Origin of the sequence: Salegentibacter sp. Hel_I_6 (genome assembly GCF_000745315.1) — a bacterium.
Classification (GTDB): domain Bacteria; phylum Bacteroidota; class Bacteroidia; order Flavobacteriales; family Flavobacteriaceae; genus Salegentibacter.
Window position 1 is genome coordinate 3,863,440 of the sequence record NZ_JQNQ01000001.1, and the last position, 115,343, is coordinate 3,978,782.

Consider the following 115,343-nt stretch of genomic DNA (forward strand, 5'->3'; position numbering starts at 1 on the left):
ACTCAGACGCAATCAATTCGCAAGTGGCGCTTTTTTTATTTTTTTTGGAAGTTTTAGCTTGTGAATATTAAAATATTTAGCCGATTCTGATCAGCCAAATTGGTAATTTTAAAAGGTAAAATTTAGGAATTTTTGCATTGTGAGAGATAAAATAAACGCAGCACAATCGAGTGGATGGCTCCGTCATCAAATGACGGAGTGCACCCCTCACACCACCGTACGTGCGGGTCTCGCATACGGCGGTTCAACAATGAAACTCATCTATTGTAGTATTCGATTAGACTAACATAACCTTTCATTTTTAAGCGTTTTACGGTGATGGTGGTACGCAGAATGGGACTTTGAGCCACTGCCCAGCCGCCCATTCGGGTACGACTCCAGGCATAAGCCTGGTCTGGATTAATTCCCAACCGAATAAGGTTTTTCCGTTTTCGTTCGGGCTTTTTCCAGTGATGCCAAATGCAATATCGTAAACGATTCCTTAACCATTCTTCCAGCTTTTTAAGCTTTCCTAGAATGGATGCCGGTTTGAAGTAGTTTATCCAGCCCCTTAGCAATAAATTGATTCTGTGGATACGTTCTTCAAAGCTTGCAGGAGTGGTCTTTTTGGTAATATATTTAAGTTTAGCCTTAAATGTATCCCATTTTGACGCTTCTGCCACAAGTTGATACTTTGCCTTTTCTCCTTTCTTGTAGGTTGGCACAAAACCAAATCCCAGTACCTGAAAGGTTAAAGGCTTACGTATTCCGCTTTTCTTCCTATTGATTGGAAGCTGGAGTTTATCCCGCAGAAATTTGTAGATACTATTACCTACGCGTTTCGCAGCGGGTTTACTTCGAACGTAAATACTAAAATCATCGGCATATCTCACGTAGCGATGTCCACGCCTTTCCAGTTCTTTATCCAGCTCATTGAGCAGAATATTGGAGAGCAAAGGACTTAAGGGAGAACCTTGTGGGACTCCTTTCCTGCGTTTATGCAACTTGCCGTTAATTTGTATCGGAGCTCTCAAAAATGACCGCAATAACTTTAAAGTAGCCCGGCATTTTACCTTTTTGAATATCAAGTCTAACAGGACATCGTGGGCCACTTCATCAAAGAAGCTCTTTAAATCAATATCGACGATGTTTTGGTAGCCAGAATTGATATTTTCAAGGCTCTGTGCAACGGCCTGATGGGCATTGCGGTTTGGTCTGAACCCATAACTGTACTTTTGGAAGTCTGGCTCAAATACTGGTTGCAAAACCTGATGTAATGCTTGCTGAAATACCCTGTCGACAACCGTGGGAATACCGAGTAAACGTTTCTTCCCGTTGCTTTTTGGTATTTCAACCCCCAGTATTGAAGACACCTGATATTCCCCTCGTTCTATCTGCCGGGCGTATTGTTTACCGTGAGCTTTTAGAATAGATTGGAGTCCTGTTATTTGAACGTTATCTATACCTGCTGCCCCTTTGTTTCGGTACACCTGACGGAAGGCTTGGTTTAGGTTCTTTTTACTTGTTAATTCTTTAATCATTAATACTAAAACAAATTTGTTGTCTCGCTTGATCGAAGGCTATTATTTTACCGGAAGGCTATCCCGTAACATAAAATAACTCCAAGGTTCATTAAAGACCATTATCGTTCAGTCCTTCACCGGCTTATCAGGTGGCCGGCTACTATGACTTCGGCTGACTTCTCCATCAAGCCATTCCGTGGCTATGGAGATCTCCCCAGGTAAGAACATCTTCTTTCCCCTGATTCCTGCCGGATCTACTATTTCGGTATTCATTTCGAAAGAAATGTTTAGGACATCACAATGATGTGCTTGCTCATCCAACCTTGTAGCCTCATATCCGGTTCCTGTTCGTCAGTACCAGGGTTTGTAGTCCCGCTTCCTTCAGTCCCAACTTCGCAGTTGGCAACCTTGCGGCTTACTAATGGTTCAAGGCGTCACCCCCGCCCATAAGGGACTTGCACCCTTTAGATTAATCTTTTACCTTTCGGTGAAAGAAAAGATGCCCATGCTGGGCACACACAACATCTAACTGCAATAGCCGCAAAAATGCGACTACGGCAGTTAGATCAACGTTGCCCACAAGCTAAGAAAAATGAAGAATTGGTTTAAAAAGAACATTTTCTTGATAATTTCCTCCATAGTGTTTTTTGGATTGGCTTATTGGGTAAACTATTATGAAGAAGATTATGAAGTTCCTTATTCATACGTGCTTTATTATATGGCGATATCATCAACTTCCAGTTTACTTCCTGACTGGATTATTTTAAAACAAATAAAGAATATTATTGGTTTGCCAGCTGCTCTCTTAATGCTGAGTGCACCCCTTTTTGAGGTGTTATTTTTTTTAATGTATGCCTTTGTTTTCCCCTTTTTTGGAATATATAAGCTCATAATTTTAATTTCAGACTTCTTTGATATTGTTTTGAACGCAGCAACAATCCTGTATTTAGTTTTAGTTATAGGAACAATTTTCACAACCCTTTTCTGTGAAAAAGTCATAAGACTAATTAACTACGTAATGAATTATGATAAGTCAAGTAAAAGAATAAAATCAAATTTGGATTTGGCGTTATCACTTGCAAATAAAAACAGAATTAGATTTGTTATCTACCTCTCCTTTTTTCTTTATTTATTAATATTTTCAATAGAAAGGTTAAATAACATTCAGGTATTCGATACGGAGCAAATAAACTTTGCAGTGTTTTATTCATTTGCCACCTACATTGCGTTTGAGCGAATAATGCATAATCTAAATCTGATGAAAATACAGCCCAAAGTATTTTATTCCAAATTATATAAAGCTTGGGATAGTCACGGTTTTTTTGATAAATTTAAATAAAAGCCAGTGGGCAACAATATATCCTATGAAAAGCAATAAGTCCTTCTCTCAAATTTAATATTTTATTTTCTATTTTATTTCATTCTGATGATGTTTTTGGAGTGTTGAAATGTTGGCAAGTCTTTTCAGCACCTGCTTACTTGTCAATATTTCAATACTTATAACCTGCTCAGCATCCTATATGTGGTCCTCGCCTGGGCGATGCCACCAGCATCATTATGATTTTGATTATAAAAGCCTGTCCACTAGCTAAAAAATGTGATCCTAAATTGGCCACGTACATTGTTTTGTGATCCAGGCTGAAATTGGTTTTGAGCTGGTTAGTATTATTTTTTTTATGCAACCACACCTATTTGATAGGGAGTTTCTGTTTTTATAACTGCCAGAGTTCTACTGAGGAGTTTGTGAGCTATTTTAATAATAATCTTTTTGTCCTCTTTTCCTAAATGTGTACGATAGTAAGCTTGCATTACCGGATCTGTGCGAATGGCCTGCCAGGAAGCTTCGACAAAATAGGATCGGATCAGGCGGTTTGACCTGGGATTCATTCCCATAGCTTTATTTGAAGCACCACTTTGATGTATTCCCGGGGCAATACCAACATAACCTGCCAGGTGTTTTAAGGAATTGAACCGGCGCAGGTCTCCCAGTTCTGAGAGAATGCCCACGGCAACAATTCCACCAATACCTGGAATACTTTTTAAGAGATAATAATCTTTTTTATAATGTTTACGACAATACGCGCGGAGTTGATTGGTAACCTGTCGCAACTCCTGATCTGTGAACCTGAAACTGCGCGGCTGTTTAAGGTTTCACGGGCAGTATCAAATTCAAAAGACAGGTTGTCCAGCCAGTTTCGGTATTTGTGGCTCCAGTGGTCATTATCAAATTCCTCGGGTTCTTTGATTCCGAAGTAAAGTAGCTGCATTTTGATCATTGATTTAATGCGGCGCATCTCTTTAACGAGATCATTTCGACGACGGAATAGACTGCGGAGTTCCTCTCGTTTTTTATCGGGAACTACAATGGTTTCCAGGCGGTCATCCTTGAGTTCCCTGCTGATAAGCTGGGCATCGATTTTATCTGTTTTGGTATGTCGTTCTTTTCCTTTACGGTGAATATCTGCAGGATTGACAACTAAGGATTTCCAGCCGTAGCTTTCAAAAGAACGATGGGCATAGTAGCCACAACAGCCAGCTTCATAGGCAGTGGAAACTTCATACCCGTGAAAATGTTTATTCACGTATTGAAATAACTGTTCAGGAACAGGTGGCATGGAAAAGGATTTACCTGCAAAAAGATCGGTGCTGCAATGTATTTTCCAGCTTCTCTTGTGAATATCAATACCAACGTATAACTTTGGAATTGAAGCAGTAGATTGAGTGTCCATATCTTATCGTTTTTTTTATTTAAGATACTTGATTTACTGCTTTTTCATCGATGCTAAAAACAATGCTTAATTCAGTCTCAATCGAAACTCCGGGCTCGCTTGCAACGCCTGATTGTCCTGCGGACAATCACGCACGCCAGCTCGCACAGTTTTTATACGGGACGTTGGCTACAATTAAAAAATACAGTACCAATGAAATTTCAACTACTGATTTTAATTCTAATGTTTTCTAATACAAATTACGCCCAATCAAATCTAAAGGACATCTGTGGGGGATTTCAAGACGATGAATATTTTCCTCTAGATATTCAAAAAAAGAAAATAGTTTGGAAAGAAACCTTCTATCAAGAGATCTTAACCGACACTGTTACCATTGAAAATAAGAATTATGTAAAATTTATTCAAAATTGGGAAGACGGATCATCCAACGAGATCTATTTAAGAAAAGAAGATGGAATGATTAGACAATTTGAAGAATGTTGTGAATATGACACCACTAAATTACCAGATAAAATTTTTGAAGGGGCAGAATGGTTAAGTGCTGATTTTAAAAAAAAGCACGTGGTTTTAAGTTTGTCCGGTAAATTGAGCACCCCTTTTTGTAATTATGAAAATCTATTAGTGGTTGAAGTTTTAACTCGTGACTTCAAGGGGTATAACTATTTTTATAAAAAAGGGTTCGGATATGTTGGGGCAACTGAGAATGGAAAACTTTTCTCATACGTAAGTCCTGACTGAATAACTACCCACAACACTATATGAAAACAATGCTTGAATCAGTCTTGAATCGAAACTCCGTGCTCGCTTGCTGCGCTGATTGTTCTGCGGACAATCACACCCCCCGTTCGAACAGAAATGAAAACTAAAACCTCTATAAAGCATTGTGAATTTATTTTTCGCACTAATATTGATTTCTGCCGGTCTGTTTTTCGGAATCAGGACCTTAAAAGATTTCATCAAAAGAGAAAAAACAGATTTTGTTCAGGCAAACAATATAAAAATACTACTTGGAGAACTGACTCTCATCATACTCGGATTAATTTTGTTATTCCAGTATTATTTTGACCAAACCTGATTAATCAAAAGAACTGCTAACTCCGCGGCCAAGGAAATATGGCCATTTTTAATCGCGCATGTCGCAACGCTAGGCGAGAATATATAAAAACAAAACTTAAATTGATCTCAAATCGAAAGTCCATGCTCGATTGCAATGCTGATTGTCCTTCGGGAAATCACGCTCACAAGCTTTTTAATGACGAAAATTAAGATTACCGGGGGGTTAGGTAATCTTAGGCTAATGCCAAAAGTTATTTAGCTGTTCAATTTTTTTCTCAAATTATCAATATCGCTAAATATTTTAGAGTCAATTACCCGAGCATAGATTTGTGTAGTTGATATTTTAGAATGCCCTAAAAGCTTTGACACCGTTTCTATTGGAACTCCATTTGCCAAGGTAACGGTAGTAGCGAAAGTATGCCGGGCGGTATGAAAACTCAATTTCTTTTTAATTTTTAGTTTATCAGTAACTTCTCTTAAATATTCATTAGTTTTCTGATTGGAATAAACCGGTAATAATTTTTCTTTCCCATCAATTTTTGGATGCCCTTTATATCGGTCTAGAATTTCCTGAGCTTCTTTCAATATCGGTATACGAACGGCCGTATTAGTTTTACTTCTTCTGGTATAAATCCAATTTTTACCATCAATCCCAATTTGCAAATGATAATTTTTTAATGCCTTGACATCTGCATATGCCAGGCCAGTATAGCAAGAAAAAATAAAAATATCTCTGTTAATAGATAATACGGGTTTTTCTAATATTTCATTTTTAATCTTTTCAAGCTCTGTTTTGTTTAGGCATACCATATCTACTTGTTCAAAACGTAACTTGAATTTTTTAGTAGGATTTTTTTCAATCCAATCCAAATCTCCGGCTAGGCCCATTAACTTTTTGAAACGCTCCATATGCTTCATTACTCCATTATTATGAAGACCTGGCAAGGCTCGTAAAAAACTTTCAAATCCAAGAGTAAATTGATAATCAATCTGCTTTAAATAGATATCAGAAATATTTAAGTGTGTTTTTAGATATTTTTCAAGTAAGATTCTGTAGTGTAGTAGTTTTTCATTGTTCCATACTTCAGAATTTTATCCATTTTTTCTTTATGATAATTAATTAAATAGGTTAGTGTAAAATGTTGTTGATCACTTTTTAGGTATCGTGACTTGATTTTCTGTGCATTTATAATCTGGTCTTCTTTCACGAGAGTATCATATGCATCATATAATAATGCTTTGGTTTCATCAATCTTTTTATTGATCTGCTGACTTTCCATACTATTCCCTTTTATTCTATTTGCAGCCTGATTCCACTTATCAATTGGAATAGTACGTTTTAAACTAATTTCGAGGAATTTACCGTTAACGGTAATACGGGCATAAAGAAGGGCTAGATCTGATTTGTTTTTCTTTTTTCGGACAATAAAAGAAATAGAAAAGGTTTGACTGGTACGCATAGCTTTACAATTTAAATTAAACAATCATTAAGAATACGAAGTCAAACTGCACATGTAATTATAGAACATGAGACGTATAAAAATACAATAAAAAAGCTCACGATTAACTCACAGTTATAGCCATGAACTCACGATTAGGGATCATTCTCAAAAGTTGTGTGTGAATTGAAATAATAGTTTGATTTTTGTTTTCTAAACAGGAAGCATTGGATCCATATATAGACCTATTCAAGATATTATTGCCAGAATTATTAATCACCCATTTTGATCTTACCGGTCATCAAACAGAAGGAGATATATTACACCTACATTTTGAAGAGAAGCCGGAGATTCCTAAAGAGTTCTCCTCCCAGCTGGTCATAGCACACGGGTTCCATAAGGAAATAACAATCCAGGATTTTCCTGTACGTGGTAAAAAGGTATTCCTGCATATAAAACGCCGTCGGTGGCTCAATAAACAAAGCAAACAGGTTATTCAGCGTGACTGGAACTTAGTAGCACAGGGAACCCGTATGACCGTCGAGTTCGCTGCTTTTTTAAAAGTACTTGGTCAGTATTAAAGCCTCCGACTGTCATACCATCGGTGGATTTTACGGGGTCAATGGAAAGAAGCTCCAACGCCAGTACAAAAATTATTTAAGTGATTTTAAAGATTGGGATCAAAAATCCCATTCAAAGAAATGGCTCATCTTCCCCGAGAATATCAGCTCCAAGCTCTCTATAGATGAAACCGCACTCTCCAAAGGGGAGCTGTATACCATTATTGCCAATAAAAAAGCTAAGGGAAAAAAGGGCAGTATCGTAGCTATTTTCTCGGGAACCAAGGTAGAACCCATTATAGAACAGCTTCTTAAAATACCAACTTCAAAACGAGCCCGAGTCAAGGAGATCACCCTAGATATGGCCAATTCCATGAAAACCATTGCCAGGAAATGCTTCCCTAAGGCCATACAGGTCACCGACCGATTCCATGTGCAGAAACTCACCTTTGAAGCCCTGCAGGATATTAGGATCAAGCACCGATGGGAGGCTATAGATCTGGAGAACGAACAACTCAAACAAGCCAGGTTAAAACAGAAAAGTTTTAGTCCAGAAACCTTTGCTAATGGGGATACCAGAAAACAATTATTAGCCCGCAGCCGGTACCTGCTCTATAAAGCACCTTCAAATTGGACAGAGAACCAGCACGAGCGTAGCAAAATACTCTTCGAGCAATACCCCGATATAAAGTTGGCCTTTAAGCTTACACAAAGACTTAGAAATATATTTAACAATGCTAAGTCAAAAGAAGGGGCCTATACAAAACTAGCCCACTGGTACAAGGATGTAGAGGATACGGGGTTTAAGGCTTTTAATACCATAGCCAACACCATAACACTGAACTACAGATCCATTCTCAATTACTTTATCAACAGAAGTACGAATGCTTCAGCAGAATCCTTTAATGCAAAAATAAAAGCGTTTAGGGCTCAGTTTAGAGGAGTGAAAAATGTTGAATTCTTCTTATATAGATTAACTACAATTTTTGCTTAAACACAACAATATTAGGCTTGATCCACGATTAGCTCACATTAAATTTAAAATGTTTTGTTAAATATTGAGAAACAAAAAAGGGTAACTATATGAAAAACATACAATTACCCTTTATTTGTGATATTTTGATATCTTAAAAAGTCGGGATGACAGGAGTTTTAAAAGACCTTATTTGTCCTTTGAAACCGCGACTTTGTATTCTAAATTCTGGATATATTCACCGAATCATTCACTAAACTAGAAAGAACTATAAGATTAATTTTATTTGATCGTCTTTGGTGTTATAAAGATAGAAAAAATATTAATTTTAGTTTTATCCCAATATTTTTGGATATATAAATGGAATATAAGAATATCACCAATTATCCTCTTGTTCACTCTTCCTGATATATATTCAAATAGAGATTTATTAATAGAATTAATATGAACAATTGAATTTCTGGAATATTCTGTCATTGCACTTTTCATTTTTTTTCCTTTTGCAAATAGCTTGTCCAAACCCACCATATACTTGTATTATACCTTATGGCAGTGGTATTCGGCGCTAATCTGGGTTTACTGGGAATGGAAACCACACTACTTTGAACTCGACCTTCTTTTAAACCTCTGTAAAAATTTTAGTAAAAGCCCCCAGATAGTTTTTACCAAAAAAATCGTTCACTTCAAAAAAGGTGTATAACCAGCTTTGCCATGCACAGTATAATAGCAACTTTAAAACAATAGATGACTTAAGCATGGAAGACAGTGATTATGCCAGAAATTTGGCGGAACGTTTTTTAAGAAGCGTTCGTAAAGAAGGCGGTAAAAAACTTAAGGAGCTTGAGCTTCTGCATAATTCAAACACCTAAAAAAATTTACAGCACTCCAGTATCACTTGATAGCCCTATTCGTTATAAGGTGTTTTTCTCCAAAATTACTTTAATGTTTGGGTTAATTGCTGAAAAAGTGCAACAATAATACAAAACATTTCAAGGTAAATAAACGACGATTCAATACTATTCTATTGTAGTATTGTTTGATTGTCAAGACTTTTGAGTCATTAATCCTTTACATAACACTAATGACTCCAATAGAAGTTTTTTCCATGGCAAATGCAATAGTCCTACCCATGTGGTTCTTAATGATTTTTTTACCACAATGGAAAATCACAAGATTTCTAATAGCTCATAGGGTAATTCCAATAATACTAGCGGTCCTTTACACTGTTTATATCCTTCTGTATACAATGGACTATGGAATTATGGATTTTTCCAGTTTATCTTCCGTAATGACCATATTTACCCAGGAAAATGCAGTACTCGCTGGATGGCTTCATTATTTGGCCTTTGATCTTCTTGTAGGTATATGGATATTAAATCAAAACAAATTTCTGGGTTTGAATCAACTACTAATTGCCCCATGTCTTTTCTTAACATTCATGTTTGGCCCGTTAGGTTTCTTAATATTCATAGTCATAAAAGCAACTAAAAATAACAAACGATGAAGAACGAAACCGTAACCAAAGGAAGATTCATTCTCTCTTTTCACCAGGGAACTATTAAGAAAAATATGATTACCGATACTATTATTAGGCTATGGATAGATGCTCAAGGAAAAATTAATAACCTTCTTAAGCAAGTAAAATATGGAAGTTCAATGATTTACTGGACTGCGATAGTCATAATATTAATAGGCATTGGGTGTCTGGTAGGCCTCATCATCGATGACAGAACTCTTATGGGCGTTAATGTGTGGTTAAAACCTTTGAAGTTTTCAATTTCAATAGCGGTTTATCTTATTACCGTAGGCTATTTGATAACAAAGTATCCCTATTCAGAAAGAAAGAAACATTTAATAAATAATGCTACAGCCTGGTCATTGTTATTGGAATTTATAATCATTGTATTTCAGGCCTCAAGAGGTATTCACTCACATTATAACACCACCACCTCATTCGATGGAATTCTATTTTTGTCAATGGGTTTCTTGGTCGGCATAAATGTTTTATTAATGGTTCTGTTTATAGTTGATACAATACGTTTGAAACTGAACACCACCAAAGTTTTACAATGGGCAATATTGTTGGGTTGGCTTACAGTCTTTTTCGGTAGCTGGGTAGGTGGTCAAATGACCAGTCAATTGGCTCACAACATTGGGGTAGCTGATGGAGGAGCAGGATTACCTTTGGTCAATTGGAGCACTAAAGGAGGTGATTTAAGAATTGCCCACTTTTTTGCATTGCACGGCTTACAGATAATTCCGTTATTCGCTTTATGGGTTTCCAAAAAGTGGAGTTTATCCAGTAGAAATAATATTATTGTAGTAAGTATTTTTGGATTGTTATTCGCTTCTTGGATAGGCTTTATTTTTTATCAGGCGAAGCAGGGTATTCCTTTGCTCGCACAATAACTAATTTAATGTTTTACAATAAAGAAGAGCGTTTACTTTATTTAGGGTTTGATGATTTCTGGTTTAAAACTTTGGGCATTCTTACCTTAAGTTTTACCACGTATTTTCTATTTACCAATCCTTTCCAGGAACACCCAGTTAGCGAGATTATCATTAATTGGGGAATTTCGTTTTTGTTTTCCACCTTTGATTGGTTTATTATCAGGGCAATAATGATTCAGCTTCGAAACAAATTTCCTGACCTTAAGGATAGTGTACGGCGTATCGTTCTGTTTATTATTGCCATCATCATTACCGTAATTTTTGTAGATTATATTGGCCTTACGATGCTCTCATTTCTAACAAACGAAAATTATAATTTTGTTGGCCGATCCAAAGCATTACTTTCCATTATCCTTATCAGTATCATGACCATGGCAATTTATGAAGCTATTTATTTCTATGTGCGGCTTAAAAAATCTATTCGGGAAGAGGAACAATCAAAACAAGCCATTGTACAGGCACAACTGGACGTACTACGAAATCAGGCGCAACCTCACTTTTTCTTTAACACGCTAAATACGCTTCGTGATATCATCGATCAAAACTCCAAGCAGCAGGCCATGGTTTTCGTGGATAAGCTGTCCGATATTTATCGGTTTTTGTTGGAATCAGAAAATGCCAATTTAATTACCCTTAGAGATGAACTTAAATTTGCTAAAGCGTACACCCACATTCAAGCTGAACGTTTTGGGGACAATTTAAAAGTAATTTGGGATATTCCAGAAGTTTCCATGAAGGATATGATTGTACCAATGAGTATTCAACTATTGTTGGAAAATGCGATTAAACACAATGTTATTTCCAATGCTAAACCTTTAGTGATTAATGTCCTTGTCAAGGATGGTAAATTGGTAATCAACAATAGAATACAACCTAAATCATCGCAACTACCCTCTACTAAGATTGGCTTAAAAAATATAGAGCGGAGATACGCTTTGATTTCTAAGAATTCTATTGAAATTGAAAATGGTAAAGGGGAATTTACTGTTTCACTACCTTTATTAAGTACTTCTGAAGAAAAGAATAGTCATGAAGATATTGATCATTGAAGACGAAGCGCGAGCAGCAAGTCAGTTGAAGCGTATGATAAGCGCGTCCGGTTTTTATTATGAACTATTAGGCATAATTGATACAGTAGAAGATGCCATATTATGGTTTAAAAAAAACGAAGCTCCCGAACTGGTATTTATGGATATACAATTGGCCGATGGATTAAGCTTTGAAATTTTTCAGAAAATTGATTTGGAAGCTCCAATAATATTTACAACCGCATTTGACCAATACGCTATCCAGGCATTTAAAGTGAACAGTGTAGACTATTTGCTTAAACCCATTCAGCAGGAAAATTTAAATAATGCGCTTAGTAAATTCAACAAAAGCATTAAAAATGTACCGATAGAACCATACATTCTGAAACAACTTCTTGGCAGTATCCAGAGTAAGAATATACGTGAGGGGATATTGGTTAAGGAGGGAAATGGATTTCTACAGATCAAGACTTCGGAGCTATCTTATTGCTATTCAGAAAACAGCATCACTTTCGGTGTGGCTTCTGGAAAACGTTATATTATAAATGAAAATATTGATGAGTTATTTGATTCGCTTGATCAAAATAAATTCTTTCGAATCAACCGGGGACAAATTGTTTCTAAAACTTCTATTTCAAAAATAGAGTCATATTTTAATCATCGGGTCAAACTAGCTATAATAAATCCACGGGACCAGGAATTTATAGTCAGCAGATCCAAAACCAATGATTTCAAGGATTGGATGAATAGCTAAATTCTACTTCTAAATTAAATTGGAAAGCTGATCGCATGGGAAGAAATATCCTGCAAAACTTTAAAACGTTCAACTTCGGGTTTTAGTCCGCAAGATGTGTGCCTGTGGGCACAATCTTGATTGCTCCCGGTGGTCGCAATGAAAAAAAGAGATGTTTAAGGGTTATTATTATCATAAACAGAATAACCGATATAACTACTTGAAACTGGATCCTTATAAAAAGAATTACGCTTTTGCAACACAGTTGATAATTGTATAACCAGCATTTAAAAACTACATTTGGTTACTCAAAAGCTTAAACTTAATGAGAGAGGTTGATTTAGTAACAATTGCAGGGATAATTTCCACCTTCATAGCATTACTTTTGGCTATTTTTATTTTTTCGGTAGAATCAAAAAATAAAATCAGCAATAAGCTTTTCGCCTCTTTTTTGGTTTTAAATGCTTTGGAATTCTCCAGTTGGTTTTTGCGTCTATTTCTCGAAGAGCCTACTAATTTTGTAAATAACCTGCTTATAGCAAAGGATTTACTGGCTTATTTGCCAATGCCCATATTTTATTTGTACATATTATCTGTCTGTTATTCAGATTTTCAATTAAAACGGAAGCATTTATGGCATGCCTTGCCTTATTTAATCGCAAATTTAGTGATGCTCCCGAGGTTTTATCTGACCAATACCGCTCAAAAATTAGAACTATTCGGGGAGTATAATCATCTCTACGAAATTATCTTTTTACATATTTCGCTCCACCTGCAAGCTATTATATATTTAACCGCCGGATTTATAGTTTTAAACAAAGCCAGGAAAATTTTCCTGGAAAATTACTCCAGCAGTACCATAGCAACCTATAAATGGTTGTTTCAGCTATTGCTTTTTACATCACTGCTATATGCTGTCGCATTAATAAAGAATATTTTAAAGTATTACGGTGAAGTAGATGTATTTAATAATGCTCAAACTGTAGTAGTCTTGTTTGTTTTAGGTATTGTTTGCTGGTATGTGTTAAAAGCCCTTCGCTATCCCAATCTTTTTAGCGGGGTAGATTCCAAAATAGCTTTGACCCAAAATTTAGCTGATGAAAATGATAACGGGCAGGATCCAAATTACACCAACCAAATTGAGAACTTGACTTCTTATATGGAAACTGAAAAACCATATTTAAACCCTTCTTTATCTCTTAGGAATTTGGCTGACCAGATGGGAATGAATTCCAGGGAGCTTTCCATCATAATAAACCAGAAGTTGAATCAGCACTTTTTTGATTTTATAAATGGATATCGCATTAAAGAAGCCATGGATATTTTAACCGATCCGGCTAAAAAGGATGAAACTGTATTGGAGATTTTATATGAAGTAGGCTTTAATTCTAAATCTTCCTTTAATACGGCATTCAAAAAACATACAAGAAAGACGCCAACCGAATACAGGAAATCATCTTAAAATCTACTATTAAATAATACGTATAATTAACAATAATGAATCAGGTAAACTCATTAACAGTTATAGCAATCCTCTCGTGTTTTATCAGCCTGTTACTTGCTTCTTTTTTACTATCTGTAAAATCTAAAAATAAAATAAGCAATAAACTTTTTGCTACTTTTTTAATTTTAAGTGCCATAGATTTAAGCGGTTGGTTTCAATATTTATATCTCCCTGGTTTATCCAATTTTGGAATGGCGAAAAGTTTGCTTTCTTTTTTGCAAATGCCTGTTTTGTATTTTTATGTACTCTCTGTTTGTTATTCAGATTTTAAATTAAAACCAAAACATGCATGGCACATAATTCCTTTTGTGATTGCCAATTTAGTGATGATTCCGAGATTTTATAGTGTAAACACAATAAGTAAATATTCACTTTGGGAGGATTATAATAGAATTTATGAAGTTATTTATATTCATGTCTCTATAGAGCTACAGTTTATTATTTATATCATATTCATTTTTGTTATTTTAAATCGATATAAAAGAATATATCAACAAAATTTTTCTGATACTGGATCAAAAGTATTTCAATGGTTATTTCAATTCACATTCGTTTCGGCAGTTATTCATAGCGTTGTTATTCTAAAAAATATCTTAAAATTTGTGGATTTTAGGGAAAATACATTCGAATCAGTTCAATTAGTGTTAAGTATCTTAGGTCTAATCGTTATTTGCTGGTACGTTTTAAAAGCCTTGAGATATCCTGAATTGTTTAACGGAGTTAACTCAAATACTGTTTTAGTTGAAGATTTAAATCCAAGAGAATTCCATACAAATTCTAAGCAGATTAATCAATTAACTTCTTATATGGAGAAGGAAAAACCATATTTAAACGCGTCTTTAACAATCAGAAATCTAGCTGATCAGATGGGGATGAATTCCAGGGAGCTTTCCATCACAATAAACCAGAAGTTGAATCAGCACTTTTTTGATTTTGTAAACGGATATCGCATTCAAGAAGCGATGGATATTCTAGTCGATCCGGCTAAAAAAGACGAAACTGTATTGGAGATTTTATATGAAGTAGGATTTAATTCTAAATCTTCTTTTAATACTGCATTCAAAAAACATACAGGAAAGACACCTACCGAATTTAGAAAAATAGGCTTGAAATCAATCACTTAACTTAAAGTCGAACGTTTGCAAAACAAAGTCGAACTCATTTACAGCTAATAAATGAGTTCGACTTTAGGTTTTCGGTCGCCCTATACACACTGGTATCTCATTTTTGTTCCATCAAAAATATAATACAAGATGAAAACACAAATGAGAACATTAGCGTTCCTAATGCTAGTATTAATTCCAGGCATTTTTTATGCGCAAACGATCAAAGGTAAAGTCGTGGATGGAACTGGGGTAATCCCTTTTGTTAACGTAACTATTATTAAGGATAATGACCAAATTATAACCGGGACTACCACGGATGAAAATGGCTTATTTTTAATAAAAGTGGAGCCGGGAACATACGATGTTGAAGTAAGCTTTGTAGGATATGCTACAATTGTAAAAAATGTATCTGTAGAGGATGATATTAATTTAGGGACAATTAATATGAAGGCAGATGCACAATCCTTAAATGAAATTGTGCTTGTATCTGAACGAAGGATTATAGAACAGGAAATTGATCGGCTAGTTTTTAATGTTGAAAAAAGTATAGCCTCTACTGGAAGTAACGGAATGGATGTTTTAAAAATAACTCCGGGTGTCCAAGTTCAAAATAACACGCTAGAGATTTTAGGAAAAGGGGCTACTCAGGTAATGATTAATGGCAGAATTTCTCCTTTACAGGGTGATGAATTAATGAGCCTATTAAATGGAATCTCAGCGAGTGATATTAAAAAAATAGAGGTTATTACTAATCCCCCAGCAAAATATGAGGCATCTGGTAATGGAGGCCTAATCAACATAGTATTAAAAAAAGGTGTTCAAAATTCTTGGAGAAACTCAACCACGCTTTCTTATCATCAAAACAGGTTTAACTATGGTGCACTCAGTAATAATTTCTTTTTTAATAAAGATAGAATTTCTATTTCTGCAAGCATAAACGCTACCAAGGGAAATGTTGAAAATTTAGAAGGGCTTTTAATAGATTACCCATCCAATTTCTGGGATATTGACGTGGATTCAAAATTAGGTAAAGACCAGTTTTCGGGCCGGTTTTTAGTTGATTATAACCTTTCTGAGAAAACGACGGTTGGCATACAATATTTAGGAAACAATACAGCGCCTGATATAATGGCTACAACTACTTCTTCTATATTTGATAATGACGACAACTTAGAGCGAACCTTGGTCAATAAGGGTGATAATATGGTAGATAATCAAAACCATAGCTTAAATTTTCACGCGATAACTCAGTTAGATTCTTTGGGCAAATCCATTTCTTTCGATGCGGATTATTTTACATTCGATTCGGAAAACAGCCGTGATTTTTTTAATGAAGAATTCAATACAGCTGGAGTTTCACAAGGTATCAATTCCGCTGCCCTGAATATCTCCAACCAGGAGATAGAAAATTTTAGTTCAAAAATAGATGTAGAGTTTCCACTAAATAAGATAAACCTTTCTTATGGGGTTAAGGCAAGTTTTACGAATACTAACAGCGATGTTTTATATTATGATAAAACTTCTGGCTCTGAGGTTGTAGACCCAAATAGGTCTAATGAATTTCAATACAAGGAAGATGTATTGGCTGGTTATATTTCTGGAAATACCAAGTTGAGTGAAAAAATACAGATGCAATTTGGTTTACGCTTAGAAGACACGAAAACCAAAGGTGTTAATGAAGAGCTGGATCAAGAGGTATCTAATAAATATACAAAGCTGTTTCCGACATTTTATCTTTCATATGCCAAGGATGATAACAATAATTTTGCTTTGACTTATGGAAGAAGAATTGACAGGCCAAATTTCAGAAATTTGAATCCTTTTCGTTTCTATATAAATGCAAATAGTTATAGTGTAGGTAACCCTTTCTTACAACCTTCATTCTCCCATAATATTGAACTATCGCACATATATAAAAGAAAAGTGAATTCAAGTGTTTTCTTAAGTATAACTTCAGATGGTTCAGGAACAGTCTTTACCACGGATGCAAATGACCAAACGCAAATTATAACCAGGCAAAACTATTACAAGCAATTTAATTACGGATTGAAAGAAAATTTTTCTTTTACAAAACTTAGGTGGCTGAAAAGTCAAAATAGTATTAACGTGTTGGGCTACCACACTGAATTTATCAAAGATTTTGGCACTACACCTAAAAACGGGGTTCAGATTTATTTAACTACGAACAACACTATTCCCTTAAGCGATAAAACGAGTCTTCAAGTAAACTCATATTATAGTTCACAGCATGACAGAGGCTTATTTAGTGTCGGGGAAATGTTCGATTTGTCCTTAGGCTTACAGCATAATTTTACTGATAGCCTTACAATGTCCTTATTATTTAGTGATGTTTTTAATACAGCCAGTCTTAATAATTATGTTTCTTCTGTAAATGGAATAGAGCAAATTTACAGGCAAAATGAGAGTTCCAGAAATGCTAGAATTTCACTTTCCTATGAATTTGGAAATAAAAAAGTAAATGTTAAAAATAGAAATTTCGGTAATAGTGATGAACAAAAAAGGAGTAATTAAAAATTGCTTTTAAAAACTATAACCATAAGTTTCAACAAGGTTTAAATTAATAAATGGCTTACTGTATTGTGGCAGGTTACCTTCTAGGTTTTACTTTGTAAAACAGAAGGTTTCTGCCTATCAGCTTTTGAACAATCTCACTTAAGCCTATCCAATTCTTCATCTACTTTCTTCTGTAGAGGTGCGTCTTTTATATTTTTTCCGAAGGAATATTTTAAACCTATGGCTATTTCCTGTCCGTCTGCAAAAAACAGGCTGTTTGTATAAATATTATTGATTTGATAGGTTTCCCCATAATTCATTTGCTGAAAAATGTCATTGAAGTTTAAACTCACTTGCAATTTTTCAAAAAAAGTTCTTGAAAAGGATGCTCCTAGAACAAACATGGAGTTTCTTTTATAAATTCCTTCATATCTGGTAGTCTGTCCCCAAAAGTTAATAGCGAATTGAGTTTTAGGGATTATATCGAACTCATTATGGGAATAATAATAAAGAAAAGGTTTGGCTTCGAATGCCTGAATTCCGGCTGCATCCATTGTTTCAGAATATGCAAATAAAAGGGAATTGGTAGAAGTCAGGAATTTATAGGTTGCGGGTGCAGCAAGTTCCAGGTACATTCCATTTTCTCTTTCCAAATTATTGGGAGACATAATTAAGCGCTCCATCTCTTCATTAAAATCAACGCTATAATACACAGGATCTTTCTCGGTATAATAACCCACCTCAAATGATAATTTTTTCCATTGATAATTCAGGGAAACTTCATCAGTATACGTTGGTTTTAAATTTATGTTTCCGGAGAATTCAAGGAATGGATTAAGATAGGCTCTAATTGAACTGGCATTGGAATAATTGGGTCTTTGAAGGCTTCTTTTGTAATTTATAGACAGCGTATTTTCATTTTCCAGAGTATAATTAAGTTGTATTGATGGTAACCAATTGAGGTTATTCCGATCTATAACTAAATTTTGTTCTTGGTCATAATTTCCCTTCACTTGGCTTTTCTCTATTCTTAATCCCATTCGATAGTCCCAATTTTTAAAGTTTCCGGAAAGATCGGCATAAGAGGCATAAATGGATTCTTCATAACCATAGTTTTGTGCTTCTGAATTAATATATGTATATGCATTTGCCTTGGCCAATGCCAGGTTGGCCCCTAATGCAATATTAAATATCGAACTAATTTTATTTTCATAATCAACCCGCATACTGCCCCGTTTGATACTAAAATCCTGATCTCTTAAATCTATAAATTCATAATCCTGCTGGTTGGTACTATTGTATATTTCCGTTTGCAAATCCTGGCCAAATCTTGAATATTGGCCACCCAGAAACAAAGTTTGCTCCTTGGAAAAGGATTTATTAAAGTTTATTTGGGAAGTAAGGTAGTTTTTCTGGGCTTTATTCTGGGTGAGTGTTAATATATCGGTTCTTTGAAAACCGTCATTCAAAAAAGTTTCTGTTTCTATGGGAAAGTCCTCACTATCGGTTCTGAAATTGATGCTTGTTGACAGTTTGGTGTCTTCATCGAGATCATAGGATAAGTTAAGTCCGGAAACGATTTGCGGTCTTGGTGCAGATGTAACCACATTATAGCTGGAATAAATATCCTCATCCAAAAGCGTAAATTCTGATTGATTACTTTCCCAATGATGTAACTGGTTATATTCAAAATTAGCAGTAAGGGCAAAATTATCTTTTCTATAATTTAGTGCGGTTGAAGCATAATTATTAAATCTTCTTTTAAAAGATGCTGTTTCAGCTAAACTCACATTAAATCCGTTTCCGCGCTGATCTTTCAGGTGAACTATGATCACACTTCTTCCGTCGGCTTCATATCGCGCACCGGGATTATTTATAATTTCGATATTCTTAATATTGGTCACTGGAATAGAATTCAATTCCTGAAATTGAATTTGTTGGTTTTCGAGATAAATTAACGGAATTCCCTGCCCTAATATGCTCAAATTTTCGCCATCTGGGCTGATCTGAACTTTAGGAAGTTTCGCGAGCACGTCTTTTGCTTGTGGAAGGGTTTCAAAAACAGAATTTTCAACATTTATACTGATATTGCCGTTTTTATAAACTAGTGTTTTTCGCTTAGCAGTTATTTGTACTTCATCCAGATGATCAGGAAGACTTTCCAATATAATGTCAAACCGTTGATCTTCATCCAAATCAATGATTTTTTCAAAAATTTCATAATTAAGTACTTCAACTTTTAACCGATATCTACCACTTTCAGCATCCAAAGAAAAATCCCCATTCTTGACTATACTGAAATCGATAAGCTTTTCTTGCTCGTTTAATAAATAGACCTGTCCCAGGGAAATTTTTTTATCCTGTTCATTTTCTACATTTCCCGATAATGTAAATATGTTTTGGCTAAAGCCAGAGAAAGTGCTGATCAAACAAATAATAATAGCTAATTTTTTCATTTAAAAATTTTGAAACGAAGTAACTATTTGAGGGTGTAAATAAATTGAATTTTAAGTCTGAAAAAAGGACTAGTACCGGTAGGAGATTAAGAATTGGCCTGTAGTTCCTTTCGATTTTTAACCCCTAATTTACTATAGATATTGGAAGTATGCGTTTTTACGGTACTTAGACTTATAAAAAGTGCTTCGGCAATTTCTTTATTTGTTTTCCCTTCCTCAATAAGGTTTTTCACCTTTTTTTCTTGGTTACTCAAAGATGGGTAAGAAGGTTTTTCCTTTTTATTTTTGAAATAACCAAAGGTCAATCCACCTATGGCTATTAAACCAACAAAATTTAGAACAAGGCTTGTTTGATATTTGTTATTTGCTTGTTCAAGACTTACTTTCCGGATTTTATTTTCAAAATATAAATAGGTCCGGGGAGGTAGTTCGCTTTGTTCAAACTCATCGAGTAAGGCTAAATAATACTTTTTATTTTGAATAATATCTTTTACCAGAAGCCCTTTCTTATCTAAGGTTTCAAGACCTTTAAGTTTAACGATTAAAATTTGGGTGGAATCTTTTAGATAGGCTTTAGTTTCGGCCAAATAGTTTTCCGCATCGTAATCTGCCCTTAAATCACTCTCAAAAAGGCGGTAATCTAGCCAGGCTTTTTCTGCATTGGTACCCCAAACTCTGTATTCAACTTTTGTCTTGCCTTTAAGTAAAGATTCTTCAAAATGGCGAAGGGTATCTTCTAGGGCTTGTTTATTTTCTAAAGCTATCGATTTTCCTTTCTTTTCAAGAAATTGGTGAGTAGTATCTAGAACCTTACTATATCCTTTTATACTTAAAAGTATGGTGAATAGAATAATAAATGGTGAAATCTTGAAAATCTTCATAGAAAAAAATATAGGATAAAGTTAATACTGTTTTTTTGATATATTAAAAATGACCAGGTATTTACTTTTTTCATCTTAAGCATTTTCCTTTTGCGGGTTAAAAGAAAATAATATGTAGCTCAGGATGAATATGAAGTTATGTCATTTTCATTTAATTCTTCCAGCGCCATCACATTACCTTTTGATGCCGTTCATCTTCAAGCTTTAAAATTATTGAGGAGCTATAAATAGCAAAGCGGTTTATGTGCTCCGGTTAATTTTAAAGCTTGTTTTCTTTAGCATCGAAAGGTAGGGTGATGTAGGAAGGCTTTTAATTGAATATCAGAAATCCTGATCGGTGAATTTTAGTTACCGTCCAGCGTACTTGAGTCAAAAGCTTTCAGAATCATCTTATTTACCAATTCAACTTCAAAGCTTTTTGGCTCGTGTCCAAGACAATTGTAATGAAGCTCTTTTGCTGAAATAAAGCGTTTGCGAAATGGAAGTAAAAGTGGTGAGTGACATTTGAAGTAATTAGTTTGATGAAATATTAAACCGTTTTAAAAATATAATTTTCACACTGTTATTTTTGAAATTGTCGCAAAAAACCACCTATTTATAGGGCGCGCGAGAGCGTTTGTCGCAAATGTAGTGAAAAATAACAGCCTAAAAATAATTAATTCGCTGAAATACAATATTTTATGATTCCGTAACACTGCGTAGCGTGTTATCCTCTTGCTGTGTGTCCTGAGTTATCACGGGAGTATAATAGAACCTAAAAGTTCATTGAAATGATAACATAACTTTGATAATGATGATAGAATTTTATGAAGAAACAGAAACGAGCTAACCCCATTTTCAGATGGTAAGTTAGAAGTCTCACGGTACCGTTTCGTAAAATGTTGGCCTATCGAACAAGATGTTCAGGCGTATTGTTCAAACCGCCTTGTGGTGCTTGTTTTAAGAGAACAGGTACTGAGCGACAAGATCTGGTGAGAGTATGGGAGTTGAACGTAAGTGAACCTCTATGGACGTGTCGAAAGTGACCTTTACGGTGTCAAAATCGAGGAGAGAGCAGCTCCGAGAGATTAAGTATGGTGGATACCTGATTACTGACCATACGACACCCGGCATATAGGAGGCAAGAATCATACTCAGGCATTATCAAGGAACAGGAGAACCAATATCTAAATGAGAAGCAAAAATGGTAAAAATCCCGAAGCGGAAGAACCAGAAAGTAGCGACGTTAGGTATTGGGACGGATGAAGTCGTAGTAGCGAAAATACTCTAGAGAACAAGATTAATCATCTTGTGAGCAAAGGACTTCACTCAAGCATGTTCATTTATTGTATTACAACTTAAAGAAATTTAAGGATGATTTTTAATGAAGAACACAAGACGCAACCTATTAGCAGGTTGCAGGTAAATGAAGCTTTTAAGAGAATAAAAGCCAACAAAGGGAGTGCTGGAGTAGATGGATTATCCATTGAAACAGTAAGTAGTCAACCACGGAAATATCTGTACCCATTATGGAACAGGATGGCCAGTGGGAGTTACTTCCCTAAACCTGTTCGACAGGTACTAATCCCAAAAGGGAAAGGTAAAATGAGACCCTTGGGTATTCCCACTGTAGTTGATCGGGTTGCCCAACAAGTAATTGCATCGCAGTTAAACACAATAGTTGATCACACCTTTAGTCCAAGCAGTTTTGGGTATCGTCCCAGGAAATCTGCACATGATGCCTTGAGCCAATGTCGTATAAATTGTTTACGATATAGCTGGGCCATTGATTTGGACATAAAAGGATTTTATGACAATATTGATCATGAACTGCTACTGAAAGCTGTTCAGCACCATACACAGGAGAAGCATATTTTGCTTTACGTGAAAAGGTGGCTGGAGGCACCAGTGCAATTATCGGATGGAACGCTGCATAATCCAAATGGTAAAGGCACACCACAGGGCGGAGTAATCAGTCCTGTATTAGCTAATATCTTTATGGATATTGTATTCGACAAGTGGATCCAAAAGCGTTATCCTGATATCCAGTTTGAACGTTACGCTGATGACATTGTGGTTCATTGTTACCACTTGCCTCAAGCTAATCGACTTCTTGAAGAAATCGAAAGACGATTCAAAGAGTGTAAACTGGAAGTGAATCAGGAGAAGACAAGAATAGTTTACTGTCGCAGAAATCAGAAGAAAAGACCAAGGTTTAAAGTCAAGTTCCAGAAGTTCGATTTTCTGGGCCACACCTTTAAACCCAGAGTAGTCAAAATAAGGGGCATAATGAAACTAGGTTTCACCCCTGCCATCAGTCAGAAAAGCATCAACAGGATAAATGAAGAGCTCTTCAGGATGAACATTCATAAAATGGTACAGTTCACGTTGAACAAAATTGCATCTCTGTTGAGGCCTAAAATCAGAGGATGGATAAACTACTACGGTAAATTTCGACTGGGAGGCCTTAAGAAGCTATTTAGAACATTGCACATTCGCTTGACAAAATGGATACGTAATAAGTACCGTAGGTTTAAGCGAAAGCAGTGGGTCCTTGCGCTACGACATCTACAGAAAATATGCAGGCTCGAACCTTACCTGTTTGAACATTGGCAATATTCAGGGCTTAAACCTTAAAGTCTTGGCTGAGAGGAGCCGTATGAATTGAGAGATTCACGTACGGTTCTGTGAGAGGTTTAGGGGTGAAATTCCCCTTTACCTACTCGACATACAAATTTTTCAAATTTGCGACCTGATTCTAAGCTAAATTTTGATCTTAATCTCACCAAAACTTATATTAATTAGTTGGTCCTCCTTTTTGTATTTTGCTCAAATAATTGATCTAATTTTCCCATATCTGAACTCAACTTATTCTCTAAAACCCTGGCATAAATCTGTGTAGTAGAAAGTTTCGAATGACCTAAAATCTTCGAAACCGTTTCAATAGGTACACCGTTTGATAATGTTACAGTAGTGGCAAAAGTATGCCTGGCAGAATGGAAAGTTATTTTTTTCCTAATTCCTATGGATTGCATAATTTCTTTCAGGTATTTATTCATTTTTTGATTTGAAATTACCGGAAAAATAGTATTGGAATCAATAGGGAAATTTTGATTCTCATATTTTTTTATAATTGCATTTGCAGCCCGTAGTAAAGGAATTTTAACTGATTGCTGAGTCTTCTCTCGTTTGGTATAAATCCAGTCTTTGCCATCCATACCTTTTACAAGCTGATCGGTAGTGAGTTCTCTTAAATCTATATAAGATAAACCGGAATAACAGGCGAATAAAAACATATCCTTGACCCGTTCTAGAGATTCGCTTTTAAATTTAGTTGATACTAATATTTCTAATTCTCTTGAGGTCAAAAATTGCCGGTCACTTTTCTCAAATTTCAAGCTATAATTCCTGAATGGGTTCTTTTCAAGCCACTCCAATTTTACAGCCAGATTAAGTAGTTTCTGTAAACGTTCCAAATGTTTCATCGCCCCATTATTGCCACAAGTTTTTTGCCCTTTCTTGGGTTTATAACTTCTAAGGTACATTTCAAATTCTGTAATGAACTGGTAATTGATGTGCTTGAGGAATATATTATCTGTTTTTTTCTCCTTCCGTAAGAATTTTTCCAAATATTTAGCGGTAGTGTAATAGTTTTTGAGCGTACCCCATTTAAGAACATTCTTCATTTTTTTATTATGGTAATGAATAATGTCCCTTAATGTCCTATGATCTTCATCTAAGCCTAAATAAGAAGCTTTAACTTTTTCTGCAGTGATAAGTGAATCTTTATCCAAAAGCTTTTTCTGGGTATCAAGTAATTTGGAATAAACCTGGTCAAGATAACTATTCAGTTCTCTAACTTTAGGAGTATTTCCTTTGAGTCTTCCTTTGGAATTGTCCCAATCATTCACTAAAGTTTTTCTTTTCAAGCTCATTTCAGAGCATTTTCCATTTACCGTAATACGGGCGTAAATAGATAATTCTTCTTTGTTCCGATTGAGTTTCCTGGTAAAGAAAAGTACGGAGAATGTAGTAAAATCAGGCATTTCGAGCGTCTTTTAGTTAAACATTTTTGATACCAAGACGAAAGTAAAATCAATAGTAATGTCCTTCTAAGATAGTGAATTGTTGGAAAGAAAGTATTCACCGAATCATTCACTGAACAGGGTGAAATCAAACAATATCAAATGATATCAAAAAACAAAAAAACACTGAAAACCAATAGATTAACAGTGTTTTTATATCCGTTTAAATACGGTTCGTCGGGATGACAGGACGCTTTTAAAACGCTCAAAACCCCAGTATTTATATGGTTTCACGCAGTTCCAATTTTTTGAACTCACGATTAACTCACAATTTAAATAGAACGTATTGGTGCAGTTTGATATTCTATCACATCTGAAATTTATAAAATTTAAAATTAATTTCTATATAGGATAAAAGTTATTTTTTCCTTTTTATAATTTTTTAAAGCTCTTGGAACTATTTCAAATATCAATCAATACTTTGAATCATAATACAAACAATCCAGATTTCTATACTTGATTAGATATTGTCATCTCATTAAATAGGAACCTATCTGATAAGGAAAGTTTAAGTGGTTGAGTTTTAAAAGTTACCAACTATCCTCTTTTTCCGTCTTCCCTGAAATATAGTCATAGAGGGACTTGTTTATAGAATTAATATAAACAATCGAATTATCGGAATATTCTGTCATTGCACTTTTCATTTTTTTTCCTTTTGCAAAATCCATAATTTTTTTATTGTTCAAAACATAATTTTCATCGTTTAAATATGCATTCTCAATTGTTAAACGATATTTTTCATCTTTAAAATCAATTCTTATAGTGTAATGTAAATCATAGTTCATCGTAACTCCCATTGATTTATAAGTACTAAGATTTTTTTTAATTCCTGAAAATCTTAAAAAGTTATCTTCAGATTTCCCCTTCATAACAAAATCAGGATTTTTATAATTAAGGTTGATCCAATCAACTGCTTTTTCATAAATATCTTCGCTTGACTTATCAATTTCAATAACATTAGGGTTTGGAGTTATATCTCCTTTATTATTGAATTCAAATAGTGTCTGAGAATTTAATTCAGTTCCCATTAAAATTACTGTGGTTATAAAAAAAAATTTTTTCATTATTATTTTAAGTTGATTACAGATATATTTATAATAGTGTGACTTGGGATTTAAGATACTCTTTCATAGAATCTTTGTCTACCATAAATTGCAAATCGTTTAGGGAAGGAGCCTTTTTTCCAATCCACTAAATTATTCATTATAGTATTTATTTTTCTTGATGTAAGCCTATTTAATTCTTGCCTTTCTTTTCCAAACGCTTCGCACCAAATTTCAGCGGTGCACACAATTTCTCGCTGATGAAGATTTTTAAAGTTATACTCATTTAATTCCTCTCCTTTTAAAAATTTTCTGCGTTCCAGCAAATTGAGGTTATGCCAATTTTCAGGAATATTTTTCTCAAGAAATTCTGCTATAATGGAAGCATTTTCATCACTTTCATTATAGCCCATTTTTGTGGCATAAATAATTTCCTCTTTAATAATATGATGTTCTTCAGCTATATATAATAAACTTGTTATAAAATCAGAATGAATATTTCTTTTAATAAACTGATTTTCGTTTTTAAGTAATTCGCTCAATTTTTCTTTAAAAGTATAAGAATCAATTGCTTCATTCTTGAATTTTTCATGTACACCTCTTAAGTACTCACTAACCTTCCTAAAAGAATCAATATTTAAGAAAACATGAGGGGGAGAATCCTTCTTTTTGCGGTTGCAGCTCTGACACACAGGAAGAAGATTCCAGGGTACATCCTGCCCCCCTTTAACAACAGGATAAAAATGATCAATTTCAAATTGCTTGCGGCTTGTGGTTACAAATAAATCTTCATTACAATAAGGGCATTTTTTATCAAAATAACTTAATGCATCATAAATAGCCTCGCTTTTACGTACAGCTAGGTTATTTATGCCCAAACTAATATTACCACTACTTTCACCGTCAAAGGTATTTTGTTCGGAGAATTGGTTCTTTAAAGCAAAAATCTCCTCTTCTTTTTTGTTGAGTTTATTACTCAGTTTGCTTTTTGTAGTAAGTAGCTCTTCATTTTTCTGGTTTAGCTCTTTAACTTGTTCTTCAAGATCATTTTTAATTTTTGAAAGTTGTTGATTTTGCGTGAGTGTACTTCGGACTTCATCTTCTACAGAAGAAATAGTTTTATTTAACTCTTTTAGATGGTTTAGTCTATCTTCTAAAGAATTCATTTTTTTATAAAAAAATTATCAATTTTCATTAGTAAAAGCATAACAGTCAGCTTTCCAAAAGGGATAATATATTTTGTATTTTCTCAGGTGTTTAACTATAGCATTTAAAACAATCCCTGCAATTATTCTTTGTTAAACTGTTTTAATGTATTTTCCAAATAAGCCACCTTATCCTTTTCAGCCTGAACCAGGCGCTCGTAAAGCTTTTTATTCTCCTCGTAAGCTTCTACTAGTTTATCTAAAGGATTGAAAGTACAGTGGAAATTATTTAAAGGACCATTATTAACACTATTATCATTAAAATTATTAATGTTATGAAAGATAGATTCTTCTGAGAAATTTTCGATCCCTTCTTTAGTCACTCCTAAAATCTTAGCCACACTTTCCAGTTTTTCATCTTCTAGGGTTTCACTTTTTTCCAAAGTAGAAACACTTTGTTGGCTTATGCCTAATTCTTCGGCAAGAGTTTCCTGTTTCATTCCGCGTAATTCACGAATGCGGGCAATCTTACGGCCTATATGGTTGGGTTTAGTTGTTGTCATAATTTCAAAGATAAGGAATCATTTTAAAGTTTTAAGACTTTTCACAAGCGGTAATTTACAGGCTACCAGTGGTATTTTACAAGTGGGCCTGGTTCGGTACGGCGAGTAATTTTCAGAATTTGAAGCCAGAATCAATAAAATTACTGGCTTAGTAATTAAAATTTCTGCCCATAACTCCAAATATATAGAAAATGCATTAAAACGAAATATGGGAATCCGTAATAACATCAACTGAATTCTTTAAAATCACAATGATCATGAAAATTAAAAACATACCGCAGCACGTATTGGATCGACTAGTAAAGGTAATCAGGTCTTTAATTCATGTCCATTCCATTTACTGGATTGCAGCCACCAAGAAAAACAGTTCATCAAGCTATAAGTTTAATTCTAAGGCTTATCAACATCTTGAAGAGCAATATGAATTCACACTGCTTATAATTAGCTACGAAGATATTAACAATCCCAAACCTTTTATGAGCCAGGTGTTTAATAAAATGAATGAACATGTGAAATTGTATAGTATTCATTATTCATATAGTGATATCATAAGACGCTTAGAAGAAGGAGATAATTTTTTAAGTCGGATTCTCTTACCCGAAAATTGTATTTTTCAGGAAAGGGCTTTATTCCTTACAGGTTATTGTTCTCACCCCAGGGAATTTCAGGAAATAAAAAAAGTTTGGGAGTTTAGAATAAACCGTGCGTTTTATTTTATGGATAAAATCAATATCGGTGATACAGTATATGACGAAAGTGCTAGAATGGTTTTAGTTAGTCAAACCATAATGCAAACCTGTGCAGCGCTTATTTGGATCTACTGGGAGTGGAAACCCCACTATTTTGACCTTGACCTTCTTTTAAACCTCTCTAAGAGTTTCAGTAGAAGTCCACGGATAGTTCTACCCAAAAAATCTTTTACCTCAAAAAGAGTTTATTCTCATCTGTGCCATTCTCAGTTTAATTTAAATTTTAAAACGGTAGATGACGTTACCTTAAAAGATAGTGACTATGCAACTGAATTAGCCGGCCGTTTCTTAAGAATCGTGCGTAATGAAGGAAAGAAAAGACTAAAGGAACTTGAATTTCTTCACTATCGAAATACGCGAAAAGAAATTTTTGTAAAATAAAAATAAAATTCTAATAGCAGAGGCAATGAAAACAAAGAAAGAGAAAGTGAAAATTTTAAAGGAGATTCATCAATTATATCAAAACCTAGACGGACTGCCGAAACCGAATTCGAAAGGAAATTATTCCGTTTCTTATGATGTCAATAATAACTACCAATTATTAAATGATATCATTAGCCTGTTGGAAGTCTGTGCATTTGCCCTCGATGGAAATGGGATGTTATTGGCTCCAATTAACCAGAAAGCCACCAAAGAAGAAAGTGTTTGCCGGGTTTTAGAATTGATTATTGGATTAATGCCCGATTACCAGATGCATTTTATGGATAGAATTAGCGAAAAATTATCTGAATTAGATGTTAAGGAAAAAGAAAAAGTACCAAGCCAATGATTTAAATTTTGGTTATGAGTATTGGAGATAAAAGTTGCGATTATGAAGGAATTTATTTTTTCCACCCTGAGGGAAAAAATCAAAACAGGGAAACAAAGAACAACAATTTACTTTACAAACTTTAGAAGGAAGTGCAAGATGTGTGCCTGTGGGCACAATCTTGATTGCTCCCGATGGTCGCAATAAAAAAGAGATATTTAAGGGGAAAAACAGAATAGATTAAATTTGTATATATTTTGACGCAACCTCTTGATTGAAAGTGCATCTATTAATTAAATATATTAATAGAATTTGTCAAAAAAATTATAAAATGAAAAAGGTTCTTCACCCTGTAATCCTGATTATAGTCAACATAATTGTATTTAGTTGCGCTAGTGATGAGAGTGAAACGGAAGGTACACTTACTAATATTGAAGGCACGGTGCAGGGGTCTACTTCTTGTAATACCGAGAAAGAAGAACTTGCCTATGAAATAGTTCCTAGTAATATTGAACTTTCTGTAAGCTCTATAATAACTGCGACTTTACCTGAAGAACTTAAAGAAGAAGGGCTAAGAATAAAATTCGACATGAAACCTTCAGGTAAATATATTACCTCCTGTACAGCCAATTTCTTGCCTGATCAATTCTATGAGGTTTTTAATGCAAAAATCTTAAATGATTAGTATAGGTTTTGGTGCGTCTGGATGAATAGCACTTTCATTTTTTTAAACCTTTGCAACCATCGGGCGCAAAGCAAGATTGTCATTACAATGACACATCTTGCTTCCCTTCTCATTTATGCATTTTGAGAACGAACTACTGATTCATTTAATTCAAGGGTTTGCTGTAAAAATATTAACCGTCCCAGATCTCAATCACTGAAATAATAAAATTTACTTTTTTCATCTTCAGCATTTTCCTTTTGCCAGGGCAAAGAAAAAAATATGTAGATCAGGATGAAATGGTTTATTCTCAATTTTTATTTACTTCTTCCAGCGCCATCGCATTACCTTTTGATACTTCTTCATCTTCAAGTTTTAAAATTATAGAGGAGCTATAAATAGCAAAGCGGTTTATGCGCTCCGGTTAATTTCAAAACTTGTCTTTTTAGCAGCAAAAGGTAAGGGTGATATAAGAAGTCTTTTAAAAGAAATTCTGAAATCCTGATCGGTGAATTTTAGTTACTGCTAAGGCGGACTTGAGTTAAAAAGCTTATTCGATATTATTTTTTCAGTATTTATTATGCTAAGCTTTTTGGCTCGTGTCCAAGACAATTAGTAATGAACCTCTTTTGCTGAAATGGAGCTTTTGCGGATTGGAAGTAAAAGTGGTGAGTGGCATTGGAACTAATTAGTTTGCTTTTGAAGTATAAACTCCTACCGAATTCTTGCGAAGAGATGGGCGTATGCATTTAGACCTTATGTTATTATGGTTAGCTGTGTTTAAAGTTTCGGACTGGTTGCTATTGTTTTATAGAAAACTTCCGGAACATCTCTGCTGCTCTTGATTTTATTTGAAGTCTTGACTTTGCCTTAATGGATACTATTTTAATACATACTGGCTACATCACTCTAGGTTTTATAGACCTTTCCAGCGGGGTATATCCACAGGGGTGGATATATTTCGAATTCACATAATTTATAAAATACTTAAAAACAACAGTTTACATATTCAAGAAATCGAATGACATCGCTCTGCGTGTCACCCTCTTGCTATTCGATTTCGTCCCGTGGAGGGACAAAATTTTCATACAAATTGGTTTGCACCAATTACATATCATTAAGAGAATAGAAAAATCATTTATATATTTTAAACGGGTATAAACATTTTGCTAAAGCCTAACTGCAAAGATTATTTTATTACCCCTCTACACTAGTTTTTCACTCAGGAACTCGGGTAGGACCACCTATAGGAGGTGGTCCAGCAGTTAAAGAGTTGTCAGCCACCTCCTGCTTTTCTTTACTCAAATGCCAATAAAAAAACTGCTGGATATTTTCCATGGCTGAATTACCATTATTCTCCTCCCAGGTAACATTTATATCCTCAATTTTAGAAATATTTCTTATTTCGGGTACAACTTCTTTTATTTTATCAAAGATCAATTTACTGTCTAAATTTAGAACCTCGGTCAGGTAAATGAAATCTTCTTGCTTGAAAACACCTTGAATGTCCCTATTCCACAAATGAGGAAAAACCCTAATAAAAGCAAAACTGTTTTCCTTAGAGTCAATGTATTTTAAAATATAATTCCCAAATTCATTGAAATCTCGTTTAGCCCATACTTGCATGATCATCTTTGCAACATCTCTCTTTTCAAAAAAGGGGTGGCTATGAGAATCTTTAACTTTTGCTACTAGTTTTTCTTCAATTTTATCTAAAAATTCAAATTTTTCACCTCTCTTAGAGAATATACCTAAGTACCAACTTAATTGAAAATAATCTAATGATTCTGTAATGGAAAGAATCAAATCTTTATTATCTTTTGGTTCTAGAACTAATTTCTTGGCGATTACTTGGATTATTTCTATTGAATGTGGATGTAAATCGGACACCTCTGAAAATCTATCAATATTTTGTATTAGAAAAAGAATAAACCTATTTTGAAGTTTCCCTTTTATCACTTCAATTTCAGTTGCGATGCGATACACAATTTTTCTTTCACCAGAAGCCTCAATCATTTCATTTAGATCTTCCAAAGCCTTATCATATTTTCCCGGACTTATGTTTGCCAGAAAATTGGAAAAAGAAAATTCTGAAATTTTTCCTTGTGTATGGAAAGAAAAATACTTTTCAAAATGATTTGAATGATTAATCCTCAATTCTGCATCTAATGTTCTATTAGGTTTAAGTATAGAACTTTGATATGCTGATACCGTTCCAGTTCTGACCATTGGAAACAAAAAATCTATGATTTTATACGCTTCTGAATGGCTTTCTAACAGTTCTTTTCTTAATCCTGTTTCAACATTGTTCTGAGAATAAACATCATTGAAATTAATGTTTTCAATAAATAGATTACTAGATTTAAAGTCGCTTGCGTAGCGCTTTATTGCTTCATAAGTTTTAAAATATTTTATTTTAATATATTCGATCCAGAATAAATCATGAATGTTAACTTCGTTGCCAATAGCATATACGGAAATGGCAAAAGAGTTTATTATTCTTATGATCTCACGTGGTGAGCTGAAGTAACTGCCTCTCAAGCTCTCCAACAGTTCCTTTAAATCCGTCGTCTTTACGTTTGGAGAGGTTGATAGTACTCCTTTTATTTTTTCTTTTACAAAAAAATCCAAGTCTGCTTCTTCTATTAGCGGTAGTTCTAAAGGTATATTGATTATTTTTTCAAGAAATTCTTGTCCTGAATGCACATCATTTCCATATCTGTTATGGATTGCTTTAGCAACATAGTCAGGATCTAAACAAATTAAAAACACTAAGTTTTTAAAATCTGCATTAATTTTGATTAATTTAAATAATGTAAATATTTCATCTTTATCGAGCCGATCTACATCATCAATGAATACGATAATTTTTTTATCGGAGCTACTTAATGTTTGGTCAATTTCTTCTTTAAGCTCATTCAAACTCTTTTCTTCTCCTTCTAAATCCTCACCTAATTTCTTTAGTATTTCATATGGCTCTATAGTAACGCCAGCATTAAATAGTTTTGGAATACCTACTGAAGCAGATAATTTTACCGCCTTCAAATATCTACTATATTTTTTAATGAGCTTTCCTGCTTTTATTAGATTTTCGTTATCGCTGTAATTAAGTTTTCTGCTTAAGGTATCAAAGAAATCAAAAAGCATTTCTTCCTTTGTCTGATATAACCAAGGATTATAATGAAATTTAATATAAGGTTTGTCTTCCTCTTCCTTATGAAAAATTTCGATGTTGTTTTCAATGAGATTTAATAGAGAGCTTTTCCCAGTACCCCATTTTCCGTAAATCCCAATCGTAAGAGGTTCAGGATTATTAGAATATCCTCTTATTATGTTCTGAATTTTTTCGGCAAATGGGAGAAAATTTAATGAATCATCTTCTATGTATTTTATTGCTGTTTCGTTAGTTATTAAATTCTTGTTTTCCATTATCCACTTGTTGAGTATTTCAGAAATAGTTCTATAAAAATATCATTACTTTCTAAATGTAAGTATTTCTATAAATAAGGATTTTGAATGGATGGTCAAAATTTTTAAAAAAATCTTTTTTACTCGTTTAATATACTTACAAAGTCTAAGCAGCGGAAGTTCTGCAAGATCATTACTTAAATATTTAACTTAATTCTCAATTTATCCATATCACTCGAAATCTTAGAATCAATCACCCTAGCATAAATCTGAGTGGTCGATAATTTGGTATGTCCCAAAAGTTTAGATACGGTTTCTATGGGAACGTCATTGGCTAAAGTTATCGTGGTTGCAAAAGTATGACGTGCCGCGTGAAAACTTAATTCCTTATCGATTTTTACCGCTTTGGTAATTTCCCGTAAATATTGATTGGTTTTCTGGTTAGAATAAACCGGAAGTAAAATATCACTAGAACATACCTTTGGATGATCCTGATATTTTTCCAGAATTCTTTCGGCTTCCTCCAATAATGGAATTCTAAGCATCGTATTGGTTTTGATCCTTCGGGTGTAGATCCACTTATTCCCATCCACACCAATTTGAATATGTTTTTTCTTTAGCTCCTTCACATCCCCATAGGGCAACCCCGTATAACAACAGAATACAAAAATATCTCGGTTGATATTGTGAGTAGACCTTCTGAATTTTTTGTCTTTTATTTTTTGTAATTCTGCTTTAGACAAGTAGACCATATCCACCTGGTCAAAACGGAGTTTAAACTTTTTGGTAGGGTTCTTTTCAATCCAATCTAAATCTTCGGCCAGGCGCATCAATTTTTTAAAGCGTTCCATATGTTTCATGACTCCGTTATTTTGAAGGCTTGGCAAGCCCCTTAAAAAACTTTCAAATCCCAGTGTAAATTGGTAATCAACCTGTTTTAAATAAATATCCGAAGTATGGTACTGGGTTTTTAAAAAGCCTTTGAGATAGTTTTCCGTAGTTGTATAGTTTTTCATAGTCCCATACTTTAAAACCTTACCCATTTTATCCTTGTGATAATTGATCAAATAGATAAGCGTATAATGCTGCTGATCACTCCCCAAAAATCTAGCTTTGACGGTCTGCGTGGTTACCAGCAGGCCTTCTTTTAAAAGACCGTCATGGATTTTATAGAGCTGCGCCTTTGTTTCATCAATTTTTTTATTGATTAGCCGGCTTTCAGAACTGTTGCCAGTAAGTTTACTGGCTGCTTGATTCCACTTGTCAATCGGAATAGTACGTTTTAAACTGATTTCAAGGGATTTGCCGTTTACGGTAATTCGGGCATAGAGGATAGCTGATTCAGGTTGTTTTTTCTTTTTTCGAATAATAAAAGAAATGGAAAAGGTTTGACTAGTACGCATAGCTTTGTCATTTAAATGAAACAATTAATTAAGGCGAAAGTCAAACTACCAATACATAATTATGGAGTACCGGTAAGCTAAAAATACAAAAAAATAACTCACGATTAACTCACAAATTTAACGTGAACTCACGATTAACTCACTTAAAATTTAACACTATTTGTTAAATTTTAAGCACAAAAAGAAAGGGTAACTATATGAAAACCATATAATTACCCTTTAATTGTGTTAAAATATAACTAGTTAAAGTCGGGATGACAGGATTTGAACCTGCGACCCCACGCCCCCCAGGCTCAAATTTTACTTTTCATTTAGTAGTATTAGCTTTCCTTTGTATTGATTATCAATACTTTATGATTTTAATAAGTGTATCTAAATTCTTTTGTTTTACCTTTATATGGTAATTTGTTGTACGTATGTTGTACGTATGTTGTACGGATTTTAAAACGTTAATGGTAGGGCTTTACTGCAATAATATTATAAATGTAAGCATTTGTTGTACGGATTTAGAACATTAAAAATTCAAAAATGGCGGTTGTAAAAATAGTATTGCATAAAGTTAAACGTGCTGATGGTACTTTTCCTGTCAGCTTAAGAGTAACTAAAAACAGGAAAACAAAATATTTCAAAACTATATTTAATGTATTTCCTGAAGAATGGGATGCCAGTGCGGAATTATTCAACAAAAGACATAAAAACTATCTTCAGGACAATAGGCTACTTTTAAAATTTAAAGAACGTGCGTTTAGGATTTATTCCGAACTACAGCTTAAAAATGAAAGTTTTCGACTTTCTGAATTTGAAAATGCTTTTCGAGTAACCTCCAATCCTGAATCAAAGAAATTTTTTTATTTCTGGAATGATTTAATTCAAGAATTTAACTCAGCCGGCAGAACTGGCAATGCAAGAATTCATAATGAAGCTTTTCTAGCCCTTAAAAAATTCAATTTATCAACTCGACTGGAGTTCGAAGACATTACGGTTACCTACTTGTCAAAATTTGAAACGCATTTGCGTTCACTGGGTGGAAATGATGGTGGTATCAGTTTGCGAATGCGAACAATTAGGGCTGTTTTTAATAAAGCCATTGCACGAGATATAATTTCAGCGGACATTTATCCTTTTAAGAATTATAAAATTTCTAAGCTTAAAAGCAAGCCTGCGAAAAGAGCTCTTGACTTTACCGAGATAATGAGAATAGTAAAGATGGATATATCAAAATATCCTCATCTTTTACATAGTCATAAATATTTTGTTTTCAGCTTTTATACCCGGGGAATGAATTTCGCTGATCAAATTAATTTAAAATGGTCTCAAATTAATGGTGACAAAATATTTTACACCCGGTCCAAATCAAAAGGAAATTTTAATATTACTATTCTGCCACCTGTTAGGGATATTTTGAATTATTTTAAGGCAAGATCTATTGGCACAAAATATGTTTTTCCTTTACTCTTGCAAGATAACTTGACCCCGCTTCAAATTGAAAACCGTAAACATAAAACGCTAAGTAAATATAATAAAGATTTAAAAGAGATCGCTACTATCTGTAATATTGATAAAACTTTAACCAGCTATGTAGCCCGACATAGTTTTGCGAATAGCTTAAAGCAAATGGGCGTTGCCACAGATGTTATAAGCGAGTCACTGGGACATCAAAACCTAACAATTACCCAGGCTTACTTGAAAGAATTGGATAGCTCAGTATTGGATGCAGCAAGTGAATTGCTACTTTGAATCTCAAGGTAGACTATAGTTTTTCACAAAGTAGTCGATATATTCGGGCAGTTGAGTCCAAGGTTTTATGCTCTTTAGTTAAAAGCTACCCCCGTCTTATCTTATTTAAAAACAGTTAATTTTTTATTTGCTGTTCTTTTTGAAATACGTGTAGAGTTTCCTTAAGCTCGTAGAAAAGAAAGTTATCATGTGAATCTTTGTTGCAAATTGATTGCTCTGGATAAATTTTAGGTCAAAATTAAAACAATATTTTCTGGATAGAATTTTTTGCACACCCTGTGCATAGCTATTTTGTTATCTTTACATTGTGAAAATAATTGCATTCATACTATCTATATATGTATTTGGGCTAAATTTTTTAGCCTGTAATGACAGTGATTCGTCGCAATTAATATATGATTCAGAAATAACCATAGTATCCGGCCAGAATCTGGACCTCGATCACACCCATAATCAGGAAGCGGATTTATGTCCTCCATTTTGTAGCTGTCATTGCTGCCATGTACATACAATAGATTTTGGTTCTTCTAATTTCAAACCTTTAATCACGGAAATTCCTTCCAAAACTTTCGCTCATTTTGACAGCTCGGTGGAAGAACCTATCCTTTCTTTTTTAGATCCCCCAAAAGTATAATTCAGTTTTTATAGGATAACTATATCCTTTCTCGTCCTGGAGTTCTACAAATTCTCCAGACCAGTATTATCGATTTTTTCAACTCATAGAAAATATCGAAATGTTTAACTGAATTAATTTTTTATATGATCAATAGAATCATTTCATTTTCCATTAATAATAAATTTATTATTGGGCTACTTACCTTAGCACTTATAGGAACAGGTATTTGGTCCATGATGACCGTTAACCTGGGATCGGTGCCAGATATTACTAATAATCAGGTTCAGGTGATTACCCAGTCACCTAATCTTGCCACAGAAGATATTGAACAATTTGTAACCTATCCTGTAGAACTTTCGATGGGTAATTTACCTGGGGTTACAGAGATTCGCTCTATTTCACGTTTTGGACTTTCGGTAGTTACTATTGTTTTCAAAGATGATATGGGAACCTATCTTCCTCGTCAACTTGTACAGGAGAAACTTAATGAATTAGGGGAGACCATACCCGATAAATTTGGAAGTCCTTCAATGGGGCCTATTTCAACCGGATTAGGTCAAATCTATGAGTATACCATACAACCAGAAAAGGGTTATAAAACTGAATATTCTCCTATGGAACTTAGAACTATTCAGGACTGGATAGTTAAAAGGCAACTTACCTTACTGGATGGGGTGGTGGAAGTAAATTCTTTTGGAGGCTCCATAAAACAATATGAGGTAGCAATAAACCCGGAAAAATTAAACAGTATGGGTATAAGTATTTCTGAGGTTTATGAGGCTTTGTCTCGAAATAATGTAAATACAGGGGGAGCTTATATTGAGAAAAATAAAATGTCAAATTTTATTAGAGGTGAAGGTTTAATCCGTTCACTGGAAGATATAAGGAAAATTGCTATTACTACCGAAAATGCTGTTCCGATAACTATTGGAGATGTTGCGGAAGATGTTCAGTTTGGAAATCAGGTACGCTATGGGGCTTTCACCCAGGATGGAGAAGAAGCCGTAGGTGGGATAATTATGATGCTAAAAGGTGCCAATCCCAATGCTGTAATTCAGGATGTTAAAGATAGGATGGCAGAAGTTGAAAAGTCACTTCCTGAAGGTTTAACCATAGAACCAATTATTGATCGGAGTGAATTGATAGCCAGAACGACTGATACAGTCAAAACTAATTTACTGGAAGGTGCATTAATAGTAATTTTTGCCCTGGTATTATTATTAGGTAGTCTAAGAGGTGGTCTTATTACCGCAACCACGATTCCACTATCACTGCTTTTTGCTTTTATTTTAATGAAACAATTCAATGTCTGGGCTAATCTAATGAGTTTGGGCGCTATTGACTTTGGAATCATTATAGACGGTGCAGTGATTATCATCGAAGGAACCGTGTATGAAATACAAAAACGGATTAGATCAGGCAAACTGAAATTTACTCAGGCTAAAATGGATGAAGTAGCCTATGATGCGGGAAGTACGATGATGAGTTCCGCGTTTTTTGGACAGATTATAATTCTTATTGTATTCACTCCTATACTTTTTCTTACGGGGGTAGAAGGAAAGATGTTTAAGCCTATGGCTTATACCTTCGGTTTTGCGATGATTGGAGCTATTTTCTTATGTCTTACCTATGTCCCTATGATGTCTGCCCTATTTATGAAACCCATTCAGAATAAAAAGAACTGGTTTGGAAAATTTGAACGCTGGTTGGAAAGGTTAAGTGATAAGATAATTGGTGGAATCCAAAAAGTGTATATGCCTTTACTGAAAGGGGCATTAAAACTGAAGCTCATTGTTGTTGGGGCCGCCGCCATTCTACTTGTGATAGCCGGTTTTATCTTTTCCAGAATGGGAGGAGAATTTGTGCCTCAACTTGATGAAGGAGATATTGCCATGCAGGCTTTGATCAGACCAGGGAGTTCATTAACAGAATCTATTGAAGTTTCCAAAAAAATAGAAAACATACTCCTAGAAAATTTCCCTGAAATTAAAACGGTAACCGCAAGGATTGGAGTAGCCGACATTCCTACAGATCCAATGCCAATGGATATCGCAGATATGTATCTGATCCTTGAAAAGGATAAGGATAAATGGACAAGCGCTGAAACTAAAGAAGAACTTATAGCACAGATCAAGGAAAAACTGAATAAAGAACTTACAGGAGTAAATCTGGTGTTTACTCAACCTGTAGAATTAAGGTTCAACGAATTATTAGAAGGAGTAAGAGAAGATATTGCGGTTAAACTATATGGGGAGGACCTGGATGTGTTGTCGGAAAAGGTACAGGAAATGGCTAATATTATCCAGACCGTACCTGGAGCAGGAGATGTTAATCCTGAACGAACATCTGGGCTGCCACAAATGACCGTGAAATTTAACCGTGATAAAATTGCTCAATATGGCCTGGATATCCAAAAAGCAAATGATTATATAAGTACTGCTTTTGCGGGAGGAACCGCAGGAGTCATTTTTGAAGGAGAAAAGCGATTCGATTTAGTAGTAAGATTTGATGAAGAACATAGAAAGAATATTGATGACTTGCGTGGAATGTATATCGATCTTCCCGACGGAACTCAGGTACCGATAAAAGAAATAGCAGATATCGAATATGTTCCGGGCCCTATGCAAATTTCGAGAGATAATACCTACAGAAGAACCTATGTGGGTGTAAATGCCCGGGGAAGGGATGTAGAGTCAGTCGTTAATGATATTCAGCAAAGATTAGATGAAGAATTAGAATTACCTCCCGGGTATTATATAACTTATGGGGGGGAATTCGAAAATCTTCAGAGTGCTAAGGACCGCTTGATAATTGTTGTACCCATTGCCCTTTTCTTGATATTTGTTCTTCTATATTTTGCCCTAAAATCGTTTTCCCAATCTGTCATGATCTATATAGCCATACCCCTCGCTGCCATTGGAGGTGTTTTTGCCCTTTGGTTGCGGGGAATGCCATTCAGTATTTCTGCTGGGGTAGGTTTTATTGTATTATTCGGGGTTGCAGTTTTAAACGGGCTGGTACTAATAAATAGATTCAATTCTTTAAAAGAAGAAGGAGTAACCAGTATAAGAGATAGAATTTTTACAGGAACCAAAGAACGAATACGACCTATTATGTTAACAGCAACAACAGATATTTTCGGTTTTTTACCAATGGCATTTTCCACATCAGCCGGTGCAGAAGTTCAACAACCACTTGCTACGGTGGTTATAGGTGGGATGCTTACAGCTACACTGCTTACGCTGGTTGTATTACCAGTACTATATACCCTTGTAGAAAGAAAACGAGAGAAAAAAGAACAGAATAAACTAGGTTCTTCCAATTCGCGATCTTTAGCTACGATTTTGATAATTGGCTTAGTTTTAGGCGGAACCTTTTCTGTAAATGCACAATCTGATGCAATGTCATCTGAATATTCACAACAGGATTCTTTACAAACAATTAGCTTGGAAGAGGCTAGAGAAATCGCAATTAAAAATTTTCCCCAGCTAAAAGCTGCCCAACTTGAAATTGAAAGTGAAGAAGTACTGCGTAAAACCGCTTATGATTTTGGAAATACCCAAATCTTTACAGGAAAGGAAGAAGTAGGAAATGGTTCTGATGGAATTTATACCCAGATTGGCGTCCAACAACAAGGCATTGATATTTTCGGAATTGCCCCGCGTTTAAAATTGCAGAAAGAAAGGGTCGCATTGGCCGAAAATGCTTTAGAATTAAATACTTTAGAAGTTGAACGTGAAGTAAGTAGAGCCTGGGCGTCAGTTTATACCCGGAAAAAAATGTATCAGGTTTACCGGAAGATGGACTCAATTTTTGAAGACATTGAAAGGGCCGCAAGGATTCGATATGAGACAGAAGCTACCTCTAAACTCGAATATCTTGCCACTTCTAATCAGGGGAGTGAGGTAAAAATACAATTAGAACAGTCCTATCGAAATTACCTGAAATCATTGCAGCGCCTAAACCTCTGGTTTGCCAGTGATACGATCTATGATGTACCAGATTTGCCCGTTGAAACCTTAGACGAACCTTTGAACTTTCTGGTAGAGTCCCTTGAAAATCATCCATCGCTTCAGGTTTCTGAACAAAGGGTGGATATTGCAAAAGCAATTACCAGAGAACGAAAATCAGAATTTCTGCCCAAATTTCAGGGCCAGTATGCCAGGCAGGAAATAAATGGACAGTCGGGATTCTATCAATATCAATTGGGAATTCAAATCCCGCTATTTTTTGGACCGGAATTAGGACGTACACAAGAAGCTAAAGTCCATCGAAAGATTGCCGAGCAAAATTTTTACCAGGATAAACTCGAACTGGAAACCGCCTATAAAAATATGCGGGAAGAATTCATCAAATGGAGAAACTCCTGGAATTATTATAAAAATGAAGCGCTTCCATTGGCTAAGGAGCAACAGGATGGAGCTGTATTAGCTTTTAAGGAAGGAGCTATAGATTATGTAACCTTCCTTCAGAATATAAGAGATGCCATTAGAATTGAGGTAAATGCCTGGGGTGCTTTCGATGATTATCTCGATAGCCGGTACCAACTTGAATATTACCTTGAAAATTCAAATTAAAAACTAAGAAAGAAAACGATATGAACATAAGATCAATAAATATTTTAATGCTTGCCTTATCACTTACATTGTTTTTTGGGTGTGAAGAAAATTCTAATTCGGAAAAAGATACTCAGGAGTCTAAAGCATCGGATTCTAAAGAAACAGAAGGTCACAATGAAGAAGAAGGCGGGATGCGCTCGGTAAATCTTTCAGAGATGAAATTTAATAGTTTGGGAATCAAAGTAGATACCTTACCTAAGAAAGCATTATCAGGAATAGTGGAAGCCAATGGACAACTAGAAGTGCCGCCTCAATACGAGGCTACCGTGACTGCCACCTTAGGTGGGAATATTAATTCAATAAAAGTTATTGAAGGTGATAAGGTAAATAAAGGCCAGGTATTGGCATATCTATCCCATCCCAATTTGACGAAAATACAAACTGACTATATCAATGCCTTTAACCGGATGCAGTTTTTAGAAAAGGAATTTGCAAGACAGAAGCGATTATACGAGGCTGAAGTTGGTTCAGGAAAGTCATTTCAACAAACCCAGGCAGATTTTCAGTCCGTAAAGGGAGAGGTAAGTGGTTACGAATCCCAATTAAGACAGTTAAACTTGGGTGCCTCTCAAGTCAGAAATGGCAACCTGTATGAATATATCCCGGTAGTAAGCCCCATTGAAGGTTATATAGAAAAAGTAAAGGTGCAAATTGGCCAATACGTAGAACCGCAAACCAGTATGTTTATGGTAGTTGATAATGAACATGTTCATGCCGATCTAATGGTTTTTGAGAAAGATATTTATAAGGTCAAGGAAGGCCAAAAAATATCTTTTACGCTGGAATCGGTTCCCGGTAGTAACCTGACCGGAGAAATATATTCTGTAGGGAAGCAATTTGAACAAAATCCAAAAGCTGTACATGTGCATGCAGAAATCAAAAATAAAGAAGATTATCTTATTCCGGGGATGTATATTAAAGGAAAAATTCGGACAGGAGAAGAAGCAGTGCCTGCTCTACCTGAAGAGGCAGTGATTGAAGAAGATGGAAATCCTTACATCTTTACGGCTCAAAAACATCAGGAAGAAGGTAAAACAGAATGGGAATTAAAACCGATACAGGTAAGGACAGGGATAAATGAAGATGGATGGGTTGAAATTAAACTCCTGGAGCCACTTCCAGAAGGTACTTTAGTTGCTTATAATAATGCCTATTACCTGGTATCTGAAATGCAGAAAAGCCAAAATTCCCATGGTCATTAAATAGAATTTTAAAAATTTAGATGGATGGGCTCTCTGTAAAATGTTTGTTTTAATTAAAGTTTCAGAGGGTTCATCCTTAATAAAGAATTAATAAAACAACGATGAAAGAAATAAAAGCATTTATAAAGCCAAAACGGGTTCAAATAGTGATAGAATCCCTTAGCGAAAGCGGATTCAAAAGTATGACGCTGTCTCAGGGGGAAGGTACCGGAGCATTTAAAGCAAAAGGCGCATCGCCTTCTTTGGATTTCCGTGTAACCGACAGCCCGGTGGTAAAGTTAGAACTGGTATGTCAAAATGAAGAAGCACAATCAGCAATCGATATTATACTTGAGAATTCAAAAACAACTGAACCCGGTGATGGAATTATTTATCTTTCAGATATTGAAGATGCCTTCCGAATAAAAACCGGAGAATCTTTGAATCGATCTGGATTAAATAATGATGGAAATGAGTGATATCGAAAAAAATTTAGAGGCACACGAAGTTCGGCCAACAGCCATGCGTATCCTGATCTATAAATTTATGGCCAAAAAAGACAGGGCTGTAACCCTTACCGAAATTGAGAATGCTTTTGGAAAAGCAGACCGGGCTACATTATCTCGAACAATACGCACATTTGAAGCAAATGACATTGTGCATCAAATAGATGATGGCACAGGCATACCAAAATATGCGCTCTGTGAAAGTGATTGTAATTGCGAAGTAGAACAGGACTTACACATCCACTTTCATTGCAATAATTGTGATGAAACTGTTTGTTTGACCGATCATAAGATTCCACATATTAACCTGCCAGAGGGATATATGGCAGAAAATGTAAACCTGGTAGTAAAGGGAATATGTGAGAAATGTAGTGGTGTTTAATTTTTGAAGAGCAAGGAAGCATATAAAAAAGAGGTGAAAATGGAACTATATAGTATGGAGATTACCAAAATCAGTTTATGGAAACGGAAAGAAAAAACGATTTAAAAAAGGCAAGAACGCTTCAAATATGGAATGTCATTTATGATACCATTGAAGTAATAGTATCTCTAATTGCAGGAATAACTGCCAATAGTTCTGCTCTTATAGGATGGGCACTGGACAGTACAATAGAAGTGATAAGTGCGGCCACTTTAGGCTGGCGGCTGCATGGCGAGCTCAAGGGCATTGACGAAGAAAAAGTCAAAAAACGCAAGAAGATCACCCTTTATGTAATTGCAGTATCATTTACGTTGGTCTGCATATTCATCTCGTATGATTCAATCACAAAACTCCTTAGTCAGGAAACTGCAAGTTGGAGTACTATGGGATTAATCATTTTAATTATTTCTCTAATTATCAATCCCATTCTTATCTATTTCAAAAGAAAATATGGACATAAGCTGGACAGCCCAGCTTTACTTGCCGATGCCAAGGATACCTTTATCTGCCTATACCAAACCGTAGTTGTTCTTGCCGGTTTACTATTGGTAAACTGGCTGGGCTGGTGGTGGGCAGATCCTGTCGCGGCACTGCTCATTGTACCTTATGCAGCAAAGGAAGGTTGGGAAGCCTATACTAAAGGAAGAGAAATCAAGTATAACATCACTTAAAAGACAGACATAACTATGATCCATATAACCAAAACAGAAAAAAGCAATTTGATACCCGCTACTATCTATGGTAAGATCACTAAGGAGGATGCAGAAAAAATTAATCCCTTGATACATAATATTGTTAAAAATGGGGATAATGTGGATTTCTTTTTTGAGCTGGTTAATTTTAAGGGTTATAATCTCAAAGGCTTGTGGGAAGATTTAAAGGTTGATGCAGCTCATATTTCCAATTATGGAAAAATGGCATTTGTGGGTGCGAAAGAATGGCAGCAATGGGCTGTTGGAGCTACTAACTTTTTTACTGCTCGGAAGTTAAATATTTCGACCTTACCGAAAAGGAAGAGGCTAACAGATGGATTTTAAACCAATAGGGATATGAAAAAATTACAACTGAAAATTCCGGTATTGCTACCTCAGGTGCCGAATGAAAAAGATACCTGTGTACAAAGACTTATTAATGATCTAGAAGCCGAAGAAGGACTTGAGAGGGTTCATATAGCAGATGAAAAGGAAGATTCGGTTCCACTTCTTTGTTTTCATTATGATCCTGACGTTATCTCTATTGATCGCATTCAATCTTTGGCAGAAAGGACAGGAGCAAAAATTACAGAGAAATATGGACATCTTCTTATAGAAGTCGATGGAATTAGACATACGCGACATGCCAGGACTATAGAAAAGAGCCTACTTAATATCGAAGGTGTATTAGAAGCTTCTGCCAATGCTGGAGGAATAATTCGTTTAGAATATGATAAACGCAAGACAAATATTGAAACTATAAATGTAAGGCTTGAAAAAGAAAATGTACAAGTTAAGAAAAGCTCTTCTGGCCATGAAAACGGCTTTAAATGTTCAGATAAAACTTCTGATGTATTAAATAAAGAAGAACAAAGTAGCCAACACCCCCACCATAAAGATAAGGACGGCCAGTATCTTAACGAAGTTGATAGCCACGGTGCCGGCGAAGAACATTCTCACTCCCATGGAGGTGTTTTTGGGAAAAATATAGAACTTATGTTTGCTATTATTTGTGGTGTTTTGCTGGGGATAGGGTTTGGGTTATCCTTTGTAGCAGTTCCGCAATGGATTAGTCTGGCTTGTTATATTGGAGCCTATTTCTTTGGAGGATTTTATACGGCCAAAGAAGCGGTGGAAACCGTAGCGAAAGGAGGTTTTGAAATTGATTTTCTTATGCTGGTCGCAGCTATTGGAGCAGCTATTCTAGGGGAGTGGGCAGAAGGGGCTTTATTATTATTTCTCTTTAGTCTGGGGCACGCCCTGGAGCATTATGCAATGAACAAAGCTCGAAAATCTATCGCCGCATTGGCAGAACTGGCGCCAAAAACAGCCTTGCTCAAAAAAAATGGTAAAACGGAAGAAGTTGGTATCGAAAAACTAAATATAGGCGATATTATTGTCGTAAAACCAAATACTAAAATATCCGCAGATGGCGTAGTGGTAGATGGGCAGAGTAGTGTAAACCAGGCTTCAATAACCGGGGAGAGTGTACCGGTAGATAAAGTTCCCGTAGAAGATATTGAGAAGGAGTACTCAGAGGTTGATGATATCAAGGATGAAAACCGGGTTTTTGCAGGTACAATTAACGGTAACAACACCCTTGAAATAAAGGTAATCAAAGCAGCCAAAGATTCAACGCTTTCCCGATTGGTGCAACTAGTCAACGAAGCGCAGACCCAAAAATCACCAACCCAGTTGCTTACCGATAGGTTCGAAAAATATTTTGTGCCCTCAGTCCTTATTTTGGTCGGGATTCTTTTGTTCGCTTTTTTAGTTATTGACGAACCTTTTAGCGCCAGCTTTTACAGGGCCATGGCGGTACTGGTAGCTGCAAGTCCCTGTGCATTGGCAATCTCGACCCCCAGTGCTGTATTGAGTGGTGTGGCCAGGGCCGCCCGCGGTGGGGTATTAATCAAAGGAGGCCGCCCACTGGAAGATCTTGGAGAATTGACCGCCCTCGCCTTCGATAAAACTGGGACTCTAACGGAAGGAAAGCCAAAACTTACTCAAGTAGTAGCCCTTGGGGATATTTCAGACAATGAACTTCTCAAGATAGCAGTAGCCGTGGAAAGTTTAAGTGATCATCCCCTGGCAAAAGCTGTAGTTCGTGATGGAAAGGAGCGTCTGGAAGGTGAGGAAATCCCGGATGCTTCCAATCTGGAAGCCGTGTTAGGGAAAGGTATTAAAGCAACATTAGGAAATGATAAGATCTATGTTGGGAACCTCGATCTGTACGAAGGGCTTGATAAGAGTACACCTTCCGACAAAATAGCTACGAAAGTGCGTGGTCTTGAAGGTGGTGGAAATACAACGATGCTTATTCGGAAAAATAAAGAATATATAGGCATCATCGCCTTAATGGATACCCCCCGGGAGGCAGCAAAAAAGACCCTTTCTGAATTAAAGGAAATAGGTATTAAACGAATGATCATGCTTACTGGTGATAACCAGAAGGTAGCAGACGCAGTAGCAGAAGAAATAGGATTGACTGATGCCTGGGGTAGTTTATTGCCAGAAGAAAAGGTAGAAGTAATTAAAAAACTGAAAGAGAAAGAATCTAAAGTAGCAATGGTAGGCGATGGTGTTAATGATGCGCCTGCCATGGCAAATAGCACCGTAGGAATCGCTATGGGCGCTGCGGGAAGTGATGTCGCCTTAGAAACCGCTGATATTGCTCTTATGGCCGATAAATTGGAAACCCTTCCCTTTGCAATAGGATTGAGTAGACAATCTAAATCTATTATCAAGCAGAACCTTTGGGTAAGTTTGGGAATTGTGGCTTTGCTTATCCCAGCAACAATTTTTGGTTTTGCAAATATTGGAGTAGCGGTAGTTATACACGAAGGTTCCACACTCCTTGTAGTATTTAATGCATTAAGACTTTTAGCTTATAAAAAATGAAAAAAAGCACCTTTATAGTCAGTCAAATGGACTGCCCTTCCGAGGAGCAGATGATCAGGATGAAATTGGAAACTTTTGAACAGATAAAATATCTGGACTTTGATATTCCCAATAGGAAGCTGGAAGTATATCACCATGGAGCGGTTGATGTAATTAATTCCTCGATTTCAGAATTAAAATTAGGCGATAAATTTAAAGGGTCAGAAGAGGCTGAAGTTCCAATTGGAGACGATGAAACCAAGCAAAAAAATATCCTTTGGTGGGTGTTGGGTATTAATTTTGGTTTTTTCCTTATTGAAATAACCACCGGTTGGATATCTTCTTCTATGGGCCTTATTGCGGATTCACTGGATATGCTGGCAGATTCGATAGTATATGCGCTAAGTTTATTTGCAGTGGGAGGTGCTGTTTCTAGAAAAAAGAAAGTCGCAAAGTTCAGTGGATATCTTCAGATTTTTTTAGCGACTCTGGGATTCGTAGAAGTCTTGCGCAGGTTTTTTATGAGCAGTGAAACTCCGTTGTTTGAATGGATGATTATTATTTCTTTTCTGGCACTTGGAGGAAACTTGATTTCATTATGGCTGATTAATAAAGCTAAGAGTAAAGAGGTTCATATGCAGGCCAGTGCGATTTTTACTTCAAATGATATTATCGTAAATGGTGGGGTAATATTGGCTGGTATCCTTGTTTATTTTCTAGAGAGCAAATGGCCTGATTTGATCATAGGAGGAATAGTTTTCACATTTGTAATGCGTGGTGCAATTAAAATTTTAAAACTTGCGAAATAAAAACCTTTTTGAATAAATTAAACAAATATCACACATTAATAATTGCGGTAGCAGTTGGTGTGGGTTTACTTCTTGGGCAAATTTCAGTTATCAAAAGTTTTTCGGAATATCTTATCGTCCCATTCCTAATGGTGATGCTTTTTGGTTTGTTTTTGAATATTCCCTTTACAAACCTACTTTCCAGTTTTTCCAATCTTAAATTCATCTCGGCAAATCTGATAATCAATTTCCTCTGGACGCCAATCTGTGCCTATCTTTTGGGATTACTCCTTTTACAAGAACATTTGAGTTTATGGATAGGTTTTGTAATGTTAATGGTAACACCCTGCACGGACTGGTACCTGATCTTTACCGGAATAGCCAAAGGAAATACTTCCTTGTCAACAGCTGTATTGCCGGTAAATCTAATTTTACAATTAATTCTTCTTCCGGTTTATCTGTTCCTGTTTTTCGGGAAATCCGGCTCCGTTGATACAGCAATTTTATGGGAAAGTATTCTCTTGGTGCTTTTAGCTCCATTTCTAATTGCGCAGCTTATAAAATATTGGAGTGCCAAACTTAGAAAAACAGAATTGATGCGCAAGAAAGTTCTTCCTTTTTTCGAAACTGCACAAATCATTTTCTTGGCTTTGGCCATTGTTGCTATGTTTGCATCGCAGGGAGAATATTTAACAAAAGATCTTAGCGTATTTTACATTCTTCTGATTCCAATGCTTCTGTTCTTTTTGATTAATTTTCTGGTAGGATGTTTTGCGAGCTTACTATTAAAATTTAATTATAAGGATTCTGCAAGCCTGAGCTTAACCACTCTTGCAAGAAACTCACCTATTGCTCTGGCCGTTTCTCTTACCGCTTTTCCAAATGATCCATTAATTTGCCTTGTATTGGTGATAGGGCCTTTGTTGGAGTTACCCATATTGACCTTAATTTCTCAAATTTTATTAAAGATTAGAAAAGCTTATAAGTAGTTTTAGATTACGGTTGAAATGGTGTTTAAGACCCCAATATCTACCATAACTTGCGCCGGATCCTATGCTGTTTTTATAGTGTACGGGAAGTTAAGCGTCAAGTAAAAACAGCATAGGGCGCTGCCTACTCTTTTGTTCAAAACCAGTAAATTTCAACCTGTTATCAGGGCCTTTGAGCCCATTTCCTGGAATATCCACTCACTATCCACTGATTTAAAAAGCATGTTTTAATTATTTACTAAAATTTTGCCGCAGTTTTCAACGGGTTTACTGGGGGTTTCAGGGCATTTGACGCAAATTTACTAATTTTTTCAAAGGAGCATTTGTCATTACAAACCCTGGTATCCACCCTGTATCCACTCGCAGTATGCCTCCTGGATTTCTGGATATGCTGCAAAATAATCTTCATAATGCTTATTCTGTGATTCCATAATCGTTCTGTAAACTTCAAAGTTTTCTTCTACTTTTTCTTGGGAGGTATACCCAAAATAACCCACTGAACCCAGAGCAATGATTCCTGAGATTCCTAAAAGAATCAGCAGGTAATTGGGTATGATCCTGGCGCGCTTTAATTTCCGATCTATCTCCTTTAGTATTTCATCTGTTTTTTCCTTTTCCAATTCCTGTTTTTGCAGGAATGTGTTCAGGTTCTTTTCCAATGCTTCCGTGCTGATGGGGATGCTCATCTTGACCAGTTGTCCTGAAAGCTTTTGAAGCTCCAGCACTGCCGTTTTGAAATCATCCATCTCATCGGCCATCAGTTCCATAATTTCATCTAGTTTTTTCATCACTTAAAGTTTTAATATCCCATACCTATTCCGGTATCTCTTACTGTTTTTACTATTCCTTTTATCAGCTCTTTAGCTATTTTGGTTGACAAATTGCTGCTTAGCTGTACTGTCTTATCCATTACCTGAAAGGTTTTAGGTACTTCTTTTAGCCTTGTATAATTCCTGTTTTGGGAGATCTGGGGAATTAACCTGTTCCCGCTCATTGACCGGTCCACTTCACTTGCTTTAAGATTCACCCCTTTGTATTCAACCCGGAAACCCTGAAGCTGGTTCGCTTTATTGATCGTTGGGATTACATCTACTTTTTGCGCTTTCATTTTACTGATATATTCATCCAGCGATTTTGGTCTGGTTTGAAGCACCCGATCATGTATATTTTTAATTTGTTGTCTCAGATGTTTCAATTCGTGTAATTTTTCATTCTGTACTTCCCGAACCCTGGTCAGCCCTAATTCTTTGGCAACATTATCGGCAGCTATCTGACTTCTTTTTCCAATATAGCTGTCGTTATAGGCTTTACCATCAAAGCCAATCCTATTGGTATAGATATGAACGTGGGTATGTGCTTTATCCCGATGCACAAATCCAATAGATTGATTGTTTTGCAGGTTCATTTCCTTTAAAAATTTTTTAGCAAGAGCTTCCAGGTCTTTTTTGCTTAAATCCTTGCCGTCCTCAATTGTTGGGCTTACGATAAAACTTAGGGTATTATTAATACAGCGTTCATTTTGCGATTGAATAATCCTAAACTCTTCGGCTATCTCAGCGGGAGTATCCCCGGCTACGTGTTCTCTTAAGACGACTTCAGCTTCTTTTTCCTGGTTCCAGCCATAGGATATGGAAACCCTGGTGCCTGAAACGCTATGTCCTTTACCAATCATTTTTTAAAGTTTTTTAAGTGCGTTCTGATTTCTTTAGCCAGGTCTTCCACCTCCCTGGCCAGCTTTGGATCCCGTTTTTTAAACATATTCCCAATGCGGGTAAAATTGTTCTTGTACTGTACCAGCATCTTGTAAGTTTCTAATTGTTCCGGAGTAATCCGTTCTACGATATCTTTATCAAAGGCCGTGGCTCTTATATATTCTGAAAGGGAAATTCCTGCCCTGGCCGCTCTTCTTTGAAGCAGCTTCTTCTCGTAGATCGAGCAGCGAACCTGGATGTATTCCCTTTTCATTTTTTCGTTTTAAAATCTTTGCAACCATCGGGCGCAAAGCAAGATTGTCATTACAATGACACATCTTGCTTTTCCCTTTCAACTGAAATTCTCCGATAGGGGTTCCCTATTTACCAAAGCCTCATTATTTTAAAGTCAAGGATTTTTTACAGCTTCCTTCTTTTATCAATTTTTCATTCAGATCTACATAGCCAGAGTAGGAATTACTACAATCGGTCACATTATCAAACTGGTTTAAAAGTGAACCAGCGGCTTTTTCACCAGCCGGATCATTATCCAGATAAATCAGAACCCTATCATATTTCAGGATGAGCATTTTTATCCTTTCCAAAAAAGCCAGGGAGTTTAAAATGATGCAATCTGAATTTTGTACTAAGTCTTCATCAATAGTAGCAAGGGAAAGAAAATCAAACATCCCTTCGGTGATGATTAACTGGTTAGAATCTCTTTCAAAAAAGGAAAAGGTTTTTGGGCTACTGGAAGTTTTAAAATATTTGTTTCTAAGCTCCCAGCCTTTTTTATAATTTTCAAGGCCAAGTGCAAAAAAGCGTTTTCCTTTACAGCGATACCAAACTTGTCTGCAGTATTTTCTACCAATCTCATACGATATATTCCGTGAGTGCAGATAATCAATTAATGCTTTCAGGTGAATAATTTGAACGTCCAGGATACTAATTTCTGGTTCCTTAGTAAGATGTTCGATATTCGGCGGGCTAAAAGAAAGAGAGCCCATATCGTTCTTTAAAAATTCCAGGGTTTCTCTTACAGACCAGGATTTAATAAGCATAATTAGATCAATAGTATTCCCTCCTGTTCCTAACCCGAAGTCAAACCATAAGTTTTTAATTAAAGAGACGCTAAAAGAGGCTTGCGTTTCTGACCGCAGGGGACTCAGAAACCAAGCTTCTTTTTCCGATTTTCTGGTGGGAAAGTGCCCTAATTTTGCAAGCGTTTTTACGATGCAAATATTACGGGCACTTTTACACGATAAGTTATTTAAGTTCATTTTATAATTTTTTAGTTACCTATTTACCAAGGCCAGTAAAGCCAGGGATTTTAATTCATTTTTTGCTGTTTTTCGTATCTACCTTAATTACCCAAGGGTAGATTGGGTAGATAGTTTTTGATATTTATTTACCTTCTGTTTTTTCCTCTGTCAATGGCTTGTTCCAGACCCCAGGGTAGTTAGGTAAATAGTTTATATTAAATTTCTAAAGGTGAAGTCTTAAACCTTTGCTCGATCAGGTAGCCATATACCCCGCTCTGGCGTTGTTTTACTCTTTCATAATTCTGAGCTTTTAAAGCTCTTCCCATATAATACATATTCAGTCTCGGATTGATACAGTTGAGCTGTAACACTACATCTGAAGCCGTTTTAAAGTCTGCTGGATCTGAACTCTTCCTATAGTACTTACAGAGCAACTCTTCTTCCATACTGGCTTCCCGGTAAGTCTTGTTCCTTTCTTCATTTGCAATAATATCCTCCAGGGTCATTTCCGGGTTAAATTGTTCATTCACATAAGCCAGGTAATAGGCCTGAGCCCATACCTTGTCTATATCTACTTCCCGGGAGTAAGCAAAATCAATTTTACCAATAAGCTCAAAACAAAGCCAGCGCACAGAACCGGTTTCATCATTAAGAAAGGTTGCCCTGTTGGTAGATCCTATAAAACTGCAGGTCCTTCTCAGGTTGGAGTTTTTGCGATCATAAGGCAGCCTTTCATTGATCATTGTTTTAGAGAAATAAGCTTTAAGCGCATTAATTTCTTTTCTAGCCAGCACAGATAATTCATCTAAATTGATGATGAAATTCCTGGTAAGTTGAATCCTGGCGTCTTTATCTGTGGTCATATCTTCAGCAAAGTACTTTGATAAAGCCGGTGGACAGAGAAACCTGCACCAGGTAGATTTGCCTGAATTTTGTTCTGAATGCACTAAAACCAAACATTGTTTATTGAAGTAATGTTCATCCAATGCACCCTTCACTGTTCTCACCAGCCATTTTCGAAAATGATAAAGAAATTGTTCAGGTTCTTTGGCGGGAAGATAGGAAGCGAGTGTTCTTATATGATCTCCACCTACCCATTTTGGAAGCTTATCAAAGTATTCCGCAATCGGGTTAAATCTGGGAATTAGGTTAGACCGTAAATAGATGTCCAGTTTACCCGGATTGATCTCTATGTTTGATTTCGCTAATTCTATGAGTAGAGAATTCACTTCAAAATCTTCCCAGATATTTGACTCCTTAATCCGTATCTGAAACTCGTGAGATATTTCATTAAACCTGATATCATATTTATCAGAAACATACTCCTCCACGGCGTCGTAGATCGTTTTTTTCTTCTGCTCGGATACTTGATAAAGTTTAAGTCTATTCTTTTCCATAATCATTCATTTTAGAAATTATTTTTTCTAGCATTATAGAGCATCAAAACCTTATTGACAATCCCGGTAATAGTGGATATCACTACTATTTTATAGTAGTTCATACCCAGCAGTAAATAGGATGAATTTTTCATCAGAATATTTTTCAAGGTTTAGCTAATGACAAATGATTATTTGCGGTGCTTCAATAGGCTTTTATTGAACTGATCCTCCAGGTATGCATCGGATAGGTCCGGCTCTCCCAGCAACCAAGCATCGATCTTTTCCTTGTCGAAAAACTTCTGTCGAATGTTCGGGTTGTTTCCCATCGGTATAAGCTTTAAATGAGTAAGCTTATAGATCTTACTTTTGGAGAGACCCGTATATTGTGCCAGGTCTTCCACGTTCATTACTTTTTTGGTGTGGGAGAGAAGTACTTTAATATCTTCCAATAAACCCACTACTTGTTCCTGCTCATTCATAACTATATGATTAAAATTAAAAATGAGTAAAAGGCCTTTTACGATTTTGTACAGGACAAACTTAGGAAAGTAAATAACTATAAATCAATAGCATAACTCAAATAGAAAGGGAGTTATGCTATAATTATTCTTTATTCAGCATCTGCCGGATAAATTTTCGCTGGTTTCGGGAGTTTATTTTTTCCTGGTCGTTTTTCCAGGCGGAAAAACTGGTTTTTAAAGTGTTTTCTTTGAGCGGTTCGTGGTTCATCAAAAAGGAATTCATCAATAGTTGGAAAAATTCACGTTTCCTTTCTCCGGAGAAATCTTGAATTCCACCAACTAACAATTCATCAAATAAAACAAACAAAATTCTGTGGTTTGCGGAGTCTCCGCTTTTATTCCCAACGGTGAAATTGATCTTCTCCTGAACCTTACGGCCTTTAAGGAATCTAAAAAACTGCTCTTTAGCGTTTTTATCCAGGTTGATGTACTCAAACCTTATCTGAAACTTATTAATGGGTTCTACCTTAAAATTATGCCGGTCGGTCTCCAGGTGTTTATCTGATTCATAAAATATGGCCAGCCAAACCAAAACTACCGCCAGCACTATAAGAAGTACAAGAAAATAGACATAATCATCCATTATGGATTTAACACCAAAAATTAAACTAAAACTTAAAACAAACAGGATAAAAAAAGCAAGGATAAAAAGAATTAGGTTGGTGGCATTTCCTTCTATTTTATCTTCAATGAAATCATTTATTCCAGACCTTAAATTAGCCAGTGCTTTTCCAGATTCAAGAATAAATTTCTCCATAGCTAATAGCGCTTCAGTCTATTAAATATAACTAAAAGAAAAATAATTAGGTATTCCCGGAGGTTTCAAATTAATTTTTTAAAAAATTTATTCCAATAAAGTAGTGTATAGGATTTTCCTTTTAAAAAGAAGGCTTAAGAATTGTTGTACGTATGTTGTACGGATATAAAATAAAAAGGCTTCCGATCTCTCGGAAGCCTCGCTATCACTGGTCGGGATGACAAGATTCGAACTTGCGACCCCACGCCCCCCAGGCGTATACGCTACCAGACTGCGCCACATCCCGATTCATCTAAAAAAGCTCAAATTTCAATTCCGAAATCTTGTCATAATATTCGCAATTGATTTAGCAAACTTACCACAAAAACACTTAGCTTCAATTTGACTTCACATTGCAAATTAAACTGCTTATTTACTATTATCAAAACGAAAAGCTGCTTTTTTAGATGCTTATTTGATTGAAATATCTATGTGCTTGATATTCAGTTTTAGACTTATGTTTTTATTAATCTTATTACTAAGTATATCAACTTAAAAACAAAAAAAGTAGTCTGGAAAGAAATTAAACTTTCCAGACTACTTTTACATTTTTTTCAACAATCATTACTGAATTTTCTGCTGAATCTTTTCTATTGCATTCTGTATAGATTTATCGGGTTCTATAATATTATTGCTTCCCCAGAATTGCATATCGGTAAAGCCTGAAATGTCATCAGCCATAACTACTCTTTTGTTAAGAAAATTCTCCCCTTTTTTAATTCTATCTTCGGTTTGAGGCTGCCAGTTTGTGACCGCCATTTCAGAATCTACCTGATATCTAGAATTAAATAGTTTTTTCTTCCAATTCACTACAAATAGGAGTTTTGCATTGGAGTATCCAAAATACCACTTTCCATCTTGTTGATGATAATCTATATCATAACTCACTTCAATAGGATATACTTTGGTACCACCGGGTTTTTTATTTACAAACATATTTGTTGCAGCACGCCTGTTATCTACATTCATATTTAATTTTGCGCGAACCAGGCTTTGTGTTTCAGCATCAATATAAAGAGTTCCGAAAAACCATGGCAATTCTTTATTGGTGTCATTGAAGCTCACTACATATAAATATTTATTATCTATTTGTGTGGGTTCTTCAAACTCAAACTCATAATTATCCAGGTCGTTATCATAGAAAAGATATTCTGGATATTTCATCACATCAATAAAAAGCGTATTAAAGGGGCCACCGCGTAATTTTAAAGCTAATGTATCTAAACGATCATAATCTGCAGTTTTTCTTGCTTTCACCAACTCAATATCTTCATCACCAAAATGACTATATGGTTTCTTATGAATTTTAACTACGGCCTCACTTAGAGATACATTTCGGTTACCTCTGCTTATGCTTTCTCTGTAGAAAGCTGTCATTTGCGTAGGATCATCTATATAATTATCACCGCGATTATCAAGCATTGTACGTACCAACCGGCGTGCATCACCGGCTTCATAAACTTTAATCTCTGTTAGTTCCTCAACCACAGGATCAAGATAAATTTTAGTGCCCTGAGCTTTAAAATAACTCAAAGGCAGATTTTTACTTTGATATCCTAAATATGAAATATTTACTGTTGCCGGACTCATTCCTTCAGGGACTTTAAGAGAAAATTTTCCTTCAGAATTGGTAACCGTAGAAATATTGGTTTCATTTACCGATAAATGGGCATTCATAATAACACCCTCATTATCTGAGTTAATCACTTCTCCCTTGTATTCCACATAATCTTGTAGAAAGGGTGTTGCACTTATGGGCGAGTAAGCTATAATTACTCCCACTAAAAAGAGCATTAGGGTTTTTAAATTTTTCACAGCTATAAATTTTTGATTTTCATCCTAATATACGAAAATTTAAAGAGAAATAATAGTGCATTTTATACTTTCATACCATATATTTTGCTCTAGAATAGGTGATATTTAGTAAGAGTGGAAAAAATGATTAATTTGGTATAGAAAACCATCCGGGTTAAGTTTCAAATAACTATGAGTCACGAGCATCATCATAAGCCTTCCTCCGAGAAGAATCTTAAACTTGTATTTTTCCTCAATCTTGGGTTTACGATTCTGGAATTTATTGGTGGAATGTATGTGAATAGTATCGCTATAATATCTGATGCTGTACATGACCTTGGTGACAGTCTTTCGTTGGGTACATCCTGGTATTTGGATCATAAATCTCAACAAAAGAGTGACTCAAAATTTTCTTTTGGATATCGAAGGTTTTCCCTGCTTGGAGCTTTAATAAATAGTCTTGTTCTAATTGCGGGGTCGGTTTATGTAATCTATGAAGCAGTGAATAGGTTAGTGGCACCAGAACATTCTGATGCTGAAGGAATGATGGTTTTTGCGATAATAGGAGTTGCCGTAAATGGTTTTGCTGCGTGGAAACTAAGCAGTGGAAAAACCTTAAATGAAAAAGTGATCTCATGGCATCTTATGGAAGATGTTCTTGGCTGGGTTGCTGTGTTAGTGGTTTCTATCATCTTGCAGTTTAAAGACATACTTTATCTTGATCCTGCCTTGTCTTTAGCCATAACGCTTTATATTATATGGAATGTATTTAAAAGGCTTAAAGAGACGCTTTATATCTTCTTACAGGGAATTCCTGCAGATATTAGTTTAGATGAAATAAAGGAAAAACTTAATGAAATACAAGGCGTGGCTTCTTCTCATCATGTACATATATGGTCTCAGGAAGGAGAGCATCATGTTTTTACCGCCCACGTTAAATTTCAATATGTTCAAAATTTTGAGGAATATATCAAACTAAAAGCAGCAGTGTTAAAAACTTTGGATGCTTATAATTTTGAACATTTTACAGTTCAGTTTGAGTTGGATGCTGAAACTTGTAGGTTGGAATAAATGGTGGAATTTTTTGATTTCTAATTAAGGGATATAGCTTGTGCGATATTTTTTAATTTAATGCTATGGATTCTTTTTGTTTTTCTGTTTTATCTGAACTCTTTTTCAAAATGATTTTCGCTTAACTATAAAAATTCTTCTCGGATTTACTTTTCTAATAAATTAAAAATCAATCTATCATCATCCAATTTTAAGCAAGGGCCTATTAAACCTGATTATTCTTTGAATTCTTTGTATTTTTGAGATATTAACTAAGCAACTTAATCTGAATTTCTTCAATATTTCACCCTACTTCGAAGAGATTAAGAAATAGCTCCTGTTTTTAAACAGGCAGAGAAATCTTATATATGTCGTGGTTTGTTTTATATACTAAACCCAGAACGGAGAAAAGAGTAGCCGAGGATTTGGAAAAAATTGGCATAAAGGTCTATTGCCCTATAATCACCGAGGTGAAACAATGGAAAGACCGAAAGAAAAAGCTGAAAACCCCTCTTTTTAAATCCTATGTTTTTATAAAACTGGAAGAAAAAAAACGTAATCAGGTCTTTGATGTTCCTGGTGTGGTTCGATATTTATTCTGGCTTGGAAAACCTGCAATTGTAAGAAATGAAGAAATTGAAGTTATTCAAAAATGGCTTGAAGGCGATAAAGTAGAAGATGCCAAAATTGAACATCTTAGTGAGGGCGATAAAATAGTTATTAAAAATGGCGTTTTTAAAGACGAAGCGGCGATTATTCGTGAAGTGGGAAAAAGAAAAATGCGACTTATTCTTCCCAAATTAGGATGCACCGTAGAAGTTTTAACTAAAGAAGTGGTTTAAAACTTTTTCAATTATTTTACAACAGAGTTAATTTTAACTCACTACTCAACTACTTTACCAATAAACTACTGTAACCCTGCCCATTTCTGGTAAGTTGAATTTGAGTGCCAATGCGTTCTTTTAGCGAAGCTACGTGACTAATAATCCCAATAGTTTTACCAGATTCTGCCTGGAGTTTTTCTAGTGTATCCAGGGTTTGATCTAAAGTCTCTGGATCTAGAGTCCCAAAACCTTCATCTATAAATAGGCTATTAATTTCTACGTTTCTTGAAGCGAGATCAGATAAGGCCAACGCCAACGATAAACTTAACAAAAAAGTTTCGCCACCGGAGAGTGTTTTAACCGAGCGCCGTTGCCCGCCCATATCTTCGTCTATCGCTACCAAACCATCATCTTCACCGTCAAGCGCTTTATCAATTTTATAACGTTCACTTAGATCTTTTAATCGAATATTCGCCAAATAGATAAGTTGCGATAAAGTTAAATCCTGCGCAAAATCGTTGAATTTTTTACCCTGCCTATCTCCAATTAGCGTATTTAAAAGTCGCCAGCGTTTACAATCTTTTTCCTTTTCGGCAATTTGATTTTCAAGCTCTTTTAAACGGGAAATATTTTCCGCATTATTATTAAGTTTTCTCCTCAATTCTTCGCAATTAGATTGCGTAGAGTCAAAAGTCTCCTGTTTCTGTTTTTGTTCTTTTTCTAAGTCTTCTTTAGAGCGCTTGCTTTCATTTTCTTTAAATTGCTCCAATTGTTTCTTCAGGGTAGAAATTCCTGTGTCTACAATGCTTTTCTGTTTTAAAAAATCATCTTTTTGCTTTTTTAAATCAAAGAATTTATTTCCGGGTAGTAGCGAATGATAAGCATTTTCAAGGCTTTCAAAACTTTTTTCTAAAACCTGTTCCTTTAGTTTTTCTTGTAAATCTTTATAAATCTTAGATTTCTCCTGAAATTGTTCTTGTTGTTCTTTTTCGTTGTCCTGGAGATATTTTTTTTCCTGAAGTAATGAATTCCATTTATCCATTAATCGCTGACTATCCTCACCAATATTTTTTCCTGAATATTGCTCCTGAAGTTGTTGCTGCAATTGTTTTCCCCGCTGAAGTATTTTTTCTAATTCATTTAAAATTGGTAATCCGCTAGCTATAGACTTTAATTGCGGATTTATAGTTTCAAAAAATTCTAATTTTTCAATGGTAATTTTTATCTGAGAAAGCTGTGTTTCCCAATCAATAGCTTCCGGCTCTTTAAATTCAGGATATTTTTTTCTGAAATTTTGTTCGCTTTCTGTAATACCGACTTCAATTTCGGTTAATTGCTTTTTCGTTTTTTGTAGCGACTCATCTAAATGAGTTAATTTAGCTTGTGCTTGGGTAAGCTTTGAATTATGCGCATCTATTTCTAAAGTTTTTGCTGAAATTTTAGCCGCGAGATCATCTTCAAAGTGGGGAAGGTGTTCAGAATAAGGATGTTCTTTTGATCCACACAGCGGGCAGGCTTCTCCGGTTTTAAGCGAATTTCTAAGATCTTCTAATTGTGCTGTTTTTAACTGGTTTTCTTTTTTAAGCTGAAGAATTTCGTGATCCTTTTTTAAAGAAATAAGCAGGTTTTTTTCTTCCTGAATAATTTTTGGCAGATTCTCTAATTCCGGTTTAAGGGAATCAATTTCTTTTTTTAAATCTGATTGTTTTTGCTTTTGTTCCAGGTTTTTTTCTGAAAAACTTCTGGCTTCCCGACTTTTTTCTAACTCGGTTTTTAAACGATTCTTTTCTGAAGCAATATTTTCTAGATCAACTTCTTTTAAATCGTTCTCCAGCTGTTTTTTCTGTTCAGTTTTTTCAGTTTTAAGAGTTTCCAGGATTTCTTTGCCGGCTTTTAAATTATTCTCTGGAAAATCGAGATTTAATTCCCTGATTTCAGTTTTAAATAAGTGTAGCTTACTTTTATAATCCCGTCCCAGGGAAGCTTTTTCTTCCTGGAGTTTTCTTATTTTCTCTGTAAATCCTGTTAGTTTTTCCTTCAAGTTTTCTTCGGAAATTTCTTCCTGAACAAAAACTTTTACCTGTTGAATAAAATCGCCTGTATTCTTTTTATTCGCTTCAATTTTTTCTGAAGTTTTATTCAATCCGTCTTTTATTCCTTCTAATTCCTGTTGAAAGCGTTTCCAGGATTGTATTTCTTCAGCAATTGGCTGTAGTTTTTCGTGCTGTTTAAGGCTTTCTCCATATTGATTTTCAAATTCCTTTAGCTGCGCATTTAGTTTTAATTGTTTAGCCTCTAAACCGTTGATCTCCTTTTCTTGTTCAGTAATGGTTTTCTTTAATTCCAGCTGTTTTTCAATCAACCTTAAATCTTTCTGCAGACTTTCAGTTTGCGTGGTTTTTGCTTTTAAATCTTTCTTGAAAATTGTCAAATTCTCTTCAGACAGTAAATATGAGCTAATCAGTTTTATTTCATCCTGCTGCTTTTCGATTTCCGATGTTTCTGCTTTAAAACGTTCAAAAGCCATTATTCCCAAATGGCGATAAATTCCGGTACCGGTAATTTTTTCCAGCAATTCTCCACGTTCCTCTTTTTTAGCCGAAAGAAATTTGGCAAAATCACCTTGCGCTAGTAAAACTGATTTAATAAACTGGTCGTAATTTAAACCGATTAGATCTTCATTTTTCGCCGGAACTTCAGATTTTTTTAGATCTAAAATCGAATTATCCTGGAGATTGGCAATCTCCATATTATAATCGTTAAGGTTTCCGTTTCGGTTCACCTCAATACTCCAGGAAGAAGTAAAGCGACCGGCACCGGTTTCGTAAGTAACTTTGGCGTAAGCTTCTTTTTGGTTTCGGGTAAGAATTGCACCTTTTTCCCTAATTTCTTTTTTGCTGATTTTTCCCAACCGTGGTACCTGGTTAAAAAGTGCCAGCGAAATAACATCCAGGATACTACTTTTTCCACTACCCGTGGGACCGGTGATGGCAAAAAGCGTATTTCCCGAAAAAGGAGCAGCTTCAAAATCAATGAAATTTTCGCCTTTTAAAGAGTTTATATTTTTAAAAGCAATGCTTAAGATTTTCATTTTTTAGCCTCTTTTTAATTGATGTACTTCTTCCAAAATTTCATTAAAAGCGCTCATTAATTCTTTTCGGGTTTCTTCGTCTTCTTCCTGCTTATCTACTAATTTTTGAAAAACATCTAAAGGCTGAAGATCTTCCAATTGCTGTTTTTGCTCATAAAGTTCGCCACTACCGCTTATTTTATTTTCAAAAGTGGCGCGGTGTTTAACGATTTCGTAACCTTCCACTTTAAAATTATCGACTAGTTGATCCAATTCATAAATCTTATTAGAATGGAAATTCTCTTCCTGTAATTCAATTTCGATTAAAGAAGCGAGTCCATTGCGTGGTTGCAGGTCCAATAATTTCTGCTGAAGTTTTTCCAGAGTTCCGGTAAATTTCAGTAATCTTCTAAATACAGGAATTTCTATACTTTGCGGTTCCCAGCCGTTTTCGGAATTCAAAAATAGAATACGGTTTTTATTACTTCGCTCACTAAAGGATAGTGCAATGGGTGATCCGCTGTAAAAAGTGGGTGTAGTAGCATTTACCCTTTGCGGTTTATGAATATGTCCCAGCGCGATGTAATTAAAATAATCACCAAACTGAAGCGCATTAAAGGCCGCCTGGTTCCCAATTTGGATATCGCGTTCACTTTCTGAAGTTTCGGCACCAGCAGCAAAAAGGTGTCCCATAGCTATAGCGGGAACGCCAGGATATTGAGTTTTACAAATTTCAGCGGCATCTAAAAACGTTTGCTGAATTCCCTTTCTTAAAGCTTCTAAACGGTCTTGATAAGAATTTCCATGGCTCGCAGTTCTAAGATCAGCATCCCGTAAATAGGGTAGGGCAGCGATCACAACTTCGGTTTGATTTTGTTCATTTTCTACAGGAATAATACATTCTGAAAGTTCATTAGGCAAGCCGCCGATAATATGAATATCCAGTTCACGCAAAACTTCCTGTGGTGCATTTAGCATTGTGGGAGAATCGTGATTGCCACCGGTGAGAATTATTTTGCAATTCAGGCGCTTTAGCTTCATTAAAGTCTTAAAATATTGCTGTCTTGCTTCAGAAGAAGGATTGGCAAGATCAAAAACATCTCCCGATACCAGTAAAACTTTTACTTTATTTTCCGCAATACAATCGCACAACCAATCTATAAAAAGATCAAAATCTGGGTGCAGGCTATGTTTGTGTAATTTTTTACCAATATGCCAGTCGGCGGTATGCAGAATTTTCATAGGAATCGGTTAAGGATTTTTGCCGGTGTGAAAGCCCGAAAATAATAAAAATTGCCCGTTTAAAATATTCGAATTAAGCTTGAATATCTTTAATTTTATGTCATTAACTTTCCTGCAAGATTTTTTAACCTTTTAGGAATTATAATTCTTTGAATTTAATAATCTCTGATTAAAATTTGCAGAAAATGCCAATCAACCAATACGAGCCTTTTGAAGAAAAATTAAACGTGATTTCTCACGCTTTTGGTTTAGTGTTAAGTATTCTTGGTTTGGTTTTACTTGTTTTAAGAGCAAGTGAGTTAGGCGAAACCGTTCATCTTGTGAGCTTCAGTATTTTTGGCGCAAGTATGATCTTGTTATATGCGGCTTCAACTTTTTACCATAGCGCGACCAATAAAAATTTACGATATAAACTAAATATTTTAGACCACGCATCTATTTATGTGCTTATTGCGGGAAGCTACACGCCCTTTGCGCTTGTAACCCTGGAGGGCTGGATAGGATGGACTATTTTTGGCGTTGTTTGGGGCTGTGCGATCACAGGCATTATCCTTAAACTTTTCTATATTGGAAAATATCAAACCCTATCTACCATAATGTATGTAGTAATGGGGTGGATCATAGTTTTCGCGATTAAACCTTTATACAATAACTTAAGTTCTGAAGGTTTGTGGTGGCTTTTTGCAGGTGGAGTTTCTTACACTATTGGTGCTGTTCTATTCAGTTTTGATAAGGTAAAATTTAATCACGCTATCTTTCACATATTTGTGCTTTTTGGTACATTTTGTCATTATTTGTCCATTTATTATTATGTTTTGCCGGGATAGACTTTCGGCTTAAAATACTACATTTTCTCATTTTTAATACTAATTTTAAATCCTGAAATGCAATTTTCATAATTTATAAACAGCACAGCTAATAAAATATGCTAAAGGAATTAGAGGAAGCTTACGGATTTATCTTTGAAGACGAACTTATTGAAGAAATTAATAATGTTGGTAAACTTCAGCTTGTTGAAGCCGGTGAAAAGATTATTGAAATTGGCGATTATGTGAAAATGATGCCTTTATTGATTGAAGGAGCTATTAAAATTATGAGGGAGGATAAAGACGGGGACGAACTTTTACTTTACTTTCTTGAGCGCGGCGATACCTGCGCAATGACGCTTTCCTGTTGTCTTGGTCAAACCAAAAGTGAAATTAGAGCCATAGCCGAAAGGGATACAAAATTGATTATGATCCCCATTGAAAAAATGGAAGAATGGACTTCAAAGTATAAATCCTGGCGTGATTTTGTTTTTGAAAGTTACCATGCTCGTTTATCTGAAATGTTAGATACTATAGACACTATAGCATTTATGAAGATGGATCAACGTTTAATGAAATACCTTCAGGATAAAGCCAAGATTAATCAGAGCGAAATTATAAATAATACTCATCAACAAATCGCTTACGATTTGCATACCTCCCGGGTAGTAATTTCCAGATTACTGAAAAAACTTGAAATAGATGGAAAGATTAAACTCCAACGAAATAGCATAGAAGTAATAGATCTTTAAACCTGTGTAACCCTTGTTACTGTAGAAAACCCATATTGCGGGTACTTTTGCACCGTAATAAATAAGATATGGAAATACTAGAAATACTGGGTTATTTTGGGGCATTAATTATAGGTATAGTGTTAGGCCTAATTGGGGGCGGAGGTTCAATCCTCACGGTTCCCGTATTGGTATATTTACTGGCAATTAACCCCGTAACGGCTACCGCATACTCTCTTTTTGTAGTTGGCGCTTCTTCACTTGTGGGAGCTTTTAAGAATATGCAAAAGAAGCTGGTAGATTTTAGAACCGCTATTGTCTTTTCTATACCGGCATTTATTGCAGTTTATGCTACGCGTAAATATATGGTTCCCGCCATTCCAGATTCTCTTTTTTACATTGGAAATTTTGAAATAACAAAGAACATAGGGATAATGTTGTTTTTTGCTATTATTATGATTCTGGCTTCAGTCTCCATGATTCGCGAAAATGGTAAGAAAAAGCTTGAAGCTGAAGAAATAAAATATAATTATCCGCTAATTGTTATTGAAGGAGTTGTAGTTGGAGTTTTAACCGGAATTGTGGGTGCCGGCGGTGGATTTTTAATCATCCCTGCATTAGTTCTTTTGGCAAAATTACCTATGAAAAAAGCCGTGGCGACTTCGTTGTTGATTATTGCCGTAAAATCACTGATAGGCTTTATTGGAGACGTTCAAAATATGAACATTAATTGGATTTTTTTAGCCATTTTCACCGCACTTTCCATGTTGGGAATGTTCGTAGGGATTTATCTAAATAAATTTATAGACGGAAAAAAATTGAAAAAAGGTTTCGGCTGGTTTGTGCTAATTATGGGTATCTATATTTTTTGGGCAGAAATTTCATAATATTTAAACTCTGGAAAATGCATCGTAAAAATTATGTTTTTGTAGGCTTTCAAATACCGCTTTTTTTTGCTTTTATTTTTGAAATTGATGATTTAAAATTTAACCGTTTGGAATTACTTCAACCGGTTTTTTTGATTTTAAGCGGAACAGGTTTTCTTATTATTTTAGTTGCTCTTTTGCAATTAAACACGAATCTTTCTCCCTTTCCCGCTCCAAAGAAAAATGCTTCTTTAATAACCTCTGGACTATTTAAATATATAAGACATCCAATGTATTCGGGAATATTTATTTTCCTGTTCTTCCTTTCATTGTATTTAACTTCAGGCTATAAGTTGGGAATTTCAATTTTACTGCTGATGTTATTTTGGTTTAAATCAAAATTTGAAGAAGAACAATTGTGCTTAAAGTATCCAAATTATAGTGATTACCGGCAGCGCACCGGGAGATTTTTCCCTAAATTTATTCGTTGAAAATTATATTGATAAGTCTTCGCGGAAGACTTGAATTCAATAAACTAAAAGTTAATGGAGAATTTAGATTATGCCCGCCTGCAAATGGCTTTTACATTAGGCTTTCATATTATTTTTGCCTGTATTGGTATGGTGATGCCTTTTTTTATGGTGGTTTCGCACTATAAATGGCTCAAAACAAAAAATCCTATCTATAAACGCTTAAGTATGGCCTGGCTTAAAGGCGTAGCAATTTTCTTTGTTACCGGGGCCGTTTCAGGAACTGCTTTATCTTTTGAATTGGGAATGCTCTGGCCCGAATTTATGAAACACGCGGGACCTATTATAGGGATGCCATTTTCGCTTGAAGGAGCAGCTTTTTTTGTAGAAGCCATTGCCCTGGGATTTTATCTTTATGGATGGGATAAACTGCCTGAAAAATTTCACTGGTTTACCGGCGTAATTATTGGCGTTGCAGGAGTAGCTTCAGGTATTCTCGTGGTTTCGGCAAATGGCTGGATGAATGCGCCTTCCGGTTTCGATTATATCAATGGTGAATTCACAAATATAGATCCGGTGGCTGCTTTATTAAACCCTGCCTGGTTTACACAGGCATTGCATATGACTTTAGCGGCTTTTGTTGCCACCAGTTTTGGAGTTTCCGGGATTCATGCTTTTCAAATTTTCCGTAAAAGAAATGTAGAATTGCATACCAAAGCATTTAAGATTGCTATCGTTTTTGGAGCAGTCGCTGCATTTTTACAACCCATTAGCGGAGATCTTTCAGCTAAAGATGTAGCAGAACGCCAACCGGTAAAATTAGCTGCTATGGAGGCTCATTATGAGACTTCTAAAGGAGCTCCCCTCTATATCGGTGGAATTGTAGATGAAGAAAACCGATCAGTTTCCAACAAAATTGAAATCCCCAAAGCACTTTCTTTCCTGGCTTTTGGAGATTTTGATGCTGAAGTGAAAGGACTCAATGATTTTCCCGATGATGAATTACCTCCTGTTGCCATTGTGCATTATGCTTTCCAAACTATGGTTGGAATAGGTACTTTGCTAATGTTTGCTGGATTGATCTATTTTATAAGTTTAAGAAAGAAAAACTGGCTAAAAAACAAGTATTACTGGTTGCTATTTATTGTAGTTGCACCACTAGGATTTGTAGCGATTGAGGCCGGGTGGATAGTTACAGAAGTAGGGAGGCAACCCTGGATTATTCACCAAATTATGAGAACCGAGGATGCCGTAACTCCAATGCCGGGTATGAAATATAGTTTCTTCTATTACCTCTTTCTTTATACCGTGCTCGCTATAACCGTAACCTGGTTAATGAATCGACAAATAAAATCGCTAAATCAAGAACCTGGGGAAGGTAAATCTTCAAAAGATAATTCAGAAATGAAGTCTTTTAATCGAGATAAAGCCCGTGAAAATAAACCTAATAATCTGAATAAAACCGAAGATTAATTATGCTATATATCGTTCTGTTTTTTTTGCTTTTTTCGCTTTTATTATACGTGCTCCTGGGCGGTGCCGATTTTGGCGCCGGTATAGTTGAACTGTTTTCTTCTGCTAAAAATAAAGAGCATACCCGGGATACCATTTACCGCGTAATGGGGCCTATTTGGGAAGCTAACCATATTTGGTTAATTATTATGCTGGTAATTTTGTGGGTTGCATTTCCGGCTTATTTCAACGTGATTATAATTTATCTTCATATCCCTTTAAGCCTTGTTTTGTTGGGCATTACCCTGCGGGGCGTTGCTTTTGTTTTTCGCCATTATGATGCGGTTTTAGATAAATCACAGTTTTGGTACAATTGGTTATTTAGAATTGGGAGTTTTGTAACCCCAATTTTCCTCGGAATGTCTTTCGGTGCGCTAATTAGCGGTAAAATAATTATTACGGAAGACTATGAGACTTACGGTTTTTATGATCTCTTTATGCAACATTGGCTGAACATTTTTACGCTGTTGGTAGGTTTGTTTTATGCAGCCCTCTGTGCCTTTTTAGCTTCCACATTATTAATAGGCGAAGCTGAAGGAAAAGCGCGAAAACATTATGCGCGTAATTCTGCATTTTTTACTGTAGTTTTAGTGGTAGTTGGATTTGTCCTAATTAGTTACGGATACTTCAATGACATTAAATTTGCTCAGGACTTTATTCAGAATCCAGTTTCCCTGGCTTGCGTAGTCTTATCCGGAATTCTTTTATTTCCGCTTTGGAAATTTGTTAAAAAGGAATATAGAATTGCCAGTAGATATTTAGCAGGTTTCCAGGTAGTATTGATACTTTTTGCAGCGCTTTATGCACATTTTCCCAATATAATTATAACCGCTAACGAAGAAATAAGTCTGTTGGCTAACATCGCTCCAGAATCAACCATTAGCAATTTAGCGATCATGTTACTAATTGGCGGATTTGTAATCCTGCCTGGACTTTTTCATCTTATGCGATCCTTTAATATGATTAAAGCCCTTGAAAAACCCGAAAAAAATTAATTATGAAAGAAGCAAAATCACATTGGGAAGAAGTGTATGAGAAGAAATCTTATAAAGACGCTAGCTGGTATCAGGAGAAACCAGTGATCTCTTTGCAGTTTATTAAAGACCTGGAATTGCCTGAATGTTCAAAAATTATAGACGTTGGGGGAGGGGATTCCAACCTGGTAGATTTTTTACTTAAAGATGGTTTCCGGGATATTACAGTTTTGGATATTTCTGAAAAGGCGATTGTAAAAGCTCAAAAAAGTCTTAATAAGGATGCTAAAAAAGTAAACTGGATAGTTGCTGATGCTTCAGAATTTGAAGCCACACAGGTTTATCATTTATGGCATGATCGTGCTGCGTTTCATTTTTTGACTGAAGATGAGCAAATTGAAAATTACTTACGAACCTTAGAAAATTCGGTGGCCTCGGGGGGATTTGTCATTCTTGCGACCTTTTCAAAAGAAGGTCCTGAAAAATGCAGCGGAAGAACAATTAAACAATATTCAAAAGAAGATCTTCAAGATTTATTGCAGGACAAATTTGAGCTTTTAAAAAGCAAAAATTTAGATCATAAAACTCCAACCGGAGCAATTCAGAATTTTACTTTTTGCTGTTTTAGAAAGAAATAATTTTTAATAAACCTCGCAGGTCTCCAAGACCTGCGAGGTTTTGTATTTAATGGAATTCATAATCTATTCCGGGAACTGTAGAAAAAGATTTTTCGCCTAAATATTCGCAATAAGCGCGGCCATCCAGTTTAGGGGAAATTGGAGAATGTTTTTGCAAATATTCTTCAACAACTTCGTGAATGGTATAGTCTTTTACTTCTACATCTTTTACATTTGGCATTCGGCATAAATTATCAATAGGATCGCCGGGACGAACACAGGCTGAAATCGTGTAATATTCATCATCCTGCATTTCCTCGCCTTTAACAGTAACCGATTGTATGCGTTGCCCTTTTTCGTTTTGAGAATTAAAATCGACTTCCATTCCTGAAAATCTTACCAGCCAGCCCCCAAATCGTTCGGTTGAGTTTTGGGCAAATGCATTGTGCATTTCATTTTCTAACCAATCTTTAATTTGTTTTCCGCTGGCTTTTCCGGTTTTTACTTTTTCGTTTACCGGTAATAAATTCCACAAATTTGCTCTTGTAATTGGCGCAGCTTCCCCGTTTTCGGGAACTATAGGATTTCCGAAGCGAAATCCGTTAGAAATTGAAATATCGGCACCGGTTTTCCAACGAGCTGCATCGGTAATCATATTATCCATCGGGTTTTCTACGGTTAAATAGCGATAAAGAGGAGTTTCGGTATAGCCGATTACGGTTTCCAGGTGTTCTTTGTAAGGAGCTTTAGCTTTCTTAACTAACCCGGCTATTTCAGGATTTGCAGCATATTTTTCAGGATCAACTTCCATTAATTCATATTCCTCATCTACAATTTCGCCATCTTTAAAATAGAGATTTAATTTCCCAACAAAAGATCCAAAAGCTCCGGGCTCTGTAACCTTCGCATATTTCCCTTCAATGGGTTGCCGAACCCTTTCGTGGGTATCGTTTCCGAAAATATAATCTACATCTTTAACTATTGGGTTGTTGGCTAATTCAATTTGCTTAAAAATTCCAAAATGCGTCACTAAAAATAGCGCATCAACTTTTTCTTCGGTTTTCACTTTCTGAATAAGTTCCTTAACACCTTCGTCTAAGCCGCTAAAACCAATACCTTCACTGAAAATTGGGTTTTGCCGAACTGGAACATCGGGATCGTTTATTCCGATAAACCCGAGTTTTACACCTTCAATTTCTTTGGTCCAGTAAGGTGGAAAAAGTTCTTTTTTATCTCTCTCGTGAAACATATTCTGAACAATCACCGGGGTTTCAAAACCCTGTAAAACGTCCATCATTACTTCTTTTCCATAAACCACTTCCCAGTTTCCGGGTACGATAAGATCGTAATCCATATTTTTAATAATATCAGGAAAGATTTTTCCTTCAGAAAGTGCTGCATAACCACTTCCCTGAATAAGATCGCCGCCATCCAAAATTATGGTGTTGGGGTTTTTGGCTCTTTCTTCTTCAAATAAGGTTTGAATGTGAGCGAGACCGCCACGTTCTTTAAATACTATTTCTTCATTTTCCCAAAATAATTCTGGGTGTGCATCTAACTGGCCGTGGATATCGGCAGTTTGGAGTATCGTGATTTTTGTAGTTTCTTCGTTTTTTTCTTTCCTGGTTTTACTTTCTGTATTGTTGCAGGAAGTAAAAAAAATCAGACTAATTATTCCTGAAAACAGGACTAGAATTGGTTTTATTCTTTTTTTGGAAACCATATGTTTTGTATTTTGAATTAAAGTTATCACGTCATGCTGAACTTGTTTCAGCATCTAATATGTTTAATTATTTATACCTTGAAACAAGTTCAGGGTGACGCTGTTAAAGCTCTATACTGAAATATCCTTTTTTCTGAAGTTGAAAATCATATAGTATTCCATTTTCAACAACTTCCATTTCTGATGGAATCGCTTTAGGATCTACACCAAATTTTTTGAGGGAAAATCCGCAGGCATTAAGGGTGACATTGGCTTTTTTGGCTCGCTGGATAAACTTTTTCATTTCTTCTTTATCGGTTAAACCTTTTACAGTCTGGCCGCAAACAATAACCTGGAAATCACCAAAATGATGTGCATCTTCTGCCTGTAATTCTTCCGCAGTAATTAGAATGGGTTGTAGCTGTGGAATTTTCTTAGTTAAAACCACATAATTATTCTTTTCGGGATTGTGATTTTGAGCATTTGTAGTTATTGAAAACAGCATAAAAAAAGCTGTAAAGATTAAAATTGAATTTTTCATTTTTTAAATTTTTATGGCTGAAACAGCCGTTTATATTTTTCTTGTTTGGTGATCTTTAAAATCGTTTAGGATAAAAAACAGGAGTCCGCCGGAAATCGCGATATTTTTAAAGAGCGGACCCAGTGTTGTAATTTGCCCTACCTGCACCGTTAAGGTTATAGGGATTAAAACGGCGAGCAAAATCGTGGCCGCCCAACGGGTTTTAAAACCTATAATTAACCCAATCCCGGCGATAAGCATTACAACTCCTGAGAGCATTACCAGCAACTCAGGGTTGCCGAAGAAATAAGCGATTCCTTTAAAATTTGCCTGATCTATCCTGTTAACCGTTTTTTCAATATTGAATAAATGGTGTAAACTGGCTACGAGAAATATCCCGCTAAGCATCACCCGTAAAACCTGTACAGAGCGACGACTCACTAAAATTTGTGAATTCATTTTGATTAGGAATTAGTGAATAAAATTTCTTCCGAAGGTATCTTCGGAATTATATATGTTGTTTATGCCCCTAATGCCTTTGGAGGAGGGTAGTTTTTGGAGAAATAGGTTGAAATTACCGCAGGATTGAGGTAATTGTAATCTTGGAAATTTGTTGTTATTTCGGTCTCGAACCAGGCCATTTTTGCCAGGTTAAAGGCCGGATTACAAACGGCATCGCTGCTAATCACCAATACCGAAGAATCTTGTGTGAAGGTTTTATCATCTACCGATTTTTGGACTTTTTTCTTACAAAACGGGTTTACCAGCGCAATTCCTTCAGCATCCAAAATACTATTCAGCACTTTTGCGTCCAGCATCAGGAATTTTCCGAAGAAAATCACGGTAAGGAAAATCGCTATGTAAGCTTTGATTTGCATTATTCGGGAAGATAGAGTTTTAAATTATTTGCATCAAACTCAACCTGGTCCAGGTGCCCCATCTGCTTTTTGTCTTCGGTAATTAAATGAAGATGCATATAGGTATTGTGATGCGTAAAAACTGCCTGGTGTTTGCGTGAGAAAAATCCGAGAATTTCTATTTCTTTATCTTCTAAAGTATAATTTGTAAGTCCTTCGTGAGCTTCTTTTGGAGAACTCACTTTTTGGCCTTGAGGTAAATTTACAATATGAATTTTAGCTGAATTGATTTTTCCTTTTAGTCGGAACGGAAAAGCTTCCGCATCATCAGGCGTCCTTTCATTTAAAAAATTTTCTAAATTCTCCAATGAGTTTACTGAGTTTGGAAGTGAAACCGATTTCCACTTTTCAACTTCAGCATAAACAAAAAACGGTGCTTTAACAGCATTTGTTTTTACAACTTCCATTGAATTTTCATTCCTAACAACTGATTTAAAAACTTCTCCGTCTAAAATAAGCAGTTCACCACTTAGGAATTCTACAGGTCCAAGTCCGTAAACACCTTTTTTAGCTACAGAATCCAGGGAAATTGTACCCTGAAGTTCTCCTTTTTTCATCACATTTTTCATCGCTCCGGCTACTTTCACGCCGTTATTTTGAGCCACAGTTGAAAAGCCTGTAAGAAAGCCAAGAAGTAATAGTGTTTTCTGTATTCCCTTCATATTTCGCAAAAGTAATTAGAAGATTTTGATAATAGCGTGACTAATGTTACAAAGCAATTTTGTTTAAGGTAACCCTTGTTACTGCAGCGGTCTCAAAGAATAGAGACTTTTGCAATCTGAATCTGAAAATCTTAAATATTGAAAGTTCTTAATTTACATGCTTTATTTTTATTCCTGATTTTAAGTCTTAATCTTAAGGCTCAATCTACCGATTCCTTAAAAGAAGAAAAGCCTCAACTTACAGATATATTTAAAAACGCAACCTTCCACGGCCATATTCGTAATTTCTATATGAATACCATTAACCGGGGTGAGTTAAAGGATTATTATACCAATGCAAGCGGCGGTGCCATTGGCTTTACTACCGGAAATTTTAAAGGTTTTGAGATTGGAGTGAAGGGAATTTTTACTTACAAAACCTTTGGCAGTGATTTGGGTGTTGAGGATGCGGTAACGGGAAAAAATGCTAAATGGGAATACGAACTTTATGATGTATTGAATAAAGGAAATTTTAGGGATCTTGATAGGTTGGAGGAGTTATTTGTAAGGTATCGATTTGGAAATTCCTATTTAAGTTATGGAAAGCTTGAAACCGAATTTACGCCACTTTTAAATCATAGCGATGGCCGAATGAAACCTTTTGCCCACCGGGGTGGCTGGGTACATCTAAATTTCAATTCAAAGCACGAGGTTAATTTAGGCTGGATTGATGGGGTTTCGCCTCGCTCAACTACCGAATGGTTTGGTATGGATGAAGCTTTAGGACTTTTCTATAACGGATTTCAACCCAATGGAGAAATGGCTGATTATCACGAATTTTATCCTTCATCAGGAATTGGGATTTTGAACTACAATTTCAGAAAGGATAATCTTCAGCTTAATTTTTATGATTTTTACCAGGATAAAGTAATGAATACTATTTGGGCAGAAATCGGGTATGACCTGGCCGATTTTAACTTCGGAGTTCAATATGCTTACCAGCATCCTTTTTCCTATTCTGAAGATCTGGCTTATGTGAATAGATATGTGCAACCTGGGGAAAATGGACAGATACTGAGTTCCCAGCTGAGTTGGAAAAAATCGGGGTTCAACCTGGCTTTTGCTTATACTCGCGCTTTTGATACCGGCCGGTTTTTATTTCCGAAGGAATTAGGGCGGGATCGCTTTTTTACTTCTATTCCCCGATCCCGACTGGAAGGCCTGGGAAATGCAGATGTTTTTACCTTTAAAGCAGAATATCATTTGCCAAAACCCGATTTTCATCTTGGAATAGAAATGCAGCAATTACAGGGTCCCAAAACCGGTAAGTTTGAATTCAATAAATATAATGTTGATGAATCTTTCCAGGTAAATAGTCATTTAAGTTATCGCGCACACGGATTTTTGGAAGGTTTGAATTTTGATATTTTATGGATTTACAGGAGAAATCAAAACCAAACCGATGCTCAAAGTATCTTTAATAAAAGTAATTTTAATCAGTTAAACTTTGTTACCCATTTCAATTTTTAAAATTGAAACCCACGAATTCACATATATTTTTTAGTGAATTCGTGGGTTGGGATCTAAGCAGGTACTTCAGCTTTTTGATCAATAAGATTTTCAGCCTTTAATTCTTCCCAGAATTCAGAAGGGATTTTTATTTCCAGTGCTTTTACATTTTCCTGTACTTGCTCCGGCTTACTTGCTCCTGCAAGAACCGTATCGGCAGCTTTAGGAGCAAGGGCAAATTGGAGCGAAGCCGCAACCAAATCTACTTTATGCTTTTCTGCGATTTTCAGGATCTTTTTATATCGTTCCGAAATATCATCAGGCATTTCACCAGCATAATTATAACGTTTTTGCCCAGCAAGTAAGCCTGCATTGAACGGCGCGGCATTTATTAAAGTGGCTTCGCTTTTTTCTATAGCCGGTAATAAACGTTCCAGTGCATCTTTATGATGTACCAATGAATATTGAATCGCCGAAAGAAAAACATCAGGTTTTGCGACCTCCAATGTTTTTAAAATTGGCTCAATAGTATTAACTCCTAGTCCCCAGGCTTTTATAAGACCTTCTTCTTTCATTTTTTCGAGCTCTGGCATTGCGCCTTTCTTCGCAACTTCAAAATGATCTTCCCAGGTAGTGCCCTCTTCATATTCTTCGTTATGATCTGGAGAGAGATCATGGATAAACGCATAATCCAAATATTCCACGCCTAAACGTTGTAAACTATCTTCTACCGAGCGTCTTACGGCTTCCGCAGAATAGTCATATTTATAATCAAATGGAGCAGGATCCTGCCACATTACTTCAGGTGTGTTTTTCGTTGCAGTTAGAACCCTTCCTACTTTTGTAGAAAGTACATAATCTTCCCGTTCTTTACTGCTCAAAAAATGTCCGAAACGTCTTTCACTCAAGCCAAGTCCGTACCAGGGTGAAGTATCGTAGTATCTTACACCGGCCTTCCAGGCTGCTTTTAGGGTTTTCTCTGCCTGTTCATTACTTATAGGTTTAAATCCATGGCCAATTGCCACACCACCTAAACCAAACGTATATTTTAACTTCATCTTAGTCATAATTTTTCTCTTTAATTCAGTATAAAATTAAATAGAAAACTAAGCAAAATCTATTATTTAACGTAAGCTAACACTATATCGTTTTAGAATGTTAATGAGTGTAAAATTAAACTTCTCTTTATATTGATGCCTTTTAACTGTAACAAAAGTTACTGCCCGAAGTGTAGGATTATTATATTTTTGCTTTAGAAATTTAAAAACTGCTTGGAAAAGTACTTAAACATAATTGCTGATTCTTTTACCGGATATTTTAATTATCTGGTAAATGAAATCAATAATCCATCCTGGACCAATTATTTTTATTGGCTTATAGGATTGTCGCTTTTAGTTTGGGTATTGGAGATAGTAATCCCCTGGCGAAAAGAACAAAAGGTTTTTCGCAAAGGTTTCTGGCTGGATACGTTCTATATTTTATTTAACTTTTTCCTGTTTTCACTGGTTGGGTATAATGCGATCTCCAATGTTGCCGTAGAACTCTTTAATGATCTTTTAGGCATTTTTGGAATTACTAATATCGTAGCCATAGAAGTACAGAATTTTCCTATTTGGATACAGTTACTCATTATGTTTGTAATTGCCGATTTTATTCAATGGAATGTGCATAGGCAATTGCATAAACGCGCATGGCTTTGGGAATTTCATAAAGTACACCATAGCGTAAAGGAAATGGGTTTTGCCGCTCAATTTAGATTTCATTTTATGGAAACTATAATTTATAAAACGGTGCAGTATGTTCCGTTAGCGATGATTGGCTTTGGGATTCAGGAGTTTTTTGTGGTGCATATGTTTGCCGTTTTTATCGGCCATTTAAACCACGCGAATGTGGGCTGGAATTATGGAGTTTTCGGGTATATTCTGAATAATCCTAAAATGCATATCTGGCATCATTCAAAATTACTTCCTGCAGAAAGACCTTACGGGATGAATTTTGGTTTAAGCCTGAGCATTTGGGACTATTTGTTTGGGACGGCATATATTCCGCAAGAAGGAAAAAATATAGAATTAGGTTTTGAAGGAGATGAAAATTTTCCTGAAGATTTTAAAAACCAAATGGTTTTTCCATTTTTAAAAAAGAACACACAGAAATCAAATTATAATTTAAAGAGTCAAAGAAATGAAAATAAAACAGTTTAAAGACGAACCATTGGCGCATTATTCATACGCCCTTATAAGTAACGGAGAAATGGCCCTGGTAGATCCAAGCCGTAATCCTTTGCAATATTATAAATATGCTGAAGAAAATAACGCGAAAATCGTAGCGGTATTTGAAACACACCCGCACGCCGATTTTGTAAGCGGGCATTTGCAAATTCAGGAGGAAACCGGTGCGAAAATATATATTAGTGAAAAAGTTGGGGTAGATTACCCACATACTGCTTTTGATGAAGGGGATGAAGTTAAAATTGGAAATACCAGTATAAAACCTCTTCACACTCCTGGTCACTCGCCAGATAGTTTAACTTTTATTGCTGAAGAAAACGGAAAAACCGTGATGTTTAGCGGTGACACGCTTTTTATAGGAAACGTGGGCAGACCAGATTTACGTGAAAAAGCCGGTAATATGAAGGCTAAACGTGTTGAATTGGCCAAACAGATGTATCATACCATGCAAACTAAATTCAACGATTTACCAGATGATACTTTGGTTTATCCTGCGCATGGTGCCGGTTCCCTTTGCGGAAAAAATATGAGTGATGCGGCTTCCAGCACTTTAGGAAATGAACGCCAGGGAAATTGGGCGTTCAAAGACCAAACCGAAGAAGAATTTGTAGAAGAAATATTGAAAGATCAACCGTTTATTCCTTCTTATTTCGGTTTCAACGTAGACTTAAATAGAAATGGAGCTTTAAATGTTCAAAAAGCAAAATATGAAGTTCCGGTTAAACTTTATGTAGATTCTGTAGAAAAGGAAGGGATTACCGTTGTAGATACACGTGATGAAAAAGACTATAAGAAAGGACATTTGCTAAATAGTATTAATATTATGGCGCGTTCTGAAAGTGATAAATTTGAAACCTGGTTGGGTGCTATAATTCAACCCAGGGAAGAATTTTACCTGGTAGCCGAGAGTGTCGCACAAATGGATGAATTACTGGAAAGGACCGCAAAAGTTGGTTATGAAAAACAGATGATAGGAATAATTACTTTATCTGATAAAGTTTCAAAATCTTCAGATGATTTCAATTTAGAAGATTTTAAAGCCAATAAAGATAAATATACCATCGTAGATATTAGAAATGCCAGTGAAATTGCTGAAGGGCAGATCTTTGAAAATGCAGAGGCAATTCCGCTGAATGAATTAAGAGACCGCGCCGATGAACTTTCCGAAGATAAACCTTTTGTAGTTCACTGTGCGGGCGGATATCGTTCTGCAGCTGGAAGCAGCATTTTAGAGAATAAATTTAGGAATAAGAAAGTTTATGATCTTAGCGATGCGATTAAGGAGTTTTCATAATTAATTAGTTGTTATTTTAAAGCCCTGTAGATAATTGAATTTACAGGGCTTTTTTTATGTTTAATTGTAAACAGATTGAAAATATCCAAAAACTAAATCTTGAAAACTCATAAGTAAATGCTCCAAACTTTTTCTATATTTACAACATAAGCTTCAATTTTAAGTTGAAAACCACGAAATATGGAAAAAAAATATAAGGTTAAGGTGAATGATTCATTTGAATTTGAATTCACCCAGGACCAAATTACCGCTTTAGATACACAGAAAATTTCTGAAAATAATTTTCACCTTCTTCAAAATAACCGAAGTTTTAAAGCCGAGGTTTCTTCCGAGAATTTTCTTCAACGTCAGTATGATATTAAGATCAACTCCAATACTTATAAAGTAACTATTTCTAATGAGCTGGATTTACTGATAGAAGAAATGGGACTTTCCCTTGGAACTGCACAAATGATTAACGATATAAAAGCGCCAATGCCGGGTCTTATCCTTGAAGTTAACGTAGAAGAAGGTTCTGAAGTTAAAGAAGGGGATTATTTGCTGGTACTGGAAGCGATGAAAATGGAAAACACCCTTACTGCCCCAAGAGATGGAATAGTAAAATCTGTTTCAGTAAAGCAGGGACAAACTGTAGAGAAAAATCAGTTATTGATTGAAATGGAATAAGCCCCCTAGCCCCCAAAGGGGGAATAAAAAGTTTGAATTCAAAAAAGATAAAATGAAAAAAATATTAGTAGCTAATAGGGGAGAGATTGCTTTGCGGGTAATGAAAACCATTCAAAAAATGGGAATCAAAACCGTAGCAATTTTTTCTAAAGCCGATAGGAACGCACCCCACGTGAAATTTGCAGATGAGGCAGTGTGTATTGGGGAAGCTCCTTCTAACGAATCGTATTTAAAAGGCGATAAAATAATTGAAGTAGCAAACGAATTAGGTGTAGATGGAATACATCCCGGCTACGGATTTTTAAGTGAAAATGCCGGTTTTGCCGAAAATGTAGAGAAAAACGGAATCACCTGGATTGGTCCGGGTTCTAAAGCCATTAAAATTATGGGGAGCAAATTAGCTGCTAAAGATGCGGTTAAGGAATATGATATCCCCATGGTTCCAGGAATTGACGAAGCGATTACCGATCCCGAAGAAGCAAGGAAAATCGCCAAAGAAATAGGATTTCCAATTTTGATAAAAGCCTCTGCCGGTGGTGGTGGTAAAGGAATGCGTATCGTTGAAAAGGAAAAAGATTTAGAAGATCAAATGAAACGTGCCATTAGCGAAGCCGAATCTGCTTTTGGAGATGGTTCGGTTTTTATAGAGAAATATGTTTCCTCTCCGCGCCACATTGAGATCCAGGTTTTAGCCGATTCCCATGGAAATTATATTCATCTTTTTGAACGGGAGTGCAGCGTGCAGCGTAGGCATCAAAAAGTGGTTGAAGAAGCGCCTTCGGTAGTTTTAGATTCAAAACTTCGCAAACAAATGGGAAAAGCCGCTGTAAAAGTGGCAAAAGCTTGTGATTATGTAGGCGCTGGAACTGTAGAATTTTTATTCGATGAAAATGAGAATTTCTATTTCCTGGAAATGAATACCCGTTTGCAAGTGGAACACCCCGTTACCGAATATATTACTGGTGTAGATCTGGTTGAGCAACAGATTAGAATTGCAAGAGGTGAGAAGTTGAAATTGAATCAGGAAGATTTAAAAATAAAGGGGCACGCCATGGAACTTCGGGTATATGCCGAAGATCCTATGGATAATTTTATGCCCAGTGTTGGGAATTTGGAAAAATACCGAATTCCGCACGGAGAGAATATTAGGGTTGATAACGGGTTTGAAGAAGGAATGGAAGTCCCTATTTATTACGACCCAATGCTGGCAAAATTAATTACCTACGGAAAAACCCGTGAAGAAGCAATTCAGTTAATGCTGAAAGCCATCGCTGAGTATGAAGTTGAAGGCGTAATGACCACGCTTCCTTTTGGAAAATTTGTTTTTGAGCACGAAGCTTTTAGAAGCGGGAATTTTGATACGCATTTCGTAAAGAATTATTATTCCGCAGAAAAATTGCAGGATGAGATCAAAGAGGAAGCTAAACTTGCCGCGTTGGTAGCTTTAAAGAAATACCTAAAAGACCGGGAACAAGTGCGTATTCCACAAAATTAATATTCCAATCTCTTTAAGCTGAAGTAAATTACCTCGCGGCAAACCCATGAGGAATTAAATGTAAAATTTTTCAATTTCGAGAAAAATCTCGATTATCGAGTAAAAAAAATATTGATGAGTCAAAATATAGAAAAGTTACAGGATAAAATTAAAAAAGCGCATCTCGGTGGGGGTAAGAAGCGTATTGCAAAGCAGCACGCACAAAAAAAACTTACTGCCAGGGAACGCGTAGATTATTTGCTGGATGAAGGTTCTTTTGAAGAAATCGGGATTTTGGTAACCCACCGAACTACCGGTTTTGGGATGGAAAAGCAAAAATATTATGGCGACGGAGTAGTAACTGGATACGGTACCATTAACGGAAAACTGGTCTATCTTTTTGCCCAGGATTTTACCGTTTTTGGCGGTTCTCTTTCTGAAACGCACGCTGAGAAAATTTGTAAAGTGATGGACCTGGCTGTGAAAGTGGGGGCACCTATGATTGGTTTAAACGATTCTGGTGGGGCGAGAATTCAGGAAGGCGTAAAATCTTTAGGAGGTTATGCCGATATTTTCCATAGAAATGTAAAAGCATCAGGCGTTATTCCGCAGATTTCAGCAATCATGGGACCTTGCGCCGGTGGTGCGGTTTATTCGCCAGCTATGACCGATTTTACACTTATGGTTCAGGATACCAGTTATATGTTTGTTACCGGGCCCAATGTGGTGAAAACGGTAACGAATGAAGAAGTGACTTCCGAAGAACTTGGCGGTGCTTCTACCCACGCTACAAAATCGGGAGTTACCCATATAACCTCTTTTAACGATATCGCTTGCCTGGAAGATATCAAGAAATTGGTGAGCTATATGCCGCAAAACAATAAAAAGGCACCGGAAAAACTTCCGTATGAATTAGGTGATGAAATTAGGGAAGAGCTGGATTCTTTAATTCCAGATAGTTCGAATAAGCCTTACGATATGCACGAGGTGATTCGTGGAATTATAGATGAAGATTCTTTTTACGAAATTCATAAAGATTACGCCGATAATATTATTGTTGGTTTTGCGCGTTTGGGAGGAAGAAGTGTTGGAATTGTTGCCAATCAACCCATGAGCCTAGCCGGGGTTTTAGATGTAGATTCTTCGAAGAAAGCCGCTCGTTTTACTCGTTTTTGCGATTGTTTTAATATTCCGTTGCTGGTGCTGGTTGATGTTCCCGGGTTTTTACCAGGAACCGATCAGGAATGGAATGGAATTATTCTGAACGGAGCTAAACTGCTTTATGCGCTAAGTGAAGCTACAGTTCCAAAAGTAACCGTAATTACTAGAAAAGCTTATGGTGGTGCTTATGATGTAATGAACTCCAAACATATTGGCGCCGATCTTAACTTTGCCTGGCCCACGGCTGAAATTGCCGTAATGGGAGCAAAAGGGGCGAGTGAAATTATTTTCAGAAAAGAAATTCAGGAAGCAGAAGATAGCGAAGCTAAATTAGCTGAAAAAGAGACCGAATATGCGGAAACTTTTGCGAATCCATTTGAAGCTGCACAACGCGGATTTATTGATGAGGTAATTATGCCAAAAGAAACCCGTAGAAAATTACTGAAAGCTTTTAGTATGCTTGAGGATAAAAAAGTATTAAGACCGAAAAGAAAGCACGGAAATATTCCATTGTAAACCTGAATTGAAAATGAAGAAATTCAATAGAATAGTTTGTGTAGACCATACAAAATTAGAAGACTGGGCTATAGATAAACTTAAGGAATTTAGTGAGGCTAAAGTTGATGTTTATAAAGATAGTCCCGAAACAGAAAAAGAACTTATTAATCGAATTGGCGATGCCGAAGCTGTTATAGTTTCCTGGAAAACCCAAATTCCAGAAAATGTTATAAAGCAATGCAGCAATCTTAAATATATTGGCATGGCTTGCAGCCTTTATGATGATGAATCAGCAAACGTAGCGGTAGATTTTGCCAGGGAAAAAGGGATTACCGTGAAAGGGATTTTCGATTATGGTGATCCTGGGGTTATAGAATTTATAATTTCTGAATTGATAAGATTGCTACACGGATTTGGTGAAAATCAGTGGCGAAAATTGCCGGTAGAACTTACCGATAAAAAGATTGGGATTTTAGGGCTGGGAACCACAGGACAAATGTTGGCCGAAGCTTTATTTCCGCTGGGAGCCGATCTTTATTATTTCAGTAGAAGTAGGAAAAAAGATTGGGAAGAAAAAGGAATAAAATACCTGGAATTGGAAGAGTTGCTGGAAACCACCGAAATTATTTCGCTGCACCTTCCGAAGAATATCGAAATTTTATCAGAAAAGGAATTTAAAACTTTTGGTTCAGGAAAAATATTGATCAATACTTCGCTGGGACTTCCATTTGAAGAAAAAGCTTTTGTAAAATGGATAAAAGCTGAAGGAAACTTTGCGATTTTCGACGGGGATGGCGGGGCTTCGTTATCCGAAGAAACAAAGGAAATAAATCGGGTGATCTCCTACGATAAAAGCGCCGGTTGGAGCGCAGAAACCCAAAGGCGTTTATCGGAAAAAGTGTTGGAGAATTTGAAATCTTATTTCAACTAAATCATTCCATTTAAATTTAAACCTCACAAGTTTCCAAAACCTGTGAGGTTTTTTCATTTAATGTCTTTAAAACCTCACCTTTAATTTAGATCAGGGTCTATTCTAATAGCTTCGCCTTGTAACAATTGTTACTGTCTTCCTTCGTAAATTAGGTTTAATTTGCACTTCATAAAAAATAAAAACTATGGAATGGATTTTTGAGCCCTGGCCCTGGTATGTATCAGGTCCGCTTATAGCGGTAACAATGTTTTTGCTAATTTTTATCGGGAAACAATTTGGAATGTCTTCCAACCTTAGGACGATGTGCACCATGTGCGGTGCCGATTCTAAAGCTGATTTCTTTGATTTTGATTGGAGATCGCAACGTTGGAACTTAATTGTAGTGGCAGGGGCTATCATAGGCGGATTCATTGGCGCCAATTTGTTAAGCAATGATCTTTCAGTCGCTATAAATCCAGATACAGTCTCTCTTTTGGAAGATTTAGGATTTAATAGCGCCGGTGAAGCTTATCTACCCACCGAATTATATTCCTGGGAAGCAGTTGGAGGAATAAAAGCGTTAATCGTTCTTTTAATAGGCGGAATTTTAATTGGTTTTGGAGCGCGTTATGCCGGGGGGTGCACTTCTGGTCACGCCATTTCAGGGCTTAGTAATTTGCAATTACCTTCTTTAATCGCCGTTGTTGGATTTTTTATTGGAGGTTTGGTGATGGTACATGTATTATTTCCGCTAATATTTTAAATTGAAATTATGAGAAGTATAGGATATTTATTGATTGGTATATTTTTTGGAATCGTAATGTTTAAATCTGAAGCCGCTTCCTGGTTCAGAATTTATGAGATGTTTCAGTTTCAATCATTCCATATGTACGGAATTATGGGGTCAGCCTTGTTTTTAGGAATAATTGGCGTACAAATTATAAAACGAAAAAACCTTAAATCTTTTTATGGTGAACGAATTTCTTTTGTTCCGAAAGAAAAAAGTTTTAGCCGTTATATGTATGGCGGAATTATTTTCGGATTAGGCTGGGCGCTTGCAGGTGCTTGCCCTGGACCAATTTTTACTTTAGTTGGTGCAGGGTTTATGCCTATTTTAATTGTTTTTGCAGGGTCACTTTTAGGAACTTTTTTATATGGATTGCTTCGGAAGAAACTTCCGCATTAGGAGGCAATAAATCACCACGGTAGAAAGTCTATCGAGCTAAACGTGAAAATTGAAAATTAATTACTTTTTTCCGAAGAAATATAGAAATAGGGGAGTGAGATATGATATTTCACAACAATAATGCGAATAGAAATAACGATTAGGGAGGTGGTAAGGTAAATGATATCCTGGTTAATGCCTAAATCATGCATAATCACGAAAACAAGTCCACCAAAGATACAGGCGGTTGCATAAATTTCTTTTCTAAAGATTACCGGAATTTCATTACAAAGAATATCCCTAATTGCACCTCCAAAAGTTCCCGTCATGGCGCCTAAAGCCACGCAAATTATGGGATCAAGACCATTTCTAATTCCTATTTCAACACCGGTTATAGTGAAAATGCCTAAACCTATGGTATCAAACAGGAAAAGAGATTTTTTAAGGTAATTAATTTTATTTCTAAAAATAATAGCAAGTACGGTAACAACGCCAATAAGATAGATATAAATAGTATTTTCCATCCAGGTAACTGGGGTGTTTCCAATAAGGGTGTCGCGTAAAGTACCGCCACCAATAGCCGTAACAAAACCGATAATAAAAATACCAAAGAGGTCCAGTCTTCGGTCCATAGCAGCCAAAGCGCCAGAAATAGCGAAGGCTATTGTCCCCAGGATATCAAGTATATTGAATAAAGTAAGTTCCATTTACTCGATAATCAAAATTTAAATGCTTTTAGGTTGTTTCCAGACAAAGGTATAGTTAAATTTTGGGAAGCCCCTAATTTTTGTTTTCTCAATGAAATCTATACCTTCAAATTATTTACTAATAGGAAAACTTAATGAGTTTAGCCTTAGAATATAACGAAAGTTAGTACTTTTGTATGACAGAAAAACAAGATAAAATGAGTGATAAAATAGAAAGAATAAAAACATTAATTATTGGATCTGGACCTGCGGGATATACCGCTGCAATTTATGCTTCCAGGGCAGATCTTAAACCGGTTATGTATACTGGAATGGAGCCCGGCGGACAGTTAACCACAACTACCGAAGTGGATAATTTTCCTGGTTATGCTGATGGCGTAGATGGACCAAAAATGATGATGGATTTGCAAAAGCAGGCTGAACGTTTTGGTACTGAAGTACGAATTGGTATGGTAACCGAGGTTGAATTAAATGATAAGGTTGGAGGCATTCACCGAGCTTGTGTAGATAATGCTACCTGGGTTGAAGCCGAAACTATAATTATTTCTACCGGTGCAACGGCTAAGTATCTTGGTTTGCCTAGTGAACAACGTTTACGTGGCGGTGGGGTTTCTGCATGTGCTGTTTGTGACGGATTTTTCTATAAAGGTCAGGATGTGGCAATCGTTGGTGGTGGAGATACCGCTGCAGAAGAGGCTACATACCTAGCCAATATTTGCAATAAAGTAACGATGTTGGTAAGAGGCGACCAAATGCGAGCTTCCAAAGCTATGCAACATAGAGTTACCAGTACAAAGAACATCGATCTTCGTTATAATACAGAGATAGAAGAAGTTGTGGGAGATCAGGTAGTAGAAGGTCTTAAAATGATAAACAACCAAACCGGTGAAAAAGAACAAATTGATATTACGGGACTGTTTATTGCGATTGGACATAAACCAAATACTGACATCTTTAAAGGAAAATTAACGATGGACGAAACCGGGTATCTAATTACTGAGTCTAAATCTACTAAAACTAATATTCCGGGTGTTTTTGCTTCTGGAGATGTTCAGGATAAAATTTATCGCCAGGCGGTTACCGCAGCAGGGACAGGTTGTATGGCCGCTCTTGATGCAGAGCGTTATTTAGCAGAAGTTGAAAGCGAAGCAGGGGAAGAAGTGAAAACTACCAAGAAAGTAGAAGCTTAATCCTTATAATCTCAAAAAATATCAAACCTCACAGGTCATCAAAACCTGTGAGGTTTTTTTGTATTCATATATAAAACAGGAATCACAAAAACATCAGCATAGATCCTGAATCAAGTTCAGGATGACGATTGGGTAGTAATTTAATATTCCAGCCCAATTTCATCTCTCACTTTATCCAACAAATCAATTAGCTGCAGACTTCTTGCAAAAGTCATTTCACCGCTTTCGGTTTTGACTTCTAAGAGCATTTTTTGAACATGTTCGGCTTCAAAATTATATCCATTAGCCTTTACTTGAAATTCCTTAATTTCTTCACCTTTGGGAGTTTTAATAGTTAAGCTGGTAGGTTCGTGAAATCTCGTGTTAAGCGTAATTGTTGCTTTTTCTAATTGAATAACTGCCGTGGTCGGGGTTTTCTTAACGATAGAACTGCTCAATTCGGCTTCAATTCCACCGTCATACTCAAAAACCATATTACAATCTTCATCAATCCCGGTTTCACTGAAATTAGCTTTCGCCTGAATTTCCTTTGGCATACCTAATGCGCTCATCGCCATAAAAATAGGATAGATCCCAATATCCAGTAAACTTCCTCCACCCAGGTCTTTATTGTAAAGCCGTTTATCCAGATCTACCGGTGCCGGAAATCCAAAATCGGCTTTAAGGTTCTTGATCTTGCCATATTTTTCAGATTTAATTTGTTCGATTACAAATAGAAAATGCGGCAGAAACTGTGTCCACATCGCTTCCATAAGAAATACATTTTCTTTTTTTGCTTTTGCGATCATTTCTTCCACCTGCTTTTTATTCATCGCAAATGGTTTTTCGCATAAAACTGCTTTTTTATGATCTAAGCAAAGCAATGTTTGTTGATGATGAAAAACGTGTGGGGTGGCGATATAAACCACATCCAGATCTTTATCTTCCAGCATCGCTTCATAGCTGGAAAATAATTTAGTAGCTTCATGCTCTTTAGCAAAAGTTTCCGCTTTGGTTTTAGATCTACTGGCTACGGCATAAAGTTCAGCACCTTCCACATCCTTTAATCCGGCGGCAAATTTTCCGGCTATTTTTCCGAGGCCAAGAATGCCCCATTTTATTTTCTTCATGTTCTTTTAATTTTGTGTTCAGGTGTTTTTATAAATAACTCCAGGATCAAAGCTATGCTAATAACAAGTAAACAACCAGCTAAATTGAGCCACAAGTACGGCATTGTATCAAAATACCAAAGTGCAATTACAATTACCTGGGTAATAATTGCGGCTACAAAAACCGAATTACTATTTACGATTTTAATAAAAAATGCGAGTAAAAATATTCCCAAAACATTTCCGTAGAAAATAGAACCGATAATATTTACCAGTTGAATAAGGTTATCGAACAAATTGGCCACGCTGGCAAAAGCAATGGCAATACTGCCCCAAAGAAGGGTAAACCATTTAGAAACCCGTACATAGTGCTCATCAGATTTTTCGGTTTTTCGGCTTCTTTTGTAGAGATCTATGGAAGTAGTTGAAGACAACGCATTTAACTCTGAAGCGGTAGAAGACATAGCTGCAGAAAGGATTACGGCAAGGAGAAGTCCAATAAGTCCGCGGGGTAAATTATTTAGAATAAAATGAATGAAAATATAATCTTTATCATTGCTTTCAGCATCTTTATCTGAAGCATCAATTAGCTCGCGTGCTTTTTGGCGGGTTTCATTTTCGGAAGTATTTAAAGTAGCGAGGTTTTCACGATACGTAGCACTATTCTCTGGTGAAAAGTTATTGTTTTCGGCAAATTGTAGATGTAAATTTTGCTTTTCTTGCTGAATTTCTTCGTGTTCCTGCATTAAATCTTCATATTGGTGCCCGTATTCTGAATTTAAAACAGTTTCAGTAGCAGCAGGATTAAAATTTAAAGGGGCATTATTGAATTGATAAAAAACAAAAACCATTACGCCTACAAGCAAAATAAAGAACTGTAATGGCACTTTAAGCATTCCGTTCATAATCATTCCCATCCTGCTTTCATTAACCGATCTTCCGCTTAAATAACGTTGCACCTGGCTTTGATCTGTACCAAAGTAGGAGAGAGCCAAAAAGCTACCGCCAATAATTCCGCTCCAAAAAGTATAACGGTTTTCAAAATCGAGTGAGAAATCAAGAATTTGCATTTTTCCGCTGGCACCGGCTATTTCCAGGGCATTACTAAAGTTGATATTTTCTGGCAAATAGCTAAGAATAATAAAGAATGCGGCAAACATCCCGGTAAGAATCACGGCCATTTGCTGTTTGTGCGTAACACTTACGGCTTTAGTACCCCCGGCAACGGTATAAATAATTACTAAAGAACCTATAAGGATAGTAAGTCCGGAAAGGTTCCAGCCTAAAACAGCTGATAAGATAATAGCTGGTGCGAAAATGGTTAATCCTGCAGCAAGGCCACGCTGTATTAAAAATAAAATAGCGGTTAAGGTCCTGGTTTTCCTGTCAAATCTTGATTCTAAATATTCGTATGCGGTGTAAACATTAAGCCTTCGGTAAATTGGAATAAAAAATAAACAAATTATTACCATTGCAATGGGCAAGCCAAAATAGAACTGTACAAAACCCATCCCATCGTGAAAAGCCTGTCCCGGGGTAGAAAGGAAAGTAATTGCGCTGGCCTGTGTTGCCATAGTAGAAAGGCCAATTGTCCACCAGCGGGTTTCGCTGCCTCCACGAATATAATCCTGGGCGCCCTGGTTGTTTCGGGTTTTATAAACACCGTATATCACTATAAACGCCAAAGTGCCAAGAAGAACAATCCAGTCTATTAGTTGCATATTAAGAGAATAGGAGCATTATAAAATAAAAAAGTACGATGTATACCGCATTGGCTAATAACACGAAGGTGTATGATTTTTTCCAGATAAATTTTTCAGGTTTTTCCATTATTTTCCTATTGAAATCATATTGGCAAAAAGCCTGTAAGCACCGGGAACTCCCTCTGGAAATTGCCTAAAAAAGCTTAGTCCGGTATAAATAAAATAACCATCCCCGTATTTTGCGACCATAAGACTGCCGTTTTTTGCACTTTCTCCTTTATCGTTCATAGAAAGTACAGGTGTAAATTCTTCACTCCAGGAGTCTGGAAAATAAAGTCCGCGTTCCTGCACCCAGTTATCAAAATCATTTTTAGTGATTTTGTTTGGAGAGTTTAGAATTGGATGATTTTCGGCTAAAAATCGTACTTCTGCAGATTCATCGGTTACTCTGTCTCGAGATAATTCGAGTGGAAAAGGAGAAAAATTCTCTGTAACTAAACCTCTGTTGGTATTATATTGAATAATTAAATTTCCTCCATCTTTCACATAGTTTAAAAGCGCCTGTTGTTTATATTTTAATTCCTCAACCGTATTTAACGCCCGAATTCCCAAAACTACTGCATCATATTTTTGAAGCGAAGCCTGTGAAATTGAAGCTGCGTTCAATTTTGTAACACGATACCCAATTTGCTCCAAACTTTCAGGAACAACATCACCTGCACCTGCGATATAGCCGATTAATTCTCCCTTTTTTTCGATTTCTAACCTGGCAACTTTCAATTTTGAAGGAACTACCAGATTTTGCTTTGGAATATGTTTATAATCTATAGTGATTAATTTATCTGAAAATTCCCTACCATCTATTGTAGCGGTTGGTGTGATAAAACTTTCATTTTGATCTTTAGGTGGAGTAATCTTAAATGAAATAATAGCAGAACTACCTTTTTGCTGAAGTTGGAATCTATGATTATCGGGTGTAATTTTCCAACCTTTTCCTGCAGAAAGACTAACTTCTCCCTTAACATTAGCTTTTCCCGATGTGACTTTTACAGAGATATTTTTGGGTTCATCATTTTCGAAAATCACAACATCATCTTCAAAGCTTAGCGAAACTTGCGGGATAATCTCAAAAGGTTGGTAGGTTTCTCCAAAAACTGGATCGTTAAATTTATAAACTATGGGTTTTTCAAAATCCAGCAGAATATCTTTAAACTTTAGAAAGAAAACAGCACTATTATTTTTAGGGGTTTCAGGCAAACCTATTAATTTCTGCTCTTCTACTTGGTACATTCCATTCCCAGGACCTTCTTTTAACCAATAGGGATTGGTGTATTCTGCATTTTCAGAGATTTTAATACTTACTTCCTGTTGCCAGTCTTCGTTGTTTTGTAGTTTAATTTCCGGTTGAATTTCAGCATTATTGGGTCTTATAATAACCTTAGTTAATTCGATGGGAAAATCACTACGATTAATCGCTTCCAAATTCACCTGTAAGCTATCTTTTTGAGTTACTGAAGCTTCTGCAGCTACTGCTTCTAAAAATAAGCCTGCGCTGGCATAAATGACGTTCTTAATTTGTTTGGTTTTTAATTCGCGCCAATGCTCGTTAGGTAATTCGCGGATTAATTTATAGGCTTCCAGTAATTTCGGTAAACTGGCGGCCGGATCCTGGAAATTATAATTTTCCTCAACCTGATTCAGAATTTCAGCAATTTTATTACCGCCTTCCAATTTACTCCAGGAAGTATCTATGCCTTCAAAAACATCTTGCGAGCGAATGGTATCTCCTTTAATGGGTTCTAAATATTCCATTTGATTCCCTCTTGAACCTGTGCTACCAAACCCCTGGGATTGATGTTCACTGCGGCTTAAAGAAGAAATTTCAGGATTTGAGAGTCCAAGGAGTGGAAAATAAACTCCGGTATCAAAACTTATAAAACGGTCTTTACTGGCTTCTTCAAAAGCTTCGTCCCCGCCATAAAACCAGGGGGAAGTATTAAAATAAGTCCGTTTAGGTTGGTGGGTTTCTGTAAATTCTAATTGCTCTTTAAATCTATTAGGATTGGCAGCGGCATCAAAAGCTTCTATACTAATTAAAGCAGAAGAAGTGTGATGGCCGTGGGTGGAGCCGGCGGTGCGGTGGTCAAACCGATTTATAATTACATCGGGTTTAAAATTTCTAATAATCCAAACCACGTCTGCCAGTACTTTTTCTTTATCCCAAATTTGTAAAGTTTCTTCCGGTGTTTTGGAATAACCAAAATCATTAGCACGGGTAAAAAACTGCTCGCCGCCATCAATACGCCTTGCGGCAAGTAATTCGTGAGTTCTAATAAGCCCCAGTTGTTCTCTTAATTCGGGGCCAATAAGGTTTTGACCACCATCACCGCGGGTTAAAGATAGGTAAGCGGTTCGAGCATTTTTTTCGTTGGAAAAGTAGGAAATTAATCTCGTGTTTTCATCGTCTGGATGGGCGCCTATATATAAAACGGAGCCCAGGAAATTTAGTTTTTTTATTTCCTGAAATATTTCAGAAGCATTTAGTTTTTCGGGTTCCTGTGCGTTTAAATTCCACAGGAAAAAAATGCAAAGGATACTAAGTATTTTGCGCATATTGTTAAAGGCAATTAATGAGACAACCAAATATAAAAACTTTAGCCGCCTGAAGATAGGAATTTACTCGATAATCTAGAATAAACGATCTAAGACTTCTTGCAAGGATAAAATATGGTGCTATTAATCCCTAAAGTTTGGTCTAAGGTTTACTTGCTTTAGAGTTTAGAGGCTGCTTTTATCTTCATCCTGATACACATCTTTTGCGACAAGGGAAACCGCTTTTTGCAGAATAAGATTATTAGGGTAAGTGATCAATTCTCCCTCTAAAGTTCTGAGGTGTAAATGAAAAGCCTTTATGTCTTCAATAATTGCTTCAATAGGCATGTCTTTATCATGTATCTTTATTTTGTCTCCAATTTTATACGGAAAGGAAAAAAATAAAATAACCCCAGAAGTGATATTGCTTAGAATAGACCATATTGCAAATAAGGCAACACCTAATACTGCGAAAACCGAAGAAAATATAAGAGAAAGTTCGGTTAAGCCCATTCCCCAGGCAATTGCCAGTAAAAAGAAAGAGATAAATACAATAAGGATATTAATGTACTTAAACATTAACCTGGTTCTTGTGAAGTCTATTTCGCTTCGCTTACCAACTCGATGGGCGGCTTTCTTTAATAAAAACTGAACAATTAATAGGGCAAAAACAGTAATTACCGTGTAGGTGATTTCCGATTTATAAGTGACCAAAACTTCGTACATATTCACTCAGAATTTTGATATAAAGGTAATTTTAAAATGAATTAATCAGTTAAAAAAAATTAAGTTATTCAGGATTTTTTACTTTAGAGCTCCTATTAATCTAAAACATTATATTGCAACATTCAAATATCTTAATATTAGTTATTTAAATTATTGAATTGAAGCAAGATCAATAAGCTCGTTATAGACCAAATGTGTTGGCAGACCTACGACATTAAAATAACTTCCTTCCAGGTTAGTTATTCCAATTAGGCCAATCCATTCCTGAATTGCATAACCGCCTGCTTTATCAAAAGGTTTGAAATTTTCTACGTAATAGTCAATCTCGCCGCTTGTAAGTTCTTTAAAAGTGACTTTGGTTTCGCAATTAACTGTAGATTGATGTTTTAGCGTGGTGAAAGAAACTGAAGTAAATACGCTGTGGGTTTTCCCTGAAAGCGATTTAAGCATTTCCTTAGCTTCAGCTGAAGTTTTTGGTTTGCCCAGTGCTTTTTCCTCATTATAAACTATAGTGTCGCTGGTAATTATAATTTGATTTTGTTTTAATTCTTTTTGAAAAGCTTCCGCTTTCAATTCAGCTAAAAAATTAGTGATTTCTTCTTTTTTTAGATAATCTGGGTAAACTTCCTTTACGGGTCTTACATCCATTGTGAATGGAATATCAAGATCCTTGAAAAATTGATGACGTCTTGGAGAGCCGGAGGCAAGAACTATTTCTTTATTCTTTAAAAGGTCTTTCAGCATAATTGCAGGTGTTTTAATTTGTTTTCAGAATTTTAAAATTCTAGAAATCCGATAGAAATGAGTCCGAAAAATAAAACTATTTTCAGGATTATACTTAATTGGGAATATTCTTTCTTTTTTTCAGCATCCATGATTCGAATTGCGAAATAAAGCAAAGGGCCAAGGATGAAAATAAGGCTATAAAGTACTAAATAAGTATTGTCAAAAATATAATTGTAGATATAATAAACCAGCGTGGCTATTGGTAAAATGGTAAATGCGAAAATGATTTTATTTGTTCGGCAACGGCCTAATAAAATAGGAAGGCTATTTATACCTACGTTATAATCGCCCTTAATATCTTCCTGATCTTTCACCATTTCTCGAAGTAAATTGATTAAAAATGCGAAAATAGCGTAATCCAGGAGGGTGAAAAATAGTGAAGCCTGAAGCTCCTGATTTTGAAGGGTAATCGCCGGTAAAAGATCGAAAATTCCCGGTAGAATTGCCACACCACCAACCATTAAACTAACCGCAATATTTCCTGCTAGTGGAACAAACTTTAAATATGTGGAATACACATAAAGTAGGGCAGAGCACATAATGAATAATGCGGCGAATGATGGGTATCCAATAATATTGGCTAAATAGAAACCAATACTAACCGCACTAATATTGAAGATTAAAAACCATCTAAAAGCCGCTTTTTCCGGAACCCCCTGGTCAATATAGCTTTTATGAGGTTTATTGATACTATCGGCTTTTACATCGTTAAGATCGTTTATTATATAACCTGCTGCTGCCAGGCCAATGTTTACGAAAATAAGAAGTGCGTATTCAATGCTACTCAACACTGTTTCAGCGCCCATATTTTCAAAAAACAAAAATTTGACAAGTAACTGGGTGATGACAATGAACAGTAAATTTTTCCATCTAATAAGGTTTAAAAACGATTTCATAAAATTGCTATTCAGAAACAAATTTTAAACCTACCAAAGAAATAATTAAAGTGCTTAGGAAGAAAAGTCGCCAGAAGTGAGCGGGCTCTTTAAAAACGAGGATACCTAATAAAACGGTGCCCACAGCCCCAATGCCGGTCCAAACCGCATAAGCAGTACCAATTGGCAATGTTTGGGTGGCTTTATACAGCAAAATCATACTCAAAGTTAGCGATACTAAAAAGCCAATAAGCCACAGGGTAGAAGCATTCCCTGAAGTTACTTTCATTTTTCCTAAACAAAAGGCAAAGCCAACTTCAAAAAGCCCGGCGAGAACAAGTATTATCCAATTCATTTATTCTTTATCAATCCATTTCCCCTGTACCTTCATCACCTGCTCAATAACATCACGAACGCAGCCTTTACCGCCTTTTTTGTGAGAAACATACCTGGAAATCTCTTTAACTTCGGCTACGGCATCCTGCGGGCAGCAAGGTAAACCAACCAATTTCATTGGGTAATAATCGGGAATATCATCTCCCATATATAAAACGTTTTCAGCCATGATTTCATAAATATCAAAGAATTCATCCATTTGCTCCACTTTATCGTGAATGCCAAGATAGATGTCATTAATTCCCAGGTCTCTTAATCGTTTGCGAACGCCTTCATTTTTTCCTCCGGAAATAATACAAACCGTATAACCGGCATTTTTGGCGGCTTTGAGAGCGTAACCGTCTTTTATATTCATAGTGCGTAAAAGTTCCCCTTTGGTGCTAATTTGAATGCTGCCATCGGTAAGTACGCCGTCTACATCAAAAACGAAAGTATTGATTTGATTAAGGTATTCTTTATAATTTTTTTCCATGGAAATCTTGAATAGATTGGGTTAAAAGGCTGTAAATATCTTTATCTTTTTTAGATAAAAGCTTTAAATGAGTTTCAATTGTTTTTTGATCGTTTCTTAAGGCCGGACCTGTTTGTGCATCTTTTGGCGATAAACTTTCCATTTTTGAAGCGGTTTCTTTTATGAGCGGTTTCAAAATACTAAAATCTACCTGGTTTGTTTTACAAATTTCAGCGCCTATGCTATATAAATGATTACTGAAATTATTTACAAAAACAGCAGCCAGGTGCAGGGCCTTTCGTTGCTCAGAATTAATCTCCCGAATATCTCTTGTTATTGCTGAAGCCAAGGCTTTTATTCTTTCCAGGTTTTCTATTGAATTAGCTTCAATACAAACCGGGATTTCAGAAAAATCTACAGCTTTATTTTTAGAAAAGGTTTGCAGGGGATAAAAAACTCCCAAATTAGTGAGACATTCCAAAGAATTTAAGCTAACTGCGCCCGATGTATGTAAAACAATTCCGTTTTTACTTTTTAGATCTTGAGCAATTTCCGGGATGACATCATCTTTTAAGGCTAGAATATAGAAATCGCCCGACTTTAAGTTTCTAATTTCGGTAGAGGTTTCAGTAAATTTCGAAAAATATTCCAGGCTTTCATCCCGGTGATTATACACCTGAGTTACCTTTATATTTTTTGCTTTAGAAAATGCTTTAAATAAATGAAAAGCAACATTCCCTGCACCTAAAATTACCACTTCAGTCATTCGGCTAAATTATTAAAAATAACGAGGCAATAAAATTAACATTCGTGTAGGAGAAAGTGTTTCGTTTTATCCAATAGAACCGTTAAATTTCCTTAAATTTGCAGCCGTAAAAAGAGTTACTTCATGCAGAATAAAATAGCCTCTGTCATATTTTCTACACGTATAATGGCAGTCTTATTTGTGGTCTTTTCAGTGGCCATGGCGTTCGGAACATTTATAGAAAGTTGGTACAGTATTGAAACCGCAAGAGTTCTAATTTATAATACCTGGTGGTTTGAAGGAATCATGGTATTCTTTGTAATCAATTTTGCAGGAAATATTGTAAGATATAAGCTTCATAAACGAGAAAAATGGTCTTCACTTTTAATCCATTTATCTTTTGTTTTGATATTGGTAGGTGCTTTTATCACTCGTTATATTAGTTATGAAGGTATGATGCCTATTAAAGAAGGTGAAACAACTAATGTGATGCTTTCTGAAAAAACCTATCTCACCACTTTTATAGATGGAGAGATTGATGGAGAACCTCGTCGCAGGGTTTTAGAAGAGACTGTACTTTTTGCTCCTGAAACAGAGAATGAATATATCTTAAATACCGATTATAACGGGCAACCGGTTACTGTTGAAGCCACTAATTTTATTTATGGCGCTAAAGAAGAACTGGTAGCTTCCGAAGATGGTGCGAACCATCTAAAACTCGTTGAAGCCGGAGACGGAAATCGCCATGACCATTATCTAAAAGAGGGAGAAGTTCAAAATATTCATAATGTTTTATTTTCTCTTAATGAACCTACCGAAGGTGCTATAAATATAACTTATGAGGAGGATAGCGGTAAATACACTATAAATTCTCCTTTTGAAGGAGATTATATGCGAATGGCCGATCAGGAAAAAGGAGCTTTAGTAAAAGATTCTACCCAAAATCTTATGTTGCGTTCTCTTTATAATATAGGGGCCATGCAGTTTGTAATTCCTGAGCCTATTATAAAAGGCAAGTATGATGTGGTAAAAACTCCGCAAAAAGATGATGGACAGGCTGATGCTGTGACGCTTAAAGTTACCAGCGAGGGAGAATCTGAAACTATTACTTTATTGGGCGGGAAAGGTATTGATAGCCAGCCCCAGAAAGTAGAACTCGCCGGCCTTGAATTTTATTTGAATTACGGAAGCAAAAATATAGAATTACCTTTTGCCTTAAAACTTAATGATTTTATCGCTGATAAATACCCGGGTACTGAAAGTTCCTATTCTGCATTTAAAAGTAAAGTTGAAATAGTAGAAGAAGGTAAAGAAAATGTTCCTTACGAAATTTATATGAACCACGTGTTGGATCACAAAGGATTTAGGTTTTTTCAGGCCAGTTTTATGCCAGACGAAAGTGGTACCATTTTGTCGGTTAACCACGATTTCTGGGGAACCTGGATCACTTATATAGGTTATTTCCTGTTGTATCTTGGTTTGATGCTTATTTTATTTGATAAAGGTTCACGCTTTGGAAACCTCAAAGAAATGTTGGAAAAGGTAAAGGATAAAAAGAAAAAGCTAAGCACTGTGCTAATTTTCTTTATGGCGGCAGGTAGCATGTTCGCACAAACCTCTGAAGACGATCACAAGCACGCTGAATCGGCTAAAATGGAAGTTGATTCCATAATTAAAACCAACGCCATAAGCGAAGAGCACGCGGCTAAATTTGGCCAACTGGTAATTCAGGATGCAGGTGGAAGAATGAAACCGGCAAATACATATTCCTCTGAATTACTTCGGAAGTTAAGCAAATCTGATTCTTATGAAGGTTTAAGCTCTGACCAAATCCTGGTTTCGCTTACCCAAAACCCTATGATATGGTATAATGTGCCAATTATTTATGTTGAAAAAAACAATGATAGTTTGCATAATATTCTTGAAGTAGATGAAGGCGAAAAGTATCTAAAACTAAGTAGTTTTTTCGATGAAACAGGAAATTATAAATTATCACCTTATTTGGAAGATGCCTACCAGGCTGCAGTTCCCAATAAATTTCAGAAAGATTTTATTGAAACCGATAAAAAAGTAAATCTTTTATATCGTGCGCTTCAGGGTAAGATCTTACGAATATTTCCTATTCCTGAGCACGAAAATAATAAATGGGTTTCTTATCCTGAATTAGAGGATGAAGGAGTCGTTTTTAAAGGAATGGATTCGGTATATACCAAACAAATTCTTCCTTTGTATATGACAGCTTTATCTGATGCAAAGGCCTCTGGAGATTATGAAAAAGCCGATCAGTTTTTAGAAAGTATTAAAGGATTTCAAAAGAAATTTGGAGAGGAAGTCTTACCTTCAGAAGAAAGAATAAAGGCAGAGATCACCTATAACAAATATGATATTTTCAGAAATCTTTTCTGGATGTATATGACGGCGGGGCTTTTAATGTTGGCTTTTGTTATTGCCAGAATTTTTAAAGAAAATAATTTCACTAAATGGCTGGTAAATATTAGTAGTGGAATCATAATTGTGCTTTTCGTTTTACATACCCTTGGTTTAATTGCAAGATGGTATATCTCGGGACACGCCCCCTGGAGTGATGCCTATGAGTCTATGATCTACGTTGCCTGGGCTACGATGTTCTTTGGTTTAGCATTCGGAAGAAAAAGTACTTTAACAATAGCCTCCACAGCTTTTGTAACTTCTATGATCTTAATGATTGCCCATTGGAACTGGATGGATCCTGCTATTGCTAACTTGCAGCCTGTTTTAGATTCCTACTGGTTAATGATTCATGTTTCGGTAATTGTAGGAAGCTACGGCCCGTTCACCCTAGGCATGATTTTAGGCATTGTTGCATTGTTCTTAATGATTTTTACTACTGAAAAGAATAAAAAGAAGATGGATCTCAATATTAAAGAGATTACCATTATTACTGAAATGGCATTAACGGTTGGTCTTGTAATGTTAACTATAGGAAACTTTCTCGGAGGCCAATGGGCTAATGAGAGTTGGGGGCGTTACTGGGGTTGGGATCCTAAAGAAACCTGGGCTTTAATTAGTATCATGGTTTACGCTTTTGTAATTCATATGCGCTTGGTGCCCGGGCTAAGGAGTAGATGGTTTTTTAACTTTATGGCAATCGTTGCATTTGCAAGTATAATGATGACTTATTTTGGAGTAAACTTCTATTTAGCTGGTTTGCACTCTTATGCGAGTGGAGGTAAGGTAATTACACCTACTTTTATTTATTATGCAGTTGCAGTAGTTGCAGTACTTGGAGCGGTGTCTTACTGGAGGTTTCAGAAGTTTTATGCGAAGAAACCTAAAAAGAAGATTGAGAAATAGGTTTTTTACAATCGTCATCCTGAACTTGTTTCAGGATCTAAGTTATACTTAAACCATACAATATTAGAAGCTGAAATAAATTCAGCTTGACGAATATTAATAAGAAAAGCCTGTCTAAAATTTTTAGACAGGCTTTTCTGTTTTTATGTAATTTGAATTATCTATTTAATATTCCCTACCATATCTTTAGGTTGAACCCACTCATCAAATTGCTCTTCAGTAAGATGGCCTAATTCAACTGCCGCTTCTTTAAGCGTGGTTCCGTCCTCATGTGCTTTATTCGCAATTTCAGCAGCTTTATAATAGCCTATTTTAGTGTTTAGGGCGGTAACCAACATCAGGGAATTATTTAAATGTTCCTGTATTCTTGGTTTGTTAGCTTCAATTCCCTGGGCGCAGTTTTCATCAAAAGATATACAAGCATCTCCAATAAGCTGTGCGCTTTGTAAAAGATTTGAAGCCATTACTGGTTTAAAAACATTTAATTCAAATTGGCCCTGCATTCCTCCAACACCAATAGCAACATCATTACCCATAACCTGTGCGCAAACCATAGTTAAAGCTTCGCACTGCGTAGGATTCACTTTTCCGGGCATAATAGAAGAACCGGGTTCATTTGCAGGAATATTGATTTCTCCAATTCCGCTTCTTGGTCCGGAAGAAAGCATTCTTATATCATTTCCAATCTTATTTAAGGAAACAGCCAGTTGTTTTAAAGCTCCGTGAGTTTCCACAAAAGCATCGTGGGCAGCGAGCGCTTCAAATTTGTTTCCTGCAGATACGAAAGGCAACTCAGTGAATTTTGCAATAAATTCAGAAACTCTTTTAGAATAACCTTTAGGGGTATTTAATCCTGTTCCTACGGCGGTTCCACCAAGTGCTAATTCTGAAAGATGTGGAAGTGTATTTTCAAGTGCTTTGATTCCGTGATCTAGCTGAGCAACATACCCGCTGAATTCCTGGCCAAGGGTTAGGGGAGTCGCATCCATAAAATGGGTACGGCCAATTTTTACCACTTCTTTAAATTCTTCTGATTTTTTCTTTAGCGTATCGCGAAGTTGCTTTACTCCAGGAAGCGTTACTTTAGTGATCTTTTGGTAAGCAGCGATATGCATTCCGGTAGGAAAAGTATCGTTAGAAGATTGAGATTTATTGACGTCATCATTCGGTTGAAGTGTTTTATCGCCTTCTCCCAAAGTTTTTCCTGCCAGCTGATGTGCGCGATTCGCGATAACTTCGTTTACATTCATATTACTTTGGGTACCGCTACCGGTTTGCCAAATTACCAGCGGGAATTGATTATCGTGCTTTCCAGCAAGAATTTCATCACAAACCTGAGCGATATAATCTCTTTTATCAACAGGCAAAACTCCTAATTCACAATTTGTATAAGCAGCCGCTTTTTTTAGGTAGGCGAAGCCATAAACTATTTCCAGAGGCATACTACCAGCAGGGCCAATTTTAAAATTATTTCTGGAACGTTCAGTTTGAGCACCCCAAAGTTTATCTGCCGGGACCTTTACATCTCCAATAGTATCTTTTTCTATCCTATAATCCATAAGTATATTATTAGTTGAGTCACAAATTTACAAGTTAGCGGCTTTTTAAAGGAATAAAACTGAAGAATTTAGTCTATAATTTTTGAATTTTTAAATTGATGTTTTGAATTTCTTATAATTTAATTGTGATAACCGGTTAAAGCTTACTATCTTTGACCAGCATCAAAAAATTTTGGAAATTATGTTCGAATTCGATCAATATCTCGGTTTTCTGGCTTTCCTGGTTATTTTAACTATGGGATTCTGGCTAATGATTTTCCTAATGGCTATTTTACCCTATTGGATAGGTGGTTCGGTTGCCGAATTACTGAAAGAGAAGAAAGAAGCAAGAAAAAAAGCTAAAGAAGCAAAAGCATAAAAAAAGGGACATTCGATGTCCCTTTTTTTATGCTTTATTATTAAAGATTTAGATAAAAAGTCCGACTCGATTGAGCCGGATTTTTTATTTAAGCTTATCCTTCAAATCCTGAATCATCAAAATCCTCATTGTCATTACGTCTCTGTTCACGTTTTTGTTGATTAAACCTATAAATTACAGAAAGATTAATTTGTCTTTGTCTCCATTGGAATTCACTATCGCGATTAAAAAATTCAGTAGAAGTAAAGGATCTCCTTTTTCTTGAGTTCAATAAATCTCTTACATTTAAAGAAAGTGTTACGCTTTCATTTAAAATTTCTTTACTAAATGCAAGATCTATTGAAAATATTCCTTCATTTTTTGTTTGTGCATTTTCTTGAGGACCCCTGTAGAAAGCATTGGTTTGCCAGTCTACTGCTCCCGGAAGTGTTACTTTAGAGCTAAACCTTGCAAACCAACTGGTATTTTTTGCTCCATAATCAACTCCGTTAAACTCTCCTTCAGTTTCGAATTGGAAGAAATTAAAACTACTGTTTAATCTTAACCAATCTGCAGGATTATAAAGAATTCCTAGTTCACCACCGGTTCTTATGTTGGTAGCAAGGTTAATAGGAATAGTTCTAATAATATCAATACCATCGGTAGTTTCCTGACCTGTGTTTTCTTCTACTCTTTCAAAAGAATCGGTTTCGTGTTGGTAGTATACAGAAGAAGTAAAGGTTAGTTTATCCCATCTTTTTAAATAACCAATATCAAAAGCACTGGCAAAGGCAGGCTGTAAGTTGGGATTTCCCTGGAATACATTTGTTCGGCTTGAACGAGAAGGAAAAGGATTAATAAACCAACCCCTTGGGCGGTTAATCCTTCTATTATAACCAACGGTAATATTTTCTTCTTCGCCACCATCGCTTGATAATTCGTAGATTAAATTAACTGTGGGAAAGAGACCTAAATAATTATTATCAAATTCGGTTTGAATTGGGAAACCAAAAGCTTCTACAAGTTCTTCATCACTTAGCCTGGAATCTATATCACCTTTAAGTTGCGTGTTTTCTAATCGAAGTCCTAAAAGGAAAGAGAATTTTCCAAATTTAGTTCCGTATTGAGAATACAGAGCATTTACGTTCTCTTCGTAATCAAAAATATTAGTAAGCGTATCATTGGTTACCAGGTTACCGGTAGCCAAATCTTCTTGCTGTAAACGATAATCGGTAACTTCGTTCTCAAAATTCCCCCTATAACCTGCTTCAAACCTTGCATTTTCACCAAGGGGTAAAACGTAATCTGCCTGAATTAAATATTCTTTTTGATTTTCTTCAGTATAAACTTCCTCTCGCTGAAAAGCCTGAGGATTTACCTCGGTAGCAAAAGTATAATCTTCATTTATAAAAATATTTTGTATTTCTGCATCATTCTCATACTGAAAATCGGCAGTAAGTTCGTGACCTTCATCATTAAATTTATTCTGATAATTTAATGAGATCTGGTAACTATTATCTTCTTCACTCTGCAATTCTCTCCTTAAAGTTTGTTCAACTAAATCACCACCAATATACCTGTCACTATTATTATCGGTTATATCCTCATCTTCACCATATCTGTAAAATAAACTGGCAGTTATCGAAGATTGTTCTGTTAGAAAATATTCAATCCCAACATTACCATTATAATTTCTATTTAATCGTTGTACTTCTCTCTCTTCACGAATTCTATCATATTCTGGTCTAACAATTTCTCCATCAGAATTAAATCGTCTTAAATATTCGGTATCGCTGAAGTTATTTTGAGGGGCATCAAAATAGCGCCATCCAATATTAGTAAAAAGGTTGAATTTCTCAGTTCTATAGTTAAGGTTGGTAGAAAGACCTGCATTATCTGGATTTCCTAAATTTAAATTAACAGAACCATTGAAACCCAGGGTCTCTTTTTGTCTAAGAATAATATTTAAAATACCTGCTGTACCTTCGGCATCATACCTGGCGGAAGGAGAGGTGATAACTTCTACACGTTCTATGGCTTCTGCTGGAAGCTGACTCAATACATTAGAATCACCAAAACCAGCCATTGCTGAAGGTTTGCCATTAATAAGAATTCTAACATTCTCGTTTCCTCTTAAACTAATTCCACCTTCTACATCTACAGAAACCGATGGCACATTATTAAGAGCATCACTTACGGTACCTCCAGCGGTAGTAAGATCTTTTCCTATATTGTAGATCTTTTTATCAAGCTGAACGCTAACCTGTGTAGTTTCAGCCTGGACTAAAACTTCATCAAGACTATCTGAATCCAGTCCCAAACTTACTGTTCCCAAATTAAGATCTGAATCTACTTTACGATCATTAAATCTCTTAGTTTCGTAAGATATAAATTCAACAATTACGTTATAGGTGCCTTCTGGAACTTCTATAGAGAAATTCCCCTGTGTATTTGTTACAACTCCAGTAACGTCTGCGGGATCGTTAGCGTTAACTACAGAAACGGTTGCAAATTCAAGAGGAGCATTCATCTCCTCGTCCATTACTTTTCCGGAAATTTTAAAAGGCCCCGATTGGGCGAAGCCGCTAAGGCTAAAAAAAAGAAAAAACGCTGCAGAGAGCGTACTCAACATTTTGGTGGTCATAGAAAATTTTCTTCTTTGACCTCTATTTTACGAGATGGTTTAAAGCGAATTCGGTTAAACTCGCGTTAAAAGGAGATTTAAAATGTTAAAAACATCTTTCAGTCTGATATCCAGTAATTAAGACTTTCTGCTTATTTTTTTATTTACTTCTAAATATTTAGCGAACTGCTTATCACTCATTAATTTTTGCAGTTTTCTATGTTCCGCTTTCTGAATATCTCTAAGTTTTAAGATCGTTTCATCTTCGGTAAGTGCCGTAGCGTTTATGATTTCATTCTTTTTTAGCGTGTATTCTATAATAAGATCTTCTAACTTACTGGTTTGTTCAAAATCAAGTTCTAATTCTTTTTTCCAGGTATAAGCTAATTCTCTTGCAATTTCAATTAATTCTTCTCTGCTTTTTCTATGTAAGTAAAAGTGAGAAAATACAAATCCAGCCACTAAAAATCCTGCGGCTCCAATAATTGCTATTTTTTGTTGAGTTTTCATTTTCTGTTGGTTTGGATTTACCACCGCTTATTTTAATAAATCTTCAATTTTAGATCCTGGGCGACCTACTACTGCCGTATTTTTGGTCTCTACAATAGGTCTTTCCATAAGTTTAGGGTTTTTCACCATAACAGTGATTAACTCTTTATCGCTAAGATCTTTGCCTTTATATTCTTCTTTCCAAATTTTCTCGTTGGTACGAATTAGCTGCATAGGATAAAAACTTAATTTATCCAAAATCTTACCTAATTCTTCTTCAGAAAGTGGCTCTTTGAGATATTCTCTAACCTTGTAATCTTTACCAGAATTTTTTACTAATTCTAAACCTTCTCTAGATTTTTTGCATCTGGCATTGTGGTAAACAGTAATCATTATTTTTTCGTTTTGGCTACTTTAAAATAAACAATAAATTTTAAATCTAAAATATATAGGCAGAAACTTATCAATCTTCCTGCCGTTGTCCCATCATCATTAAAAAAGCTTTCAAAAAAATATCAATTTCTCCATTCATTACAGCATCTACATTTCCGGTTTCTTCTGCGGTTCTCACATCTTTTACTAGCTTATAGGGATGCATCACATAATTCCTTATTTGTGAGCCCCATTCAATCTTCATCTTAGAATTTTCAATTTCTCTTCGCTGCGCCTGTTGCTTCTGAAGTTCGATCTCATACAACTGACTTTTTAAAAGCTGCATGGCCTTGGTTTTATTCTCAAGTTGAGAACGGGTTTCAGAATTTTCAACAACAATTCCGGTAGGAGCGTGGCGTAATCTAACCGCAGTTTCTACCTTATTTACATTCTGGCCTCCAGCCCCTGAAGAACGCATGGTTTCCCAGGAAATTTCTGACGGGTTAATATCTATTTCTATAGAATCATCAGCCAGCGGATACACGTAAACAGAAGCAAAAGAGGTATGTCTCTTTGCATTGCTATCAAATGGGGAAATTCGTACCAACCTGTGTACACCATTTTCACCTTTTAGCCACCCAAAAGCAAAGTCGCCTTCAATTTCAAGCGTTACCGTTTTAATACCTGCAACATCACCAGCCTGGTAGTTAAGCTCTTTGATTTTAAATTTCCGTTTTTCAGCCCACATCAGGTACATACGCATAAGCATCTCTGCCCAGTCGCAACTTTCCGTTCCACCGGCTCCAGCCGTTATTTGTAAAACCGCGCTTAATTTATCACCTTCTTCTGAAAGCATATTTTTAAACTCAAGTTCTTCAATTAACTCCAGGACTTGTTTGTTTTTATCCAAAACATCTTCTTCGCTGGCTTCATCTTCTTTGTAAAACTCGTATAAAACCTCTAAGTCATCTACAAGGGTTTGTGCTTTTTCAAACTCATCTACCCATTGTTTTTCGACATTTAGCTCTCGCATTATGGTCTCCGCCTTTTTAGGATCATCCCAAAAATCTGGAGCAAAGGTTTTTTCCTCCTGGTTGGAGATTTCTATTTTTTTGGCATCAATGTCAAAGATACCTCCTTAACGCACCAAGGCGCTCTCTGAGATCTTTGATCTGCTCAGTTGTGATCATATCTAAATTTTATAAGGTAAAAATAGAATTTAAGACTACGACGGGAAAGTATTTAACGATATTTTTATAGTTTTAGACTTCCTATAAAATCACGTAAATGAAGCATTTTTTACTTATTTTCCTGTTAGTCAGTTTCTCAGTTCCTGGAATGGCACAATTTCTTTCTGAAAAAGAAAATCTTAAAGAATATGAAGGCTTTTTTAATTTTCATTATAATGAAGATAAAGATGAAATTTACCTTGAAGTTGATAAGCTGGAAAGTGAATTTTTATATGTGCATGCCTTAACCAGCGGACTTGGTTCTAATGATATTGGATTAGATCGTGGGCAGTTAGGAAATGAAGCTATTGTAAAATTTCAGAAAGCGGGGAATAAGTTATTATTGGTGCAACCCAATCAGAGATACAGAGCAGAAACCGAGAATGAATTAGAGAAACGAAGCGTGGAGCAGGCTTTTGCAAAATCGGTTATCTATGGTTTCGAAATTAAGGAAGAAAAAGATACAGTTTACGTAATTGATTTTACGCCTTTTTTAATGGAGGATGCGCATGATGTGACCGGCCGACTTAAAAAAGGAGAATATGGAACCTATAAACTCGATAAATCTAAAAGTGCACTTTCCTTAGAACGCACAAAAGCATTTCCCGAAAATGTAGAATTTGAAGCTCTGCTTACCTTTGAAGGCGAACCTAAGGGAAGAACGCTGCAAAGTGTAGCGCCAGACGCTAAAAAGCTTAGTGTTATTCAGCATCATTCTTTTGTGAAATTACCCGATGATAATTACGAAAAACGACTTTTCGATCCCCGCAGCGGTGCGATCTCCATTTCTTATTTAGACTATTCTACTCCGGTTTACGAACCTATAGAAAAGAAATTCGCTATTCGTCATCGTTTAAAAAAGAAAAATTCCAAAGCCGAAATTAGTGAAGCCGAAGAGCCAATTGTTTATTATTTAGATCCCGGTACGCCAGAACCGGTAAAGTCGGCTTTATTGGAAGGAGCGCGGTGGTGGAATGTAGCTTTTGAAGAAATTGGTTATAAAGATGCTTTCCAGGTGCAAATGCTACCCGAAGATGCTGATCCTTTAGATACGCGTTATAATATGATACAATGGGTTCATCGTTCTACCCGCGGGTGGAGTTATGGTGCAAGTGTGGTAGACCCCAGAACCGGAGAGATCATTAAAGGTCACGTGAGTTTAGGAAGTTTAAGAATACGCCAGGATTTTATGATCGCTCAGGCTTTACTGAATAAACCTTTTGCTGAAAATGATAAAAATCACGAAAAAATGATGGAAATGGCCGTAGCCAGAATTCGACAGCTATCGGCCCACGAAATTGGCCATACTATTGGTTTTGCTCATAATTTTGCTGCAAGTGTAAACGATAACGCCTCGGTAATGGATTATCCGCATCCGCAATTCAGTTTAGAAAATGACGAAATAAGTATTGCAAATGCTTACGATACCGGAATAGGGGAATGGGATAAAGTAACTGTTAAATATTCTTATGCTGATATACCTGAGAATACCTCAGAAAGAGAATTTCTAAATTCGGTTTTGGAACAAGCGCAAGAGGCCGGTCACCAATTTATTTCAGATTCAGATGCCCGGGCACAGGGCGGTGCTCATATAAACGCACATCTTTGGGATAATGGTAAAAACGCAACTGAAGAATTGGATGAAATTTTAAAAATTAGAAAAAAAGGTATTGAGAATTTTTCGGTAGATAATATTAGAACTAACGAGCCTTATTCGGTGTTGGAGGATGTTTTTGTGCCTCTATATTTTTTACATCGCTACCAGGTTGAATCGGCGGTAAAAATCATCGGTGGACTCGATTATAATTATGCTGTTAAAGGTGGAAAGGATAAAATTTGGGAAAGCGCAACTTCAAAAATGCAGGAAAACACGTTAAATGCGATTTTGAAAACTTTAGATGCAGAAGTTATTGCAATTCCGCAGGAAAAACTGGAATTATTTCCGCCACGAGCTTTTGGTTACAATCGCAGCCGCGAATCTTTTAAAGGCAATACCGGCGTAGCTTTTGATGCGCTTGGGGCACCGGTGACTTCAGCAAATTTATCACTTTCCTTATTATTGCATCCAGAAAGAATGGCTAGATTGGTTCAGCAAAAATCTTTAGATAAGAAACAGTTGGGGCCGGAAGATGTTTTGAAGGAATTAATAAGTAATACCATAAAAAAGTCGCATCGTGACGATTATTTAAATGAAGTGCAGGAAGCGGTAAACTATGAGGTCCTGCTGCAGTTGATAAAATTAGCCGAAAATGAATCGGCTACGGCAAAAGTAGCAGCGATTGCCAATGCGCAAATTGATGAATTAAAAAATTGGTTAAGTAATAAGGATGGAGTTTTCTATCAACAAATGCTTAGAGAAATTGAAAATTACAGGGAAAATCCCAGCGAGTATAAAACCAAATTAAATGTTCCCGAAATCCCCGATGGAAGTCCTATTGGAAGTTTTAGGTGTGAGGGAATGGATTATTTTAGAAATTAATTAAATAAAATAGATTTCCGTCTACACGGAAATGACAAAATGTATTTATGAAAGAAATAGATTTAAGAAGTGATACAGTAACCCGCCCAACAAGCGGAATGTTAAAAGCAATAATGGGCGCCGAAGTTGGTGATGATGTTTATAAAGAAGATCCTAGCGTAAACGCCTTAGAAGAAAAACTTGCAAAGATGTTCGGGAAGGATGAAGCTTTATTTTTTCCTACCGGCAGCATGGCTAACCAGGCCGCAATAAAATTGCATACACAACCTGCCGAGCAGCTTATTTGTGATAAATGGGCACACGTTTATAATTACGAAGGTGGTGGCGCTTCTTTTAATAGTGGGGTTTCCTGCAAGTTGGTAGATGGCGATCGCGGAATGATTACCGCGGCCCAGGTTGAAGAAAATATAAATCCGCCAGACTTTTATCACAGTCCGTTAACGAGTTTAGTGTGTTTGGAAAATACTACCAATAAAGGTGGAGGTGCTTGCTATGATCTGAAAGAAATCAAGAAAATAAGAAAGGTTTGCAATACTCATAAATTAGGTTTGCATTTGGACGGGGCAAGGCTTTTTAATGCTTTGGTTGCTAAAAATGAAGATCCCAAAGAATACGGGAAATTATTTGATACTATTTCGGTTTGTCTTTCTAAAGGACTGGGAATCCCAATGGGTTCTGTACTTATTGGCGATAAGAAATTGATGAAAAACGCCATTCGAATTCGGAAAGTTTTAGGAGGCGGAATGCGCCAGGTTGGTTTTATGGCCGCAGCCGGAATTTATGCTTTAGATAACCACGTAGAGCGTTTAGCCGAAGATCACAAAAGAGCAACTGATATAGCTGAAACTTTAGAAGCCGCCAGTTATGTAGGTGAAGTAGAGAAGGTAGAAACCAATATCATTATTTTTTACCTCAAGAATGCTTCAGATGAAGCTGCATTTATGAAAAATCTTCAGAAGGAAAATATTAGAATAAGTAATATGGGGCAGGGCAAATTGAGGATTGTTACGCATTTAGATTATACTGAAGAAATGCACCAGAAATTCCTGAAAGTGCTGCGAGAGATTAAATTGTAAGACAATTAGAAAAGTTTAACCTAAGCTTATAAAGTATTTAATATGATTCGGGAATTGAATTTCATAATTTTCAAAACACCAAAAATTGAATTATGAAAAACGTATTGCCAAGAAAAGAAGTACCAAGATTAAGAGTAGAAACCACAAGCGGAATGTAATGGGATTTGCGCGACCAGAAACCAGAGAATTTTACTATGGTTATTTTTTATCGCGGACTGCATTGCCCGGTATGTAAATCTTATCTGGAGGAACTAAATGAAAAAATAGAAAAATTTCAGGACAAAGGGATTAATGTAATTTGTATAAGCTCAAATAATCAAGGCCTGGCCGAAAAGACCATAAAAGACTGGAAGATAAATAATCTTACCATAGGTTTTGATTTTACGAAAGAAGATGCTCGTAAATGGGATTTATATATTTCTGAAGGAATTAATGATAAGGAGCCAGAAGCCTTTTTTGAACCTGGATTATTTCTTATAAAACCTGATAATACACTTTATGCGGCTTCTATTCAAACGATGGCTTTTGCAAGACCAAAATTTGATGAGTTGCTAAAAGCCATAGATTTTGTTCTAGATAAAGAATATCCTGCAAGGGGAGAAGCATAAAGAGAAAACCTCACAGCTTTCTAAAAAACTGTGAGGTTTTTTAATTTAAGTCTAATTCCTAAGTCATTTCAGGATTCAGTTGATTAAATGCTATTTAAATTGATCTAAACCGGGAATATCTGGCATGCCGTCTTTTGCCACGGCAGCAAGTTCAGTCTCATTGATATCTGAAGCTCTGCTAATTGCTTTGTTTAGGGTTAAAACCAAATAATCTTCCAGTTGCTCCTTATCCTCCATTAATTCATCAGCAACGCTAATATTTTTAATTTCACGTGTAGCGCTAATGGTTACTTTTAGAAGTCCGTCACTGGATTTTTGCTCTATAGTTACCGTTTTAAGTCGCTCTTTAGTTTCTTCAACTTTTTGTTGGGTTTCTTTGATTTTATTCATCATACCCATCATATCTCCAAACATAGTCTCTTTTTTTAAATTTTGGTAAATACAAAATTACTAAATTACGGGATTAATCTTGTTAATATGAAGAGACTATTATGTATTTTACTGGGAAGCATTACCTTTGCAAGCGCTCAAAATAATGCAGATTTGAAAAAAGAAATTTTACCGCCAAAAGCGAAGAAAATAGAGAAAAGCCTGGAGTTTCATGGAGATGTGAGAATAGATAATTATTACTGGATGAACAATAGGGAAGATCCTGAAGTAATAGATTATTTAAACCTTGAAAATGAATATAATGAGCAAATAACCGCCCATACCAAAGATTTTCAGCAAGGCTTATTTGAGGAAATGAAGGGCCGAATTAAAGAGGATGATGAATCGGTGCCTTATAAATTAAACGATTATTGGTATTTAACCCGATTTGAAACCGGAAAGGATTATCCAATTTATTCCAGAAAAAAACGGGAACTTGATGCTGCTGAAGAGTTGCTTTTTGATGTTAACGAAATGGCAGAAGGCTTTGAATATTATAGCCTTGGAGGCTTAAACGTTAGCCCGGATAATAAAATGGTAGCTTTTGGGGTAGATACTTTAAGCCGAAGAAAATATACTATTCAAATTAAAAACCTGGAAACAGGCGAAATTTATCCTGATAAAATAGAAAATGCAACCGGTGGCTCTACCTGGGCGGCAGATAATAAAACATTGTTCTATACCAAAAAAGATGATCAAACACTTCGTTCTTATAGGATTTATAAACATATTTTAGGGACAGATTCAGCTGAAGATGAACTGGTTTTTGAAGAAGAGGATGAGACCTTTAATACTTACGTTTATAAATCGAAGTCGAAAGAATATATCATAATTGGTAGCCATAGTACGCTAACTACTGAATACCGAATTTTAAAAGCCGATGATCCAACAGGCGAATTTCAGGTTTTCCAACCCAGGGAACGTGGTTTAGAATATAGTATAGCACATTTTGAAAATCATTTTTATGTAATGACCAATATAGATGGTGCTACAAATTTTAAGTTGATGAAAACTCCGGTTGAAAATACATCTAAGGAGAATTGGGTAGATGTAATTCCACACAGGGAGGATTATTTGCTTGAGGATATAGATATTTTTAAAAAATACCTTGTGGTAAGTGAACGCCATAATGGATTGAATAAAATAAAGGTGATTCGCTGGGATGATTCAGAAGAATATTACATTCCTTTTGATAATGAAACCTATACCGCATTTACGTCTATAAACCCTTCTTTTGATACCGATATTTTAAGGTTTACTTATAATTCTATGACTACGCCAACTTCGGTTGTAGACTTTAATATGGAAACCCGTGAAAAGACGGTTTTAAAAGAGCAGGAAGTTTTAGATGAAAAATTTGATAAAAGTAATTACCTGTCAGAAAGAATTTGGGCTACTGCTAAAGATGGGACAAAAATTCCAGTGAGTCTGGTTTATAGAAAAGATACTAAATTAGATGGAAATAGTCCACTTTTGCAATATGCCTATGGTTCTTATGGTTCAACTATAGATCCTTATTTTTCCAGTGTGAGGCTAAGTTTGTTAGATCGTGGTTTTATTTATGCAATCGCGCACATTCGAGGTGGGGAATACCTTGGCCGTAATTGGTATGAAGATGGAAAACTTTTCAATAAAATGAATACGTTTACCGATTATATTGATGTATCAGAATATTTAATCCAGGAAAAATATACTTCCGCAGCACATCTTTACGCCATGGGCGGTTCAGCCGGAGGCTTATTAATGGGCGCAATTATGAATATGGCACCACAACTTTATAATGGAGTAATTGCTGCTGTTCCTTTTGTTGATGTAGTGACTACAATGTTAGATGATAGTATTCCCTTAACCACTGGAGAATATGATGAATGGGGGAATCCTAACAATAAGGATTACTACGAATATATGAAGCAATATTCACCCTATGACAATGTGGTGGAGCAGGATTACCCTAACACTCTGGTTACAACAGGCTTGCATGATTCTCAGGTTCAATATTGGGAACCGGCAAAATGGGTGGCTAAATTAAGAGAATTAAAAACTGATAATAATAAATTATTGTTCAATACCAACATGGATGCCGGGCACGGCGGTGCATCAGGACGTTTTGAAGCTCTAAAGGAAGTAGCTGAAGAATATGCGTTTTTACTGGATTTAGAAGGAATTGACCGCTAAGTCAAAAAATTGCCTTAAATTTGGACGGTTTTACTATCGAGTTTTTTGATTAGTAAAATCAGCCGGGACAGGTTTCCCAGGCAATTTTAGATAATGATTTTTGTTTTATCTGAATATTTTAAGCTCATAAAAATGGGCAAAATCTTTTAACCCAAATTTTGTAAAGAACTTCGATTTATGAAAGAAGATTTGCAAGTATACGATAACGTATTGCAACTTATTGGCAATACGCCTTTGATACAACTTAACAAAATAACCCAGGGATTTGATGGGGAATTCTTCGCCAAAGTAGAAGCCTTTAATCCGGGACATTCGGCTAAAGACCGTATTGCACTCTATATTATTGAAGAAGCCGAAAGAAAAGGTATTCTTAAACCAGGCAGTACAATTATAGAAACGACATCGGGTAATACTGGTTTTAGTATTGCTATGGTTAGTGTAATTAAAGGATATGAATGCATTCTTGCGGTTAGCTCCAAAGCTTCTACCGATAAAATAGATATGCTTAAAACAATGGGTGCCAAGGTTTATGTATGCCCGGCACATGTCTCAGCAGATGATCCCAGGTCTTATTACGAAGTAGCTAAAAGACTACATTCAGAAACTAAAGGTTCGGTTTATATCAATCAATATTTTAATGATTTAAATATTGATGCGCACTTTAATTCTACTGGTCCAGAAATTTGGAAACAAACCGAAGGAGAAATAACACACCTTATAGCTTGTAGTGGAACCGGTGGAACAATATCCGGAACTGCAAGGTTTTTAAAGGAAAAGAATCCGAAAATAAAAGTAATTGGGGTAGATGCCTACGGCTCAGTTTTAAAGAAATACCACGAAACTAAAGAGTTTGATTCTGGGGAGATTTATCCTTATAGAATAGAAGGTCTTGGTAAAAACCTTATTCCTTCAGCCACAGATTTTGAAATTATAGATCGTTTTATCAAAGTTAGTGATGAGGATAGCGCTCACACGGCAAGAGAACTCGCTAAAACCGAAGGTTTATTTGTAGGGTATACCAGTGGTGCTGCTACCCAGGCAATAAAACAACTTGCGGAAGAAGGAGAATTTAACGAGCATAGCAAGGTGGTTATCATTTTCCCTGATCATGGTTCCAGGTATATGGGAAAAGTATTTAGTGATAACTGGATGGAAGAACAAGGTTTCTTTGATACAAAAAATGAAGTAGAGGCACAGCCCATAGAATTTATAAAATAGTTGCTAATTGAAATCTATTCAGAAAATAAAATAAGTAAAAGCATCCCCTGTAAGGATGCTTTTCTTTTATTTGAATTTGCTGAAAAAAATAACTTTGTGCAATTGAGCCAATTTTAAGTATTTTTGCGGCTCGACTAAAAAATGATCGATGAGGGATTTATTTGATAAAATATATAAAGATAAAGGACCATTAGGAAAATGGGCAGAGCAGGCAGAAGGATATTTCGTATTTCCTAAGCTTGAAGGCCCAATTTCTAACCGAATGAAATTTAGAGGGAAAGAAGTAATAACCTGGAGTATTAATGACTACCTGGGACTTGCCAATCATCCTGAAGTTAGAAAAATAGATGCTGAAGCTGCTGCAGAATATGGTTCGGCTTACCCAATGGGTGCTAGAATGATGAGTGGGCACACTCAGCTTCACGAAAAACTGCAGGACGAGCTAGCTTCTTTTGTACACAAACAATCGGCCTACTTACTTAATTTTGGTTACCAGGGAATGGTTTCTACAATAGATGCTTTAGTTTCTAAGCAAGATGTAATTGTGTATGATGTAGATGCTCACGCCTGTATTATAGATGGGGTAAGATTACATTTAGGTCAGCGCTTTACTTATAAGCATAATGATCTTGAAAGTATAGAAAAGAACCTGCAACGTGCCACTAAAATCGCAGAACAAACCGGAGGAGGAATTTTATTGATTTCTGAAGGTGTTTTTGGAATGCGCGGGGAGCAGGGAAAATTGAAGGAAATTGTTGAGCTGAAGAAAAAATATAATTTCAGGCTTTTTGTAGACGATGCTCACGGTTTCGGTACTCTAGGTAAAACAGGAGCAGGAGCAGGCGAGGAGCAAGGTGTGCAGGATGAAATAGATGTATATTTCGCTACATTTGCCAAATCTTTAGCCAGTACCGGTGCATTTATTGCGGCCGATAAAGAAATTATAGATTACCTTAAATATAATCTACGTTCACAAATGTTCGCTAAATCATTGCAAATGCAATTAGTAGTTGGCGCATTGAAGCGTTTAGAAATGCTAAGAACAATGCCAGAGCTTAAAAACAAGCTTTGGGAAAATGTAAATGCTCTTCAAAACGGACTTAAAGAAAATGGCTTTGATATTGGAACTACGCAAAGTTGTGTAACTCCTGTTTATCTAAAAGGGAGCATTCCTGAAGCGATGGCTTTAGTGAAAGATCTAAGAGAAAACCACGGCGTTTTCTGTTCGATAGTGGTTTACCCCGTAATTCCTAAAGGACTTATTTTATTAAGAATGATTCCTACTGCAACTCATACACTTGAGGATATTGACGAAACTCTGATTGCTTTTTCAGCAATTAGGGAGCGTTTAGAAAACGGAACTTATAAAAGATTATCTGCATCTGTTACTGCGGCAATGGCCAGCAAAGAGTAGCGTAGGTAATATTACAATAAAGCTTAAGAAACCGTTTAAAAGTTCTTTTCCAGTCACCCTGAACTTTTTTAAGGGTCTAGTTTAAAACAAATTAGATTCTGAAATAAATTCAGAATGACGTGTAAAAACCAACTTTTAAACGGTTTTTCTTTTCATAATTTTCAGAAAAAATCACGCGAAAGTTTATTCCCCCGTACCGTCTTCACCTTCTTTATAAAATCCAGTTTCTTCTATTTCCTGATTACGTTGATTGCGATTTCCCTCGTAATTATCCTGAATATATTCATCGTCTTCATGAAAATCGAATCTATAAGAAACTCCGGCGGCAACCTGCCAGCGCGAAGGAGTGTCTTTAAAATTAACAAGACCCGAAATATCTAATTGAAAATCTTTACCTATTAAATAAGCTGCGCCTCCACGTAAAAGTTCATCGGAATAAAGATTACTTATATAAGTTTGAAATTCTCCAAAAACAGCAAATTTTGGTGTGATCGCGTGGGTAAGTGTAAAAACACCACCATAAGAGGGATATTCTTCAGTAAATTTATCTGCTATAAAATTCATTACTAAAACCCAGCGCTCCCAGTTATGCTGAGTAATAACTGCAGCCTTAGGACTTATTACAGATTCCCCCTCAAACATATAAGGATTTTCCCACCAACTAAAATTTGCCCCGGCATATATAGCCACTGCAGGAATAAGGCTGCGAAAGTTCATACGTTGGTTTGCTTTCCAACTATAAAGATTTACCTTTCTTTCTTTAAGGCTAACATTAGGATCAAATAGTAAAAACTTGGCACCAATGGTATTACTGGTAAAATTAGAAGTTCTAAACTCATCTTCACTGTTTCCAAAAGGAATAGTTGTAAGCTGATCCTGAAAGGTTCCAAAATAGTTTAGCTCCAGGATTTCGGTTAGAAAACCAAAACGTAAACCGTAGCTAGCGCCAAGAATATCGGTATCACTATTAAATAAGCTGTGATTATCATTTCCTAAAAAACCTCCCGCTTCAAGCTGCAGAACATTTTTTCCCACTGCAAAAGCACCCTGAGATTCTCCAGGTCTATTAGAGTTTATTGTTTCAGTGTATTGCGCATTTGCCGTAAATATTCCGAAGAAAATAAAAGCGATACCTACTTTTAAAGAGTGCATATTAGATTGGTTTGTTACTTTCAAAGATAGTAGATTTATTATTTTTTTAGGAGCCTAAAGCTTCTATTCTCAAGGCTTATTTTTATTTTTGCATAAATTCCTGAAAATGTTAGAAGCTTCCTTTTCCGATGTATTACAAACGATTCTAGTCAT

At 35.9% G+C, this 115,343-nt stretch carries 100 protein-coding genes and 1 tRNA gene; 54 read left to right on the top strand and 47 right to left on the bottom strand.

Annotated elements, in window-relative coordinates; all coding sequences use genetic code 11:
* Nucleotides 1–257 precede the first annotated feature (257 nt).
* On the bottom strand, nt 258–1,520 hold the full coding sequence (gene ltrA / locus FG27_RS17015) for a group II intron reverse transcriptase/maturase (RefSeq protein ID WP_037321233.1): 1,263 nt from the start codon (nt 1,518–1,520) through the stop codon (nt 258–260).
* Nucleotides 1,521–2,094: 574 nt separating this feature from the next.
* Here ltrA (FG27_RS17015) and FG27_RS17020 point away from each other — a divergent pair.
* Entirely contained in the window at nt 2,095–2,841 is a 747-nt protein-coding gene (locus tag FG27_RS17020) for a hypothetical protein (protein ID WP_156101256.1), read from the top strand.
* 335 nt (nt 2,842–3,176) lie between these two features.
* Here the strand turns inward: FG27_RS17020 and FG27_RS18815 are convergent, their stop codons facing one another.
* Entirely contained in the window at nt 3,177–3,509 is a 333-nt protein-coding gene (locus tag FG27_RS18815; protein WP_051935915.1) for an IS110 family transposase, read from the bottom strand.
* Between the two features lie 32 nt (nt 3,510–3,541).
* Complete coding sequence (locus tag FG27_RS17025) at nt 3,542–4,231, bottom strand: IS110 family transposase (protein ID WP_051935916.1); 690 nt, start codon at nt 4,229–4,231, stop codon at nt 3,542–3,544.
* A 192-nt stretch (nt 4,232–4,423) separates the two neighbouring features.
* On the opposite strand from FG27_RS17025, the gene FG27_RS17035 reads away from it, so the two are divergent.
* Entirely contained in the window at nt 4,424–4,969 is a 546-nt protein-coding gene (locus FG27_RS17035; protein ID WP_156101257.1) for a hypothetical protein, read from the top strand.
* Nucleotides 4,970–5,542: 573 nt separating this feature from the next.
* On the opposite strand, the gene FG27_RS19450 is transcribed toward FG27_RS17035, so the two are convergent.
* Together FG27_RS19450 and FG27_RS19455 are read right to left on the bottom strand one after the other, a co-directional pair.
* Entirely contained in the window at nt 5,543–6,337 is a 795-nt protein-coding gene (locus FG27_RS19450) for a site-specific integrase (protein ID WP_369794142.1), read from the bottom strand.
* Nucleotides 6,316–6,747, bottom strand: coding sequence for an Arm DNA-binding domain-containing protein (locus FG27_RS19455; protein ID WP_231563348.1), 432 nt, complete (start codon nt 6,745–6,747; stop codon nt 6,316–6,318). The genes FG27_RS19450 and FG27_RS19455 overlap by 22 nt, the downstream gene beginning before the upstream one ends.
* A 185-nt stretch (nt 6,748–6,932) precedes the next feature.
* On the opposite strand from FG27_RS19455, the gene FG27_RS17045 reads away from it, so the two are divergent.
* From FG27_RS17045 to FG27_RS17090, 9 genes are all read left to right on the top strand, one after another.
* Nucleotides 6,933–7,307: a transposase gene (locus tag FG27_RS17045; protein ID WP_231563349.1), complete on the top strand. Its 375-nt coding sequence runs from the start codon at nt 6,933–6,935 to the stop codon at nt 7,305–7,307.
* Entirely contained in the window at nt 7,294–8,280 is a 987-nt protein-coding gene (locus tag FG27_RS17050; RefSeq protein ID WP_037321241.1) for a transposase, read from the top strand. The genes FG27_RS17045 and FG27_RS17050 overlap by 14 nt, the downstream gene beginning before the upstream one ends.
* Nucleotides 8,281–9,340: 1,060 nt before the next feature.
* Entirely contained in the window at nt 9,341–9,763 is a 423-nt protein-coding gene (locus FG27_RS17060) for an ABA4-like family protein (protein WP_037321245.1), read from the top strand.
* Complete coding sequence (locus FG27_RS17065; RefSeq protein ID WP_037321247.1) at nt 9,760–10,668, top strand: hypothetical protein; 909 nt, start codon at nt 9,760–9,762, stop codon at nt 10,666–10,668. The genes FG27_RS17060 and FG27_RS17065 overlap by 4 nt, the downstream gene beginning before the upstream one ends.
* A gap of 8 nt (nt 10,669–10,676) precedes the next feature.
* Entirely contained in the window at nt 10,677–11,759 is a 1,083-nt protein-coding gene (locus FG27_RS17070; RefSeq protein ID WP_037321249.1) for a sensor histidine kinase, read from the top strand.
* The gene (locus FG27_RS17075) at nt 11,740–12,492 is read left to right on the top strand and encodes a LytTR family DNA-binding domain-containing protein (protein WP_037321251.1); all 753 of its coding nucleotides are present in this window, start codon (nt 11,740–11,742) and stop codon (nt 12,490–12,492) included. Before FG27_RS17070 ends, FG27_RS17075 begins: the two co-directional genes overlap by 20 nt.
* Before the next feature lie 304 nt (nt 12,493–12,796).
* Nucleotides 12,797–13,933 (top strand): AraC family transcriptional regulator, encoded by a 1,137-nt coding sequence (locus FG27_RS17080; protein WP_037321253.1) that lies wholly within the window; start codon nt 12,797–12,799, stop codon nt 13,931–13,933.
* A 35-nt stretch (nt 13,934–13,968) separates the two neighbouring features.
* Entirely contained in the window at nt 13,969–15,099 is a 1,131-nt protein-coding gene (locus tag FG27_RS17085) for an AraC family transcriptional regulator (RefSeq protein WP_037321255.1), read from the top strand.
* A gap of 129 nt (nt 15,100–15,228) precedes the next feature.
* On the top strand, nt 15,229–17,613 hold the full coding sequence (locus FG27_RS17090; RefSeq protein ID WP_037321258.1) for a TonB-dependent receptor domain-containing protein: 2,385 nt from the start codon (nt 15,229–15,231) through the stop codon (nt 17,611–17,613).
* Between the two features lie 137 nt (nt 17,614–17,750).
* Here FG27_RS17090 and FG27_RS17095 read toward each other — a convergent pair whose 3' ends face one another.
* Together FG27_RS17095 and FG27_RS19560 are read right to left on the bottom strand one after the other, a co-directional pair.
* The gene (locus FG27_RS17095) at nt 17,751–20,051 is read right to left on the bottom strand and encodes an outer membrane beta-barrel family protein (protein ID WP_037321260.1); all 2,301 of its coding nucleotides are present in this window, start codon (nt 20,049–20,051) and stop codon (nt 17,751–17,753) included.
* 86 nt (nt 20,052–20,137) lie between these two features.
* Nucleotides 20,138–20,932, bottom strand: a complete 795-nt coding sequence (locus FG27_RS19560) for a response regulator transcription factor (protein WP_051935917.1) — start codon at nt 20,930–20,932, stop codon at nt 20,138–20,140.
* A gap of 1,353 nt (nt 20,933–22,285) precedes the next feature.
* On the opposite strand from FG27_RS19560, the gene ltrA (FG27_RS17105) reads away from it, so the two are divergent.
* The gene (gene ltrA / locus FG27_RS17105; protein ID WP_037315690.1) at nt 22,286–23,548 is read left to right on the top strand and encodes a group II intron reverse transcriptase/maturase; all 1,263 of its coding nucleotides are present in this window, start codon (nt 22,286–22,288) and stop codon (nt 23,546–23,548) included.
* Nucleotides 23,549–23,712: 164 nt separating this feature from the next.
* Here the strand turns inward: ltrA (FG27_RS17105) and FG27_RS17110 are convergent, their stop codons facing one another.
* From FG27_RS17110 to FG27_RS17125, 4 genes are all read right to left on the bottom strand, one after another.
* Entirely contained in the window at nt 23,713–24,957 is a 1,245-nt protein-coding gene (locus FG27_RS17110; RefSeq protein WP_037321262.1) for a site-specific integrase, read from the bottom strand.
* A gap of 569 nt (nt 24,958–25,526) precedes the next feature.
* On the bottom strand, nt 25,527–26,060 hold the full coding sequence (locus FG27_RS17115) for a DUF4468 domain-containing protein (RefSeq protein ID WP_037321264.1): 534 nt from the start codon (nt 26,058–26,060) through the stop codon (nt 25,527–25,529).
* 50 nt (nt 26,061–26,110) lie between these two features.
* Nucleotides 26,111–27,205, bottom strand: a complete 1,095-nt coding sequence (locus FG27_RS17120) for an HNH endonuclease signature motif containing protein (RefSeq protein ID WP_037321265.1) — start codon at nt 27,203–27,205, stop codon at nt 26,111–26,113.
* Between the two features lie 122 nt (nt 27,206–27,327).
* A complete protein-coding gene (locus FG27_RS17125; protein ID WP_081912642.1) occupies nt 27,328–27,747 on the bottom strand; it encodes a helix-turn-helix domain-containing protein in 420 nt (139 codons plus the stop codon).
* A gap of 257 nt (nt 27,748–28,004) precedes the next feature.
* On the opposite strand from FG27_RS17125, the gene FG27_RS17135 reads away from it, so the two are divergent.
* The 4 genes from FG27_RS17135 to FG27_RS19295 all read left to right on the top strand — a co-directional run bounded on the left by FG27_RS17135 (nt 28,005) and on the right by FG27_RS19295 (nt 30,306).
* The gene (locus FG27_RS17135) at nt 28,005–28,877 is read left to right on the top strand and encodes a hypothetical protein (RefSeq protein ID WP_037321271.1); all 873 of its coding nucleotides are present in this window, start codon (nt 28,005–28,007) and stop codon (nt 28,875–28,877) included.
* Between the two features lie 25 nt (nt 28,878–28,902).
* Nucleotides 28,903–29,265: a hypothetical protein gene (locus FG27_RS17140; RefSeq protein WP_037321273.1), complete on the top strand. Its 363-nt coding sequence runs from the start codon at nt 28,903–28,905 to the stop codon at nt 29,263–29,265.
* A 310-nt stretch (nt 29,266–29,575) separates the two neighbouring features.
* Nucleotides 29,576–29,929 carry a hypothetical protein gene (locus tag FG27_RS17145; RefSeq protein ID WP_037321275.1) on the top strand — a complete coding sequence of 118 codons (354 nt, stop codon included), beginning with the start codon at nt 29,576–29,578 and terminating at the stop codon, nt 29,927–29,929.
* 239 nt (nt 29,930–30,168) lie between these two features.
* A complete protein-coding gene (locus FG27_RS19295; protein WP_197051696.1) occupies nt 30,169–30,306 on the top strand; it encodes a hypothetical protein in 138 nt (45 codons plus the stop codon).
* Nucleotides 30,307–31,126: 820 nt separating this feature from the next.
* On the opposite strand, the gene FG27_RS17150 is transcribed toward FG27_RS19295, so the two are convergent.
* Nucleotides 31,127–33,337 (bottom strand): P-loop NTPase fold protein, encoded by a 2,211-nt coding sequence (locus FG27_RS17150; protein WP_037321276.1) that lies wholly within the window; start codon nt 33,335–33,337, stop codon nt 31,127–31,129.
* A gap of 176 nt (nt 33,338–33,513) precedes the next feature.
* Nucleotides 33,514–34,719, bottom strand: coding sequence for a site-specific integrase (locus FG27_RS17155; RefSeq protein ID WP_037321277.1), 1,206 nt, complete (start codon nt 34,717–34,719; stop codon nt 33,514–33,516).
* A 528-nt stretch (nt 34,720–35,247) separates the two neighbouring features.
* On the opposite strand from FG27_RS17155, the gene FG27_RS17160 reads away from it, so the two are divergent.
* From FG27_RS17160 to FG27_RS17205, 11 genes are all read left to right on the top strand, one after another.
* Nucleotides 35,248–36,456: a site-specific integrase gene (locus FG27_RS17160; RefSeq protein WP_037321279.1), complete on the top strand. Its 1,209-nt coding sequence runs from the start codon at nt 35,248–35,250 to the stop codon at nt 36,454–36,456.
* 307 nt (nt 36,457–36,763) lie between these two features.
* Complete coding sequence (locus FG27_RS19620) at nt 36,764–37,090, top strand: DUF6660 family protein (RefSeq protein WP_345741570.1); 327 nt, start codon at nt 36,764–36,766, stop codon at nt 37,088–37,090.
* A 125-nt stretch (nt 37,091–37,215) separates the two neighbouring features.
* Nucleotides 37,216–41,649, top strand: coding sequence for a CusA/CzcA family heavy metal efflux RND transporter (locus FG27_RS17165; RefSeq protein ID WP_037321281.1), 4,434 nt, complete (start codon nt 37,216–37,218; stop codon nt 41,647–41,649).
* Between the two features lie 20 nt (nt 41,650–41,669).
* Entirely contained in the window at nt 41,670–42,893 is a 1,224-nt protein-coding gene (locus FG27_RS17170; RefSeq protein WP_231563350.1) for an efflux RND transporter periplasmic adaptor subunit, read from the top strand.
* 101 nt (nt 42,894–42,994) lie between these two features.
* Nucleotides 42,995–43,351, top strand: a complete 357-nt coding sequence (locus FG27_RS17175; RefSeq protein WP_037321283.1) for a P-II family nitrogen regulator — start codon at nt 42,995–42,997, stop codon at nt 43,349–43,351.
* A complete protein-coding gene (locus FG27_RS17180; RefSeq protein ID WP_037322438.1) occupies nt 43,344–43,760 on the top strand; it encodes a Fur family transcriptional regulator in 417 nt (138 codons plus the stop codon). The genes FG27_RS17175 and FG27_RS17180 overlap by 8 nt, the downstream gene beginning before the upstream one ends.
* A 77-nt stretch (nt 43,761–43,837) precedes the next feature.
* Nucleotides 43,838–44,470: a cation transporter gene (locus tag FG27_RS17185; protein WP_037321285.1), complete on the top strand. Its 633-nt coding sequence runs from the start codon at nt 43,838–43,840 to the stop codon at nt 44,468–44,470.
* A 15-nt stretch (nt 44,471–44,485) separates the two neighbouring features.
* A complete protein-coding gene (locus FG27_RS17190; RefSeq protein WP_231563351.1) occupies nt 44,486–44,836 on the top strand; it encodes an STAS/SEC14 domain-containing protein in 351 nt (116 codons plus the stop codon).
* Between the two features lie 12 nt (nt 44,837–44,848).
* Nucleotides 44,849–47,392 carry a heavy metal translocating P-type ATPase gene (locus FG27_RS17195; RefSeq protein ID WP_037321287.1) on the top strand — a complete coding sequence of 848 codons (2,544 nt, stop codon included), beginning with the start codon at nt 44,849–44,851 and terminating at the stop codon, nt 47,390–47,392.
* Nucleotides 47,389–48,180, top strand: a complete 792-nt coding sequence (locus tag FG27_RS17200; RefSeq protein WP_037321289.1) for a cation transporter — start codon at nt 47,389–47,391, stop codon at nt 48,178–48,180. The genes FG27_RS17195 and FG27_RS17200 overlap by 4 nt, the downstream gene beginning before the upstream one ends.
* Before the next feature lie 8 nt (nt 48,181–48,188).
* A complete protein-coding gene (locus FG27_RS17205; RefSeq protein ID WP_037321291.1) occupies nt 48,189–49,148 on the top strand; it encodes an arsenic resistance protein in 960 nt (319 codons plus the stop codon).
* A gap of 329 nt (nt 49,149–49,477) precedes the next feature.
* Here FG27_RS17205 and FG27_RS17210 read toward each other — a convergent pair whose 3' ends face one another.
* The 9 genes from FG27_RS17210 to FG27_RS17250 form a co-directional block, all read right to left on the bottom strand.
* Entirely contained in the window at nt 49,478–49,936 is a 459-nt protein-coding gene (locus tag FG27_RS17210; protein WP_037321294.1) for a DUF6730 family protein, read from the bottom strand.
* An 11-nt stretch (nt 49,937–49,947) separates the two neighbouring features.
* A complete protein-coding gene (locus FG27_RS17215) occupies nt 49,948–50,820 on the bottom strand; it encodes a relaxase/mobilization nuclease domain-containing protein (RefSeq protein WP_037321296.1) in 873 nt (290 codons plus the stop codon).
* On the bottom strand, nt 50,817–51,113 hold the full coding sequence (gene mbpA, locus FG27_RS17220; RefSeq protein ID WP_037321299.1) for a mobilization protein MbpA: 297 nt from the start codon (nt 51,111–51,113) through the stop codon (nt 50,817–50,819). The genes FG27_RS17215 and mbpA overlap by 4 nt, the downstream gene beginning before the upstream one ends.
* Nucleotides 51,114–51,237: 124 nt before the next feature.
* Nucleotides 51,238–52,119 carry a toprim domain-containing protein gene (locus FG27_RS17225; protein ID WP_037321301.1) on the bottom strand — a complete coding sequence of 294 codons (882 nt, stop codon included), beginning with the start codon at nt 52,117–52,119 and terminating at the stop codon, nt 51,238–51,240.
* A 197-nt stretch (nt 52,120–52,316) separates the two neighbouring features.
* On the bottom strand, nt 52,317–53,498 hold the full coding sequence (locus FG27_RS17230) for a VapE domain-containing protein (protein ID WP_037322440.1): 1,182 nt from the start codon (nt 53,496–53,498) through the stop codon (nt 52,317–52,319).
* 170 nt (nt 53,499–53,668) lie between these two features.
* Entirely contained in the window at nt 53,669–53,959 is a 291-nt protein-coding gene (locus FG27_RS17235) for an AlpA family transcriptional regulator (protein ID WP_051935918.1), read from the bottom strand.
* Between the two features lie 124 nt (nt 53,960–54,083).
* Nucleotides 54,084–54,758, bottom strand: coding sequence for a hypothetical protein (locus tag FG27_RS17240; RefSeq protein ID WP_037321303.1), 675 nt, complete (start codon nt 54,756–54,758; stop codon nt 54,084–54,086).
* Between the two features lie 209 nt (nt 54,759–54,967).
* Nucleotides 54,968–55,044 (bottom strand) — tRNA-Pro (locus FG27_RS17245).
* Between the two features lie 317 nt (nt 55,045–55,361).
* The gene (locus FG27_RS17250; RefSeq protein WP_231563352.1) at nt 55,362–56,612 is read right to left on the bottom strand and encodes a carboxypeptidase-like regulatory domain-containing protein; all 1,251 of its coding nucleotides are present in this window, start codon (nt 56,610–56,612) and stop codon (nt 55,362–55,364) included.
* A 171-nt stretch (nt 56,613–56,783) separates the two neighbouring features.
* On the opposite strand from FG27_RS17250, the gene FG27_RS17255 reads away from it, so the two are divergent.
* On the top strand, nt 56,784–57,662 hold the full coding sequence (locus tag FG27_RS17255) for a cation diffusion facilitator family transporter (RefSeq protein ID WP_037321307.1): 879 nt from the start codon (nt 56,784–56,786) through the stop codon (nt 57,660–57,662).
* 347 nt (nt 57,663–58,009) lie between these two features.
* Entirely contained in the window at nt 58,010–58,483 is a 474-nt protein-coding gene (locus tag FG27_RS17260; RefSeq protein WP_037321309.1) for a UpxY family transcription antiterminator, read from the top strand.
* Nucleotides 58,484–58,532: 49 nt separating this feature from the next.
* Here the strand turns inward: FG27_RS17260 and FG27_RS17265 are convergent, their stop codons facing one another.
* Nucleotides 58,533–61,556, bottom strand: a complete 3,024-nt coding sequence (locus FG27_RS17265) for an AAA family ATPase (protein WP_037321311.1) — start codon at nt 61,554–61,556, stop codon at nt 58,533–58,535.
* A 3-nt stretch (nt 61,557–61,559) separates the two neighbouring features.
* Nucleotides 61,560–62,777 carry an exonuclease SbcCD subunit D C-terminal domain-containing protein gene (locus tag FG27_RS17270; protein WP_037321314.1) on the bottom strand — a complete coding sequence of 406 codons (1,218 nt, stop codon included), beginning with the start codon at nt 62,775–62,777 and terminating at the stop codon, nt 61,560–61,562.
* Between the two features lie 185 nt (nt 62,778–62,962).
* Here FG27_RS17270 and FG27_RS17275 point away from each other — a divergent pair, with 185 nt between their 5' ends.
* The 7 genes from FG27_RS17275 to FG27_RS17305 all read left to right on the top strand — a co-directional run bounded on the left by FG27_RS17275 (nt 62,963) and on the right by FG27_RS17305 (nt 68,774).
* Nucleotides 62,963–63,604, top strand: a complete 642-nt coding sequence (locus tag FG27_RS17275) for a hemolysin III family protein (protein WP_037321316.1) — start codon at nt 62,963–62,965, stop codon at nt 63,602–63,604.
* A 98-nt stretch (nt 63,605–63,702) separates the two neighbouring features.
* A complete protein-coding gene (locus FG27_RS17280) occupies nt 63,703–64,335 on the top strand; it encodes a Crp/Fnr family transcriptional regulator (RefSeq protein ID WP_037321318.1) in 633 nt (210 codons plus the stop codon).
* A gap of 68 nt (nt 64,336–64,403) precedes the next feature.
* On the top strand, nt 64,404–65,201 hold the full coding sequence (locus FG27_RS17285) for a sulfite exporter TauE/SafE family protein (protein WP_037321320.1): 798 nt from the start codon (nt 64,404–64,406) through the stop codon (nt 65,199–65,201).
* 17 nt (nt 65,202–65,218) lie between these two features.
* Nucleotides 65,219–65,671 carry an isoprenylcysteine carboxylmethyltransferase family protein gene (locus FG27_RS17290; protein WP_037322443.1) on the top strand — a complete coding sequence of 151 codons (453 nt, stop codon included), beginning with the start codon at nt 65,219–65,221 and terminating at the stop codon, nt 65,669–65,671.
* Between the two features lie 54 nt (nt 65,672–65,725).
* Nucleotides 65,726–67,123, top strand: coding sequence for a cytochrome ubiquinol oxidase subunit I (locus FG27_RS17295; RefSeq protein WP_051935920.1), 1,398 nt, complete (start codon nt 65,726–65,728; stop codon nt 67,121–67,123).
* Between the two features lie 2 nt (nt 67,124–67,125).
* Nucleotides 67,126–68,157, top strand: a complete 1,032-nt coding sequence (locus tag FG27_RS17300; protein WP_037321324.1) for a cytochrome d ubiquinol oxidase subunit II — start codon at nt 67,126–67,128, stop codon at nt 68,155–68,157.
* A gap of 2 nt (nt 68,158–68,159) precedes the next feature.
* On the top strand, nt 68,160–68,774 hold the full coding sequence (locus FG27_RS17305) for a trans-aconitate 2-methyltransferase (protein ID WP_037321326.1): 615 nt from the start codon (nt 68,160–68,162) through the stop codon (nt 68,772–68,774).
* 46 nt (nt 68,775–68,820) lie between these two features.
* Here the strand turns inward: FG27_RS17305 and FG27_RS17310 are convergent, their stop codons facing one another.
* The 5 genes from FG27_RS17310 to FG27_RS17330 form a co-directional block, all read right to left on the bottom strand.
* Complete coding sequence (locus FG27_RS17310) at nt 68,821–70,530, bottom strand: bifunctional UDP-sugar hydrolase/5'-nucleotidase (RefSeq protein ID WP_231563353.1); 1,710 nt, start codon at nt 70,528–70,530, stop codon at nt 68,821–68,823.
* Between the two features lie 49 nt (nt 70,531–70,579).
* Nucleotides 70,580–70,996, bottom strand: coding sequence for a DsrE family protein (locus FG27_RS17315; RefSeq protein ID WP_037321330.1), 417 nt, complete (start codon nt 70,994–70,996; stop codon nt 70,580–70,582).
* Between the two features lie 30 nt (nt 70,997–71,026).
* Nucleotides 71,027–71,434: a DoxX family protein gene (locus tag FG27_RS17320; RefSeq protein ID WP_037321333.1), complete on the bottom strand. Its 408-nt coding sequence runs from the start codon at nt 71,432–71,434 to the stop codon at nt 71,027–71,029.
* 62 nt (nt 71,435–71,496) lie between these two features.
* Entirely contained in the window at nt 71,497–71,853 is a 357-nt protein-coding gene (locus FG27_RS17325; RefSeq protein WP_037321336.1) for a hypothetical protein, read from the bottom strand.
* Nucleotides 71,853–72,554 (bottom strand): acetolactate decarboxylase, encoded by a 702-nt coding sequence (locus FG27_RS17330; protein WP_037321339.1) that lies wholly within the window; start codon nt 72,552–72,554, stop codon nt 71,853–71,855. Before FG27_RS17330 ends, FG27_RS17325 begins: the two co-directional genes overlap by 1 nt.
* Before the next feature lie 138 nt (nt 72,555–72,692).
* On the opposite strand from FG27_RS17330, the gene FG27_RS17335 reads away from it, so the two are divergent.
* Entirely contained in the window at nt 72,693–74,063 is a 1,371-nt protein-coding gene (locus FG27_RS17335) for a hypothetical protein (protein WP_037321342.1), read from the top strand.
* A gap of 53 nt (nt 74,064–74,116) precedes the next feature.
* Here FG27_RS17335 and FG27_RS17340 read toward each other — a convergent pair whose 3' ends face one another.
* Nucleotides 74,117–75,100, bottom strand: a complete 984-nt coding sequence (locus tag FG27_RS17340) for an aldo/keto reductase (RefSeq protein ID WP_231563354.1) — start codon at nt 75,098–75,100, stop codon at nt 74,117–74,119.
* 213 nt (nt 75,101–75,313) lie between these two features.
* Here FG27_RS17340 and FG27_RS17345 point away from each other — a divergent pair, with 213 nt between their 5' ends.
* From FG27_RS17345 to FG27_RS17380, 8 genes are all read left to right on the top strand, one after another.
* Nucleotides 75,314–76,243, top strand: a complete 930-nt coding sequence (locus tag FG27_RS17345; protein WP_051935922.1) for a sterol desaturase family protein — start codon at nt 75,314–75,316, stop codon at nt 76,241–76,243.
* Nucleotides 76,224–77,564: a rhodanese-like domain-containing protein gene (locus FG27_RS17350; protein ID WP_037321346.1), complete on the top strand. Its 1,341-nt coding sequence runs from the start codon at nt 76,224–76,226 to the stop codon at nt 77,562–77,564. Before FG27_RS17345 ends, FG27_RS17350 begins: the two co-directional genes overlap by 20 nt.
* 180 nt (nt 77,565–77,744) lie before the next feature.
* Complete coding sequence (locus tag FG27_RS17355; RefSeq protein WP_037321349.1) at nt 77,745–78,230, top strand: acetyl-CoA carboxylase biotin carboxyl carrier protein subunit; 486 nt, start codon at nt 77,745–77,747, stop codon at nt 78,228–78,230.
* A gap of 52 nt (nt 78,231–78,282) precedes the next feature.
* On the top strand, nt 78,283–79,725 hold the full coding sequence (gene accC, locus FG27_RS17360) for an acetyl-CoA carboxylase biotin carboxylase subunit (RefSeq protein WP_037322451.1): 1,443 nt from the start codon (nt 78,283–78,285) through the stop codon (nt 79,723–79,725).
* Nucleotides 79,726–79,839: 114 nt separating this feature from the next.
* Complete coding sequence (locus FG27_RS17365) at nt 79,840–81,381, top strand: acyl-CoA carboxylase subunit beta (RefSeq protein ID WP_037321352.1); 1,542 nt, start codon at nt 79,840–79,842, stop codon at nt 81,379–81,381.
* A 13-nt stretch (nt 81,382–81,394) separates the two neighbouring features.
* The gene (locus FG27_RS17370) at nt 81,395–82,294 is read left to right on the top strand and encodes an NAD(P)-dependent oxidoreductase (protein WP_037321355.1); all 900 of its coding nucleotides are present in this window, start codon (nt 81,395–81,397) and stop codon (nt 82,292–82,294) included.
* A 184-nt stretch (nt 82,295–82,478) separates the two neighbouring features.
* The gene (locus tag FG27_RS17375) at nt 82,479–83,036 is read left to right on the top strand and encodes a YeeE/YedE family protein (protein WP_037321358.1); all 558 of its coding nucleotides are present in this window, start codon (nt 82,479–82,481) and stop codon (nt 83,034–83,036) included.
* 9 nt (nt 83,037–83,045) lie between these two features.
* Nucleotides 83,046–83,459 (top strand): DUF6691 family protein, encoded by a 414-nt coding sequence (locus tag FG27_RS17380; protein WP_037321360.1) that lies wholly within the window; start codon nt 83,046–83,048, stop codon nt 83,457–83,459.
* Nucleotides 83,460–83,515: 56 nt separating this feature from the next.
* On the opposite strand, the gene FG27_RS17385 is transcribed toward FG27_RS17380, so the two are convergent.
* Nucleotides 83,516–84,145, bottom strand: a complete 630-nt coding sequence (locus FG27_RS17385) for a trimeric intracellular cation channel family protein (protein WP_037321363.1) — start codon at nt 84,143–84,145, stop codon at nt 83,516–83,518.
* Between the two features lie 197 nt (nt 84,146–84,342).
* Between FG27_RS17385 and trxB the strand changes: the two genes are divergently transcribed.
* Complete coding sequence (gene trxB / locus FG27_RS17390) at nt 84,343–85,335, top strand: thioredoxin-disulfide reductase (RefSeq protein ID WP_037322453.1); 993 nt, start codon at nt 84,343–84,345, stop codon at nt 85,333–85,335.
* A 140-nt stretch (nt 85,336–85,475) separates the two neighbouring features.
* Here trxB and FG27_RS17395 read toward each other — a convergent pair whose 3' ends face one another.
* From FG27_RS17395 to FG27_RS17435, 9 genes are all read right to left on the bottom strand, one after another.
* Complete coding sequence (locus FG27_RS17395) at nt 85,476–86,444, bottom strand: Gfo/Idh/MocA family protein (RefSeq protein ID WP_037321365.1); 969 nt, start codon at nt 86,442–86,444, stop codon at nt 85,476–85,478.
* Entirely contained in the window at nt 86,441–88,144 is a 1,704-nt protein-coding gene (locus FG27_RS17400) for a sodium:solute symporter (protein ID WP_037321368.1), read from the bottom strand. The genes FG27_RS17395 and FG27_RS17400 overlap by 4 nt, the downstream gene beginning before the upstream one ends.
* Before the next feature lie 108 nt (nt 88,145–88,252).
* Entirely contained in the window at nt 88,253–90,739 is a 2,487-nt protein-coding gene (locus FG27_RS17405; RefSeq protein WP_037321371.1) for a PIG-L family deacetylase, read from the bottom strand.
* Nucleotides 90,740–90,904: 165 nt separating this feature from the next.
* Nucleotides 90,905–91,444 carry a mechanosensitive ion channel domain-containing protein gene (locus FG27_RS17410; RefSeq protein ID WP_037321373.1) on the bottom strand — a complete coding sequence of 180 codons (540 nt, stop codon included), beginning with the start codon at nt 91,442–91,444 and terminating at the stop codon, nt 90,905–90,907.
* 150 nt (nt 91,445–91,594) lie between these two features.
* Nucleotides 91,595–92,188, bottom strand: a complete 594-nt coding sequence (locus tag FG27_RS17415; RefSeq protein ID WP_037321376.1) for a Maf-like protein — start codon at nt 92,186–92,188, stop codon at nt 91,595–91,597.
* Between the two features lie 32 nt (nt 92,189–92,220).
* Nucleotides 92,221–93,126 (bottom strand): geranylgeranylglycerol-phosphate geranylgeranyltransferase, encoded by a 906-nt coding sequence (locus FG27_RS17420; RefSeq protein ID WP_037321378.1) that lies wholly within the window; start codon nt 93,124–93,126, stop codon nt 92,221–92,223.
* A 7-nt stretch (nt 93,127–93,133) separates the two neighbouring features.
* A complete protein-coding gene (locus FG27_RS17425) occupies nt 93,134–93,460 on the bottom strand; it encodes a multidrug efflux SMR transporter (RefSeq protein WP_037321380.1) in 327 nt (108 codons plus the stop codon).
* Nucleotides 93,461–93,973, bottom strand: a complete 513-nt coding sequence (locus tag FG27_RS17430; RefSeq protein WP_037321382.1) for an HAD family hydrolase — start codon at nt 93,971–93,973, stop codon at nt 93,461–93,463. It abuts the gene before it with no gap.
* The gene (locus FG27_RS17435; RefSeq protein ID WP_037321384.1) at nt 93,957–94,718 is read right to left on the bottom strand and encodes a Rossmann-like and DUF2520 domain-containing protein; all 762 of its coding nucleotides are present in this window, start codon (nt 94,716–94,718) and stop codon (nt 93,957–93,959) included. The genes FG27_RS17430 and FG27_RS17435 overlap by 17 nt, the downstream gene beginning before the upstream one ends.
* A gap of 123 nt (nt 94,719–94,841) precedes the next feature.
* Here FG27_RS17435 and ccsA point away from each other — a divergent pair, with 123 nt between their 5' ends.
* Entirely contained in the window at nt 94,842–98,030 is a 3,189-nt protein-coding gene (gene ccsA, locus FG27_RS17440; RefSeq protein ID WP_037321386.1) for a cytochrome c biogenesis protein CcsA, read from the top strand.
* A 161-nt stretch (nt 98,031–98,191) separates the two neighbouring features.
* Here the strand turns inward: ccsA and fumC are convergent, their stop codons facing one another.
* Nucleotides 98,192–99,589: a class II fumarate hydratase gene (fumC, locus tag FG27_RS17445; protein WP_037321388.1), complete on the bottom strand. Its 1,398-nt coding sequence runs from the start codon at nt 99,587–99,589 to the stop codon at nt 98,192–98,194.
* A 181-nt stretch (nt 99,590–99,770) separates the two neighbouring features.
* On the opposite strand from fumC, the gene FG27_RS19300 reads away from it, so the two are divergent.
* Entirely contained in the window at nt 99,771–99,947 is a 177-nt protein-coding gene (locus FG27_RS19300; RefSeq protein WP_037321390.1) for a hypothetical protein, read from the top strand.
* A 94-nt stretch (nt 99,948–100,041) separates the two neighbouring features.
* Here FG27_RS19300 and FG27_RS17455 read toward each other — a convergent pair whose 3' ends face one another.
* The 4 genes from FG27_RS17455 to prfB all read right to left on the bottom strand — a co-directional run bounded on the left by FG27_RS17455 (nt 100,042) and on the right by prfB (nt 104,600).
* Nucleotides 100,042–102,570, bottom strand: coding sequence for a TonB-dependent receptor domain-containing protein (locus FG27_RS17455; RefSeq protein ID WP_037321392.1), 2,529 nt, complete (start codon nt 102,568–102,570; stop codon nt 100,042–100,044).
* Between the two features lie 117 nt (nt 102,571–102,687).
* Complete coding sequence (locus FG27_RS17460; RefSeq protein WP_037322455.1) at nt 102,688–103,059, bottom strand: hypothetical protein; 372 nt, start codon at nt 103,057–103,059, stop codon at nt 102,688–102,690.
* 27 nt (nt 103,060–103,086) lie between these two features.
* Complete coding sequence (locus tag FG27_RS17465; protein WP_037321394.1) at nt 103,087–103,431, bottom strand: arsenate reductase family protein; 345 nt, start codon at nt 103,429–103,431, stop codon at nt 103,087–103,089.
* Between the two features lie 70 nt (nt 103,432–103,501).
* Nucleotides 103,502–104,600 (bottom strand): peptide chain release factor 2 gene (prfB, locus tag FG27_RS17470; RefSeq protein WP_156101258.1). Its coding sequence is split into 2 segments (ribosomal slippage): nt 103,502–104,536 and nt 104,538–104,600, totalling 1,098 coding nucleotides; the frame shifts between segments, so codons are not numbered across the junction.
* A gap of 97 nt (nt 104,601–104,697) precedes the next feature.
* On the opposite strand from prfB, the gene FG27_RS17475 reads away from it, so the two are divergent.
* The 3 genes from FG27_RS17475 (at nt 104,698) to FG27_RS17485 (ending at nt 108,802) form a co-directional block, all read left to right on the top strand.
* On the top strand, nt 104,698–107,118 hold the full coding sequence (locus FG27_RS17475) for a zinc-dependent metalloprotease (RefSeq protein WP_037321397.1): 2,421 nt from the start codon (nt 104,698–104,700) through the stop codon (nt 107,116–107,118).
* Between the two features lie 47 nt (nt 107,119–107,165).
* Nucleotides 107,166–108,194 carry a low specificity L-threonine aldolase gene (locus tag FG27_RS17480; RefSeq protein ID WP_037321399.1) on the top strand — a complete coding sequence of 343 codons (1,029 nt, stop codon included), beginning with the start codon at nt 107,166–107,168 and terminating at the stop codon, nt 108,192–108,194.
* A gap of 164 nt (nt 108,195–108,358) precedes the next feature.
* Entirely contained in the window at nt 108,359–108,802 is a 444-nt protein-coding gene (locus FG27_RS17485) for a redoxin domain-containing protein (RefSeq protein ID WP_369794129.1), read from the top strand.
* A 90-nt stretch (nt 108,803–108,892) separates the two neighbouring features.
* On the opposite strand, the gene FG27_RS17490 is transcribed toward FG27_RS17485, so the two are convergent.
* Nucleotides 108,893–109,216 carry a YbaB/EbfC family nucleoid-associated protein gene (locus tag FG27_RS17490; RefSeq protein WP_037321401.1) on the bottom strand — a complete coding sequence of 108 codons (324 nt, stop codon included), beginning with the start codon at nt 109,214–109,216 and terminating at the stop codon, nt 108,893–108,895.
* Between the two features lie 63 nt (nt 109,217–109,279).
* Here FG27_RS17490 and FG27_RS17495 point away from each other — a divergent pair, with 63 nt between their 5' ends.
* The 3 genes from FG27_RS17495 (at nt 109,280) to FG27_RS17505 (ending at nt 114,038) form a co-directional block, all read left to right on the top strand.
* Nucleotides 109,280–111,406 (top strand): oligopeptidase B, encoded by a 2,127-nt coding sequence (locus FG27_RS17495; protein ID WP_037322456.1) that lies wholly within the window; start codon nt 109,280–109,282, stop codon nt 111,404–111,406.
* A 177-nt stretch (nt 111,407–111,583) separates the two neighbouring features.
* Nucleotides 111,584–112,624 carry a PLP-dependent cysteine synthase family protein gene (locus tag FG27_RS17500; RefSeq protein WP_037321404.1) on the top strand — a complete coding sequence of 347 codons (1,041 nt, stop codon included), beginning with the start codon at nt 111,584–111,586 and terminating at the stop codon, nt 112,622–112,624.
* A gap of 148 nt (nt 112,625–112,772) precedes the next feature.
* Nucleotides 112,773–114,038: an aminotransferase class I/II-fold pyridoxal phosphate-dependent enzyme gene (locus tag FG27_RS17505; protein ID WP_037321407.1), complete on the top strand. Its 1,266-nt coding sequence runs from the start codon at nt 112,773–112,775 to the stop codon at nt 114,036–114,038.
* Between the two features lie 183 nt (nt 114,039–114,221).
* Here FG27_RS17505 and FG27_RS17510 read toward each other — a convergent pair whose 3' ends face one another.
* Nucleotides 114,222–115,190, bottom strand: coding sequence for a transporter (locus tag FG27_RS17510; RefSeq protein WP_051935923.1), 969 nt, complete (start codon nt 115,188–115,190; stop codon nt 114,222–114,224).
* Nucleotides 115,191–115,343 lie beyond the last annotated feature (153 nt).

Bases quoted from the DNA above. Each gene is read 5' to 3' on its own strand.
- ltrA (WP_037321233.1), bottom strand. From the start codon at position 1,520: ATGATTAAAGAATTAACAAGTAAAAAGAACCTAAACCAAGCCTTCCGT.
- FG27_RS17020 (WP_156101256.1), top strand. From the start codon at position 2,095: ATGAAGAATTGGTTTAAAAAGAACATTTTCTTGATAATTTCCTCCATA.
- FG27_RS17025 (WP_051935916.1), bottom strand. From the start codon at position 4,231: ATGGACACTCAATCTACTGCTTCAATTCCAAAGTTATACGTTGGTATT.
- FG27_RS17035 (WP_156101257.1), top strand. From the start codon at position 4,424: ATGAAATTTCAACTACTGATTTTAATTCTAATGTTTTCTAATACAAAT.
- FG27_RS19455 (WP_231563348.1), bottom strand. From the start codon at position 6,747: ATGCGTACCAGTCAAACCTTTTCTATTTCTTTTATTGTCCGAAAAAAG.
- FG27_RS17060 (WP_037321245.1), top strand. From the start codon at position 9,341: ATGACTCCAATAGAAGTTTTTTCCATGGCAAATGCAATAGTCCTACCC.
- FG27_RS17065 (WP_037321247.1), top strand. From the start codon at position 9,760: ATGAAGAACGAAACCGTAACCAAAGGAAGATTCATTCTCTCTTTTCAC.
- FG27_RS17070 (WP_037321249.1), top strand. From the start codon at position 10,677: ATGTTTTACAATAAAGAAGAGCGTTTACTTTATTTAGGGTTTGATGAT.
- FG27_RS17075 (WP_037321251.1), top strand. From the start codon at position 11,740: ATGAAGATATTGATCATTGAAGACGAAGCGCGAGCAGCAAGTCAGTTG.
- FG27_RS17080 (WP_037321253.1), top strand. From the start codon at position 12,797: ATGAGAGAGGTTGATTTAGTAACAATTGCAGGGATAATTTCCACCTTC.
- FG27_RS17085 (WP_037321255.1), top strand. From the start codon at position 13,969: ATGAATCAGGTAAACTCATTAACAGTTATAGCAATCCTCTCGTGTTTT.
- FG27_RS17090 (WP_037321258.1), top strand. From the start codon at position 15,229: ATGAAAACACAAATGAGAACATTAGCGTTCCTAATGCTAGTATTAATT.
- FG27_RS17095 (WP_037321260.1), bottom strand. From the start codon at position 20,051: ATGAAAAAATTAGCTATTATTATTTGTTTGATCAGCACTTTCTCTGGC.
- FG27_RS19560 (WP_051935917.1), bottom strand. From the start codon at position 20,932: ATGAAGATTTTCAAGATTTCACCATTTATTATTCTATTCACCATACTT.
- ltrA (WP_037315690.1), top strand. From the start codon at position 22,286: ATGATTTTTAATGAAGAACACAAGACGCAACCTATTAGCAGGTTGCAG.
- FG27_RS17110 (WP_037321262.1), bottom strand. From the start codon at position 24,957: ATGCCTGATTTTACTACATTCTCCGTACTTTTCTTTACCAGGAAACTC.
- FG27_RS17115 (WP_037321264.1), bottom strand. From the start codon at position 26,060: ATGAAAAAATTTTTTTTTATAACCACAGTAATTTTAATGGGAACTGAA.
- FG27_RS17120 (WP_037321265.1), bottom strand. From the start codon at position 27,205: ATGAATTCTTTAGAAGATAGACTAAACCATCTAAAAGAGTTAAATAAA.
- FG27_RS17125 (WP_081912642.1), bottom strand. From the start codon at position 27,747: ATGACAACAACTAAACCCAACCATATAGGCCGTAAGATTGCCCGCATT.
- FG27_RS17135 (WP_037321271.1), top strand. From the start codon at position 28,005: ATGAAAATTAAAAACATACCGCAGCACGTATTGGATCGACTAGTAAAG.
- FG27_RS17140 (WP_037321273.1), top strand. From the start codon at position 28,903: ATGAAAACAAAGAAAGAGAAAGTGAAAATTTTAAAGGAGATTCATCAA.
- FG27_RS17145 (WP_037321275.1), top strand. From the start codon at position 29,576: ATGAAAAAGGTTCTTCACCCTGTAATCCTGATTATAGTCAACATAATT.
- FG27_RS17150 (WP_037321276.1), bottom strand. From the start codon at position 33,337: ATGGAAAACAAGAATTTAATAACTAACGAAACAGCAATAAAATACATA.
- FG27_RS17155 (WP_037321277.1), bottom strand. From the start codon at position 34,719: ATGCGTACTAGTCAAACCTTTTCCATTTCTTTTATTATTCGAAAAAAG.
- FG27_RS17160 (WP_037321279.1), top strand. From the start codon at position 35,248: ATGGCGGTTGTAAAAATAGTATTGCATAAAGTTAAACGTGCTGATGGT.
- FG27_RS17165 (WP_037321281.1), top strand. From the start codon at position 37,216: ATGATCAATAGAATCATTTCATTTTCCATTAATAATAAATTTATTATT.
- FG27_RS17170 (WP_231563350.1), top strand. From the start codon at position 41,670: ATGAACATAAGATCAATAAATATTTTAATGCTTGCCTTATCACTTACA.
- FG27_RS17175 (WP_037321283.1), top strand. From the start codon at position 42,995: ATGAAAGAAATAAAAGCATTTATAAAGCCAAAACGGGTTCAAATAGTG.
- FG27_RS17180 (WP_037322438.1), top strand. From the start codon at position 43,344: ATGAGTGATATCGAAAAAAATTTAGAGGCACACGAAGTTCGGCCAACA.
- FG27_RS17185 (WP_037321285.1), top strand. From the start codon at position 43,838: ATGGAAACGGAAAGAAAAAACGATTTAAAAAAGGCAAGAACGCTTCAA.
- FG27_RS17190 (WP_231563351.1), top strand. From the start codon at position 44,486: ATGATCCATATAACCAAAACAGAAAAAAGCAATTTGATACCCGCTACT.
- FG27_RS17195 (WP_037321287.1), top strand. From the start codon at position 44,849: ATGAAAAAATTACAACTGAAAATTCCGGTATTGCTACCTCAGGTGCCG.
- FG27_RS17200 (WP_037321289.1), top strand. From the start codon at position 47,389: ATGAAAAAAAGCACCTTTATAGTCAGTCAAATGGACTGCCCTTCCGAG.
- FG27_RS17210 (WP_037321294.1), bottom strand. From the start codon at position 49,936: ATGAAAAAACTAGATGAAATTATGGAACTGATGGCCGATGAGATGGAT.
- FG27_RS17215 (WP_037321296.1), bottom strand. From the start codon at position 50,820: ATGATTGGTAAAGGACATAGCGTTTCAGGCACCAGGGTTTCCATATCC.
- mbpA (WP_037321299.1), bottom strand. From the start codon at position 51,113: ATGAAAAGGGAATACATCCAGGTTCGCTGCTCGATCTACGAGAAGAAG.
- FG27_RS17225 (WP_037321301.1), bottom strand. From the start codon at position 52,119: ATGAACTTAAATAACTTATCGTGTAAAAGTGCCCGTAATATTTGCATC.
- FG27_RS17230 (WP_037322440.1), bottom strand. From the start codon at position 53,498: ATGGAAAAGAATAGACTTAAACTTTATCAAGTATCCGAGCAGAAGAAA.
- FG27_RS17235 (WP_051935918.1), bottom strand. From the start codon at position 53,959: ATGAATGAGCAGGAACAAGTAGTGGGTTTATTGGAAGATATTAAAGTA.
- FG27_RS17240 (WP_037321303.1), bottom strand. From the start codon at position 54,758: ATGGAGAAATTTATTCTTGAATCTGGAAAAGCACTGGCTAATTTAAGG.
- FG27_RS17255 (WP_037321307.1), top strand. From the start codon at position 56,784: ATGAGTCACGAGCATCATCATAAGCCTTCCTCCGAGAAGAATCTTAAA.
- FG27_RS17260 (WP_037321309.1), top strand. From the start codon at position 58,010: ATGTCGTGGTTTGTTTTATATACTAAACCCAGAACGGAGAAAAGAGTA.
- FG27_RS17265 (WP_037321311.1), bottom strand. From the start codon at position 61,556: ATGAAAATCTTAAGCATTGCTTTTAAAAATATAAACTCTTTAAAAGGC.
- FG27_RS17270 (WP_037321314.1), bottom strand. From the start codon at position 62,777: ATGAAAATTCTGCATACCGCCGACTGGCATATTGGTAAAAAATTACAC.
- FG27_RS17275 (WP_037321316.1), top strand. From the start codon at position 62,963: ATGCCAATCAACCAATACGAGCCTTTTGAAGAAAAATTAAACGTGATT.
- FG27_RS17280 (WP_037321318.1), top strand. From the start codon at position 63,703: ATGCTAAAGGAATTAGAGGAAGCTTACGGATTTATCTTTGAAGACGAA.
- FG27_RS17285 (WP_037321320.1), top strand. From the start codon at position 64,404: ATGGAAATACTAGAAATACTGGGTTATTTTGGGGCATTAATTATAGGT.
- FG27_RS17290 (WP_037322443.1), top strand. From the start codon at position 65,219: ATGCATCGTAAAAATTATGTTTTTGTAGGCTTTCAAATACCGCTTTTT.
- FG27_RS17295 (WP_051935920.1), top strand. From the start codon at position 65,726: ATGGAGAATTTAGATTATGCCCGCCTGCAAATGGCTTTTACATTAGGC.
- FG27_RS17300 (WP_037321324.1), top strand. From the start codon at position 67,126: ATGCTATATATCGTTCTGTTTTTTTTGCTTTTTTCGCTTTTATTATAC.
- FG27_RS17305 (WP_037321326.1), top strand. From the start codon at position 68,160: ATGAAAGAAGCAAAATCACATTGGGAAGAAGTGTATGAGAAGAAATCT.
- FG27_RS17310 (WP_231563353.1), bottom strand. From the start codon at position 70,530: ATGCTGAAACAAGTTCAGCATGACGTGATAACTTTAATTCAAAATACA.
- FG27_RS17315 (WP_037321330.1), bottom strand. From the start codon at position 70,996: ATGAAAAATTCAATTTTAATCTTTACAGCTTTTTTTATGCTGTTTTCA.
- FG27_RS17320 (WP_037321333.1), bottom strand. From the start codon at position 71,434: ATGAATTCACAAATTTTAGTGAGTCGTCGCTCTGTACAGGTTTTACGG.
- FG27_RS17325 (WP_037321336.1), bottom strand. From the start codon at position 71,853: ATGCAAATCAAAGCTTACATAGCGATTTTCCTTACCGTGATTTTCTTC.
- FG27_RS17330 (WP_037321339.1), bottom strand. From the start codon at position 72,554: ATGAAGGGAATACAGAAAACACTATTACTTCTTGGCTTTCTTACAGGC.
- FG27_RS17340 (WP_231563354.1), bottom strand. From the start codon at position 75,100: ATGAAGTTAAAATATACGTTTGGTTTAGGTGGTGTGGCAATTGGCCAT.
- FG27_RS17350 (WP_037321346.1), top strand. From the start codon at position 76,224: ATGAAAATAAAACAGTTTAAAGACGAACCATTGGCGCATTATTCATAC.
- FG27_RS17355 (WP_037321349.1), top strand. From the start codon at position 77,745: ATGGAAAAAAAATATAAGGTTAAGGTGAATGATTCATTTGAATTTGAA.
- accC (WP_037322451.1), top strand. From the start codon at position 78,283: ATGAAAAAAATATTAGTAGCTAATAGGGGAGAGATTGCTTTGCGGGTA.
- FG27_RS17365 (WP_037321352.1), top strand. From the start codon at position 79,840: ATGAGTCAAAATATAGAAAAGTTACAGGATAAAATTAAAAAAGCGCAT.
- FG27_RS17370 (WP_037321355.1), top strand. From the start codon at position 81,395: ATGAAGAAATTCAATAGAATAGTTTGTGTAGACCATACAAAATTAGAA.
- FG27_RS17375 (WP_037321358.1), top strand. From the start codon at position 82,479: ATGGAATGGATTTTTGAGCCCTGGCCCTGGTATGTATCAGGTCCGCTT.
- FG27_RS17380 (WP_037321360.1), top strand. From the start codon at position 83,046: ATGAGAAGTATAGGATATTTATTGATTGGTATATTTTTTGGAATCGTA.
- FG27_RS17385 (WP_037321363.1), bottom strand. From the start codon at position 84,145: ATGGAACTTACTTTATTCAATATACTTGATATCCTGGGGACAATAGCC.
- trxB (WP_037322453.1), top strand. From the start codon at position 84,343: ATGAGTGATAAAATAGAAAGAATAAAAACATTAATTATTGGATCTGGA.
- FG27_RS17395 (WP_037321365.1), bottom strand. From the start codon at position 86,444: ATGAAGAAAATAAAATGGGGCATTCTTGGCCTCGGAAAAATAGCCGGA.
- FG27_RS17400 (WP_037321368.1), bottom strand. From the start codon at position 88,144: ATGCAACTAATAGACTGGATTGTTCTTCTTGGCACTTTGGCGTTTATA.
- FG27_RS17405 (WP_037321371.1), bottom strand. From the start codon at position 90,739: ATGCGCAAAATACTTAGTATCCTTTGCATTTTTTTCCTGTGGAATTTA.
- FG27_RS17410 (WP_037321373.1), bottom strand. From the start codon at position 91,444: ATGTACGAAGTTTTGGTCACTTATAAATCGGAAATCACCTACACGGTA.
- FG27_RS17415 (WP_037321376.1), bottom strand. From the start codon at position 92,188: ATGCTGAAAGACCTTTTAAAGAATAAAGAAATAGTTCTTGCCTCCGGC.
- FG27_RS17420 (WP_037321378.1), bottom strand. From the start codon at position 93,126: ATGAAATCGTTTTTAAACCTTATTAGATGGAAAAATTTACTGTTCATT.
- FG27_RS17425 (WP_037321380.1), bottom strand. From the start codon at position 93,460: ATGAATTGGATAATACTTGTTCTCGCCGGGCTTTTTGAAGTTGGCTTT.
- FG27_RS17430 (WP_037321382.1), bottom strand. From the start codon at position 93,973: ATGGAAAAAAATTATAAAGAATACCTTAATCAAATCAATACTTTCGTT.
- FG27_RS17435 (WP_037321384.1), bottom strand. From the start codon at position 94,718: ATGACTGAAGTGGTAATTTTAGGTGCAGGGAATGTTGCTTTTCATTTA.
- ccsA (WP_037321386.1), top strand. From the start codon at position 94,842: ATGCAGAATAAAATAGCCTCTGTCATATTTTCTACACGTATAATGGCA.
- fumC (WP_037321388.1), bottom strand. From the start codon at position 99,589: ATGGATTATAGGATAGAAAAAGATACTATTGGAGATGTAAAGGTCCCG.
- FG27_RS19300 (WP_037321390.1), top strand. From the start codon at position 99,771: ATGTTCGAATTCGATCAATATCTCGGTTTTCTGGCTTTCCTGGTTATT.
- FG27_RS17455 (WP_037321392.1), bottom strand. From the start codon at position 102,570: ATGACCACCAAAATGTTGAGTACGCTCTCTGCAGCGTTTTTTCTTTTT.
- FG27_RS17460 (WP_037322455.1), bottom strand. From the start codon at position 103,059: ATGAAAACTCAACAAAAAATAGCAATTATTGGAGCCGCAGGATTTTTA.
- FG27_RS17465 (WP_037321394.1), bottom strand. From the start codon at position 103,431: ATGATTACTGTTTACCACAATGCCAGATGCAAAAAATCTAGAGAAGGT.
- FG27_RS17475 (WP_037321397.1), top strand. From the start codon at position 104,698: ATGAAGCATTTTTTACTTATTTTCCTGTTAGTCAGTTTCTCAGTTCCT.
- FG27_RS17480 (WP_037321399.1), top strand. From the start codon at position 107,166: ATGAAAGAAATAGATTTAAGAAGTGATACAGTAACCCGCCCAACAAGC.
- FG27_RS17490 (WP_037321401.1), bottom strand. From the start codon at position 109,216: ATGTTTGGAGATATGATGGGTATGATGAATAAAATCAAAGAAACCCAA.
- FG27_RS17495 (WP_037322456.1), top strand. From the start codon at position 109,280: ATGAAGAGACTATTATGTATTTTACTGGGAAGCATTACCTTTGCAAGC.
- FG27_RS17500 (WP_037321404.1), top strand. From the start codon at position 111,584: ATGAAAGAAGATTTGCAAGTATACGATAACGTATTGCAACTTATTGGC.
- FG27_RS17505 (WP_037321407.1), top strand. From the start codon at position 112,773: ATGAGGGATTTATTTGATAAAATATATAAAGATAAAGGACCATTAGGA.
- FG27_RS17510 (WP_051935923.1), bottom strand. From the start codon at position 115,190: ATGCACTCTTTAAAAGTAGGTATCGCTTTTATTTTCTTCGGAATATTT.